Raw genomic sequence first — 115343 nt, 5'->3', positions numbered from 1 at the left:
GCTCGTCATGGATGCACAGCCGCAGGCCGCGGAACGCGTGCAGAAAGCTCTCGCTCAGTTTTCGGATATTCTTTTTCATGGCTCAGTCCCGCGTCAGGCCGAGGAACGCAAGGTTGTCCTCTTCCTTGCTGCGCATCAGGCGAGTGTCCTCGTCATTGCGCTCGTGGTCGTAGCCGAGCAGGTGCAGCACGGAATGCGTGGTCAGGTAGCCGCACTCTCTTGCAGGCGAGTGCCCGAACTGCTCCGCCTGCTCGCAGGCGCGCGTGTAGCACAGGATCATATCACCGAGCATGACACAGCCGGAGTCCGGTTCGGCCTCCAGCTCCTCCTGCGGCTCGCCGTTGAGGAACTCGTACATCGGGAACGAAAGAACGTCGGTCACGGCGTCCTTATTTCGGTATTCGGCGTTCATTTCGCGGATGGCGTCGGCATCGACAACGGTAACGTCGATTTCGGCGTCAAAGTCCACCTGCTCACTCGTCAGCACACGCTCGGCGCAGGTGCGGATCAGCTCACGTACGCTGTTTTCGTCTGCTACCTCGGTCTCAAAGCCGATATTGATCTGATGATTCATCATTTTCCCTCCTTGCGGCGGGTCGGAAGGCGCTTTCCTGCCGGTTTTGCGGCAGGCTTGCCCTTGCCCTTTTTGTTTTCATACTCTGCATACGCCTTGACGATGCGCTGCACCAGCTCATGGCGCACAACGTCCTTTTCGGTCAGGAAGCACTGGGCGATGCCCTCTACGCCGTCCAGCACGCGCAGCGCTTCGCGCAGACCGGACTGCTTGCCGTCCGGCAGGTCGATCTGGGTAATATCGCCCGTAATGACTGCCTTGGAGCCGAATCCCAGTCGGGTGAGGAACATTTTCATCTGCTCGGGCGTGGTATTCTGCGCCTCATCGAGAATGATGAAGCTGTCGTCAAGCGTACGTCCGCGCATATACGCGAGCGGGGCAACCTCGATGGAGCCGCGCTCCTGATACTTGGTGAAGTTTTCCGCGCCGAGCATGTCAAACAGACCGTCATACAGTGGGCGCAGATACGGGTCTACCTTGCTCTGCAGGTCGCCGGGCAGAAAGCCGAGCTTTTCGCCCGCCTCGACCGCCGGACGGGTCAGGATGATGCGGGAGACCTGCTTGTCCCGAAAGGCCGCAACAGCCGCCGCAACGGCGAGATAGGTCTTGCCGGTACCGGCAGGGCCAACGCCCATAACGATGGTGTTCTTGCGGATAGCCTCCATGTATTTTTTCTGGCCGAGCGTTTTCGCCTTGACCGGCTTGCCCTTGGCCGTGATGCACAGCACATCGCGGCTCATCGTGTGGACCTCGCTCTCGCGGCCGTCCTTCGCCAGCCCGATCACATACTGCACGGTCTGTGTGCCGATGGATTCTCCTCGCCCTGCCATGGCCAGCAGCGCCGTAATCGCGCGTGCAGCGATGGACACGCCTTCGTCCTCGCCGGTGATCTTCAGCTCGGTTCCGCGGCTGATGACCGAGACGTTCAGTTCCCGCTCGATCTGCTTGATGTTTTCGTCAAATGCACCGAATACTGCCATCAGCAGTTCGGTTTGTTCAATCTGCATTACCTGTTCTATGATTACACCCTCTTATGTTTAATTAGTAATTAGAGTTAGGAATTAAATGTTAGTTTTCATCCGTGCAAGGCAGGAGGCAGGCGTTTTTCCTGTCGTTACCTGCTCTCCTGCGGATAGTGTTTATCTATCAAATAAACTGTATGCAAGTGTATGTATCTGTTGCAATAACTCGTTCAACATACAGTTGCATACGGTTACATACAGTTAATTTTCATATATCTGCAGCAATACATGATGTTTTACCGTAGGGTGCGGCAAGGTGAATTGCGGCAACGCCGCAAGAGAAGGTGCCCTGGGGTACGACTCAGCGCACCGTTGTAATCGATCTGCACATTGCCTAACCGTAGGGGCGAACATTGTTCGCCCACACAACGTAAAATCATACGTTTTTCCAATTGTGAATCCAGTTTCCAACCGCGACAATCAGCCACACCACCGAAACCGCCGTCGGCAGAAACATTGCGGCAGCTGTGGACGTCATAAAATTCGTCACGCCGAAAAACGGCACGAGGAACACGGTAAACGGCAGCAGCACCGAATTTGCCGGAAGGATATCCACCGTCATAAGCAAACCGGATGCCGCTCCAATCGAAATCAGAGCCGATGCAATCGTCAGCAGACACATTGCGGTATTGCTTTTCCGCCATGCATACACCAGCAGCGATACCAGCACGATAAACACCGCGCTGACGCAGAATTTGCCTGCACTCGCGGAACCGCCGTGAAGCCAGTCCGAGCCGTTAGCAGCAAACGCCGCTGCGGTGCTCAGTCCTGCGAGAATCGTCGCGGGTTTACGGTTCATAGGCGTCTCCTTTTCTGTCTCTACGGCACTTGCTCCATCTCCGCATTTTCCTCCGGAACGGTACTGTCATCCACGGCCTCGGTGCCGATCTGCTCCTCGGCGTGGACGGTGAGGTACAGCACAGCCGCGCCGTTCTGCTCGGTGAGCGTTTCGCTGTGGCTCGTCACCATGCCGTCGATATCCGCGGCGGTCTCGCCCAGTGCGCGCGACAGCATAGCCACCCGCACGTCCTCGGCGGTGCGCGTCGTCGGCTCCCGCTCGTAGAATGTATACGTTTGTGTGACCAGCGCCACCGGCAGCACCACGCTGTCCGACAGCCAAAAATGTCTGGTCGTTATTATTTTATCACAAGTACCCCCTGCAATTCCACTGCCAATATAGAAATTTAACCGTTTATTTCCCATCACCAGTGCATATTGATGACGAATTTTACCCGTATACCGCTTTCTCTGCTCGGTGAGCGGCCGCGCTGCCCGAACCGTATGCGTGGTGTATGCCTGCACGGTGCCGTGCGCATGCGCTGTGCGGTACTTCCCGCCTTCGCGTGTCGGCTCCACCAGACCGCTGATGAGCGTATCACCGGTCTGCACGGCATCTCCTGCCTGCACCATTGGCTGTCCCTCGAGCGCACGCACCTGCGTTACCACGCCGTCCCGCGCGGCCACCACCTTGGTGACCGCGTGCTCGTCCAGTACCTCCGGCGGGTCGGTACTGCCGTAGGCGACCACGGTCAGGCTGTTGCCCCGCAGATTAAGCGAGAAAAACGTGATATTCGGCTGCAGCTGCATCATCTTCCACCGTATCTGACGGGTGTTCAGGTCCTTGATGGGCATGCCGATATGCACCCCCATTTCGCTCAGCTGCTGCATGACAGCCACCTCATCTATCGCCGGTGCGATCTCGGTCTGTATCGCCCATACATGCGTGCCGAGTAGCCAGCACAGCGCCGCTGCCGCTATAGCTCCGCCCCAGAGCGCCGTACGCGGACACAGACGCGCCGCAAGGAACGGCAGACCGCGTTTCCGGAGAATATGCACGCGGCAGCCGGTGCGGCCCATGTGCCGCCTGAGCGTCCGGAAATCCCGGATGGACAGGGTTGCGTGCAGCTCATTCCATGCCGTGCGGTCCATCTGCCGCAGCGTGATACCCTGCGCCGCGCACAGGTTGAGAAACCGCGTCAGGCTTGCGCCTGTCACGCGCACGCGCACCTGCCCGCAAGCCAGCAGCCACAGCCGCCCGATCATTCGCGCCCCTCCTTCCTCACTCGGTCGTGATGTATTCCACCGACGAAATCACGCCGATCACCGCCAGTTCGTCCATGGAAAGCGCCGTCAGCTCCAGGTCTGCACCCAGAATGCGTACCTCGCACCCGCGGCATCTGACGCGCAGGATGCTGTCGTCGTATTCCTGTATGCCGCAGTGGTTCTCCACGATCACCCGGCTGTCTCCGAGGATTTCCACGCGCGGGCGGTTTGGGTGGAGGTCCTCCATGAGTTCGGCGTATAAGTTATCTTTCAGCATATCGCGCCACCTTCATATCGCATTTTACCTTCTCCGTAGGGCAGGTATAACGGTATATGTTATGTATCAGCGTACTGAAACTTTCCTGCTTCTCATACACTGTTCCGAGGTGACGCTATGAAGCTGTTCTTATCGCTGGCTCTTTTTGCCGCGTTTTTGCTTTGCCCGACTGCCTGCGCGGATGGTGTCCGCGAGGGGCTTTCTTTAGCCTCAGTGCAGGCTTTACCGGCTTTATTTCCGTTTTTCGTTGTCAGCGGACTGCTTGTCCGCTGTGATACCGCGCGGCTGTCGCCGCTGCTGGCAAAGCCGCTTGCCCGCTTATACGGCCTGCCGCCCGAGGCTGCGCCTGCTCTGGTGCTCGGACTCATCGGCGGGTATCCGGTCGGCGCCGCGACCGCATGTGCGCTGCTCTCCGAGGGTGTGCTTTCCCGCGAAGCGGCAGAGCGCGTGAACCGGTTCTGCAACTGCGCCAGTCCGGGCTTCTGCATCGGACTGGTAGGGCTCGGCGTGTTCGGCTCCGCGCGGGCAGGCGCGATGCTGTACGGGATACATATCGTTTCGGCTTTGCTCGTCGGATTGTTTTTCGCGCGTACCCCGTTATCTGCCGTGTCGCAGCGTATCCATAACCGGAACCGCACCTCATTCCCCTCTATTTTCTGCGCGTCCGTGCAGCAGGCAGCGTCCACGGCGCTGACGGTAACGGCATTTCTGACCATGTTTTCCATCCTGCTGCGGCTGCTTTCGCCGGTTTTGGCACTTTTGCCGTACGGAAACGCACTGGACGGCATGATCGAGCTGACCAACGGCTTAGACGAGCTGGCGGTGCTGACGCTGCCGCGCAGGACGCGGCTGACGCTTGCGTCCTTCCTGCTGGGATTTGGCGGACTGGCTGTGCAGTTTCAGGTGCGCGCTCTCGCGGAAGCACACGATTTGCCGGTTCGCGGCCTGTTTGCCGCAAAGCTGCTGCACGGTACGCTCGCAGCTGTGCTGACAGCTTTCCTGTTTTCCCTCTCGCCTGCCGTGCTGACGGTTTCCTCACCGGAGCTGACACCGTTATCGGTACGGTTCCGGTATACGCTTGCTGTGCTGTTCGTTTCTGCTTTGTATCCAATTTGGGGGTGGAAAAAGCGCAGGAAATGATATATAATATTTTATATACGTCCTGTATTGACCGACACCACTCGACAGGACACTTTTACCACTGATTTTAACCGATTGGAGTGACCCTACGCATGAGGCTCAAAAAGCTGCTGCGAAAAAATATAGAACCGCGCTGCACCTACTGCGCGCACGGCTCTCCGCTGGCGGACGGCGAACGCATTGCCTGCCGCAAACGCGGTGTGGTAAACGGCACCGATCACTGCCGTTCCTTCCGCTACGATCCGCTGCGGCGCACCCCGCCCAAGCCGGCGGTTCTGCGCGGGCACTTCACCGATGTCGATTTTTCTTTAGGAGATACCGATGAAGAGCAATAATTTCAAAAACCGTCTTACCGCACTGGCGCTGTGCTTTACGCTGCTGCTCGGTGCGGCGCCGATCACCCACGCCTATGCCGTGAATGACGAGAGCGATACCTCATCGAGCCAGTCGGATTCCGACAGCACGGACACCTCGTCCACCGATTCGGGCAGCAAGGATTCCAAGGACACCAAGGACATGACCGCCGACAATGACAAGGATGTTATCGCAGCGGCAAGCGAAGCGCCGGCCGTAACGGCTACCGCCGCCCTGCTCATCAGCCCGGATTCCGACATGGTGCTGTATGAGAAAAATGCGGACAAGAAGCGTTATCCGGCGTCCACGACCAAAATTATGACCGCGCTGCTGACGCTTGAGAATGTCAAGGATCTGAACGAGACCGTCACGGCCGAACAGGGCGACTTCACCAAGGTTACAGCAGACAGTTCGAACGCAGACATCAAGGTCGGTGAGACCGTGCGCGTCATCGACCTGCTGTATGCGCTCATGCTGCCCTCCGCAAACGAGGCAGCGTACATGCTCGCGCGCCATGTCGGCGGCACGAGCGAGCACTTTGTGGACATGATGAACACCCGCGCCGAGGAGCTCGGCTGCACCGGAACGCATTTCAGCAACCCGTGCGGCCTGCACGAGGAAGATCACTACACCACCGCCCGTGATCTGTACCTCATTGCCCGCGAGACCATGAAGAACGACACATTCACCAACATTATCGACACCGTGCAGTACCGTATGCCCAAGACCAATATGCACGAGGAGCGCATCATCTTCACCACCAACCAGCTGATCTTCAGCTCGTTCAACCCGTGGTCATACCCGTACAACAAGGGCATCAAAACCGGACACACCTCGCAGGCGGGCAACTGCTTTGTCGGCTACGCGGAGTACGGCGATGCCAAGCTGTATTCGGTCGTGCTCGGCAGTGCCACCTCGTCCAAGGAGTACCCGACGGTAGCGGCCAGCTTCACGGATACCAAATCGCTGTATAAGTGGGGCTTCACCCACTTTAAAACCAAGACCGTTGCGAAAAAGGGCGACACGCTCGCCCATGTAAAGGTGGACCTGTCCACGCAGACCGATCAGCTGGTGCTGACCGCGAAAACCGATCTGGTGGCGCTGCTCCCTGCCGATGTAGAGACCGATTCGCTGGAAGCGACACCCAATCTGCCGGAAGCCGTTGACGCGCCCATCAAGGCCGGCGATGTGATCGGCAGCATGACATACAGCTGCAACGGCACGTCCTACGGCACGGTCGAGCTGGTCGCGCTCAGCGATGTGGAAATGAGCCGCGTGCTCTATTACTCGGACAAGCTGAGCCATTTCTTTCAGAGCACCGTATTCAAGATCGTGCTGATCGCAGCCGCAATCTTCATCGTGCTGTACATTCTGTTCAACATCACATTCGGCGGAATCCGGCGCCGCCGTCGCCGCAAGGCGATGCGCAAGCGCTACGATAACGATGATTATCCTCGCAGACACCGCCGATAAACAATCGCATACCGGCGGTTCAGCGAACTGCAAATACAGAGGCGGACCCATGTGTCCGCCTTTCATCTTCCCCCCAAAAAATCATACGTCAAAAGGAGCCTTTTCCCATGCAAATCATCGCAGACCTACATACCCACACCAATGTAACCGACCACGCGTTCAGCACGCTCACCGAAATGGTGCAGGCGGCCGAGGACCGCTGTCTTGCGGCTATCGCCATCACCAACCACGGCCCCACCAATCCGGACGGCCCGCACGAGTGGCATTTCTCCAACCTTGACCTCATTCCGCGCAAGATCGGCAAGGTAACGGTCATTCGCGGCATCGAATTCGACATCACCGCTCCGGCAGGCGGCATCAACGTCATTTCCAACAAGAGTCTCAAGCCCATTGAGTTTGCGCTTGCCTCCTTCCACGAGTGCATGTTCCCGCCGGTGGACAGCAGTGTGCACACGGCGGCGCTCGAGGCTATCCTGTACAACCCGTATGTCAACGCGTTCGGCCACCTCGGCAACTCCAACTTCCCGTTCGACCACGAGTACATCATCAGCCGCTGCAACGACCACGGCAAGATTGTCGAGATCAACAACGCATCTCTGTCCATCCGTAAGGGCAGCCATGACAACTGCATGGACATCGCCCGCCTGTGCATGAAGTATGAGGTGCCTATCTCGGTGGACAGCGACAGCCATATCTGCTACCGCGTCGGTCATGTGGAGGGCGCACTGGAAATGCTCGAGGAAATTGGTTTCCCGGAGGAGCTGATCATCAACAGCAGTGTGGAGCGGCTGAACAACTATTTCAAGGGCCGCGGCCTGCATCTGTTCGACGAGGAGGATTTGCTGTGAGAATCGGTATTGATCTGGGCGGCACGACCGTCAAGGCGGCGCTCTGCACCGAGGACGGCACGCTGCTGTGCAAAGACAGCCTTCCGACCCGGACCGGCAACGCAGCCGGCCTGAAAGCAGATATGAAAACGCTGGCGCTCTCGCTGTGCAGGGCGCACAGCTGTGCGGTAGAGGACGTAACGGCAATCGGCATTGGCGTGCCCGGCTCGTTTGACAAAAAAACCTGCACCCTGCGGTTCGGTACCAATCTGGGTCTGAATAACGTCAGCTTTGCGGATGCGTTTTTGCCTGAGTTCGGCTGTCCGGTGCATCTGGATAACGACGCAAACTGCGCCGCGCTCGGCGAAGCGACTGCCGGTGCGGCCAAGGGCACGCGCAACATGCTGATGGTAACGCTCGGCACCGGCGTTGGCGGCGGCATTATCATTAACGGCCAGCTGTACACCGGCTGCAACGGCATTGCCGGTGAGATCGGGCACATGGTTATCCGAAAGGACGGCGAGCCGTGCAACTGCGGACGGCGCGGCTGTCTGGAGGCGTACTGCTCGGCGGCTTCGCTCGTGCGGTTTGCCGAGCGTGCGCTCGAGGACGGACGAAAGAGCGTGCTTGCCGTACACAAGGGTCAGCTGAACGCCAAGCAGATCTGCGATGCAGTAGACGCAGGTGACACGCTCGCGCAGGAGCTGTTCGACGAATACTGCGACAATCTGGCGAACGGTCTGGCAAGTTTTGTGAATCTGTTCCAGCCGGAGAGCATCGTGCTCGGCGGCGGACTGGCGGGCTACGGCGAAAAGCTGCTCGAGCCGCTGCGGCGGCTCACCTTCCCGCAGACCTTCCGCGGTGAGAACCGAAATACCGAGATCGTCTGTGCGTCGCTCGGCAATGACGCAGGTCTGGTGGGCGCAGCGATGCTTGTAGAGTAATCGCTTGCGAAGCGAACGAATCTTGCCTGCCCGGCAGGGGCACAAGAGGGTAGACACCAAGGTTTCCACCCTCTGATTTTCACCCCTTTCCTAAGATAGTCTGGCGCAGACCAGAGACCGGCGACCGCTTCGAAAAAGAGAACGGCAGTCGGGTTACTCTTGCGTGTCTTTCTCCACCTTTTCGCAGTTCTCGCCTACCGTACTGCTACACAGACGGTTTGCTCTCCGTAGGCGCGGCATGACTGTGCCGCGCAACTCGTTTTCCAGTACGGCGCGTCATTCCCTCCCACTGCGCCAATTCCTAATTCCTAACTACTAATTATTCCCAAAATGCACCAACATAAAGGGCTGACCCACAGGTCAGCCCTTTGTTCATCTTATTGCTCTATCTGCCTTTTATTTTTTGATGATATTTTCGCACCAGCGCTGCATGATCGCTGCGATCTCGGCACGGGTGGCGGTGCCGGTCGGTGCCAGACGGCCGCCATTCTTACCGTTCAGCACACCTGCGCCGACTGCCCACTGCAGAGCCGGAATCGCGTACTCACTGGCCTGCTGAACATCCACATAGCTGAGAATATTGGTATTCTCACCCACGCTTACGTCGATACCCTTGCTTTGGGCGTAGCGATACAGGATCGCTGCCGCCTGCTCACGGGTGACGGCGGCATTCGGTCGGAAGGTACCGTCTGCATAGCCGGTTACGACCTTATTGGACGCTGCCCAGCCGACTGCTTCGGCATACCATGCGTCAGCCTGCACATCCGAGAAGTTCGCCGCTGTGCCCTTCGGCTTGCCTTCCAGGTTATACAGGATCTGCACGAGCATACCGCGCGTCAGGTTGGCGTTCGGTGCAAATGCACGGCTCGATACGCCGTTCATCATTTTGTGCGTGAGCACATAATCAACGGACAGATGATACCACTTTGCAGTATCTACATCCGTAAACGGTGCGGACGGACAATCCTTGCCGCCGTCGCACGGCTGATCTGCGGTGGTCTTGAAGCCCACGCTGACCTTAGCCGACGGCATCTTAAAGGTGTATTTGCCGCTGCCGAGGTCGGTCAGGGCAACCGTCTTGCCGTTTGCGTCCGTGACAGTCAGCGTACCTTCTCCGGCAGCAGTCAGCGTTACGGTGTCGCCTGCGGCCGCCTTGGTCTTATCCGCCTTGACGATATTCGCCAGTGCGGACGGGATCACAACATCGTAGGTGGTCGGGACAACGGCTCCGCCGCCGCCACCGGACGGTGCGGTGCTCTTGTACCAGCCGATGGCAAACGGAGACAGGCTGGAAACATGGAACGTAATTCCATCGTCGAGCTTGGTCGGCGTGAGCGTTTCCGTATCGCCGACCGTCTTGCCGCTCATATCAGTCGTAAACATATGAACGACCGAGAAGTTATAGCTGCTGTTCGGCGCATTGGTTGCCGAAAGCGTGCTGTACAGCACCTTGACGTCAATGCCGCCCTCCGGGAAGTCGGCAGGATTCGTAACCGTTACCCAATCCGTACCGCTCTTGTACTGCAGCACGATATCCAGATATGCGATGTTGGAAGCCGTTACCGCGCTGTTTACTTTTGCTCTAAGTGCGTTTTTCAGCTCGTTGATCGTGCTGAATTTGCTGCTCAGAGCCGATGGAACGGTATCCAGCGTATTGGCTGCGATCTGATACTCAACCGCTTCCGCGTCAACCTTAATGTTGTTCGCGCTCGTCACATCCTTGACGGTGATGGTGTACGCCGCGCCGTTCTTGACAGCGGTGACATTGCCGTCGATCGGCAGCTTCATGCAGTCCACGCCGCCTACTGTCAGCTTGCGGAACAGACGCTCGCCGTCCGGCGTTGCCGTAAAAGCAACCGTGCCGTTCTTACGGATTTCGCTCGTCGGCTGCGTATCATTCGGTACGCGCTTCACATCGGAGACCTTCCAGCCGGTGCCGCCGGTCGGAATAGTGAAGCCTTCGTAGGGAACGAACTTGACAGCCACATCGGTCTTGCCGGTCAGACCCGGGATAACCAGCTCGTTAGAGATGTTATTCTGATCTACACCGTTTACCGTCCACTGTGCGACCATCTGCTTGTTTTGACCGTTTTTTACGGCAGGCGTTGCCGTGAATACGACCTTGCTGCCGCGGGTAACACTTGCCGGACTGTTCTTCTGCGGCGTAATGGCCTTGCCGTTTGCCGCTGCAGCAACCGTTGTGCCGGTATCTGCACTCTGAACATCCAGGGTTACATCGTAGTTGATCGCGCCGTCAAATACGGCCTTGACTGTGGTATTTCTGCGAATTTCCGTCAGTGCCAGCGTATTGCCGGAGGCAGCCTGTGCAGCACCGCCGTTAACCGACCATTCCTTGAGATAGTAGCTATTGCTGCTCGGCACTGCCGTAATAGTCGTGCTGCCGCCGCGCTTGACGCTTGCCGGTTCTGCCGACGCCGTACCGCTGCCCTCACTTGTTACCGTAATGGTGTATGTCGGGCGCTCAATCAGCGTTGCGGAAACCCTGGTATCTGCGGTTACATTCTGCACGGTGTAACTGAGCGGTGCATCCGCCGTATCGGTCATCTCAGCGACTGTCGAGCCGTTTACCGTCCACTGCTGCACCATATCGTCCTTGTTCTCGGGCGTTACGGTGAAGGTCACGTCCGCGCCGGAGGATACCCAGCCGTCCGAAACCGTCTTGCCGTTTGCGGTGATGGCGATATTGCCGTTTCTGCCGTTCCGCACGGCGCTGACCGGAACCATTGCCTTGAAGGTGACTGCAACCGTGCTGTTTTCGGTTACGTTCAGGGTGTAGGTGCTGCCGCTGTTGGCAACCGAATGACCGTTTACCGTCCACTCGTCAATCTCGTAACCCTCATCGGGTTCTGCAGTGAAGGCAACCTTAGTGCCGCCGTTGACCTGTGTGTCGCTCTCAACGGAAGCCGTCAGTTTGCCGTTTGCCGGCTGGCTGTACGTTACTTCGTACTCGCCTGCGCTGAGCTGTGCTTCAACATGATATGCCGTTACGTTCGGCTTCGTGAGACAGCCGTTCTCAACCGTCCACGTCAGCGTATTGCCGTTACCGGCAACTGCCTTGCCGTTTACCGTCCAGCCGGTCACATTCTGACCTGCCGGCGGTACTGCCGTAAAGGTGAGCGACTCGCCGCCGCGTGCGGTTGTGCGGTTCTGTCCGTTTACGGTGACGTTATCACCTGTGGTGATGTCATACTCGACCTGCTGGAACTTCGGCGCAATGTAAATCGAGCTTGCACTGGTCGTATTCGGATAGGTGTAGGTTTCGCCTGTGCCTGCGCTGTCGTCACGCACATTATTGATATACCAGCCTTCGATTTCGTAACCAGGCTTTACCTCTGCCATGAACTTGATTGACAGACCTTCCGGAATATTGGCACCGGTATCTGCGCTCTCAAGAATCGACTCATTATTGTTTACCAGATTTGCCGCGCTGATATAGCCGCCTTCGCTTGTTTCGTTCGTCGGACCGAAGGTGATGCCGGTCACCAGCTTGACAAAGCGGACCTGAACCGTCGTTTCATCCTGCAGATTGTACAGCGTCTTGCTCACTGCGGTATCCGCCGTGGTCTGGCCGTTGATGGTCCAGTCCTGTACGCGGTAGCCTGCGCTCGGCACCGCCGTGATCGTGATATTCGAGTCGCGGTAGAAGCTGTGCGTGCCTGCTTCGAGGTTCTCCTGTTCGTATGCGCTCATGCCCTTGCGGGTGTTTTTTGCGGAAACTGTACCGCCGTCACCCTCGTCACCGAGCGAATCAACGGACAGGGTGAAGTTGTACTGTGGAATTTCGGTTGCGGTTACAACGATGGTCTGATCTGCAGTAATCGGACCGTTCAGCTTGTAAAGCTGCTTCTCCTCCGGCTTCTGCTCAATCCCGCTTGCGATTGCATTGCCGTTCACCGTCCATGCGGTCAGCTCGTAGCCGAAATGCGGCGCCGCGAGGAATTCCAGCATTGGCGTGTGCATGAATACAAAGCTGCCGCTGTTCAGCGAACCGTTCTGCGCGGTAATATCCGCATATGTGCCGGAGAACACGATAATCGGTTCCTTGCCGAACACAGCCGTCACCGCGGTATCCGCCGTGATATTCGTTACGGTCTCCGTGCGAGTACCCGACTGATAGGTATTCTGAGAATCATAATCAAACTTCTGACCGCTAACCGTAATGCTCTTGACGTAGTAGCCGTCTGCCGGCTCTGCCTTGACCGTGATCGCGCTGTCATGGTCAACGTGCTTATCCGCGCTGTCCTTGTCAAGCGTTACTTCGTTCAGGCGCGTGCCCTTAACGGTAATTGTGCCGTTTTCTGCCGCATTTACAGTGACAGTCGGCTTCTCCAACACCGTTACTTCAACTGCCGTATCGGTGTTCCAGCCGGTCAGAACCGCCTTGTTGGCGTCCTGTGCGTCCTGCGCTGCGTTCTTCCAGCCGGAAACGTAGTAGTCCTCACCTACCGCAGCTGTGAAGGTCACTTCGGTGTATGCCGGAATCGTATCGCCGCTGTGGATTTCCGTGCTGCCGATTTTCGCGGTGACAGACGCGATATTCGTGTCCGTGATTTCCTTTCCGTCTGCGTCCACTGCCTTGAAGGTGATCTTTGCCGCCTGTGCTGCACTGATCACGATCTTGACCGTGTGATCCTGCGTGATATTGCGCAGCGTAAAGCTGGTTTTTGCACCCGAACCGACTGCCGCCTTGCCGTCTACCTGCCACTCCTTGACCGTGTAGTTATCGTTCAGATTTTCCAGCGCAAAGGTCACTGCCGCGCCGTCCGGAATGGCATTAAGGTCTGCCTCCGTTCCGTCCGCCAGCTTTGCAGAGGTCTGCTGCTCACCGATCGCCGTACCGGATTCGTTCACGTAGGTGAAGGTCACCTTATGGGTCTTGGCGTTGCTGAACGATACGCTGACCGTGTGATCCTTTTCGATGTTCTCCAGCGTCAGCGTTTTCTCACGGTACAGATCGGTCGTACCCGGCCAGTAATACGGCTTGTCGTCCACCACCCAGCGTGCTACCGACATACCGGTGATCGGCGCAGCCGTGAACGTCACATTTGCGCCTTCCGCAATCTTCTGTCCGGTCGTGACTGCACCGCCGTCCTTTAGTGCTGCGGTCAGCTCACCGCCTTCGCCGCTGCTGAAGATAATCGTGTGCGAATCACTGCTGAAGGCTACTTCTACGTCCAGCTTTTTCGTCAGCGCCGCTACCGTCAGTCGTTCGCCGACCTTTTTGCCGTTCGACAGAATCTCCGTCACCTTGTACTCTGTATTACCGGTAATAGACTTAATGGACTGACCGTTGACCTTCCATTCCTTTACAAGGAAACCGTCGTTGCTCTTGGCATCAAACATCAGCTTGGTGTTCTTAGCGATGTTCTTACCGCTTTCAAACTTCTGGTCGAGGTCGCCGCTTTTGTAGCTTGCACTGAGTGAGCCGCCTTCACCGGCGCGATAGGTTACGCTCAGGGTGTCCTGCTTGACAACCAGCATGCGCTTGGTCAGATTCAGCTCGTACTTCTCGAGCAGTGACTTCACAGCCTTGTCCTCACCGTTGACGGCAATCGTTACCTCAAAGCGGCCGCTGACGTTCTTTCGGTTGCCCTTGTCATCATACAGCGCACATACGGCTGTAATTGCCGACGGCAGGGTGTCGTCCGACTCCAGAGCATCCGACCAAACCTCAAATGTGCTGTTGTCCGGTGCCTCGGTCGAATTATGATCTTTATTATCTCCCGGCCAGGTAACATACAGCTCCAGCGGCTTGCGCTTTACTGTAATGGTCGTGGACGCCAGCTTGGTGCGCTTGGAAGTATCGCTATCATCCTGATATGCCGTAATGATATAGGTTCCCGCCTTCTCCGGTCGGAAAATGCTGTCAGTGATAGCCGTTTCCTTACTCTCGCTCTGACCGGACTGACGCCAGGTGTAGGCGATATCTCCCGTAACCTCTGTTTTGCTGCCTGCGGTAACATCGTTTCCGTTTTTCGTTACAGTCTGCTGCTGCACGGTCAGATCAATCGGCGTACCGTATACGCTCGTAATCTTGTTTTCGTTGCCAACAGTGCTTTTAAGCGTGTAAACGGTCTCCGTTGTGCTGGTATCGCCGTCCTTTACGCTCTGCACGCCTGCCAGATAATATACCGTCTCACTTGTCAAGCCGCCGGTCGCGGTGGTTGTGATGGCATACAGACCGGCTGTCGGTGCGGTCCACGTTTTGCTGTCCGTGCCGCTGCTGTTTGTTCTGCCGACAATCGTGCTGACCGTGCCGTCCGACGTGTTCGTAATCGTCAGCGTGTACTCCACATTACCGAGTGCAGAGCCGTTCTTTTCCGCCGTTTTCGTTGTCAGGGTCAGTGCCGTACCGGAACCCGGCGTAGAGGTTGTAACGTCATTGTTAACCGTAGTTTCCTTTGTTACCAGTGTGAACGAAGGATCCGTATAAGCGCCCAGCTTCGTCTGCTGTGTGCAGGTCAGCTCGGTCAGTTCATAGCTGTTCTCTGCCTTCTTCAGCAGCTGATAATACTTGACGGTATAGGTGTCCTCTGCGGTACTGTCTGCACCACTGGTCGACTTATCCATCTTGCTGAGGATATAGCTCTCCGTCACGGTATCCATACCGTGAATCAGGTACTGCTCGCCGTTCCGGTACTTGCTTTCGTCGTATTCCGCGGCTGTCGGTGCCTTCGTTGTATTGTCCAGCGTAAACGCTTTTGCTTTTTTTGCGTCTTGGTCTATCACCACGGTTTCCGGCGTAATTGTGCTCGGCACCGTTACTGCCGTCTCACCGTTCTTCCACTGATAGGTGGTATTCATGGTGAGTTCCGCACCTGCGGTATACGTCTCGCCATTCTTTGTTACGGCGTAGTATACGGTCGATATCGAACCGTCTTCCTTCTTTTCACCGATGCCGACATATCCCTGCACCGTACCCGCTTGATCTTTTACCTCGTAAACATTCAGCGTCATGCCATCGGCTTCTACGGTGCACGGAACGGTTGTCTGTACGGATTCTGTCGTGGTTTTAACCGTGTTGAAATTGCTCTGACCGATATACGGGGTATCCTGAGTGCCCTTGCCCTCCGAAGTACCGGATACCGTCAAACCGGCGGTTGCCTGCGGTGTACCAACCGTCAGCGTTGCCGCATCGCTGTAGAACGAAATCGGCGTTCTTGCACCGTCATAACATGTTACCACGCAGCGGTACATCGCACCGTTCAGGTCACTCGATACCGACTTTACAGTATAGCTGTCCCTAGTTGCCCCTGCAATATTGCCCCACTTTTTGCCCGGCAGACGCTGCTGCCACTGGTATCTCGTGCTGCTGTACTCATCAGGTACAGAAGCCAGTACCTCGAAGGTTGCCGAGCCGTTCATCTGAACGGTTGCGTTATGCGGTCCGTTGATGTCCGGACGGCTCTTATCATTTGCCAGAGTTGTACCGGCAATAATCTCGCTTTCAACCGATTCTTCCTGACTGGTGTAATATCCCGAGGTAATCGCATACTGATACTTCGTATTAGGTGCAAGATCCTTCAGCGTGTACTCATACTGACCACTCGAAGATTCAGCCGCATCCACAGTATCAATCAATACGAACGGTTCTTCCTTATTATCTTCAAGATAGCGGTAAATCTTGTAATACTCTGCCGGACGGTCGCCGGATTCCCACGACAGCACCATGCTGTTGGTAGTCTGCTCGCTCAGCGACAGATCCTGCGCCGGAGACGGCGGTGCCGTCACATTGCTGACAACATAGCCCAATACCGGTACTTCATCGCCGTTGAACGGTACCGTCCATGTGCCGAAGCTCCAGTCAAAGTTATAGCGCGAATCGCCGCCGCCGGTAACAGCGCCCAGTTTGGTAATCGTATTGGTGTTTACCCTTTCGGTTCCGGCGCTTGCTCCCCAGTGATAGCCGCCGCCAGCCTTGAAGCCGCCAACTACACCATACATCTGCACCGAACCCTCATAGGAGTACTCAAAGTTTACGCCGCTGCTGGTTGCAGTCGTAAAACTCTGCAGCTGTGTACCCGAATCTTTGTAATGACCAACTTTACCGGACTGCTCCGAATGTGAACCGCTCGGCAGACTGGAACGATACGTATTCGGCTGACCGGACGTGCCCAGATGCAGGTTGCTGCCAATCTGCTGCATACCCTCGTACGCCGAAGCAGCCTTATTATAAGTATCTACCGAAACCATGTTCATCGAAGGATTACCCGGAACCGCCAGCGTCATAGAACTGGTCAGCTTCGGCGAATTGCCCTTCATTGTGTCATCCGGATACTTCACCTGATACTCGTAATATGTCATCGGTGTTGCATACATGAGCACCATATTGTCGTTCGTATCATTAGAATACTCGACCGTTATTTCCTTGCTTGTAGATTTTGTTGCACCAACAGTAAAGGTATGACTGGTATTAAATTCAACACCGCCGCCGGTCTCAATCAGCGGTGCAACATATTCAAAGCCCGCCATGATATCAAAACCAAACGAACCGGATGCCGTTACTGCTACAGTATTATCCTTACTGTATCCGATTCCGGTCTGCGAGTTTCCGATATCGCCGTCATTCACCTCCGCAAAATGCGGCGACGCCTCCAGAATCGCCATTACCTTCGGATCGGTGTAGCCGGTGCTGACACTTTGGATCTTCGCAAGCATGGCATCGTTGTTCACATCTGCCGTTGTAAGCGCCAGATTGCAGTTGCTCTTGTCATAGTATGTCCAATCATCCTCCCAGCGGCTGAACGTGCTGCCAGTCGAGTCTTTGTACAGCTGATCAATCTTCAAAAACTGCTTGTCGAAGGTCTCCTGCTTGCGGTACTCAACGTAGTATACCTGTTCCCTGCCCTGCTTGTTGCCGTCAAAATTGCCGACGGCATAGTCCAGAATACCGCTGTTGTTAATGAGTCGGCCGCCCAGCCAGCGGTCATGGCCCTTATTCGAGCCTTCCAGGATAGACAGCTGACTGCCGTTCACCGTGCCGACTTTATACATACTGCCGGAAATGAACAGATATTCCTGGGTGTTCACGCCGTCCGCCGCAACAGCCGCTACCGCGATCGGATTCTGCACATCGTCACCCTTGGTGCCGGTATTGGTAAAGCCGTTGGTGACAACTTCGGTCGCCTTGCATTTCGCTGTCCACGAATTATCATTCGTGCTGTACTGATAGCTGTATGCCAGCAGCTTGCTCTTGTCAAAGTCGCAGTCCTGATAATTACCATTCTTATCGTAGTAGCCTACCGCAACAACTTCCGGCGGCATACTGCCGCTCGGCGCATCGCTGACATAACCGATGGTTACGCCTGCAAAACGGGCACGGCCTTTTGCATCGCCATTGCTGTTCAGCAGTGTTTGCTTCGTCATCTGCGACCATTTATTGCTGTTGTTATAGTCGTAGACCGTCAGATAAGACTTTTCAAAGTTGGTATATGTTGTACCATCCAGCTTGTATTCGCTTTCCTTCAGGTCGTTGACATTGACCGTCATTGCCAGCTCGTCGATACCGTCCATATCCACGTCGCCGACTTCCATATCAACGCTCAGATGCGCGCGCAGCTCGTTATCGCCGTTGCCGTCGTGGTACAGCATTGCTTTCAGCGCGTCTCGGCCGCCGTCAATGACGTCACCGAGGTTGATTACTCGACCCTTGTCAGTCAGTGTGTCGCCGCTGAACGTATACTCCTTAATGCTGTCTACCGTATCCGTACTCTTGTTGTTGCCCGGCGTGTAGACCATCAGGGTGTCCTTGCCGTCGCCGTCAAAATCGCCTGCGGTCAGACTCAGCATAGCGCGGGTCTGGTAGAATTTCAGTTTCTTGATGTACTCACTGTCGCCACCGCAAACATCCATAACATCAGACACCTTGCGGTCCTTGTTGGTGACATACAGCTTGAGCCGCTTTGCGTTCTTATCGAACACCAGATTAGCGATGTACTCATCCTTGCCGGTGCCGTTCGGATCAAACGCCACAGTCGCAATGCGCTCGGCATTGCCGACATCGGTCGAGTTGCTCCACCGAAACGTAGACATCTGCTTGCCCTTTCCTTTGACTGCGCCCTCGTATGTCGTCTGGAACTCATCCGAGTCCACGCCGGCTACAACCAACTCGTGGTTCTGGAACAGCGGAACCCATCCCAGCGTGCCGTACGGGTTATTACGAAGTGTGGCTGTGTCTTTTATGCCCGTTTTTTCTTCCGTGGGCAGACCAAAGCCGTCTTTTGCTGCTGCAGTATCCGCTGCCGCCGCCTGCGGCAGCACGATCTGCGGCAGCAGACCTGCCAGCATACTGCATATCAGCAGCAAACTACAAATTCGTTTTTTCATTTTTCTTCCTCCTTGCCTTATGAAATAAACGGTTTCCACGGCTTTCCCCTTGCTTTACTGCGGAGCACCGTCCGAGGATACAGGTATTTCACCGTACTTTCAGTATAAGGGCAAAAAGGCGGCGGACGGCGAAGGTACCAAATTTGTTACCTTCGCCGTCCGCTGTAAATATTCAATTATTGCTCCTCGAGCCGATATCCGCTGCTGCGGTACGAATTGACCGTGACCCTCGCATTCTCGCCGCCGAGCTTCTGCTTAAGCCGTGAGATCGTCATGCGCACGGCATGCGGGTCGGCTCCCATCGGCTGCTGCCAGACCGCCTCATACAGCTCCTGCGCGCTGACGCTGCGGTTCGGGTGCCGCGCCAGATACAGCAGCGCCGCAAACTCCTTCTGTGTCAGGTTCAGGTCGGTCTCTCCGATGTACGCGCGTCCGCTCAGCAGATTCATCTGCAGCGGGCCAAGCCGTACTGCGCGTTCCTTCGGGTGCGCCGCACGCAGACGCGCTTCCACGCGGGCCATGAACACCTCCAAATCATACGGCTTTGTCAGATAATCGTCTCCGCCTGCGGTCAGACCCTTGACGATATCCTCGTTTTCGCCCATAGCGGTCAGGAACAGGATCGGCACATCGTATTCCTGCTTGATCTCGCGGCACAGCGCCACGCCGTCGCCGTCCGGCAGAAGAATATCCAGCACGATCAAGTCCACCGCGTGAAAGCACAGCAGCTCCCGGCACTTGTGTGCGGTTTCTGCCTGCAGGGTGCGGTAACCGCGCATGTGCAATGCCGCGTCGTTGATCGCCATGATGTGCGGATTGTCCTCCACCAGCAAAATCAGTTTATCTTCCACAATCGTTCTCTCCTTGTGTTTTGAGCGGCTTTTTCGGCAGTTCGAGCCGGAACACCGTGCCGTCTGCATCGGTATGCTCCACCTCGAGCGAGCCGTGGTGAATCTTCATCGCGTCCGCGCAGATCGTCAGGCCGATACCGCTGCCGCCGCCGCCGCTGCAGCCCTTCTCAAAGATATGCGGCAGCAGGTCGGGCGCAATGCCGCTGCCGGTGTCGCTCACGCGCAGGCACACCCGCTCGCCCTCGTCCGTAATGCGGTAGGCAATCACGCCGTTCTCCGTGTGGCGATTGGCATTGACCGTCAGGTTGATGAGCACCTGCAGCAGCATTTCCGGATTGCCCCAGAGCGCAATACCGTCTCCGCTGTCGCTTTCCAGCCGGTTGTGCTTTTTTTCCAGCATGGGACGGCATACATCCGCCGCACCGGACAGCAGCTGCGCCGCGTCAATGACGCCCATCTCAATATCGGGTGAACCGCCGTTGGCGAGGTCGATCAGCCGCGATACGAGCGCAGAAAGCCGCTGCGCTTCGGACGAAATGGTCTGCATGTGTTCATGCGCGCTCGCACCGACCGCTCCGGTGCCAAGCTGCCAGTCGGTCAGCTGCGCGTAGCCGCTCATGACCGTGAGCGGTGTTTTCAGTTCATGCGCCATCTGGTGCAGAAATTCGCTTTTCAGCCGGTTGAGCTGGGTCAGCACCTCGCGCTGACGGCGGCTCTCGGACAGCTCCTGTTCCCGGCGGTTGATCTTCAGGCTGATGGCTCCCGCAATCAGGAACACGAACACCAGCAGATACGGCGGCGCTGCTCCGTGGCGCGTGATGGTCGTCACGATGCGGCCAAATACCGCCTCGTACACGTTCGAGCCGAACAACAGCAGATAGCCGAGCAGAACAAGCACATCGTCCCGTTCAAACCGCCGGATACGCCAGAACCGCCGAATCAGCTGCACAACCAGATACAGGAAAAACGGCGTCGAGAGATAGTACCCGATTTTACTCAGCGGTGCGATATCCTGCGTCGGCAGGATAAAATGCGCCGCCGCCAGCACGGCATACAGCGCCGCATAGCACCGCACAACGATTGGCTTCGCCAGTTTTTCGTACAGACTTTGCAGCAAAAGCAGCAGAAAACACGGCTGCAGCGTAATCATCAGCACCAGAAACCGATATGCGACTGCCCAGTTGTAGTTTGCAGGCAGCAGATGCAGCACATAGAAATTCTGGTCGCGCAGACCGAGCAGCACACAGATGACCGCGAGGAAAACATACTTGATCTCGCCCTGAAATACCACAAACAGCAGAAAATACATGCCGAACAGGCACAGCGAACCGCCAAGCACCAGTGAATACAGATTCCGGCTTCGACGCATGCGGTCGATGTTCTCCGCGGTGGACAGGTGCATCTGCGTCAGACCGCCGCCTTCGCGGTGCACGAAATTCGCGTACTGGCAGACCACCTCGACCGTGCCATCCTCGCCGGTGTAAATCGGTATGAGCATATAGTCGATGCGCGGCTCAGACTCCGCCGCAGACGCCCCCACCTTGCCGATTTCGAGCACTTCACTGCCGTTTACCAGCACACGCGTGCTGTAATCGAATGAGTAGCCGCCGAGTGTCAGGTATTGTTTCGGCTGCGCGTGTATTTTCAGCCGATATGAGCCGTATGGAATGGATTCATTGCGTTCTCCCGGTTGGGCAGCGTCCAGCTCTGCGCCGCTGCCGAGTACCTCAGGATAGAACATCCATTCACCGTCTATCTCATATACCGCCGACGAAAAATCCGCTGATGTTGCATCCAGTACGCCGTCCTGCGCTTCCATTGCGCTGAAATCTCCCGATCGGTTAGAAAACAGCAGCATCAGCAGCACAAAAACCAGCAGGATAGCCGCCGTTATCGAGATATAGCGCATTCGTTCGTTCTTCATGGGCAGCTCCCCCTTCAAATCTCATTATAGGAGAAATCTTCAGTTTCTGCAAGATAGGAGTGAGAATGAAACCGCCTGTGCAGCAGCAAAGTATCCGGCACTGCGTAGAGGTAAAGAAATGGGAGCACACTGTGCTCCCCTACGATAGAAAAAATCCTCTGCCGTTCCCCTTTTTCACAGCGGTCGCCGCTCTCTGATTTTCGCCATGCCCTCTAAGGGAAAGGGGTGAAAATCAGAGGGTGGAAACCGCAGGTGTCTACCCTCTTGTGCCCCTGCCGGGTAGGCAAGTTTCGTTCGCTTCGCAAGCGTCAAACACCCATTCCTAACCGGTTAAGCAAAGAAAAACCGGCCGCTCACGCAGCCGGTTTCAATTTCACAAAATACAGGGAATGTTATTCCTTGTTCAGCGCCTCCAGACGAGCCTTATTCGCTGCGATAACCTTTTCCTGTACCGGAACCGGTGCCTCATCGTAGCGCTCGAACTGGGAAACAAACGAGCCTCTGCCCTGCGTCATGGAGCGCAGCTTGATCGCGTAATCGCCAAGCTCTGCCATCGGGCACTCGGCTACAATCTCCTGCTTGCCGCCGTCGAGCGGATTCATGCCCATGATGCGGCCGCGGCGCTTGTTCAGATCGCCGATAACATCGCCCATGTAGGAATCCGGGATAACAACCTTGAGCGAGCAGACAGGCTCGAGCAGAACCGGATTTGCCTGCGGGATACCAGCCTTGTAGGCCAGACGGGCCGCCATCTTGAAGGACAGCTCGTTGGAGTCTACATCGTGGTAGGAGCCGTCGAGCAGGGTTGCACGCAGGCCAACCATCGGATAGCCGGCCAGAACGCCGTGCTCCATCGCCTCGCGGATGCCCTTATCAACTGCCGGATGGAAGTTCTTCGGTACGGAACCGCCGAAAATCTTCTCCTGGAACAGGTAATCGCCCTCGGCATACGGTGCAAATTCCATCTTAACGTGGCCGTACTGACCATGGCCGCCGGACTGCTTCTTATGCTTGCCTTCTACCGTAACAGCCTTGCGGATCTTCTCGCGGTACGGAACGATCGGATCGGTCAGCGTAACCTCTACGCCAAACTTATCCTTCAGCTTGGAGCACAGAACGTCCAGATGAATATCGCCGGCACCGGAGATCAGGTGCTGCTTGGTTTCCGGGTTAAACTCTGTATCGAAGGACGGATCCTCGTCACGCAGACGAGCAAGACCGGTGGAGATCTTCTCCTCAACGCCCTTTACCTTAGGCGCGATTGCCTGCGTGTAGCACGGCGGCGCAATCTCGATCGACTCAAGCTCAACCTTGCGAACGCTCATCGAAAGCGTATCGCCGGTCTTGGTGGTAACCAGCTTGGAAACGGCGCCGATGTCGCCGCAGCCGATCACCGGAACCTCGGTCGTCTTTTTGCCGCATACGGTGAAGATGTGACCCATCTTCTCGTTTGCATCGGCACGCTTGTTGACCAGCGTCATATCCTGCTTGACCTCGCCGGACATAACCTTAAAGTAGGAGAAACGGCCATACTGGTCAGCGACCGTCTTAAATACAAATGCACAGGCAGAGCCGTTCGGGGTGCAGTTGATCTCAATCAGCTCGCCCTTTTCGTCCTCGCAGATCTCAACCGGCTTTTCATCGGGAGACGGCATGTAGTCCGCAATGCCCTTGAGCAGTGCGTAGGAGCCGATACCGGTTGCAGCAGTGCCGCAGAATACCGGCGCGAGAACCAGATCCTTCACACCCTGACGGATACCGGCGATCAGCTCTTCATCCGAGAACTCCTCGCCTGCGAAGTAACGCTCCATCAGGTCCTCAGACAGCTCGGCGATGTTCTCGCACAGTGCTGCACGGTGCTGGTCGATACGGTCCTTCATGTTGTCCGGGATCGGGATCTCGACACGCTTGTTGCCTTCCATGCGGTACGCCTTGCGGATAACGCAGTCCACAATGCCGACGGTATCGCGGTTGCCCTCAAAGATCGGGACAACGATCGGCGCTACCGATACGCCGAACTGCTTCTGCAGCTTGTGCAGAGAGTTATAGTAATCCGAGTTTTCCTCGTCGATCTTGGAGATGTAGAACATACGCGGCATTGCGTGCTCCTCACAGTGAGCCCATGCCTTTTCGGTGCCGACGCCCGGGCCGGACTTGCCGGTTGCGACGATGAGTGCGGACTCCGCAACGCGCAGTGCGCACTGCACTTCACTTTCAAAATCAAAGAAACCCGGGGTATCGAGCAGATTGATCTTGCAGCCGTTCCACTCTACCGGCGCTACAGCCGTGGAAATGGAAAACTTGCGCTTGATCTCTTCGGGATCAAAGTCACAAACCGTGTTGCCGTCCGCGATCTTGCCAACGCGGTCGGTTACACCGGCGATATTGAGCAGGCTCTCGACCAGCGAGGTCTTGCCGTCGCCGCCGTGACCCATCAGACATACATTACGGATCTTGTTAACCGGATAATTCGCCATAGTTTATATTACACTCCCCTGCCCTAACCTGTTATCGTGCCCTGCCGGCACGTTATACTCCTGGGCGCTTTGTTTCGTGGGAGCGATCCTCTCTTTGCGGGATCGTTTCCCTTCTTCGTTATTATACACCATATAAGTCAGGTATGCAAGCTGTTTTTTGTGCAATTTTCATGTAGCATTTTTCACAACGCCGTCGAATAACAGCGGCGGCCACTTAGTGCACGTTTCGCACACATTCTGATAAAAAATCCGAATTTTCCTTTGTTTTTTGCATTTCCGGAAGATTTTCAGCAAAATCGCTCGTTTTTGTTTACTTCTTACAAATAAAATGATATAATTTTAGTGCTACTTCACAAAGGAAGAAAAAAACGCCCTTCGTATAATCTGACAAAGGGAAGCCTGTGACGGCATTTTGCACAGCTGTCCGTTCTGCCGATCTCAGGCAAATTCTGCCGCAGTTTTACAACACGATAGAAACCTTTGCCGCCGGTCAAGCATTTTATGCGGTATCTCGAATACCGCAGTAATTGAGAATGGAGAATTAACGCAACGGTTTCATTCTCCATCCTCAATTCTCCGTTTCCATAAAAAAGCCGCTTACCTGTCGGTAAGCGGCTTTGGGCTTCTTTAGTTCAGGAAATCCTTCAGCTTCTTGGAGCGCGACGGATGACGCAGCTTACGCAGCGCCTTTGCCTCAATCTGGCGGATACGCTCGCGAGTTACGTTGAATTCCTTGCCAACCTCCTCGAGGGTGCGGGTATGGCCGTCCTCGATGCCGAAGCGCAGGCGCAGAACCTTTTCCTCACGCGGCGTCAGAGTTTTGAGCACCTCGACGAGCTGCTCCTTGAGCAGCATGAAGGAGGCCGCCTCTGCCGGTTCCGGCGCGTCGTCGTCCGGGATAAAGTCGCCGAGGTGAGAATCCTCCTCCTCGCCGATCGGCGTCTCGAGCGATACCGGCTCCTGCGCGATCTTCAGAATGTCGCGCACACGGTCAACCGGCATGTTCATCTCCTTGGCGATCTCCTCCGGGCTGGGATCGTGGCCCAGCTCCTGCAGCAGCTGGCGGGAAACGCGGATAACCTTGTTGATGGTCTCAACCATGTGTACCGGAATACGGATCGTACGCGCCTGATCCGCAATCGCACGGGTGATTGCCTGACGGATCCACCACGTTGCGTAGGTAGAGAACTTAAAGCCCTTGGTGCTGTCGAACTTCTCAACTGCCTTGATCAGACCGAGGTTGCCCTCCTGGATCAGATCGAGGAACAGCATGCCGCGGCCGACATAGCGCTTTGCAATGGAGACAACCAGTCGCAGGTTCGCCTCAGCCAGACGCTTCTTGGCACGGTCGCCGAGCTTGATATCCTTCTCAAGCTGTGCGCGCTCCTCCGCCGGAATGGCATCGCCTTCGTTTGCGATACGCTCTGCGGCCTCGTTGCCCTTCTGCATGCGCTCTGCGAGCGTTACCTCCTCCTCAGGAGACAGCAGATCGACCTTGCCGATCTCCTTCAGATACATGCGGACCGGATCGTCAATGGCGAACGTCTCAGCCATGGCAGAGGTATCGACCAGTTCTTCCTCCGGAACCTCTTCCACTTCCTCCGGCTCAAAGGAGTCGTCATCGTCACCGATGACCTTCTCCAGCACACCGTTCGTCTCAACCTCGATGCCCATGGTCTCGAGCGTCTCGTACACCTTGTCGATGTCCTCACTCGACAGCTCCAGATGGCTCAGTGCATCCGAAATCTCCTTGAGCGTCAGGCGGCCGTTCTTCTTGCCAAGCGCGAGCAGGTCGCGCAGGATCTGCTGCTGTGCTGCCTGCTGCTCCTGTGCGTTTGCGGCTGCATTTGCGTTTGCTTTCGTCATATCGTTTGTCCTCCCGCGTTTTGTTTTTTGATGCGTCCGAATGTAAGCAGCGGGTCCTCTCCCGCCTGCGTAATGGTTCCATCCTTGACGCGCTGCATTCGTATGGTGTTTATGTATTCCTGCAGTTCCCCTCGATGCTCTCCGGCCGGAATGCCGGGCTCGAGTATCGCGGACAGCAGGCTCATTTCGTTAGGCTCCAGCCATCCCTCAAAGGACAGCACATCGACCATCTGGTCGTTTTGGTTCAACTCGAGCACGCGCTCGTATATCTTACGCAGCACCGGTGCGGAAAACCACGCCGGCTGCAAGTCCTTTTCGGCAACGGCAATCAATTTCTGGTCCGAGAACAGAAGTCTAAGCACGTTCTCCTCAGCCTTTGCGGATTTCATATCGGTATACGCCAGCGACCTGTCTTTCGGCTGCGCCAGTCCGACCGGAGAGCGTATCTCACGCCGTTCGGCGGCCTTTCGCCGCTTGCGCTGGATGCCGAGTTCACGCCGAACCTCAACGTTCATGGCTTCGGCGGTCACGCCTGCCATCTTGGCGGCACGTCCGGCGTAGACCTCACGTTCGATGGTGCTCTCGATGCCGGCGAGCATCCGTGCTGCATCTCTGAGGAACAGTACGCGTGCTTCATCGTCCTCAAGGTCGTACTTTGCGGCAATCTGCTCAATGCGGAACGCGTTGTGATCCTCGCTTCGCTCGATCAGGCTACGGAACGCATCCGCGCCGCGTGCCTTGATGAATTCATCCGGATCCTTGGCCCCCGGAATACGCAGCACCTTGACCTGCAGATCACATTTTTTCAGGATGTCGATCGCGCGCTGTGCCGCCGCCTGACCGGCTCCGTCCGCGTCATACGAGATGACAATGCGGTCGGTGTGCCGCGCGATAATGCGCGCCTGCTCCTCGGTCAGCGAGGTGCCAAGCGATGCAACCGCAGAATCAAATCCCGCCTGATGCAGCGCGATGACATCCATATAGCCCTCGGCTAAGATAAAATAATCGTTCTTCGTGCTTTTTGACAGGTTGAGCGCAAACAGATTGCGGCTCTTGTGGAAGATCGGCGTTTCCGGCGAGTTCAGGTACTTCGGCTTGGAATCATCCAGCACACGGCCGCCGAATGCGATCACATGACCGCGCACGTCGATGATCGGGAACATGACACGGTTGCGGAACCGGTCGTAAATATGTCCCTTTTCGCTGCGGCTGACCAGACCGGCATCCATGAGTTCCTCGCGCGTGTAGCCTTTGGCCGTCATCGCGTCAATGAGCGCGTGGAAGGAATCCGGTGCATAGCCGAGTCCGAAGCGGTTCATCGTCCTTCGGGACAGACCTCGGTTGATAAAATACTGCTGTGCGGTTCGGTTTTCCGGCCGCCAGAGTGTGTCATAATAATAGCGTCCGGCATCCCTGCAGAGCGCGTACAGACGCTCTCTGTGGCGCGCCGCTTTGCGCTCGGCTTCGCCCTGTTCGGGTATCTGCATGCCCGCCCGCTCGGCGAGATAGCGTACCGCATCCGGGAAGGTCAGACCTTCCGCCTTCATAATAAAGGTGATGACACCGCCGCCTGCGCCGCAGCCGAAGCAGTGAAAAATCTGCTTGTCCGGCGAGACCGAAAACGAACCGGTTTTCTCGTTGTGGAAGGGGCACAGACCGAAATAGTTCGCGCCGCTCTTTTTCAGCTGCACATATTGCGAAACGATCTCTACAATGTCGTTCCGCGCGGACAGCTCGTCCAGAAATATACGGTCAAACGGCATTTCGTGTCCCTCCTTCCCTATTTATCGAACGAAAACGAATATATGATACCCATTTTCGTTAATCCTCAATCTTATTCCAGCTTTTCGGAATAAACAAATTCTTATAGACCGCTATCGAGTAGCGGTCGGTCATGCCTGCAACATAGTCGCACGCAATCCGCTCGAGCGCCTCCCCCCGGGCCTGCAGCACGAAGTAATCGTCCGGCAGCTCGTCAGGATGCTCGATAAAATATTCGTACAAACTGCGCAGCATGGATTTTGCGCGTTTTTCCTCACGCTGTGCGGCCGTGCCGTGGTACACATGATCGAACATGAACTGCCGCAGCTCCATCATGTCCTCGTGCATCTGCTCGTCCATGCCGATCTCCAGATACCGCTGACCGTACTCGATCATCGCCGTCACCAGCGTATCAATGCGCTTGCCGTGCGTCCCACCCAGGCGTTTTCTCAAATGCTGCGGAATATCGCTCTCGCGGATAATGCCCGCGCGTACCGCGTCGTCAATATCGTGGTTGATATAGGCAATGCGGTCGGCAAAGTGGATAATGCGGCCTTCCGGCGTACTCGCCTTGCGCCTGCCGGTATGGCAGACAATGCCGTTGCGCACCTCGCGCGTAAGGTTCAAATCCTCGAGCACATCCACCACGCGCAGACTCTGCTCGTTGTGCCGAAACCCGAACGGACAAACCTCATCGAGTGCCGCCTCTCCGGCGTGACCGAACGGCGTGTGCCCGAGATCATGTCCGAGCGCGATCGCTTCGGTCAAATCCTCGTTGAGTCCGAGCGCCCGCGCGATTGTCCGCGCAATCTGCGCGACCTCAAGCGTGTGCGTCAGCCGAGCACGGTAGTGGTCGCCCTCCGGCGAGATAAATACCTGCGTCTTGTTGCCCAGCCGCCGGAACGCCTTCGAGTGGATAATGCGGTCCCGGTCGCGCTGAAAGCAGGTGCGGTACGGACACGGTTCCATCGGGCGCAGCCTGCCTGCGGAGCTGTCCGCAAAGGTCGCCCACGGCTCAAGCACCGCGTGCTCGCGCTGTTCGTTCTGCTCTCGAATGGTCATATGTACCGCCTCCTCAGCCTCGGAGAATCCGTCACATAATAGTTATACGAAACGAAATCTGAAAATCCTCTTTTTTTCACAAAAATTTTTTCAGAATTTTGTGAGCCTTGCAAGCCGGTATTTACTTGACACGCCGACCCATGAATCGGGTCTCCATGACCTCGGCGTAGACCTGCCCTGCCGTGGCTTCGGCGAGCGCTTGATTGAGCTTGTCCTCCCGACCGGCGGGCAGCGTCACGGTCAGCGTTACATCCGCGCCGTAGTCGGTCTCCTCGACCGCGCAGTCGTGGTCCGGCAGCAGGTGCAGAATAATCTCGTACAGATTGTACGGGCACGCGATGAGCGCCACCGTGTACAGGCTCATTCTCTGCACACCGGCCGCCGCGACAGCCACCTGCGCGCCCTGCGTGTACGCGCGGACCAATCCGCCCGTACCGAGCAGAATGCCGCCGAAATAGCGCGTAACAACGCAAACGCAGTCGGTCAGGTTCTCGTGACGCAGAACCTCGAGGATCGGCATGCCTGCCGTGCCCTGCGGTTCTCCGTCATCCGAGTAGCGCATCACATTGCCTTCACGGAGAATGTAGGCGTAGCAGTTGTGTGTCGCGTCCCAGTAGGTCTCGCGCATCTCCTTTATCTTCGCTACCGCCTCCTCGGCGGTTTCGACGTGCCACAGCCGTCCGGTGAACTTGGAGCGTTTTTCTTCAAATTTGTCCTCGCCGTAATCGGCAAAAGGCACAAAGTAGTCTTTTTCCATCAGCAAATCCTTAAATAATCAGGAATTAGTAGTTAGTAATTGCGGTATCGCGCCATGCGCGATGATTCAAAATGCGCTTCGCGCACCTTAATTTCTAATTCCTCATTACTAATTACTCATTATCCATAATGTATGTCGAAACTCTGCCGTAGGTCTTATCATCCACGACCGCCTCGACAATCGTGCCTTCCGCGGCATAGTCGGTCGAGTCGATCTGTGCTTCGCGGTGCAGCATATCGAGCACGGCGCCGTCGCTGTACGGAATGCACAGCTTCACCTTATGCTTGCCCTTGCCGAGCGCCTTTTCGATGGCAGTCAGCAGGTCGTCAACGCCCTCGCCGCTCTTTGCGGAAATCTTCACACCCTCATCCGGCCGAATGAACGGAATGACGTCCGGGTCGCACTTATCCGCCTTGTTGTACACCATCACACGCGGAATATCCTGTGCGCCGAGCTGTGCCACAACCTTATCCACAGTCTGTGCATGAATCTGCCAGTTTTCGTCCGAAACATCCACAACGTGCAGCAGCAGATCGGCATACGCCAGCTCCTCGAGCGTGGCCTTGAACGCCGATACGAGATGATGCGGCAGCTTGCGAATAAAGCCTACGGTATCGGACAGGAGAATTTCCTGCGTGTCCGAAATGCGCTTTTTGCGCGTAGTCGGGTCGAGTGTATCGAACAGACGGTCGTTCGCCTCGATGCCCGCACCGGTCAGGGTGTTCAGCAGTGTGGACTTGCCCGCGTTCGTATAGCCGACAATGGCAACCAGCGGCAGCTCGGCCTTTTTGCGCTGACGGCGCTGCACAGAGCGCACCTGCCGCACCTGCTCCAAATCACGGCGCAGCTTGTCGATGCGGCTGCGGATGTGACGGCGGTCGCTCTCCAGCTTGCTCTCACCGGGTCCGCGCGTGCCGATGCCGCCGCCGAGACGGCTCATCGCCTTGCCCATACCCGCCAGACGCGGCAGAATGTACTGGTACTGCGCCAGTTCGACCTGCAGCTTGCCTTCGCCGGTGCGCGCACGCTGCGCGAAAATATCGAGGATGAGCGCCGAGCGGTCGAGTACCGTGCGGCCGGTCAGCTCCTCCAGATTGCTCATCTGCGACGGCGACAGCTCGTTGTCGAACAGGATCAGACTTGCGTCGTTCATCTCGGCAAGCTGCTTGACCTCTTCCGCCTTGCCCTCACCGATAAACGTGCGGGCATCCGGCGCCGGACGGCGCTGCAGCGTCATCGCAACAGCCTCTGCACCGGCAGTCTCCGCCAGCGCGCGCAGCTCGTCCATCGTGCGCTCGTCCGCATCCTGATCGGCGTTGAAGCTCGGACACGACAGACCAACCAGAACCGCCCGTTCGATCTGCTTTTCTTCTGTTTGATTGGTAAACGGCATGGAAAATTCCTCCTTGCTGTTAAATTATCCTCTGTATTTATTACACCCAAACGCAAAACCGTACAAGACTTGATTTTCCGTCTGTTTTGTGGTAATATAAGGGTAGAAAAAGTGAATCTTTTTTCCGTCACGACCAGTCGTGGCGGATTTTTGTTATATAGAAAATGCCCTATCGTTGTAAGTCGACGCACCCTGCGGTAACATTCGTTATCAAATTAAACTCGTAGTTGCCGTCCATAGCCACCAGACCAACGAGTTGCGCGGCACAGATATGCCGCGCCTGCGCAGACTAAACCTTCTGTGTAGCAGTACGGTATCCTAGAACTGCGAATCGGTCGAGTAATGGACGCGCAATGCGCGCCCCTACAGACGGGTAACCCGACTGCCGTTCCCCTATTTCGGAGCGGTCGCCGGTCTCTGGTCTGCGCCAAGCTAAGAAACAAAGGGAAACGGGAGTTAAGAGGGTAGAAACCGCAGGTGTCTACCCTCTTGCCCACCGCCGTGGGTACGGCGAATCTCCTGCCGTCCGCAGACGGCAACTCTCCGCTGAGGTTCAGCGAAAAACTTTCCGCCCGGACAGGATGAACCGCCTGCGCGGTTCAAGCGCACCAGACCGCCTGTACCGCAAACACCCTTCCGCAATCTGAAAACAGATAACGAAAAAGCCACCGAAAACACGTTTCGATGGCTTTTCACATTACTTGTCCAGATTGAAACGCTTCTTGAAGCGATCAACACGTCCGCCGGTGTCTACCAGCTTCTGCTTACCCGTGAAGAAGGGGTGGCACTTGGAGCAAACGTCAACGACGATGTTCTCCTTGGTGGAGCCGGTCTCAATGACATTGCCGCAGGCACAGCGGATCGTGGTCTGCTTGTAGTCGGGATGGATGCCCTGTTTCATGTTGTTTCACCTCTTTCCACGGATATGTTTACATATCTCCAACAGTCGTAAAATTATCTTACCACATGTTTTCCGAAAATGCAAGCATTATTTTTCATAAATCAGATTTTCTTCTTTCCAGCCCTCGAGCACGGGAATCATGGAAGCGGCAAGCTGCTTTGCGCCTGCCAGATCGTGCAGTAGATAATTACCGCACTCAATGCGGCTCGCACCCGGAATCTCGCCCTCGTAAGCGGCGATAAACGCCATGCTCTCCTGCACGAGCGCAATCGCGTCCGACGGCTTCATATCGCGCACAAGGAAGTAGAAGCCGGTCTGACAGCCCATCGGACCGCAGTAGATGATCCGATCGGCAAACTTCGAGTTGCGCGCATACGTTGCAAACAGGTGTTCAAACGTGTGACCCGCCGCAGGCTGGATGTAAGTACCCGCATTCGGGTACACCATTCTGATATCATAGGTGGTGATGTCGCCGTCGATACGCGAGGTATACATACCCGGCTTCAGTTTATCATGGTTTACTTCAAAGCTGGCAATTCGTTTCATGCCTTTGCCTCCTTCTCTACATCAAGGAACCGCAGTTCCGAGCGGTATTCGCGCCAGAGCAGAATATACGAGATAAAGAATGCTGCGATTTCTGCAATCGGGAATGCATACCATACCGCATTCAGGCCAAACTGCTGACCCAGAATCCACGCCGCCGGAAGGATAACGACCAGCTGACGGCAGACAGACACGATCAGGCTGTTCATGCCGCGTGCGGTGGCCTGAAACAGCGTGGAGTTGATGATGCCGAACGCCGCGCCGAGGAACGACAGGCTGATGGTCTTGAGCGCCGGAACGCCGACCTCAATCATCTCCTGTGCTGCCGCTGCATCGGACTTGTCCACAAACAGCATAAGCATCTGCTCGGGCAGCAGCTGGAACAGCACCAGACCAAGCGCCATAATGACGACAGCCGCCGTCAGCGTGATCTTGTATGCCCCCATCAGACGCTTGCGGTTGCGTGCACCGTAGTTGTAGCCCATAACCGGCAGCGCACCCTGATTGAGTCCGAATACCGGCATAAAGACGAAGGTCTGCAGCTTGAAATACACACCGAGTACGTTGACCGCCGTCTGCGAGAAGGCGATCAAAATGCCGTTCATGCCCGCTGTCATAACAGAAACGACGCTCTGCATGACAATACCCGGCAGACCAACGCGGTAAATATCCTTGATCGTCTGTCCGCGCCACTTGAACTCGCGCATGTTGACATTCAGCACCTTCTGTTGACGGAACACGCCCCACAGACCAAGCGCCATGCCGAAGATCTGGCCGATAACGGTCGCGAGCGCCGCACCGCGAATACCCATCTCCGGGAACGGACCGATACCGAAGATCATCAGCGGGTCAAGGATGATGTTGATGATCGCACCGGTCAGGCCCTGACACATCGGGATGATCATGTTGCCGCCGGACTGCTGGATCTTCTCGCACATCATCGAGATCATAACAAAAATACTCATGCCGACCGCAAGGTGCGAATACTGGATAGCGTAAGCCGAAACCGCCTCGCTCGCACCGAATGCGCCGACGAATACACCCGAAAATCCCCAGCCGAGGATGAAGAATGCGATGCCGCCAACAACCGCCAGCGCAACGCCGTGCTCTGCCGCCGAGTCCGCGTGCTTCTGGCGCTTTTCGCCCAGACGGCGTGCGATCAGCGAGTTTACGCCGACACCAGTGCCGACACCGATCGCCACGACCAGCATCTGCAGCGGATATACGAGCGAAACCGCCGCCAACGCATCCTGCGAATACTTGGCCACGAAGATACTGTCTACGATGTTGTACAGCGCGTTGATGATCATGGAGATCATCGCCGGCAGTGCCATCGAAAAGATCAGCGGACCCATTTTCGCGGTGCCCATTTTATTCTGTTGTTCCAAAAATTCCAGCCTCCCAACGTAAAAGGAAGCCGCGTTAGGATTCCTAACGCAGCTCCATACTCTCTTTCCTATATATAATAGGATATGATGCGTTATATTGCAAGTGTTTTTTACAGTTTTCCGGCAAGTTCGGCAAAGGAATGCTCGACGAACACATCGCTGACCTGCCGGAGCGTGTCTTCGCCCTCCGCGTAGGCGGGTTCGGCCATGCCGCAGAGCGCAAAACCGGCTTTTTTCGCCGTTACGCCCGCATACGGCGCGTCCTCAAACACCATGCACTCGCCTGCTGTCAGACCGAGGCGCTTTGCTGCTTCGAGATAAATGTCCGGCTCGTACTTGGGCACGCCCACATCCTCGATGGTGAGCATGAACTCGAAATATTTCATCATGTCGCGGTCGATGAGCGCCTTCTCCGCGTGGCGGCGTGCCGTCAGCGTAGCGATGGCCATTTTGACGCCGCGTGCGCGCAGACCTTCGAGAAAGTCGATTACACCGTCCTTGGGCTTTGCAATCGTCTCGTAGCGGGAGGTAATCAACTCGTCCATGCCGTCGAGCATCTGCTGACGGGTCAGCGGCAGATTCGGATAGCGTTTCAGAAAATACTCCGCAACCTGCGGCTGAGAAAAACCCTCGCATACCGCGTAGTCCGCGTCTGTGATGTGAACGTCGAACTGCGCAAGGTAGCGCTGTGTCAGTCGTTTCCAGACCGGCATGGAGTCCAAAAGCGTGCCGTCCATGTCGAAAATTGCACCTTTGAAATTCTGCATTGGTTTTGTTCCTTTCGAGAACGTATATCGTAGGGCGTGACGACCTCGGCACGCCGCCTTTTCAGCAACTGCACATGATTTACACGGCGCGCCGAGTCGTCGCGCCCTACGGATGGTTGGTTATTTGGTTTTTCGGTCGATATATCTCGGCTGGAGCTTGGAATAGATGATCTTCTGCTCACTGTACAGGCCGTAGTACCCGGAGAGCATGTACGCGATGGCGATGACCAGCGCAAACAGCGCAAGGCTCTGACCTCCGAACAGCTCATACGCCAGCAGGATAGATGTAAGCGGCGAATTTGTCACGCCGCAGAACACGGCCGTCATACCGAGACCGGCCGCAAAGGACGGCGCCAGACCGAAAAATCCGCCGTAGGCGGCGCCAAAGGTTGCGCCGATGAACAGCACGGGCACGATCTCACCGCCCTTATAGCCGACGCCGATGGTAATCGCCGTCAGCACCAGCTTGAGGAAAAACGTCTCGTATGCCGCGTGACCGGCAATCGCGCGTTCAATGACCTGCATGCCTGCACCGTTGTAGTCGCGCGTGCCGAGCAGCAGGCTGATGAGCACCACGACCGCGCCGCCAACCGCAATGCAGGCGTACTGGTTCGGCAGAAAATGCTTGAACAGATGACCGATTTTATGGAAGATGATGCACACGAGCGCACTCAGTCCGGCGCAGACCACGCCGAACGCCACCAGCTTTACAATGAGCAGCACATCCGTATTTTCCGGCACACCGGAGAGCGTAAACGCGGTCGTGCCGCCGCCAAGCTGCAGCGCTACCTGATGCGCGATCACGCTCGCAAGGATGGACGGAAACAGCGCCGCGTAGTACATCACGCCCACGCTGATAACCTCCATTGCGAACACGCTCGCCGCAAGCGGTGTGCCGAACAGCGCCGAAAAGCACGCTGCCATGCCGCACATGGTGATCGTGCGGGAATCCTTGTCGTCCAGGTGCATCAGATGTCCGATATTGCCCGAAATCGCACCGCCGAGCTGCAGCGCCGCACCTTCTCGTCCGGCAGAGCCGCCGCACAGGTGGGTCAGCACCGAGGTGATAAAGATGCTCGGAGCAAGCCGCAGCCGCACCGGATGATCCTGCCGCACCGAGGTCAGGATGAAGTTGGTGCCGCGTTCAAGCGGCATATCCATTTTACTGTACCAGAACGCGATAAACAGACCGACCAGCGGCAGAAAATACAACGTCCAGCTCTGCTCCTGCCGGGTTTCGGTCGCCCATTCGAGTGCGTGCTCAAACGCCGCACCGACTGCGCCCACCACCACGCCGATAATGACTGCAAACAGGCACCACCGCGCAAACGCGCTGATATTGCGCCGCACGCGGTACCACGAACCGTACAGCCGCCGCAGCAGACGGCGTCCCGGCTTATTATTCTGAGGCATAGCGCCCCTCCCCTTCATGCGATCTCATTTCCGATAAGAATTGCCCCGCAGAGATAACCTGTGGGGCAATTTGTGAGTAAACTATGCTTATTTGCTCGTAGATGCGGTTTCCTTGAGCACAACATCGTGTGCGCCGCCCTCGACGATCGAGGTTGCGGATACCAGCGTGATCTTTGCCTTCTTCTGGAACTCCGGAATGGACAGAGAGCCGCAGTTGCACATGGTGGAACGGACCTTGCTCAGGGTCAGACCGAGGTTGTCCTTCAGCGAGCCTGCGTACGGAACGTAGGAGTCAACGCCTTCCTCGAAGGACAGCTTCTTGTCGCCGCCCATGTCGTAGCGCTGCCAGTTGCGGGCACGGGCAGAACCCTCGCCCCAGTACTCCTTCATGTAGCTGCCGTTGATGTTGACCTTGTTCGTCGGGGACTCGTCAAAACGAGAGAAGTAACGGCCGAGCATGAGGAAGTCGGCGCCCATAGCCAGCGCCAGCGTGCAGTGATAATCGTGAACGATACCGCCGTCCGAGCAAATCGGAATGTAGATGCCGGTCTCCTCGAAATACTCGTCACGAGCGGCTGCAACCTCGATCAGAGCGGTAGCCTGACCGCGGCCGATGCCCTTCTGCTCACGAGTGATGCAGATGGAGCCGCCGCCGATGCCGACCTTGATGAAGTCCGCGCCGGCCTCAGCAAGAAAACGGAAACCCTCGCGGTCAACAACGTTGCCCGCGCCGACCTTTACACTGTCGCCGTACTTTGCGCGTACCCAGGACAGAGTGCGGCTCTGCCACTCGGAGAAACCCTCGGAGGAGTCGATGCAGAGAACATCTGCGCCGGCCTCAACCAGTGCCGGAACACGCTCTGCGTAGTCGCGGGTGTTGATGCCTGCGCCGACTACATAACGCTTGTGCTCATCGAGCAGCTCAAGAGAGTTTGCCTTGTGGCTGTCGTAGTCCTTGCGGAATACCATATAAACCAGATGCTGCTTGTCGTCTACCAGCGGCAGAGAGTTCAGCTTGTTGTCCCAGATGATGTCGTTTGCGATCTTGAGGCTGGTATCTGCCGGAGCGGTGATCAGCTTGTCAAACGGCGTCATGAACTCCTCAACCTTAACGCTGCGCTCCATACGGGAAACACGGTAGTCGCGGCTGGTGACAATGCCGAGCAGCTTGCCGTTCGCGGTGCCGTCATCGGTAACAGCCATGGTGGAGTGACCGGTGCGCTCCTTCAGCTTGAGGACTTCCTCAAGGGTGGTGTCCGGCTTTACGTTGGAGTCGGATACGATGAAGCCTGCCTTGTAGCTCTTTACGCGGGAAACCATGGCAGCCTCACTCTCGATCGACTGCGAACCGAAGATAAAGGAGATGCCGCCCTCCTGCGCCAGTGCGATCGCCATACGATCATCCGATACCGCCTGCATGATTGCGGAAACCATCGGAATGTTGGCATACAGCGCGGATTCCTCGCCCTTTTTGTACTTAACGATTGGTGTGCGCAGGCTTACGTTCGCCGGCATGCACTCCGCAGAGGAATACCCCGGTACCAGCAGATATTCGTTAAAGGTATGCGAAGGTTCACTGAAATAATACGCCATTTCGTCGTTCTCCTTTTCTCCAGATAGGTCGTTTTTGATAGTTAAGTTTATTATATCCTTTTTGCCCTGTAAAGTAAAGCGGGCATATGACGGTTTTTCACGATTTTTGCCGCATGCGTGTTATGCAATCCGTGCAATAAACTGTCGCGAAACTACAGTTTCGCTGACAAGCAGGAACGGACCGTGGGCCGTTCCAAAGTCATCCGAAAGTTCCCATACGGAAACTTTCTCCCTCTCAGGGTGTAAAACCTGCGCTATCCTTGCGCGGATTCTTGGACGCGCTGCGCCGATACATGCTCCCGGTTTGCTCTCATTAAACATTTTTAAGGATAGAGGCCTACGGGCTACGAATTTGCACAGTAAATTCTATTTTATGCGCGCTATCGCGCTTAATTGATATAGCCTGTTCCTTTTCGATAGATTAGAGATAGAAAAATCCGCAGACGTTCCCGTCTGCGGATTTTTCATTTGGAAATGAGGAATGAATGATGGTGGCATATTGAAGTCCTGCGGAGCCGTCCGGTATTTTTCCGGTGCCCCTTCGCTTTTGCTGTACTCAATTTACCATCGTGCGGACGCAATGTCAATGCATGCAAATGAATCTTAACACGCTCTTAACTGCCGGGCGGTCAAATGCTGTCAGTCCTCGTCAAGCGACACCCATTCGGTATCGCCGGTGTGGAAAAAGTACAGCACGCAGGCGCGGACCGGTCTGCCGTAAATCTCATGCACGGCACGCGCGTAGGCGGCCAGCTGCGGACGGTACTGCTCGGCTCTCTCGACCGCACCGCCCTTCTTGATGCGATCGGTCTTGAAGTCAAGGATAACAAAGCCGTCCCTGGTTTCAATCAGGCAGTCGATAACGCCCTGCAGGAGCACATTTTCCTCGGGTGCGTCCGCCGCAACTGGAAAATACGTTTGCGCCGGAACAAGCACGGAGAACTTGAACTCACGCCGCACCTTATTTTCCGCCATAAAGGTTTTGTACAGGTCGGAGGCGAAAAACCGTTCGATCTTGCGTTTATCCACAGCATGCGCCTGTTCTGTGGACAAAATCTTCTTTTCCGCCAGACGGTTCAGCTCGTTTTCCACGCCGTTCGGCGCACAGGCGGCGTCAAAGTCGCAGAACTGCATGAACAGGTGGTGCGCTGTACCGATCTCGGCAGGCGTCAGCTTCTTTTCTCCCTGCTCGAACAGTGGTGCGCGCAGCTGCACTTCTTTCCGCGGCGGCGTTGTCTGCTCGGCGGCCTCGTCTGCACGGTAGCCGCGGCCGACACCGGTGGCGGTCAGCTTGCTCGGCAGCTCCGCAAGGTAAGCATGCGGGTAGTCGAAGTGCGGCTGCACGGTGCAGTCGCCGGTCACCATGTCCTCGAAACGCAGGATTTCAGTTTCCTGCGGCTGCAGGTCGCTCGGATAATACACCTTGAGCACAAACGCATCATTGTCCGTGCCGTGCCCGGGCACCTCCGGCGCATACTCCTCGCGGAAGGCACGCGCGCATGGATGCCGCAGCAGCGGTGTCAGAATCCACGCAAGCGGCGTGCGTGCCGCACCCATGGCGTACTGCGGCAGCTCGTCGAGCGACGCCAGCAGCGACCACTTTTTCAGCGAATTCCGCAGGCTGCCGGTGGCTGCCGTCAGAATCAGTTTTTCCTTGGCGCGCGTCATCGCTACATATAATACGCGCAGCTCTTCGGATATCATTTCGCGGCGCATCTGCACCGAGACTGCAATGCGCTCGGCTGTGTCGTACTGCACACCGCGGTCACGGTCGCGGCACTTACTGCCGAAGCCGAGGTTCTGGTGCACGAGCACTGGCTCCTTGAGGTCGCTGTCGTTGAACTGCTTGGCGCAGTCCGCCACGATAACGACCGGAAATTCCAGTCCTTTAGACTTGTGGATGGACAGAATGCGGACCGCACCGCCGGTGGCCTCGGCACCGACCGTCTGGAAATCCTCACCCTGCTCGAGCATGCCGCGCAGCAGGCGCACAAAGTCAAACAGGCCGCGGAAGCCCTGTCCCTCAAACGAGCGCGCCCGCTCGAAGAATGTCAGCAGGTTGCTCTGGCGCTGTGCGCCGTTCGGCAGCGCACCGTACAGGCCGAGTGCGCCGGTCTGATCGTAAATCTCCCACAGCAGGCGGTACACCGGCTGATCGCACGCAAAAGTGCGCAGAAAGTCCAGCCGCTGCAGAAAGGTTTCCACCTTCGGGAAATCCGTTCTCGACTGCAGAAGCGCGTCATAATAGCTGATCTTGCGATCCACAAGGCGAATATCTGCCAGTTCCTGCTCGGTGAATCCGAACAGCGGCGAACGCATCACACCGATAAGGTCAACGTCCTGCCGCGGGTTGTCAATGACGCTGAGCAGCGACACCATCGTGCCGACCTCGGCAGTCTCGAGCAGGCCGCCGCGCTGTTCGGCGCTGGCTGTTACGCCGATGCGCTCCAGCTCCGCAATGTAGGTCGGCGCCTTGCTTCTGGGCGAGCGCAGCAGGATTACGATATCGCCCGGCGTGACCGGACGCAGCTTTCCGGTCTGCTTATCCGTCACCGGAAAGCCTTCGTCGAGCAGCGCACGAATCCGCTTCGCGGCAAGCCGTGCTTCGAGTTCGGTCTTATCCGGCGCATCATCGTCCTCGCCGAGTCCGTCCGCGTCCACGAGCAGGACTTCGGTCTTGTACCGCTCGTTTCCGGCCTCCGGATAGTAGTCCGCACCGAGGTGCAGCGCCTCCTTGTCCGTGTACGCGAGGTCGCCCACGGTCTCGCCCATGACGGCGGCAAACAGGTAGTTGCACGCGTCCAGCACAGCCGCCCGCGAGCGGAAATTCTGCCCGAGCACGACGCGGCGCGGCTGCCCGTCGGCGGCATCCGCCGCCTCACCGAAGCTGCGGTATTTCTCAAGGAAAATGGACGGGTCAGCCAGTCGAAAGCCGTAAATGCTCTGCTTGACGTCACCGACCATGAACAGGTTGGTCTCGTCTCTGGAGAGTGCACGGAAGATGGCATCCTGCACGGCGTTGGTGTCCTGATACTCGTCCACCGCAATTTCGGTGAACTGCTCAGACATGGTTTTCGCCAGTGCGGACGGCTTGCCGTCTGTATACAGCAGACGCACGGCAAAGTGCTCCAAATCGTTGAAATCCGCAGCATTTCTCGCACGTTTCGCTGCCGTAAAGGCATCGTCAAAGGCGTTTACCATGTCAATGAGTGCGAACAGCGCGGGGGCTGTCAGGCCGCGGTCGTACTCCGCTTCTTCTGCGGTGACGGTCAGCCATTTCTCCCGAATGTTATTGGCAACGCCCTTCCACTCCTCGCGCATGGCCTTGATCTGCTCGAGGAACGCCTTGTCCTCAAATTTTCTCGCGGCCTTCAGTCGGTCAAACGAAATCGACCGGGCAGCCTTCACGCAGTCATCCCAGCTGCCGCCAAACAGTGCGTCCAGCAGATGCTCGGCCTGATTTAAGTCGCTCGTCAGCGCGGGCAGATAGTTGTCCGCCAGCTCATCAATGCCGGTCAATTCATCCACAGCCATGTGCAGAAATGCCGCACCGTGCTGTGCTGCCGACCTTGCCTGCTCGCGCAGAACACAGCCGTGCGGCGTGTCCATGCCGCGCGTGTACAACCCCGCACGCACGTCCTCAAGGAACGCCCGCGGATCGGGATGCGCCTGAATCTTCTCGTAGGTGCCGAGAATGACCTCGCCCAGCTTTTTATCGTCGCGCCCCGCCGTCAGCAGGTCACAGAGCGCGAAAAACTTCTCGTCCGCCTGCTCGTAGGCCGTGTCGAGCACTTCTTCGAGCACCTCGGCGCGCAGCAGCCTGCCCTCGTTTTCGTCCATCAGGCGGAAGTCGGGCGCGATGCCGAGCACCGCCGCCTGCTCGCGCGCGAGCGACAGGCACAGCGCATGCACAGTCGTGATTTTCGCGCGGTGCACGAGGAACAGCTGCCGCCGCAGACGGGTATCCCGCGGGTTTGCGGCTACAGCCGCACCGAGGGCCGCACCGATTCGCTCGCGCATTTCGGCTGCCGCTGCGTTGGTAAAGGTAACCAGCAGCAGGCGGTCGATATCGACCGGATCCTTCTCGTCCGTCAGCCGACGGAGTACGCGCTCGGTCAGTACGGCGGTCTTGCCCGAGCCGGCTGCCGCCGAAACCAGCAATGCGCCGCCGCGGTCGTCGATCGCAGTCTGCTGATCAGGTGTCCACTTCGGCATTGTCGTTCCCTCCTAACTGCTCCCAGAATTCCTTGTCCTTGATGTTTTTCAGCCAGCGTACCTTATCTCCGGCGGTCTCGTCGAACCGGCAGGCTGCCCGGAAATCGCACCATTCGCAATAGCTGCGGTCGGTCTTGCGCGGATCAGCTTCAATGCTGCCGTTTCGCAGAGCCTGTCCCATTTCGAGCAGCTTTTTCTGCGTATAGCGTGCCAGTCTGCCGAATTTCGCCAGATCAGCTACCGCAGACTTGGCGGCAAGCGTCGGCTCGTCCTCGCCCTTCCTGGTCTTGATAGAGACCGGAATAAACCGTCCGTCACCTTCCAGACCGTGCTCCATCGCCTCGAGCAGCGACATATCGTCGCTCAGCAGACCCGAACGCCGCAGCGCCTTGTCGCGCAGGATGCGCAGCCCGTCCTCGTCCGTGTCGCGCGCCGCATCCGGCAGCTCATCGCGTACCGGAACATACAGCACGCCTGCCGGTACGATTTCGTTCAGCTCGGCGGTCAGGCGGGCACGATAGCGGTCCAGACCCTCCTGCTGCAGCGCGTACAGATAGATGATAAGCTGCATGTTGAGTCCGTACCAGATGTCGGACAGCGAAAATGACTTTTTGCCGCTTTTGTAGTCCATAACGCGCAGATAGAGACGACCGTTTTTGATGTAGCCGTCCACGCGGTCCACCTTGCCGGAGAGCGAAACCGACACATCGCCGTCCTCACACTGCACGGGCGGCAGGTCTCCGCTGCGCGAGAAGTCCAGCTCATAGTCGATCGGCGCAAAGTCGGATACGCGCAGTTCTTCGATCACGTTGTCGAGGATCTGCTCCACGGCGCGCACCAGTCGGCGGAACAGGTACTGGAAACGCGCGGTTTTGTTCTCCAGGCCGCCCAGTTCCTCCGCGACATACTGCCGTACCGCTTCACGGCAGGCTTTGCGCACGGTCGGCTGATCGGCATGGGCAGCGCCGCCCTCGCACTTTCCCAGAGCATCCAGCGCATGCTCGAGCACATAGTGGATGAACGTGCCGGTCGAGAGCGCATCAAACTTCGCCACGCGGCGCGGCTTGGCCTTGAGACCGTACTGCATAAAGAACGCAAACCGGCAGGAATAGAACGTATCCACACGCGAAGCGGTCAGATTGAGGCTTTTTCCGTACAATCCGTCAATCGTGTGCGGACTGCTCAGCGGTCCTCTGCCGTGCCGCTGCGCCTGCGCGTTTTTGACGCGCTCATCATCCTTATAGTAGTCATAGGCAGCCCGCACGGCGGCTGTCCGGTCGCCCGAAAGATACGCGCACGCGAGTTCGACCGCCGGTCGTTCTGCCTGCAGGCGGTCACGCACGGTCTCCGTCCGGTGGGTGGAAAACGGCACATCCGGCAGCAATTCGCGCACTGTGTTTACGAAGTAGGACGGCCGCGTTTCACCGCCGCCTGCGTCGATGGTGTGATACGTCAGCAGCAGCTCGTCCGTCGGGCACGCGAGTGCTCGATAGAGCGTTTCCTGCTCCATCAGCAGGCGTTCTTCGCCGTAGGCTTTGAGTTCCACGCCGAGCGCATCCATTTTGTCGCGGTCCATGTCACTCAACAGCGAGGTCGAGGACGGGGTTTTCGGTATCAGGCCGTCGTTGACGCCCAGCAGGATGACATATTTCGCATTTTCCGTACACGCACGCTCGATGTTGCCGCAGGTCACGCGGTCGAGCGAAACCGGAATCGTACCCACATCATACTCGCCGAGCACCAGCCGGAACAGCTGCGCGAAACGGTCGAGCGTCAGCGGCATATCACCGCACACCCATGCAAACTGCTCCATCGCAGAAACCAGGATTTCCCACAGCTGGCGGTACTCGTCGGCCAGCTGCAGACGGCCCGCCTGCTCGTGTCCGGCGGCGCGGTCGGTCATGCGCTGCGGCGCATCCACCGCGAGAAGGAATGCATAGAGCGCACGCACGCAGTCACCTGCAGGCTGCTCACCTGCAAGTGCCTCGCGCAGTGCGGAGAACGGCGCGATTGCCCGTTTGCGGAGTGTGTTCAGTTCGGCAAGCTGCGCCTTCGCATTCTCGTCGATGGACAGACCATAGCCGTCCGGATGCTCGGTCCACTCGCGTTCCCATGCTCCGCCGCGGATGTTCCAGGTGAGCACATAGTTCTCTAATTTATCAATTTCGTCCCAATCCAAGCCCGCAAGTCCGGTCTTGAGACAGGAGAACAGATCTTCATATCGGAAGTGATTTCGTACCGCCTCGAGTGCATTCGTGACCAGCGCCATCGGCGGACGAGACAGCAGATCCGGCTTTTCCGCGAGGAACACCGGAATGTCGTACCGCGCCATCGCCATTGCAAGGAACGCACTGTACGGCTCGATATCGCGTGCCGCAACCACAAAATCGCGGCAGCGCGCGCCTTCGTCCCGCACCTTGCGCCGAATGTAAGCTGCCGCGTGCTCGCACTCGTCAAACGGCGAAGCCGCCTCGTACAGCCGAACGCCATCCGCACTCTCCTGCGGGGTGCGCACCGGCAACAGGCTTTCGCGTTCGAGCGCAGCCAGTCCCGCCGGTCGGGCCACCTTGCTTTCGCCCAGTTCGATGCGCTCGACCGTCTGGTTATGATGTTTTGCCATCCGGGTTAATTTCTGCACTGTTTTACAGCCGGTAAGGAAAATCTCCGGGTAATCCGTATCACAGGTTACCGCCGCAGAGAGCGGCACACCCGCTGCCAGCATGGCATCAACCACTGCACTTTCCTGCACAGTAAAGCCGAGAAAACCATCCAGATAGACCGCTGCGCCGTCCAGTGTGTGGCTTTCTGCCAGACGGTCGCGCAGGTGTGTCAGACGGTCTCTCGGGTCAGGCAAAGACTCCTCGCACAGGCGCTCATATGCCGTCAAAATCTGTGCAAGATCGGACAATTTTTCTGCAAGTACCGCGTCCTCACTCTCCTCGGCAGCCGCAAACAGCGTCTCCGGTGCGACTGCACAGGTTTTGCACTCGTCGATCAGCCGCAGCGCCTCCTGCAGCAGCTCCGGCTTGTCTGCCAGACCCTTCCACGCACTCAGCCCGCCCTGCACACGGCGTGCCGCCTCCTGCAAGGTCAAAAGCTGACCTGCCGGTGTCAGCATCTGCTGTGCCAGTCCGCCGACCTCAGAGAACACACGGTCAGCCAATCGTGAAAACGTCAGCACCTCGGCCGTGCGTGCGCCGTGGTTGTGCGTGGCTGCGGCAAGCCGCCGCTCCATCAGGTGCGAGTTCAGCTCGGGCACGAGCAGAATCTGCCGTCCCTCTCCCTTTTCACTCAGCGCCGCGATCTCCCGCAGGATGGCCGTTGTCTTGCCGCTCCCCGCTCGTCCGGTCCAGATCCGCATGGCACACTCTCCTTTCATTTCATAGCTATTTGATTATAGCACAACCGGAGCAAATTGAAAATTGGTAATGGAAAACAGGAAAATATCAATAAAGACCGTGTAGTCGTTTTATGCTTTTCGTGCGTTATCCGCTTATTTCCCAGTCTTTTTTGAACTTTTCCGGCGTTTCGTTTGCATTCACATATTCTGTAAAATTATTTTTTCAAAAAACTCTTGCATTTTTCTCCGCTTGGGACTATACTTTCCTCAGGCGGAACAATAAAGGCTCTGCCCCGCAAAACCAAATATTTGATTCTTCAGGGCAGGGTGCAATTCCCTACCGGCGGTACAGCCCGCGAGCGGATGCCATTCGGCGGAAGCATGATTCGGTGAAATTCCGATGCCGACAGTATAGTCTGGATAAAAGAAGAATGCGCGGAAAGATTTTCCGTTTGTTTGCTGTTCTGAAATGCCGATTCGGTGTTTCAGACTTTTTATTTTCACAATGCTTTTTTCAGCGTCCCGAAGATTCTGTCTTTGGGACGTTTTTTTTGGCTGTCGCCAAACTATCGTGAAATTTTCTACAGAATTATTATATCAGGTGATTCTATGCAGGAGCAAAAACAGGAATATATGCGTCAGGCGTTGGCGCTGGCCCAGCGCGGAGCCGGTCACGTCAATCCGAATCCGATGGTCGGCTGCGTCATCGTCAAGGACGGAAAAATCATCGGTGAAGGCTGGCACGAGCACATCGGCGGCCTGCATGCCGAGCGCAACGCGTTCGCGCACTGCACCGAGGACTGCACGGGCGCAGACCTTTACGTCACGCTCGAGCCGTGCTGCCACTGGGGACGCACGCCGCCGTGCACAGACGCAGTCATCGAGCACAAGATCGGCCGCGTGTTCGTCGGCTGCCTCGACCCGAACCCGCTGGTAGCCGGCAAAGGCGCACAGATCCTGCGCGACGCAGGCATTGAAGTCGAGACCGGCGTGTGCGAGGACGAATGCCGCCGCGTGAATGAAGTTTTCTTTCACTACATCACGCACAAGACGCCGTTTGTGACGCTCAAGTACGCGATGACGCTGGACGGCAAAATCGCCGCACACACCGGCGACAGCCGCTGGGTTACCGGCGAGACCGCCCGCCGTCATGTACACGAAACGCGCAACCGGCTGCCCGCCATCATGGTCGGCATCGGCACCGTGCTTGAGGACGATCCGCTGCTCACCTGCCGCATTGACGGCGGGCGCGATCCGATCCGCGTAATCTGCGACAGCCGCGCAAGAACGCCGATCGACAGCAGAATCGTACAGACGGCGAACAAAATCCCGACCTATATCGCGGTCGTCGGTCGAAATGAGCGCACCGCTGAACTGGAACAGCACGGTGTACACATTCTCGAATGCAAAACGAAAGACGAGCGCGTAGACCTTGCCGACCTGATGCGCCAGCTCGGCGCACTCAGCATCGACGGCATATTGCTTGAAGGCGGCTCGGCACTTGCGTTCTCCGCGCTGCAGGCCGGTGTGGTGCACCGCGTGCAGGCGTACATCGCCCCGAAAATCATCGGCGGTGCAGGCGCAAAAAGTCCGGTCGGAGGTCTGGGATTTGACAAGATGGTGCAGGCGCTTCCGCTGAAGGACGTGACCTGCACGCCGATGGGCGAAGATTTCCTGCTTGAAGGGAGATTGTAATGTTTACTGGACTTATCGAAGAAATCGGTACGGTGCGGCGCATCGAGCGCGGCGCAAAGGGCGCTCGGCTGACGATTGCGGCAGATACCGTGCTCGAAAATACAAAAATCGGCGACAGCATTGCCACGAACGGCGTGTGTCTGACCGTGGTTGCGCTGACGGACGACAGCTTCAGCGCCGACGTGATGGCGGAAAGCCTGCGGCGTTCCGCGCTCGGCAGTCTGCAGAGCGGCTCGCCGGTCAATCTGGAGCGCGCGATGCCTGCCGACGGACGGTTCGGCGGTCATATCGTATCCGGCCATATCGACGGCACCGGCTCGGTTCTCTCGCAGCGGCGCGAGGACAACGCCGTGTGGGTGACGATCAAAACACCGGCTCCCCTGCTCCGGTACATCGTCGAAAAAGGCTCGATCGCCATTGATGGCGTCAGCCTTACCGTCGCGGCTGTGACGGACACCGACTTTTCGGTCTCCATCATTCCGCACACCGGCGCGCAGACCATCCTGCTCGGCAAAAAGCCGGGCGAGCCGGTCAACCTCGAATGTGATGTGATCGGCAAATACGTTGAAAAAATGCTCACGCCGCACAAATCCAGCGGTATTACGATGGATTTTCTTGCACAACACGGATTTTAACGGAGGTTTTCTTTTATGGAATATCAGTTCAATACAGTTGAAGAAGCGCTCGAAGAGCTTCGCGCCGGACACCTCATCCTCACCATCGACGACCCGGACCGTGAGAACGAGGGCGACCTCATCTGCGCCGCACAGTTCGCCACGACCGAGAACGTCAACTTCATGGCGACCCATGCCAAGGGCCTGATCTGCACACCGATGAGTGAGCAGGTTGCACTCCGTCTCGGTCTGGAGCAGATGGTAAAGGTCAACACCGACAACCACCACACCGCGTTCACGGTCTCCATCGACCATGTGGACACCACGACCGGCATTTCCGCCGAGGAACGCGGCTTTACCTGCCGCAAATGTGCGGATATCCACACCAAGCCGGAGGAGCTCCGCCGTCCGGGACACGTTTTCCCGCTTGTTGCACGCCGCGGCGGTGTGCTGACCCGCAACGGCCACACCGAGGCGACTGTCGATCTGTGCCGTCTGGCCGGACTCGAGCAGTGCGGTCTGTGCTGTGAGATCATGCGCGATGACGGCACGATGATGCGCACGCCCGAGCTGATGGAGAAGGCCAAGGAATGGGGTCTCAAGATCATCACCATCAAGGACCTGCAGGACTACTGCCGCCGTCATGATAAGCACGTTGTCCGCGAAGCCTGTGCGAAAATGCCCACCCGTTTCGGTGAGTTCCGCATCTACGGCTACGTCAACGACCTGACCGGCGAGCACCACGTTGCGCTCGTCAAGGGAGAGATCGGCGATGGCAAGAACCTGCTCTGCCGCGTACACTCCGAGTGCCTGACCGGCGACGTGTTCGGTTCCCGCCGGTGCGACTGCGGTCAGCAGCTGGCGGCAGCCATGCAGCAGATCGACAAGGAAGGCCGCGGCGTGCTGCTCTATATGCGCCAGGAAGGCCGCGGAATCGGTCTGATCAACAAGCTGAAGGCGTATGAACTGCAGGAAAAGGGCTTCGATACAGTCGAGGCAAACGTAAAGCTCGGCTTTGCGCCCGACCTGCGTGAATACTGGATCGGCGCTCAGATTCTGCAGGACCTCGGCGCAAAGGAGCTGCGCCTGCTGACCAATAATCCGGAGAAGATTTACGGTCTGGACGGCTTCGGCGTAGAGATCACCGAGCGCGTACCGATCGAGATCGCACCGCAGAAGGACGACGCGTTCTATCTCAGAACCAAGAAAATTAAGATGGGTCACCTCTTTAGTGAAACATTGTAATCAATCTATCCCGCAGGGCGGGATGACCTCACCTCGCCCTGCAATATATCTGTTCACCATATTGAAAGGAAGATTTTAAGATGAAGGTACTCGAAGGCAAGTTAGTAGCAACCAAGGGCAAGTTTGCGATCGTTGGTTCGCGTTTCAACGAATTTATCGTTTCCAAGCTGATCTCCGGCGCGGAGGACACGCTGGTGCGCCACGGTGTAGACACCGACGACATCACGCTCGTATGGGTTCCCGGCGCGTTTGAGATCCCGCTGGCGGCGCAGAAGCTGGCGCAGAGCGGCAAGTATGATGCAGTTATCTGCCTCGGCGCGGTTATCCGCGGCTCGACCAGCCACTACGACCTCGTGTGCAACGAGGCTGCCAAGGGCATTGCACAGGTCAACCTGCAGACCGGTGTGCCGGTGACCTTCGGTGTGGTTACCACCGAGAACATCGAGCAGGCCATCGAGCGCGCAGGCACCAAGGCCGGCAACAAGGGCGCCGATGCAGCGATTGCCGCTCTCGAACTGGCAAACCTGCTGCCGCAGCTCTAAAATTGTGCAAAAAAAATGCTCTCTGATGATTCAGAGAGCATTTTTATTTACCATCCTCAATTCTATTTTCCTCCTGCAGACGAAAAACCACCCGAGAAAATCCCGGGTGGTTTTCTTTATTCTACCGAGCCTTCTCCGCCCATGAGCGCGGTCAGCTCCTCAATCCGCTCCAGCGGGAACGGTGGGAACGCCACCGGCTTCATGGCGATGGACATCAGCTTCATCGGGTTATCGTCCGCCGCTGCGCGGTTAGAGTGCAGTACACCGCACCTGCGGGTACGACCGGACGGCCGCACACCCTACAGGTGAAGCTGTCGTCGCAGGCATGCGTTTTGTAATAACCCTTTTGATATTGCTTGCGTTTATTCTCCCGATTCATGGGAATTCCTCCTAAAAAGTCGATATTTTCGTCCTTTGGGGAGGTGGTTTACGGATTCCTGCACAGCCGACCTCCCGGTCAGCGCACAAGCTCCAGTTTACCGAATTCGTTCAAAAAGCAATGCTCCTTTAATTATTTATCCTTGAGTGCGTCCTTTACCTTATCCCAGAAGCTCTTGCGCTTTACCTGATTCTCGTCCGTGGACGTTTCCTCGAACTCACGCAGCAGCTTTTTCTGCTTTTCGGACAGGTTCTTCGGCACCTCGATGTTTACGCGGACATACTGGTCGCCGCGACCACGGCCGTTGACATTCTGAATGCCCTTGCCGCGCATGCGGAACGTCGTGCCGGTCTGCGTGCCTTCCGGAATCTTGTACTCGATGCGGCCGTCGATGGTCGGCACCTGCAGCGTATCGCCGAGTGCGGCCTGTGCGAACGAAATCGGAATATCGACATGTACATCCGAGCCGTTGCGGGTAAAGATCGGATGCGGACGGATGGCAACCGTTACGAACAGATCGCCTGCGGGACCGCCGTTCACGCCTGCATTGCCCTGACCGCGCTGCTGGATGGACTGACCATCGTCGATACCTGCCGGAATGTTGACCTTGAACTTGCGGGTCTTGCGAACACGGCCCTGACCGCCGCACTTCGGACACGGCTTCTTGATGATCTTGCCGGTGCCGCGGCAGTTCGGGCAGGCGCCCTGCGTCTGGAACATGCCGAGCGGCGTGCGCTGGGTCTGCGTAACAACGCCGGTGCCACGGCAGTTCGGACAGGTCTCCGCCGTGGTGCCCTTTGCGGCACCTGTGCCGCCGCAGTCGTCACAGGATTCAATGCGCTCGACCGTGATCTCCTTTTCACAGCCGAATGCGGCTTCCTCGAAGGACAGGATCACCGTCTGACGGATGGATTCGCCGCGCTGCGGTGCATTACGGCGGGACGACCGTCCGCCGCCAAAGCCGCCGCCGAAGAACGAACCGAACAGGTCGCCCAGATCGCCCATATCAAAGCCGCCGCCGAAGCCGCCGGCACCGGCACCGCCGCCGTAGCTCGGGTCAACGCCGGCAAAGCCGAACTGATCGTACTTGGCGCGCTTCTCCTTGTCGGACAGCACTTCGTACGCTTCGTTTGCTTCCTTGAACTTATCCGCAGCCTCCGGATTATCCTTGTTGAGGTCCGGGTGGTACTTGCGCGCCAGCTTGCGGTATGCCTTTTTCAGCTCATCATCACTTGCGCCCTTCTGTACGCCGAGCACTTCATAATAATCTCTTTTATCAGCCATAAAAAATCATCCTATACACAGGGATAGGCGCACCGAAGCGCGCCTTCTCTTAGTGAGGAGATAGGAGTGAGGAGACAGGAGTTTTGATACCGTGCAATCTCGCTGCACTCTGCCGAAAACCGGCAGCCATAACTCCTAACTCCTACTTCCTAACTCCTATCTGTTATTACTTGTTGTCGTCGTCCTTAACCTCGGTGAAGTCAGCGTCTACAAAGTCGCCCTGCTGGCCGCCCTGAGCGCCTGCACCCTGAGCGCCGCCCATGTTCGGGTCGCCCTGCGGTGCCTGCTGCTGATAGATCTTGCCGGCCAGATCGGAGAACTTCTTAGACAGGCCCTCGGTTGCAGCCTTGATCATATCGGTATCGGTGCCCTTGAGCGCTTCCTTAACCTTTTCGATCTCAGCCTGAACGCCTGCCTTCTCATCTGCGGACAGCTTGTCGCCCAGATCGGTCAGTGCCTTCTCAGACTGGAATACCAGCTGCTCAGCGTTGTTGCGAACCTCAACTGCTTCCTTGTTCTTCTTATCCTGCTCAGCGTACTGCTCAGCCTCGTGCATTGCCTTGTCGATCTCATCCTGAGACAGATTGGTGGATGCAGTGATGGTGATCTTCTGCTCCTTGCCGGTGCCGAGGTCCTTAGCAGATACGTTTACGATGCCGTTTGCGTCGATATCGAAGGTAACTTCGATCTGAGGAATACCGCGCGGTGCCGGAGCGATGCCGTCGAGGGTGAAGCGGCCGAGGGTCTTGTTGCCTGCAGCCATCTCGCGCTCGCCCTGCAGAACGTGAATCTCAACGGACGGCTGGTTGTCAGCTGCGGTGGAGAAGATCTGGCTCTTCTTGGTCGGGATGGTGGTGTTGCGGTCGATCAGCTTGGTGCATACGCCGCCGAGGGTCTCAATACCGAGGGACAGCGGAGTTACGTCGAGCAGCAGCACGTCCTTGACCTCGCCGCCAAGTACGCCGCCCTGGATGGATGCGCCGATTGCTACGCACTCGTCCGGATTGATGCCCTTGAAGCCTTCCTTGCCGGTGATGCCCTTAACAGCCTCCTGTACAGCCGGGATACGGGTGGAACCGCCAACCAGCAGGACCTTGGACAGATCAGAAGCGGACAGACCAGCGTCGCTCATAGCCTGACGAACCGGACCCATGGTGCGCTCAACGAGGTCTGCGGTCAGCTCGTTGAACTTTGCACGGGTCAGGGTCAGCTCGAGGTGCTTCGGGCCGGTAGCATCAGCGGTGATATACGGCTGGTTGATGGAGGTCTGGCTCATGCCGGACAGTTCAATCTTTGCCTTCTCAGCAGCTTCCTTCAGGCGCTGCATAGCCATACGGTCGTTCGACAGGTCAATGCCGTTGGACTTCTTGAACTCGTCAACCATCCAGTCGATGATGCGCTGGTCGAAGTCATCGCCGCCGAGGTGGGTATCACCTGCGGTGGACAGAACCTCCAGAACGCCCTCGCCGATATCCAGGATGGATACATCGAACGTACCGCCGCCGAGGTCGTATACCATGATCTTCTGCTCGGATTCCTTATCTACGCCGTAAGCCAGTGCAGCAGCGGTCGGCTCGTTGATGATACGCAGAACTTCCAGACCTGCGATCTTGCCAGCATCCTTGGTAGCCTGACGCTGCGAGTCGGAGAAGTAAGCCGGAACGGTGATGACCGCCTGATTTACCGGCTGGCCGAGGTATGCTTCTGCGTCAGCCTTCAGCTTCTGCAGGATCATAGCGGAAATCTCCTGCGGGGAGTACGGCTTGCCGTCGATGTTTACGCGGTAGTCGGTGCCCATGTGGCGCTTGATGGAAATAATGGTGCGGTCTGCGTTGGTTACAGCCTGGCGCTTAGCGACCTGACCGATCATACGCTCGCCGTCCTTAGAAAATGCAACAACAGACGGAGTGGTGCGCGCACCCTCAGCGTTAGGGATGACTACGGCTTCGCCGCCCTCCATAACAGATACACAAGAGTTCGTCGTACCAAGGTCAATACCAATGATCTTACCCATAATAAATACACTCCTTAAATGATAGGATTTTGTTTACTTTAATTAGCAGTTAGTAATCAGTTTGCAACCTTCACCATCGCATGGCGAATAACCTTATCGCCAATCTGGAAGCCCTGCTGGAAGGTTTCCGCGATGACATTCTCACCGAGGTTTTCATCCTCAACGTGCATAACCGCGTTGTGGAAGTTCGGATCGAATGCGGTGCCTGCGGCAGCGTCGATGACGGTGACGTTAATGCCCTTGAGGCTTTCGGTCAGCTGCGTCATGGTCAGCTCGACACCCTTTTTATATTCGGTGTCGGCGGTCTCTGCCTTGAGCGCCCGCTCGAGGTTATCGTAGGTCGGCAGCAGTGCGGTTACGGCGCGGCTGACTGCATCGGTGTACGCCTGCTCGCGCTCGCGCTGGCTGCGCTTGCGGAAGTTGTCGTACTCCGCCGCCATGCGGAGATAACGATCGTTCAGGTCGTTATACTTGGCTTCCCAGTCCGTCGCGGGCTTTGCTTCAGCCTTGGCGGTCTCCTCTGCGGGAGCCTCGGTCTTTACCTGCTCCTGCTCTTCCGCCTCCGGCTTTGTCTTTTTGCTCATGTCGTTTTGTGCCTCCGTTTACAGGAAATCAGTGATTTCCGTCTTTTTCATCTAAAAATGTCTCGGCGATCAGTTTGTTCAGCCCTTTTGCGAAGCGGCTGAGCTGTGCAGACAGCTTGGCGTAATCCATGCGGGTCGGACCCACGATGCCGATCGCGCCCTGACCGATCTTACCGATATCGTATTTTGCGTAGATCGCCGAGGTTTCACTCAGCGGGTTTTCGCCGTTTTCCGGTCCGATGAAGAACTGGATGCCGTCGATCTTGCGGGTGGCCGGCAGCAGGTGCTTGCGGTCGTCCTCCATGTAATCGAGCAGCGTCTGCGCCTTTTTCGTATCGCGGTACTCCGGAAAACGAAGCAGCTTGCTGGCACCGTCGAGGTAAACCTTCTGGTCGCTCAGCTCGGTGATCAGCTCTGCGATGTACTCGGCTACCGGAGCGAGCAGCGCGGTCAATCCCGCGGCGCGGCGCACAATGTCGAATCGCTCTGCGGTGATGCTCGAGAGCGGCAGTCCGGTCAGCGTCTGGTTGAGCACATAGGTGAGCAGCTCGGCCTCATCCTTGGAGACCTCAGCCACCGTGCGGACCATTTTATTCTTGACCGTGCCCGAATCCGTAACTACTACGATTACGAAATTCATCTTATCGACTGCGATGATCTCAAACTGCCGGATGGCGATCTGTGTCATGGCCGGTGTGATAGCAACCGACGCGTAATTCGTCAGACTGGTGAGCAGCTTGCCGGCCTCCTGAATGAGGTGGTCAAGCTCGCGTACCTTGGTAAGCACGCTGTTCTGCAGTGCGTTTCCGTCCTCCGCATTGTCGGCCGGACGCTCCATCAGTTCATCCACATACAGTCGATAACCCTGCGGTGAGGGGATTCGTCCCGCAGAGGTGTGCGGCTTTTCGAGGTAGCCCATGTCCTCCAGTTCACTCATCTCATTGCGGATGGTGGCGGACGAGAACGGCAGCTCGTGTCCCTCGGTCAATGCCTTGGAGCCGACCGGCTCAGCCGTGCGGATGTAATCGCCGATAATGGCTTTGAGTATTTGCTTTTTACGTTCCGAAAGCTCCACCGAAGCAGACTCCTTTCTTTCGGTTGTTAGCACTCCATCTCCCCGAGTGCTAAACTTAATTTACCACCACATACGGACAAAGTCAAGTGCTGTTTGTGAACAATTTATGAAATGATGGTCGGAATTTTATCACACTCGTCTGCCGAGTGCTGAAATGTCAATTTTCACCGTATGAAAAATGCTCTGATTTGGTCGTTTTTCCTTGCGTTCGCGTCCACGCAGTGATAGAATTACTATGAGAGAGACAGGCAATCGTTCGATTGCCGTAGAGAGAAAATCCGCTCTATAAAAAGGAGAACAAACATGAAGGAAATCAAAGTTGGCATCGTTGGTTTGGGCCGTCTCGGTTCGGTACACGCGCAGAATCTCGCGTTCAAGATTCCCGGCTGCAAGCTGGTCGCTGCCTGCTCGCTCGTGCAGAAGGAGCTGGACTGGGCAAAGGACTACCTCAAGGTAGAGTACACCACCACGGACTACAAGAAAATGGTTGACGAGGCAGACATTGAAGCTGTCGTTATCGTCTCCTCCTCTCCGGAGCACTGCTGGATGATCGAGTACGCGCTCGATGCAGGCAAGCACGTCTTCACCGACAAGCCGCTCGGCTGCTCGCTTGAGGAGTGCAAGCGCGCTGAGGCTGCCGTTGAACGTCACCCGGACAAGATCTTCTTCCTTGGCTTTATGCGCCGCTACGATCCGTCCTACGCGGATGCAAAGGCACAGATCGACGCAGGCCGCATCGGCAAGCCGTATCTGGTAAAGGCTACCGGTCTGGACCCGGAAGCACTGGTCGAGAGCTGCATCAAGTTCTCCAAGACCTCGGGCGGCATCTTCATCGACGCCGCTTCCCACGATATCGACCTGATGCGCTGGTTCCTCGGCGGTGAGGTTACCGAGGTTTACGCCGCAGGCACCAACTTCAAGCACCCCGAGTTTGCCGAGAACGGTGACACCGAAACCGGCATGGCAATGCTCAAGTTTGATAATGGCACGGTCGCTTTCCTGCACGTTGGCCGCACTGCACCGCACGGCTACCACACCGAGACCGAAATCGTCGGCACCGAGGCGCATATCCGCGTTGCCGGTGTACCGTGGAAAGACCGCGTTATGGTATACGACCAGTACGGCGCCCGTCAGGAGATCATCGAGAACTTCCCGCAGCGTTTCGCAGAAGCATACCTGTTGGAAATGGTCGACTTCATCGACTGCATCCAGAAGGACCGCAAGCCCGAACTGACCGTTTACGACGGCACCAAGGCTACCCTCGTTACCTACGCGATTACGGATTCGTTCCACTCCGGCAAGCCGGTTCAGGTACAGTATTAATATATTGTAAAATCGCACAAAAGCAGAGCCGAAAGGCTCTGCTTTTTCTTGCACATTTCCATCTTCTCTGCTATGATAATGGAAAGGAGGTAGAGTCTATGACGAATGCTAACCCTAATGCTCCCGCGTACCGCTGGCTGCTGCTGTTCTGGCTGTTCAATGCTCTGAATGTGCTGTTCAGCGTGATCGACCTGCCGGTCGTATTGTTCAGCGGTGAAGCCGGTCAAATCACGTTATCTAATATTCTCGCACTCGCTGCCGCAGTCGCACAGTTTTATCCGTTCTATCAGCTCGGCAAGCTGTCCGACCGTCTGCACCGCGCCTTCACTGTCAACATTATCAGCGTCTGCGCAGCCGTTGTCGGACTGATCTCGCTTCTGATAGCGCTGACCGACCGACCGCCCTATAACTCTGCCGCGGTCATCACGGTGATGAGTCTGGTAGTCATGGCGGGCGTGATTTGCCTGTACGTTTCCCAGTTCTTTCTGTATACCGGATTGGAGGCGCTTCGCGCGGAACGCGGCTATGATTATCCGTCCCGCCTGATCCGACTGTGCTTTTTCGTGCCGCTGATCTGCGATATTGCCGCCGTCCTGCTGGACAGCGCGCTCAAAACCTCGATTTCGCTCTTTTCTAAGTGTTTCTGCCTGATCGTGCTCGGACTGTTCGTCCGCGCCGCTCGCAAGAGCGAGATTGCATAACTGCGGCACGAGATTATGTCGCCCATAAGATATCAAATACTTCTGCAAACGCGAAAAAAGACCGCTTAAGCGGTCCTTTTTCTTTTATATGAGAGATTATTTGTAGAGAGCAGGTTTATCCATCATCTCGATCGGCAGGAACTGATTCGTGCCGCGGGAACGGTTGAGCGTGTCTGCTGCAACGCAGGCAGCGTAGCCGTCCCATGCGGACGGACCATCCGGCTCACCCTTCTCCTCGAGGGTCTTGACCCAATGGGTCAGCTCAATGTCATAGGCTTCAATAAAACGGTCCTTCCAGTCGGTCAGGATCGGGAACGAACGGGTTGCGTTCGAGCGCTTGACAACCGCATACGGATCAGGCAGGTTGACTGTGCCCTTCTCGCAGACGACCTGACACTGGATGTCGTAACCGTAAGCGTCCGCAACCTGAACCTCTACGTCAATACGCGCACCGGACTGGGTTTCCAGCAGCACGATCTGCGGGTTGTCATAACCCTTGGTAGAGCACGCGGACTGGCGCACCTTGAGCACCTGACCGTTCTTATACTCGTCACCGAGCAGCCAACGACAGATATCCAGCTCATGGATTGCAACGTTGGAAACGCCCATCTCGGTCTGGAAGCCGTCCGGCTGAGACACGTTGCGGTGACACGCGTGAATCATCAGCGGTGCACCCAGCTCGCCGGAGTCGATGATGCGCTTCATCTCGGCATAGCCGCGGTCATAGTGGCGCATAAAGCCGACCTGTACCAGACGCTTGCCGTGTGCAGTCTCGGCCGCGATGATTTTCTCGCAGTCGGCGGCACTCTGTGCCAGCGGCTTCTCGCAGAACACCTGCTTGCCCGCTTTGAGAGCCTCGAGCACATAGCCTGCGTGGCTCGGGTCGGACGAGGTGATAACGACCGCCTGCACCTCCGGTGCTGCGATCAGCTCCTCGCCGGTCTTGTATGCCTTCATGCCTTCATACTGCGCCGCAACCTTAATCGCAGCTTCTTCAAAATAGTCTGCACAGGCAACAACCTGACAGCCCGGAACAAGGTCCGTCAAGCGTCGAATGTGATCGCGGCCGATTGCGCCGCAGCCGATAACACCAATATTCAGCATGCTGATCCTCTCCTTTTAACAGCAAGAATAATCACTTAAAATCTCGTTAATATTCGCGGATTCCCACGTTTTTTCACACTTTTTTCTTCATTGCATACATTGTACCGCAATCCCGCCGTCACGGTCAACCGTCCCACCAAAACATTGGTAGCCTGCCTAAAAAAGCACCGCAAATTTATGGCAAAATGAAGTCTCAAAAGCAGATGACAGTGCATTTTTGATTGTGCACTGTGCGTAGTTATACTTGACGTCAGCGCTGCTCTCCCCTATACTTTGAAGTAGAAAAGGAGAATGTGTCAATGGCAGTTACCATACAAAAAATCGCAGAGCTGTCCGGTGTGTCGCGCGGCACGGTGGACCGTGTGCTGCACGGACGCCCCAACGTCAATCCGATGATACGCGAAAAAGTTGTCCGTGCCGCAGAAAAACTCGGCTATCAGCCTCCAGTGCCGCCGAAATCGGCAGATTGCAGGCAAGCGGCTATTCTCATTCCGCAATGGACGGACGGCCACTTCAATCGACAGATCGTCAGCGGCATTCGCAAGGCGCTGCGCTATATCGCCGATCCGGCGTTTATACTGACCGAGCAGCCGCTGCGCACCATGACCATGCAGGAGCTGCTCCGCGCGATGGACGAACAAATTCGTTCCGGCGTGGACGGACTCATCATCCGTGCCGAAAATACGCCGGAGGTCCGCGCCGCCATCGAGCAGGCAGTGCAGCAAGGCGTGACAGTCATCACCTATGATGCCGATGTGCCGCACAGCGGCCGTCTGTGCCACGCCGGACAGGATCTTGTCCGCGCAGGCGCTATCGCCGCCGGTGTCATGGCGCGGCTCATCCGCCCGCCCGAGCACGTTCTCATTGTCACCGGAAATCTGCGTATGGAGGCCCACAAAGGCCGCGTGGACGGCTTTTGCCGCCGTCTGCTCGAGCTGGGCTTCTCCGAAGATGCCTACCGCGTGATCGAAACCAACGAAATGCCTGAACTCACCGGTGAACTCGTCGCGCAGGCGCTTCAGGCCGACAGTCGCCTGCACGCCGTCTATATGGCCTGCCAGCCGCTCTCCAGCTGCATCGCGGGCATCCGAAAAGCGCGGCGCACCACCCGTCCGCATATCGTCTGCAACGACCTCACGCCAACCGCGAAGCGGTATCTGCGCGAGGGAACGGTGGATTTCGTGATCGGTCAGTCATTCTCGCAGGAATCGTTCCACGCCGTGTTGGCGATGTATCAAATGCTGCTGCGCGGCGTGCAGCCCAAACGGGAGCTGTATTATACCGATCTGCGGTTGATCACGCAGGAAATGCTGTAAACTGCGTTCAGAGTGGGGAGTTGAGAGCGGAGAATTTGTAACGATTTTCGTCCATTTGCATCTATTGATAGAAAATCCTACCATCTGACCGAACAAATTGTGCGGCGCTGACACGCCGCACTTTCACCCGATAGACCTCCAGGCCGCCGAGCCTGCCGCGCGTGCGGCACGTTCCCGCCGTCCGCAGACGGCAACTCCGCCGTTCCGCAAATCGAAAAAGGGTTTTCCACAACAAAAAAGAGCCGCTTTACAGCGACTCTTTTTTTGTTTGATATGCGTGGACTGATTACTTAGCAGCCAGACGGCGAGCCTTAGCAGCCATGCGCTCACGGGTAACGTCGAGCAGTACGGCGCCGATGATAACCAGGCCGAGTACGAGGTTCTGTACTGCCGAAGAAACGGACAGCAGGGAGAAGCCGTTACGCAGAACAGCAATGATCAGCGCGCCGAGCATGGTACCAACCATGGTGCCCTTGCCGCCCATGAAGGATGCGCCGCCGATGATGCAGGCTGCGATTGCGTCAGTATCGTACGGCTGGATTGCGTTAACGCCGTTGCAGATACCGGAACGACCGATGGAAACGATACCAGCCAGAGCTGCCATGAAACCGGACAGGGTGTAGCAGAAGGTCAGCACGTTAGCGGAGTTGATACCGGACAGACGAGCTGCTTCCGGGTTGCCGCCTACACAGTAGATGGAACGGCCCAGAGCGGTCTTGGTGAGCAGGATGTGCATGATGATGTAGATAACGATTACTACGATGAAGGATACCGGGAAGCCGCCAAAGGTCTTGGAGCCCAGCCACATAACTGCATCGTTACCGGAGAAGGATACCATCTGAGAGTTGGTGATGATCAGCGCACCGCCCCACAGTACGTTCTTCATACCGAGGGTAGATACGAACGGATGCGGCAGGTGCAGACGGGTAAGAAGCATACCGTTGATCCAGCCGATCAGGGTGCCGCCAACGATGGCAACAACCAGCAGCAGAACCGGGTTGTTCATGCCCTTGTTAACCAGCATACCGGCAAGGCAGGCAGCGAACGTTGCGTTCGCACCTACGGACAGGTCGATGCCGGCGGTGATCAGGCAGAGCAGCATACCGGTGGATACCAGTGCATTGAACGAGGTCTGCTTAAGAACAGACATCATGTTGGAATACTTAAAGAAGTTCGGCGAAGCGATCGCCAGAACTACACAAAGGATTACCAGTGCGCCAAAAGTACCAGCATAAGACATCAAACTGCTGGATTTCTTCGATTTAGTCATCTAATTTACCTCCCCAAGCTGCCTTCATAAGGTCTTCCTGATTGAAATGTTCGCTGTCACGGTCTACTTCGGCCATTACTTCGCCGCCGCGCATTACGATTACGCGGTCGGACATGCCGAGGATCTCAGGCATTTCCGAAGATACCATGATAACGCACTTGCCCTGCTTGACAAGGCTGTTCATTACATTGTACACCTCGACCTTTGCGCCGACGTCGATACCACGGGTCGGTTCGTCAAAGATAAAGATCTCTGCATCCGTGTTGACCCACTTGCCGATTACGACCTTCTGCTGGTTACCACCGGACAGCTGGCCTACGATCTCGTCGATCGACGGGGTCTTGATGCGCAGCGACGCAATGTTCTGCTCGCCTGCCTCGAGAATCTTCTTTTCGTTCAGGAACAAGCCCGAAGAGAAGCCCTTCATGTTAGCAAGAATCAGGTTGGTGCGAATGGTCTGAGCCAGTACCAGACCCTGTCCCTTACGGTCCTCGGTGAGGAACGCGATGCCATGCTTGATAGCCTGACGCGGAGACTTAATCGATACTTCCTTGCCCTTGATCTTGATCTTGCCGCTGTCGATCGGATCTGCGCCGAAAATCGCGCGCATAATCTCGGTACGGCCGGCGCCGACCAGACCTGCAAAGCCCAGAATCTGTCCGCCGTATGCCTTGAAGGATACATTGTTCAGGACGCCTGCCTCAACAACGCTGTCAACCTCAAGCATCGGCTCCTTGGACTTGGTGCCGAATTCCTTCGGGAACTGGTTGTCCAGTGAACGACCTACCATTGCGGTGATCAGGGAGTCATTATCCCACTGATCGATCGGCTTGGTTGCGATGAACTCACCGTCACGGATAACCTCAACGCGGTCGCACAGCTCGAACAGCTCCTCCAGCTTATGGGATACAAAGACGATGCCGATGCCGCGTGCCTTCAGTTCACGGCACGTCTTCATCAGCTGCTCAACCTCTTTCTCGCCCAGAGAGGAGGTCGGCTCGTCCATAATAATCATTTTTGCGTTGATCAGAACCGCCTTTGCGATCTCGATCATCTGCTGTACGCCCATACCAAAGTTACCTGCCGGCTTGGTCGGATCTACGTCCTGACCGAGCGAAGCCATAACTTCCTTTGCCTTTTTGTGCATGGTCGGGTAATCCAGCAGAGTACCCTTTTTAATCCACTTGTTGATGAAAATGTTGTCAGTAATGCTCAGCAGCTTCTCAATGTTAAGCTCCTGATATACGCACGCGATGCCAGCCGCTGCCGAATCGTTCGGGTCCTTAAAATGCTGCTCAACGCCGTCTACGAAAATCTGACCCTCGTCTGCCTGATGTACACCAGTCAGCACCTTGATCAGCGTAGATTTGCCTGCGCCGTTCTCACCGATCAGGCCGAGGATCTCGCCCGGCTTGACGGAAAGCTGCATGTTTTTCAGAGCCACTACGCCCGGAAAACGCTTGGTCGCGTTTTTCAGTTCTACTACGTATTCACTCATTTGCATATCACCTTTTCTTCTCCGAGATGAAGTGCGGGACAAAGTAAACTGTTCTCGGTTCAGTTCCCTAAGGAAAAGCCTGCCTAGTGCAAGCTCTTTACCATTTCTTGTCCGCGGGAGCATGTTTGAAAAGAGAACCCCTGCAGAGATTAAAATCGAGCAGGGGTTTCTTCTCGTTCACTTAAATGCTGGAACTAATGGAAAACCACAAGCGTGTGGGATGGGATTGCTTAGCCGATGTAGCCCTTCAGGGTATCCAGACGCTCCTGAGCGTTATCCTTGTTGACAACGGAGCAACCGGAGTCGATGAACTTCTCCAGCTTCTCACCGTTAACAGCCTTTACAGCAGCCTCAACTGCCTTGTAGCCCATGTCGTATGCTTCCTGAGCAACGGACATGGTCTCCTCGCCAGACAGGATAGCGTTGCAAGCGGACTGGATGCCGTCGAAACCAACGAAGATGGTCTTCTCATAAGCAGCGTTGCCCTTTGCAGCACGAGCAGCAGCCATAGCCATATCGTCGTTGTTGCAGACGATGATAGCGACGCCTTTCGGATGGTTCTGCATGATTGCTTCCATCGAGGTAGCAGCCTTATCAGCAACAGCGTCAGCGTACTGGATCTCGTCCTTCAGGAACTCGCCGCCAGCCTCGGTAACGCCCTTCTCATAACCGGTCAGACGTGCGGTAGCAGTGCCGTCGCCCTGTACGCCGGAAATTGCGATTGCCTGAACCTTATCCCAGCCAGCAGCCTTAGCAGCCTCAACAGCAGCCTTGCCGCCCATTGCAGCAGCATCCTCGTTGCCGGTGCCTACGAAGGACAGAACCTCAGGTGCGTCGATGTTGGTATCAACAGCAACGATCGGTGCGGTCTGGCCAGCGATCAGGGTCTTAACGAGGTCAGCCTGCAGCGGAGCGATAACGAATGCATCGTATGCGCCGGAGTTCAGGTCGGTCTCGATCATATTCTGCTGCTCGTCGTAAGCGGTCTCGGAGGTAGCGCCCTTAACCTCAACCTTTACGTCCGGGTTGTCCTTGGAGTAAGCCTCAGCGCCAGCCTTAACGTAGCTCCAGTACTCGGAAGCAGTCGTCTTCAGGATAACGTCAACAGAGCAGCCGGAAGTGGTGCCAGCCTTATCGCCGCCGGTCTTGTCGTCCGTAGACGGGGTGGAAGAACCGCCGCCGCAAGCTGCAAGGCTTGCAACCATAGCACCGGTCATCAGCATAGCAAGTAATCTCTTCTTCATGATAAAACCTCTCTCCTTTTTCGTGCGGAGCGGGCGGGTTTCTCTGCCCTGCCGTTCCGCCTGTCGGTCCCCGCCTTGTGCGGGACTTAGGAACGCTCCAACGTTCTGGTAATATTTTAATGCAATCTTACTGGTTTGACAAGCCTTTCTTGTCATTTTTGTTGGAAGTGGTTAGTTCGACACTATCTTCCTTGTGCAGATTGACAGCTTTCCGCTTTGCCGTTCGAAAAACCCGTTATGTGCATTGTGCATTTTTGCAGTTTTTACGGCAATTTTCCCATAAATTCACGGTAAAACGCAGGCGGATTTGGGCATATTTTGGATAGATGTCTTGCACGAAAAGGTTACAATGTGGTAAAATTACAGTACACCGAATAAAAAGTCACCGCACCATACAAGAGAGAAGGAATGTGAAAATGAAGCTTGCTATCAAAACCTGCACGCTGGATATGCCCTATGAGCAGATGCTCGATTTCTGCGTAGAGCAGAAAATCGCAGCCATCGAGATCGGCACAGGCAACTGGTCAGGCGCGCCGCACTGTGACCTCGACCTTCTGGTAAGCGACAAGACCGCCCGTGAAAAATGGTATGACGCCATGCGTAAAAAGGGGCTGGAGCTGTGCGCGCTCAACTGCTCGGGCAACCCGCTCGCGTATGAAAAGGACATGGATGTAACCAAGAAAACCTTCGAGCTGGCGCATCAGCTCGGAGTAAAGAAGATCGTTATGATGAGCGGTCTGCCGGTCGGCTGCGAGGGTGATAAAACGCCGGTGTGGATCACGACCTCGTGGCCGCCCGAGACGCAGGACATTCTGGATTACCAGTGGAATCAGGTTGCGATTCCCGCATGGAAAAACCTTGTTAAGCTGGCGGAGGATTGCGGAATCGAGCGAATTGCACTCGAAAACCACGGTATGCAGCTGGTTTACAACCCGGAAACGCTGCTCCGTCTGCGTGAGGCTGTCGGTCCGATGATCGGCATGAACCTCGATCCGTCCCACCTGTTCTGGATGGGCGGCGATCCGATCGAAGCGGCCCGCGTGCTCGGTGAGCACGGCGCGATTTACCATATTCACGGCAAGGATTCGCGGCCGGAGCGCCGCTACTGGCAGCCGAACGGCATGCTGGATACCAAGCCGATCGACGCATTTGCCCGCCGCTCGTGGAACTATGTTGCCGTCGGCGCGGGACACGATGCCAAGTGGTGGAAGGAGTTTTTCTCGGTTGTCCGCATGTCGGGCTACGACGAGGAGATTTCCCTTGAAATGGAAGATTTGACACTCTCCATGCTCGACGGCCATCTCGCCAGTCTGCAGGTGCTGCACGAAGCACTCAATATTAATTAAATCTTATATCTATAATAACAGGTGCTGTAATTTACGCTTACAGCACCTGCTTTCTTTATTATATTAAGTCTTAGCGTTCCTTCAGAGCAATGTAAGGCTCCGCAGGCTGCACGCAGCGGTACGCCGGACGGATGATCTTATCCGTGTTGATCAGCTCCTCCAGGCGATGCGCGCTCCATCCGACGATACGCGCCATCGCGAACACCGGCGTGTACAATTCCGGCGGCAAACCCAGCATGGAATACACAAAACCTGAGTAAAAATCAACATTTGCGGACACACCCTTATAGATGTGGCGTTCCTGCGCGATAACCCGAGGCGTCACCTCCTCGACCATGGTGTACAGCGCGAAATCCGCGTCTCTGCCCTTCTCGTGCGCCAGCTGACCGACGAAGGATTTAAATACCTGCGCACGCGGATCCGAGATCGAGTACACGGCGTGGCCCATGCCGTAAATGAGTCCCTTCTGATCAAATGCCTCACGACGCAGCAGCTTGACAAGGTAATCCGCAACCGCCTGCTCATCCGTGGTATCCGACACGTTTTTCTTCATATCCTCGAACATCTGCACGACCTTGTAGTTCGCTCCGCCGTGCTTCGGGCCTTTCAGTGAACCGAGCGCCGCCGAAATAGCCGAATAGGTATCCGTGCCGGAGGACGTGACAACGTGTGTTGTGAACGACGAGTTGTTGCCGCCGCCGTGCTCCATGTGCAGCACGAGCGCCAGATCGAGCACGCTGGCCTCGAGCGGCGTGTACTGCATATCCGGGCGCAGCATGCGCAGGAAGTTGGACGCAGTAGACAGACTGTCCGACGGGTAGTGAATGTACATGCTGCCGCCGCACTCATAGTGATTGTATGCGTGATAGGAATACACAGCCAGCATCGGAAAGACCGAAATCAGCATCAGGCACTGCCGCAGCACGTTCGGCAGGCTGATATCATCCGCGTTGCTGTCGTAGGATGCCAGCGTGAGCACACTGCGCGACAGGCTGTTCATCATGTCATGCGTCGGCGCTTTCATAATGACATCGCGCGTGAAATTGGTCGGCAGCGTGCGTCCCTGTGCCAGCAGAGCCTTGAAATCGCCCAGACTCTTGGCATCCGGCAGCTCACCGAACAGCAGCAGATAGGCAACCTCCTCATACCCCTTGCGGCCGTCGCGGATAAAGCCCTGCACCAGATCCTGAATGCGAATGCCGCGGTAGTACAGCTCACCCTCACAGGGCACGATTTCACCGCCTGTCTCCTTGCGGGAGATAATGTCCGAAATGTTGGTCAGACCGGCCAGTACGCCCTGTCCATTGATGTCGCGCAGACCGCGCTTGACATCGTACTTGAGGTACAGTGCCGGATCAATGCGGCTGTTCGAGCGGCAGAGCGCCGCCAGCGCTTCCACGCGCGGCGTGACCTGTAAAATATCGTGTTCCGGTGTCATGATGATTCCTCCCTTTTACTATATTGTGTGATATATTTATTGTATCAGAATCCACTCGCGTTTACATGACATTTTTTGCACAGTTCCGTTAATAATTCGTAAATTTTTTCGCATATCTCAGCAGTTACACCGGATATGCCCACAAATTTGATAAATTTATGCATAAAAAGGCACAATGAGTTTCTCATTGTGCCTTTTCGGACTCTGCATTTTTTGTTTAGCGGATAACCATACGGATCAGCGGATAAAGTTCATCATCGTGCGCGGACGGCTTTCCGGCGGCTCGATTCCGGCCTTGTCGATCACCTTGAGCATCCATGCGATATTGCGGCCCAGCTTTTCGATAACTTCAACGCCCTCGATATCCTGCACAGCCTCGCCCTTGTCTGCGCCGTGTACGGCGTTCCAGTAGTCCGAGGTGACGAGAACCATTTCCATGGTGTTGATCGTACCGAGCAGCTGCTGGTAGGTCTCCATGCCGCCCGAACGGCGCAGCGTACACAGCGCCGCACCGACCTTGTGCTTCAGCTGATTATCGCCGCAGCCGGCCGCCAGAATCAGACGGTCGAGCACACACTTCATGCCGCCCGCAATGCCGCCGTGGTACACCGGGGACGCGAGCACGATGCCGTCCGCCGCAATGCACTTGGCGATGATTTCATTTACACCGTCGTCGTCCTGCACGCAGCGCAGCGTGCCGTTGTCCAGGCAGTGATAGCACGCCATGCACGGATGCACCTTCGCCCCCGGCTGACATACCTCAAACTCGATGCCCTCCTGCTCGAGCACCTTGCCGAGCACCTCGAGCATCTGCGTACAGTTGCCGCCCTTGCGCGGCGAGCCGTTGATTGCTACAACTTTCATATCCTTTTCCTCCGTGTTTTCTCTATTTTCAGTGCGCGTCCGCACCGTTTTTGACTCACAAATGCTTCTGATTTTCCAATCGATACAGGCGCATGACCACCAGCGTATGATTCAGCTGCGGACCCATCAGCAGGATCATGCTGACGATATACAGCCACAGCATCAGTACGATAATCGCCGCCAGAGAGCCGTACAGCACGGAATACCGCGCCATATTGTCCACATAGAACGAAAATCCAAGCGAGACCAGAATCCACGCTACCAGCGAGAACAGCGCCCCCGGCCACACCTCGCGGAACCTAAGGTGCAGATTGGGCACGACTTTGTTGAACAGCATGAGGAACACGAAAATAAACGCGATCATCACCCAGAAGCTGGCATCGTGCAGTCCGTCCATCACAGCCGGCGGCACCGACAGATATTTCGGTACAACGCGGATGATGGTTCGTCCGGCGACGACAAGCACAAAGCTGCACACAACCGAAACAAGAAAGCCCGCCGTAATGCCGAACGAAATGAGCACGTCCTTGACCATGCCGCGCGAGATTTCAACGTGGTAAATATCGTTGACCGTGCGCATCATTGAGCGCACCGCACGGGACAGGAAATACAGCGTCAGACCCAGACCGACGATCATCGGACTGAACGACGGCGTGCTGGTCAGCTGCTGAATATAGCCGCCTATGAGCTGCTGCAGACTTTTCGGCAGCATTTCCAACACCGGCTGCATCCCCTCAATTGACAGGTCAAGCTGTGCGAGCATGGAGTTGACGAACATCAGCAGCGGGAACATGGAAAACAGCAGAAAATACGAAAGCTCTGCCGCAGACTGCGGAATGCCGTCATCAAAAAAGCGGTAAACCATGCGCTTGATCAGATATAGCCATCGGTTTTGACCGTTCATTGCGTCCCTCCCCTGTGTCGGTAGATTTTGCTGTACTTATCATATCAGCTTTTTATCAAATTTACAACTTGCGTTTTGGCTTCATCTATTGTATACTGATAAAAATAGAACATTTGTTCTGATTGGAGGATGTGTCATGGCGGATCTGCGTCCGGTGACCTGCTGTTTTTCCGGCTACCGAATTGAAAAAATGCCGTTTCGGAACGAGGACTGTCCCGCTGCGCTCGAGTTGTTTACCTCACTCGATGCTGCGGTCGCGGAGGCCGCCGCTGACGGCTGTACACGTTTTCTCTCCGGCATGTCCACCGGCTTTGACCTGTGGGCCGCTGAGGCCGTCCTGCGCGCGCGTGCGGCGCTCCCGGTGCAGCTGCTGTGCGCCGTACCGTTCGACGGACAGGCCGATCGGTTTCCGCTCGAGTGGAAACGCCGGTTCAACCTCTGTCTGCTCGCCGCAGATAAGGTGTACGCGCTCTCGCGGAGCTATCACGCCGGATGCTTTGCCGCGCGCAACCGTTTTATGGTGGATGCATCGTCAAGGCTCATCTGTTACTATGATGGACGGTCGGGCGGTACGGCACAGACCGTGCATATGGCTGAGCAGAGCGGGCTGAAAATTGTAAATCTCGCGGATGGACAGATGTCGCTGCTGTGAAAAGGACTGACCGGTGGGTCAGTCCTTTTTGTTTTCTGTCAGCGATTACATAATTAAAAATAGCGAATCGAGGACGGAAAATAGGCGTGACGGTATGCCGTAATGCCATGCACGTTAAACCATTTGCAGACATGCAAAACGTTATACCGTTACGTTAATTCTCAATTCTCAATTATTGCAGATTTCATCCAGCTGAGTGAGAATCTCACTGCCGTTTTTCAAATCATGCACCCAGCCGTTGCCGTTGTACACAAAATTAAGTTCACCGATATTAAGGAAGGTCGGCGTGTCATTATACACCGCGATGATTTCGTAGCTGACCTTATCCATCGAAAAGCTGCTCTGCGAACGCGGCACACGTTTGGCCTGCACCTGTGTCAGCGCTTCGCGCAGAGCCGTTTGATCGACCTGCTCGGTCAGTTCGGTCATATCCGCGCCATTGACGCGCCAGATACGCACGTTCCAGAAGCCGTTCATGTCCGGCATAGGTGCATACGGAATAAGCCAAATCACCGCTCCGACGCAAATCAGCACGCCTACCAATACAAATGCGATTCGTTTTTTCATGCCGACCCCTCCCTTTTATTGTTCATCAAGCAGCGCGAGGAGTTTCTCGCCGCCGGACAGCTTATGTACCCACGGTGACATACTTTCTGTGACCTCATACGCATAGCTCGGTTCACCGAGGCTAAAACATACTGTTTTACCGCCGTATACCACCTGAATCTGATAACAGTCTGCGCTGATGGCGCGATGATAACTCGGCAGGCGGCGTGCTCTGATTTGCGGCAACAGTTCGCGTATTGCGTCCGTATCAGCCTGTTCTGTGATGTCCTCAGACGTATCTCCCGCATGAACACGGAGTACCAGCACGTCTGCAATTCCTGCTGTATCCGTCACCGGCACATATGATGTAAAGCACATGGCCGCTCCAACGCAAACCACAACGGCTATCAGAACAAACAGGATTCGTCGTTTCACTCGTTTTCCCTCCCCACCGAAAAAACAAAACCCGCCGACGCGATTCACTTTTCACGTCGGCGGATTCCTTACTTATGCAATTATGTGTGTGCTGAAATTACTTCAGGCCAGCGGTGATGATCGCCATCTGGTAAACCTCGTCAGCGTTGCAGCCGCGGGACAGATCGTTGATCGGCGCATTCAGACCCTGCAGGATCGGGCCGTAAGCAGCGTAGCCGCCCAGACGCTGAGCGATCTTGTAGCCGATGTTGCCGGCCTCGATGGACGGGAAGATAAAGGTGTTGGCCTGACCAGCAACCGGAGAGCCCTTGCACTTGGTAGCAGCAACGACCGGAGATACAGCAGCATCAAACTGCAGCTCGCCGTCGATCGCCAGCTCCGGGTTCATCTCCTTAGCGTACTCGGTAGCCTCGCGGGACAGCGCAACCGTACCGCCCTTGCCGGAGCCCTTGGTGGAGAAGGACAGAACAGCAACCTTCGGGTCGATGCCGAAAGCCTTTGCGGTGTTTGCGGTTTCGATAGCAACCTCAGCCAGCTTCTGACTGCCCTTCAGGGTTACGTTGCCTTCCTTATCAACAGAATCCGGATAGTCGATGTTGATCGCGCAGTCGCCCATAGCCAGCTTCTCTTCTACGCCGTCCTTCTCACGGACCAGAATAAAGCAGGAGCTTACGAGGTGTGCGCCCGGCTTGGTCTTGATCAGCTGCAGAGCCGGACGAACGGTGTCAGCGGTGGAGTAGGTAGCGCCGCCGAGCAGAGCGTCAGCCTTGCCCATCTTAACGAGCATGGTGCCGAAGTAGTTGCCCTTGGACAGTGCAGCGCGGCAGTCTTCCTCGCTCATCTTGCCCTTGCGGAGCTCTACCATCTTAGCTACCATAGCGTCCATCTCCGGGTAGGTAGCCGGGTCGATGATCTCCATGCCCTCGATATCGAAGCCGCCCTTTGCAGCAGCAGCCTTTACCTCGTCAACATTGCCGACCAGGATGGAATCCATCAGGCCGTCCTTCTTCAGGCGTGCAGCCGCTTCGAGGATACGAGCATCCGGGCCTTCGGTGAATACGATCTTGCGCTTGTCAGCCTTGAGTGCTGCAATCAGATTTTCAAACATATTGCATTCTCCTTCGTTTTCAATCGTCTGTGTGCAGTGTGACGCTGCAAACAGGCATTCTCTTGAATTTATTATACACCCTTTCCCCCTATTCCCACAAGAGGGAATTTCTGATGGACGCAAAACGCTTTCTCGGTTCCATATCACAAGGCGAACGTGAAATTTGTCGAATCTCCGGCCCATGCAAAATATTTCGTCGGTATATTTGAACGGGACCGCGGGGAAAATCCAGATAGTATCCTCATAGTGACGACCAACAGGAGGGAATTTTATGCAGACAAAAGTTGAGATCTGCGGTGTGAATACATCGGGACTGCCGGTGCTCTCCGCAAAAAAGACGGACGAGCTTTTGAAAAAATCCGCTGCCGGAGACAAGCAGGCACGCGATGAGCTGATCCGCGGCAATCTGCGGCTGGTGCTCAGCGTTGTTCAGCGGTTTCAGGGGCGCGGCGAATCGCCGGACGACCTGTTTCAGGTCGGGTGCATCGGCCTGATGAAAGCCATCGACAATTTTAATACCGAACTCGGCGTGCGCTTCTCCACCTACGCCGTACCGATGATCATCGGCGAAATCCGCCGCTACCTGCGCGACAACAGTGCCATGCGAGTCTCGCGCAGCCTGCGCGACACGGCGTACCGCGCTCTGCAGGCCAAGGAGGCATTCATCCGCGAGCACCAGCGTGAGCCGGACATCGTGGAACTGGCCAAGCTGATGGACGTGCCGAAAGAGGAGGTCGTGTTCGCGCTCGACGCGATACTCGACCCGGTGTCGCTGTTCGAGCCGGTGTTCCACGACGGCACGGACACGGTCTGCGTGATGGATCAGGTCGGTGACACCAAAAACACGGACGACAACTGGCTGGCCGGTATTGCTCTGCGGGACGCTATGCGCAGCCTGAATGACCGCGAGCGCCGTATCATCCGGCTGCGGTTCTTCGAGGGACGCACCCAGATGGAGGTGGCACGCGAAATACACCTTACGCCAAACAAAAGGAAGGAAGATTCCGGTCCTTTTCTTACTATATAATAGGAGTGGCAGAAAACATGAGGATCGCATATCAAAATGGCATGAGGATTTCCCTTTTACCTATACTGCATACGCTGAATGCACTCAATCGATTGTGCCAGCTGACGGAATCGCTCTGAGAAGAATTTTTTGTATGCCGTACAGTAAATATTCTGCCCGATTACGCCGCTCGGCAGGATATCTCGGTCACGGCGGCAGCCGTTGCGGCACAAACCGAACCACTGACAGGTCTTGCACTCCTCCGGTACGGCAAGCGACTGCCGAACGAATCTTTTTGCAGTCTCGCTGTTCTGCATATCAGCCAGACCAGTTTCTCCGATGTTTCCCAGCCGCCATTCATCCAACACATAAAAATCACAAGGATACACACCGCCGTCGCCCTCCACAACGAACTGCACCGAGCAGCAGCCTGCCATATTACAGGCTTCCGGCCGCTCCCCCAGAAGGATGGACAGCCAGTTGTCCAGATGGCGGATGCTGATATACTCGCCGTGCCGAAGATCGTCGAACCACAGGTCGAACAGCCGTACAAGGAAATCACCGTAACCGTCTGCGGTCAGCGTATAGCATGGCTCACCATCTGCCCGGTCAAACGGATCGATGCACGGAATAAACTGCAGCCATCTGAAATTCTGTTTACGATAAAACCGGTACAACTTTTCGACCGAACGTGCATTCTGTCCGGTTACGACACACAGAATATTAAACGCAACATTGTGTTTTTTCAGCAGCCGCACGGATTTCATAACTCGATTGAACGTATCCTTTCCCTGCACATCTGTGCGATTGCGGTTATGCAGCTCTGGCGGTCCGTCCAGCGACAATCCCACCAGAAAATGGTTTTCCGCAAAAAACGCGGCCCATTCCTCATCAATCGTGTATCCGTTGGTCTGTATGGCATTACGAATTTCCACACCCGGTTTGGCATACTGCTTTTGCAGTACCACCACCTGACGGTAAAAGTCCAGGCCTGCAAGCGTTGGCTCACCGCCTTGGAATGCAAAGGAGCAGATATGCTCGGCATATTCCATGCCCGCCTGTATCACCTTTTCGATTGATTCGATTGAAAGCATTCCCTCGAACTCCTGCTCCCGGTGTGCCGCAACATCCTTGTAAAAGCAATACTGGCATGCCATGTTACATGCAGACGATGCAGGCTTGATCAGAATATTGATCGGCGGCATAATCACCCCTCCTCAGCTTTTATTTTAACAGAAAACGATAAATATTGCACGCGCTGAGCACCATCACCAGCAGCATGGAGCCTTCAAACAGCAGGGTTGCCTGCCGGTCGCTCAGACGTTTGTTGATGCGTCCTCCGGCTTCACTGCCCAGTACGCCGCACAGCACCATACCGCACAGCAGAATAATAGATAATGTCGGTATACTGCCTGTCACCGCCGTGGTAATGATGCCAACGCTCTGGCTGATCAGAATGATGTACAGGCTGTTCTGTGCCGCCACCTTGGTCGGCATAGAGAAAAAGAAGAACAACACCGCCATATTAAACGGTCCGCCGCCAATACCGAGAAAGGTGCCCAGCATGCCCAATCCCAGTCCAATCAACACGCAGACCGCCGGATTACGCACTTGAAGCATGGTTAATCGGTCCTTGCGGATGGTATAGAGCAGCGTGGCAAACGTCGCGGTACACAGCAGCGCCGCCTGTATACCGCCTGCGGTATCCGCATTTGCAAACAGACCGGCCACAGCAGAAAACAGCTGTTTCCCTGCCATACCGCCAACAGCCGCACCGATTGCCAACGGTGTTGAAATCGACAGATCAATCTGCGACTCGTGCTGCACCATCGATTTACCAACCGACCAGCACGTCATGCCAAGAACCGTACACCCAGACAGAAAATTGATTTCTGTCACCTGCATAATACCGAGCGCATCCAGTGCAGGCTTGATGATCACGCCTCCGCCCATACCGCATATTTTACCGATGATACAAGCGCCGAACGCTACCAGAAAACAAATACTCTGCACCTGATCACACCCTTAGTACTTCGCGGTCTGACGATTTGCCGCACAGGCAGTTGTCCACGTTTTCTGCGCCGGCGGATAATGATCCACCATGTACGACAGCCTACGGCGCGCCTGTTCGATCTGCTCTCGATAAGTTTCATCTGCAATGCGGTTTTCACGCTCCTGCGGATCGCGTTTCAGGTCGTAGAATTCCTCGTACGGCATCTCATCCAGCTTATAGCCGAGATATTTGATGTACTTGCTGTTCTCGGTGATGATGGTCTGCCACGCATTGCTTCGACAGCCGTCTGCACCGCGCCAATATGGTGTTGAAGTGATGGAAACGCCGTCGATACGCTCCTCGGTAAAGTCGCTTTCGCTAAAGCAAAAATCACGGACGCGCTCTTGTTCCCCACGCAGCACCGGCAGCAGTGAACGGCTCGGAATAATATCGTTATACGCCGGCCAGCTTCTGCTGAGCACCCGCTGTGTATCCAATCCTGCATAATCGAGTGCAGTTGCTGCAATGTCGGAAATTTCAACCGGTGCGGTGTTTTCACCAACAGGCGCTGCACCCGGCAGACGCACCGCCAGCGGAATACCAACCGACTGCTTCCACGGCACACCTTTCTGAATCATGAAGTGATCGCCCAGCATATCACCATGATCCGAGGTAAATACGATCAGCGTATCGTCCAGCATGCCTCGCTCTCGCAGCACATCCAGTGTTTCACCTATCTGATCGTCGATCAACCGAATCATCGCCTTTGCAGAACGGCGCTGACGATACAGACTCTCCTTGTCCTCATCCGAAATAATCTGTCCTTCCGGCAGGATAAAATCGTCCTCCCGCTCAAGCGGAAACATATCCAGATACCGCTGCGGTGCGTCATACGGCTTGTGCGGTCCGCAGAAGGACACCATCATGTAGAACGGCAGCTCCGCTGGATGCGCGCGAAGCTGCTCGCGTGCCACACGGCCGGTAACCACGTCAATATAATCCTCCTCATCGAACGGCCACGGCAGCGCCTTATCATAGTTGTGGTTCGCTACATCGCCGTTTTTGCCGCCGCTCTGCGAGAAAAAGTCTCGTACCTGCTCGAGCATGCCCTTCTTCGCCAGATAATCACCGTAGAAGCAGTAGTTGGAAACCACCTGCTGCTTGCCTGCGGTCTCCCAGATGAAATCATAACCGTAAGACTTCTCGTCCGGTTCTCCTGCCACCGGATCCATGCCGCAGCCTCTCGGCGTAGACCACGGATAGGTCTGATTATAATGGAACTTGCCGATGCCGTAGGTCTTGTAGCCTGCATACTGCAGGGCCTGCATAAATGTCGGTATCTGCGGGAACAGATCACCTGCCATGGTCAGCGTGCCAATCTGGCGCGGATATCGTCCCGTGATAAGCGAGGTACGCGCCGGAGAACAGATAGGATTGGTTGTATTGCAGCAAGTAAAATGGGCATGCTGTGCAATCCAGTCGATATTCGGCGTGGAAACGCAGCTGTCCGCGGCATAGCCCACATAATCTGTGCGCTGCTGATCAGTCATAAACAACAGAATATTACGCGGCATATTTTACACTCCTTTTCAGAAATATCCCCTCATACTGTTTTCCCCTTGATACCAAAACGATATCAAGGGGAAAGAAGAGAGATTGAGTGAATCGGTTTTTATTATGACATTACCACCATTTGATCAAGTCGGTGACCTTGTTGCGAAGCTCGACAAATTCCGGAGAAACGACGTCACGCGGAAGCGGCAGCGGATTGTCCAGCACGGTTTTCACCGAGGTTGGCTTGTTGGTCAGCACCATAATCTTCTGGCTGAGGTATACGGCTTCCTCAATGTTGTGAGTGATAAACAGTACGGTCGTACCCGTCTTTTTCCACAGCTTGATTAGCTCGTCCTCCAGCTTGAAGCGCAGGTCTATATCCAACTGACCATACGGCTCATCCATCAGAAGCAGCTCCGGTTTGGTTGCAAATGCACGCGCGATAGCAACGCGCTGCAGCATACTGATGGAAAGCTGACTGGGATAGTAATTTCGGAATTTGGTCAAACCGACAATATCCAGCATTTCCTCTACATTGGCATCCGCCTCCGCCTTGGGCGTTTTCTTGATTTCCAGACCGAAGCGGATATTCTGCTCCACAGTCAGCCACGGGAAGGAGGAATACTCCTGAAAAATATAGGATATATTCTGCTTTTTCGGATTGACCGGAATGCCGTTTACCAGAATGTCGCCTGCCGTCGGCTCATACAGGCGGGTCAGACTATTCAGAAAAGTAGTTTTGCCGCAGCCGGTCGGACCAACGATGCACAGGAACTCGCCTTCCTCTACTTCAAAGTTCAAATTATCCAGCACCAGAAGGTCACCGAACCTTTTGGTCAGGTTCTGCACTTTTACCTTAGGCTCTTTGTTTGCCATTGTCCGGCACCTCCTTTACAGCGTATGATCTACTACCGAATCGATCTCGCGGCGCAGCCGCAGAAATTCCGGATCGGTGTAATTACGGGGACGCGGCAGGTTGATCTCATACTCTGCCTTAACACCGGTTGGGCAGTTGCGCAGCACCAGAATGCGGTCTGCGAGGTACACTGCCTCCTCGATGTTGTTGGTTACAAAAATAACGGTGCGCTTTTCCGCCTGCCAGATGCGGGTCAGCTCATCCTGCATCAGATAACGTGTCTGTGCATCCAGATGTCCGAACGGCTCATCGAGCAGCATCACGAGCGGCTCATTGCAGTACGCACGGGCAATGCCGACACGCTGCTGCATGCCGCCTGACAGCTTGACCGGGAACGAATTTTCAAATCCCTGCAGACCGACCAGATCAATGTAATGCTGTGCCCTCTGGCGGCGTTCTTCCTTCTTGATACCGCGTACCTTAGGACCGTATTCCACGTTTCCCATAACGGTGAGCCACGGAAACAATGCCGTATTCTGAAAGACCATGCCGCGATCCGGACCGGGCCCGGTGATATCCTTGCCCATGCAGAGAACGTGCCCCGACGAGGGCATCTCAAAGCCTGCAATCAAGTTCAGGATGGTACTCTTACCGCACTGTCCGGGGCCGAACAGCACAAGGAACTCATTTTCGCGCACCTTAATATTCAAATCTCCAACGACCTGATAGCGGCCTTCCTCCGGTTTGTCGAAAAACTTATCCACACCACGGAACTCGATCAACGGCTCGCCAGCAGCCGTTACTTTCCTCTCACTGTCCATGCGCATAGCTTGGATTCAACTCCTCTCATGATGGTAGTGATGAGCAGACCGGTCAGGGCAATCGCCAGAATGCCTACCATGATCTGCGTCATATTGCCTACGTCCTGACCGCTTACGATCAGCCAGCCGACGCCTTCGGACGAGCGAATCATCTCTGCCGCTACAATGGTGGCCCATGCAGAGCCGAGTGCTACCTGCAGACCGGAGAAAATGTACGGAACCGTCGTTGGCAGTACAATGGAAGTGAACAGCTGGTTATCTTTCGCACCCAGCATACGCGCCGCACGAACCAGTGTTTCATCGACCGAGTGCACGCCGTTGTAGGTAGTCAGTGCAATGGTAAAGAAGCATGCCAGAAAAATCAAGAAATACTTGGAACCTTCACCGAAGCCGAACCATACGATAGAAAGCGGAATCCATGCAATCGGCGGAATCGGGCGGAACATCTGAATGTACGGCATCAGAATAGAATCAGCAATCTTGTACCAACCCATCACGACACCGACCAGCACACCGAGCACGCCGCCGAACGCATACGGAATCAGCATGCGGCGCAGACTAATGAGGATGTGCATAATCATAGAATGCGTACCGATCGGTACAACAAATGCCTTGCAAAAGCCTGCAATAACCGTCACCGGATCGGGCATAACCTTGCCGAGTGAGGTAAACTTAGTCGCTGCGTACCAGATACACAGAAAAATGAAAATACCGAGCACGCCATAGGCGATACGCTTGTTGCGTTCTTTCATCCACGTCTACCTCCCTTGATAAGTTTTCTGCCGATAAACTGAATAATCGAGGACAGCACCGCACCGGTAATCGCAATGACGATCATACCGACGATGATGATATCCAGGCGAAAAATACCGCGTGCCTGCTGAATCATAAAGCCGAGACCCTTAGTGGAAGCCAGCAGCTCTGCTGCAACCAGTGTGGTCCATGCGGAGCCGAGAGCAACGTCCAGACCGGTGAAGATCATCGGCAGTGCAGACGGAATCGCTACTTTGGTCAGCAGCTCCCAGTTGCTTGCACCGAAGGTCTGACCGACCCACAGGTGCACGGTTTTTGTCTGCTTAATACCGGAATAACTGTTGATAACCATAGCGACCATCGCGGAAATAAAGATAACCAGCGCTTTGGACAGAAAACCGATGCCGACCAGCGTTACCATAACCGAAGTCCATGCAATGCCGGGAATGGTACGAACCAGATCGAATACCGGACGAACCAGCATATCCACCTTGTCGTTCCACGCCATGAAGATACCGAGCGGGATACCGATGATCGCACCAATTAAATAGCCGCCGAGTGCAACCTGAAGGCTGGCACCAAGATGCTGCAGCAGCGTTGCGCCGTCCGGCTTGGTCTCAAACCATTTTTTCACAAACGTAGAGGCAACCTTTACCGGAGAAGGCAGTGCATTCGATCGGAAAATACCCAGTCCGTCCGTTACCAGCCACCATACAAAAATGCCTGCGCAGATCGACGCAATACTGATGAACAGGTACTTATTGATCTGCAGTTTTTTCTTTTCTTGCATATGCTCCTCTCCTTTGACCGCCTTATTCTTACCTTATTCTGTAATTTTCGCCCATTTCAGGGTGCAGAAAAGGAAGCCCATGGAGCATGGGCTCCCCTTTGCTGACAGTATGTTATTTCAGGGTTGCTGCCTTTACAGTAATGCCGAGCGCATCCTGCAGCGGATTGACATTGATTGCTTCCTCAATATTGGCAACCTGATCCTCTTCAATCGTGCCGATGGAGGCGAAGAAATTGCCTACCTGCAGCAGACCGGAACCAAGATAATAATTCGAAGCCTCATAATCGGACGGAACAACGAACGGACGAATTTCGGTCTCGGTCTTAACGTCGTTTTCGTCAGCCGGCTTGCCGTTCTCCGAATAGAACTTGAGTGCAAACTCGTTGCGCAGATCCGGATCAGCCTGCAGTTCTTCAGCTGCCTTGCACATGCCCTGCAGGAACAGCACCACATCATCGTAACGGTCTGCCAGAATGTCCTTGCGGGCCAGGAAACCGTTCTTGAACTCGGTGTCCGTTGCTTCCATGCAGTCTGCAACCTCCACCATGTTGTTCGATTCCATCATGTTGCAGTAGTCAACATCGGTGGCAACAAATACGTCGCCTTCACCGGTCAGAATCGCCTGTGCGGCTGCTGCGCGATCCATGTTCAGATATTCGTAATCCGAACCTGCAGTCAGGCCAAACTGTGCAAAGTACGAGTTTGCAATCCACTGCTCCATCGTGGAGGTAGGACCGAGAACGGTCAGACCCTTCAGGGTATCTGCGCTGCCGTACATATCCGGCTTGCCGGAAATCTCGCCCTTGTGATCGAGCACCGGACTGCCCTTGCGGACATAAACCTTTGCGGTGATCGAGCCGCTGTCCGACTCTGCGATCCAGTCGCACAGGCCGGAAGCCGTCGAGTAAACCGATGCCAGACCATTGGAAGCTACATCAAGCTGTTCTGCTGCCAGGCCCTCATTCTCCGGAGAGCCGTTCGGGAACATAATCAGGTTAACATCCAAACCCAGATCATCGAAATAACCCTTCTCCTCTGCATAAACTGTGGGAATAGAAATGATGTTGGACTGAACACCAACATTCAGGGTTTTGCCGGAAGCGGTAAACGTGCCGTCACCCGAGCCGCCGGGAGCGGAACCCGAGCCGCCGCCGGAGGAGGAACCGCCGCCGCACGCGGTCAGACCGGTCATTACAGTTGCTGCCAGAAGCATTGCGATCGCTCTTTTGTATCCGTGTTTCATTTTTTCAACCTCCCTTGATTTGAGTATAGTTTACCGTAAACCCTGCACAAAGTCTTTTTAATATTTGACTCGGTTTTTCACATTTATGACATTATCCGCTCTGCTTGTTCTTGCGCACATCATTCGGCTTGCAGCCGAACACCTTGTGGAAAACCGTCGAGAAGTAGCTCATGTTCGTGATACCGACACGAAGATCCACCTCTGAAATGCGCAGACTGCTGTTTTCCAGCAAGCAGCGCGCCTGCTTCATGCGCACGCTCATCAAATACTCCGAAAAGTTAACGCCGACCTCCTTCTTGAACTGCCGAGACAGGTAATCGCGGTTGAGAAATACCACATCCGCAACCGTATTAAGTGAAAGATCCTCCGCATAATGCACATTGATGTGATCGAGTGCTTTTCGTATTGCAGCAGAATATCCTACGCCGTGCTTGCGCTGCAGTACGGCAATGCCTTCGCGAACTGCTTCACACAACGCCGCAAATGTGCAGAAGGAGGCAACTGCATCCGCTGTATGCTGCAGCTCCGGCTCTAGCTTGACAGCCAGACCGGAAAACAGCTGCTGCACGGTTTCGCGTAAAAAGCTGCTGCGTACTTTATATTTCTCTGCGCACTGCAGCAGACGCTCCAAATCGGCACAGCCGCCCTGAATATCTCCATCGGTCAGCTTAATCGTTGCACGCATGATACAGGTTTCCACTTCACTGACATGAATCTCATGCGGCAATTTCTGTGCTGACACCTGATAAAACCGTGAATCAAAGTCCCGCACGGCCTCTGCAAATGACTTTGGCAGATTAGTAAAATGATGATGTACGCCGCTGCATCCGATTCCGCCGTTCAGCCTCTCTGCACATTGATAGAAATATGCCGCCGCATCCTGCTCCTCCGCAAAGGCATTCCGCCTAATGTTGACAAGCAGGTACACCTCCTGCTCACTGTACGCATAAAACAGCGGATTTTCAAAATGCTCCTGCATGTTTTTCTGCATAATCTCCGCATTTTGACCTTGATTGAGAAAAAACACCGTCAGAAATGCGCGCTCGTTCAAATAAATGCTGTTTTCCTGCAGATCAACGGCACTGACCGGCGTCATGTCCTCGCTCTGCTCCACCATACTGCGCAGAAAGCGGCTGCGCCCGATCTGCTGTACCGCACTCTCAGAGATATGCTGCTGCCGGCTGCTCTGCAGCTTATCCAGAACCGCACGAATCTTATCCGCACTGACCTCGGTTTTTAGAATATAATCCTTAGCACCGTTCTGCATGGCCGCACGAGCATATTCAAAATCATCGTGGCAGGTCAGCATGACGACCGCCGTGCCCGGATACTGCCGCCGAAGCTCCTGCAGCAGTTCAATACCATCCATTTTGGGCATGGTGATATCTGCAAATACCACATCGGCAGGGTTTGCCTTCATCTCCTGCAGCACCTTTGCACCTGAAGTCACCGCTGCGGTGATTTCATTTTCGCCGCCTGCATCGCGCACACACTGCACGATATACTGCTTGACCAGCGGTTCGTCGTCAACTACTATGATCTTCATTTACCTCGCCTCCCTGTTCCCGCTTCGGGATAGAACGGTAGTGATCCATCGTAATCGTTACTGTGGTGTATTTGCCGAACTCACTACGAACCGTCACATCCGACCGACCGCCGTAGATAATCTGCAGACGCTTGCGCACATTGCGCAGACCGATGCCATGATGTAACCGCCCAGAGCGGTAATTTCCTGACTGTACCTGTTCTAACCGCTTCGGAGCAATACCTTCACCGTTGTCCGTTACCTCAATATACAGTGCATTACCGCGCAGACCTGCCCTCAAGCGAATTTCACAACCTTCCTCCATCTCAGCAAAGCCGTGAAAAAAGGCATTACCGATGATCGGCTGCACGATCATGCGCGGCACATAAATGCCGTACATCTTCTCCGGCACCTCGCAGATGAGAACCGTGTCCTTTTCCGTGCGGCAGTTCATGATGGACATATAATTGCGCATCAAATGCAGCTCCTCCTCCAGCGGCACGAACTGTATCTCCGGCGTTGCCGGAATATGCAGCAGCTCGACCAGTTCATTCATCATTCGGTAGGCGCGTTCCGGCTGGTGCATGGCGATCAGGCTCTTGACCGACAGCAGCGTGTTGTTAAGGAAATGCGGATTGATCTGCGCCTGTAGAAAATCGTACTCCGTGCGCTGTTTTTCCTGCTCTCGGATACGGATATCATCAATCAATTCTTCAATTCGATGTATCATGCCGTTGAAGGTGGTACTGAGCACATAGGTTTCTTCGTATTCGTCCTTGACCGGCAGTTCACTCAGCTTTTCAACCGACATATCTCCGATCTCATCCGTAAAGTCGGACAGCACCTGCGTAATGCGTCTGCCGCGCCAGTACGCAATGCTTGCTGCAACAATACAGCCGAGCAATACAATCGTCAGACAATTTCGCACGGTTTTCAGTCCGTCCCTCAGCAGCTCGTCCATATTCTGTTCTTCGACAAACGTCCAACCGCTGGACGCATCATGGTAATTGGCAATCAGTATCTTCTGTTTGGAGCGCTGGATAATCTTATAGGTATTTCTGCCGTATTCCTCCTGAAATGTCTTCATATCGAATGCCCAGTTGCCAACACGGTTGGGATTGGTGTGTGAAATGATGATGCCGTTCCGGTCGAGAATGTACACCTTCACACCGTCGCTGACTAGCTTTTGAAATGTGCGGAACAGTGCTTCATACCGCGAGGTAAGTACAATCATTCCGACAACCTTACCATCCTGAGCATATACGGTCTTGCCGTACGCCAGACCATAAGTAGAAATATCATCCACATCCCAGAAGCGCAGATTCCAGCTGGTATCGGTCTCACCGCTGTAATGCTTGATGTACCAGTAGGTGTTTTTCAAACTTTTCAGATTGTTTTCATCCGGGTCAGTCGAAAACATACGGCGGTCGTTCATCAGAATATCGATTGTCATATCCATGCCGATCCGTTTGAACTGACGGTCGGTCTGCTCCAGCAGCATTTGGATGGCACTGCTGCTCTTTTCACTTTTCGGTGCCGTCAGATCATTGTAAAAATCCTCATACAGTGCATCCATCGCCTTCACCATGTTGGTGCGGTTGACCGAGTTGCTGTCGCTGATCTGCTGCAGTACATCTACGCGGGCCTTGCCTTTTTCGCCTACTACAAGCTGAAAGGTAAAATATCCAATCGCGCAGACCGCAATCGCTACCGAAATCAGCACGCACAGCAGACTGGTCGCTATCATGCTCTGCGACATTTTGCGGCGTTTGCTTCCGCAAAGCAGCATACGCCATACCCCATTTCTCTTTTCTCTCTGCAATGTGCTCGCTCCTCTGCCATATTCCTGCGCTGTCGAATTCTGTCGATTACACCGCTTCTTTTATGATACAGGAAATATGGCAAAAATGCACACCCTTATCCTTCCAGCAAGAATGTGCATTTCGACCAGTTTTATCAGATACCCAAACGTTCGTACTGCTCCGGCAGTGCGTCGTGTGCCGCCATGCAGCGTTTCATCTGCTCGATGCAGTGCCGCTCCAGTGCTTCATCGTGCAGCGGATGCTCCTGTGCATAATCCGATTCGATATCGAACAGCAGTGTTTCCTCGTTATACGGCGAACGACCGACAAACTGCTGCGAATCATTGCCCCAGTGAATAATATCCGCCGGGAAACGGTATACCGGATAGTCCGTCCAAGGCAGGAAGCGACCCATCTCAATCCGCTTGTAATCCTCGGTGTTTACAGCGTCGTTGCCGCCGTAGAACTGACGCAGAACGGTCGGCATAGCTGTGTAAACGTACAGCGGCTGGTTTTTCTCGTCCTTTGCGGCACGGAAATAGGTGTATTTGCCGTCCGTCCACGCCATCTGCTTGCCGAAATAGCCGAAGATCGCACCGTCACGAACCTTGTCGATCTCACCGCGCAGCAGCGGCAACAGGCTCTTGCCGTGGATTGGATACTGCAGCACCTCCTGCGAAATCTCGTAATACTCCATCACGGTCGGCAGAACATCAATGTTCTGCGTTACTGCACTGCATCGTCCCGGCTGTACACCGGGTGCCGAAATCATCAGCGGGATGTGGAAAACCTCGTTGTACGGCGCCATATAGTTTTTCGCCATGTAGCCGTGCTCGCCGAGATGATAGCCGTGGTCCGTGGTAAACACCAGCATAGTGTCCTCCCACATATTGTACTTATCCATCACATCGAGAATTTCACCGAGGTGACGGTCAGTCATGGTCATCACAGCCTTGCAGCGCCTACGCAGATGCTCAGTCTCCGCCTCATTAAACTCGTTTGGCGCATAGGACGGATGCGTGAAGTCCGGTCCGTCATAGTCGCCTTCCTTCTCGTACAAATCGAGATAATACTTCGGGCAGTCATACGGCTCATGCGGGTCAAACGCCTCTACCCACAGAAAATAGTTATCCGCGTCATGATTGTCCTCCAGCCATTCCGCTGCATGCCACATGGTCTTTACGCTCGGATAATCATACTCTGTGTGAAAGTGCGAACGGTTTTCATGTTCAGCTTCGGTCCACGAGCCTTTAAACCACTTCGGCGGCGTATCCGGACGAATACCGTCCTTACACGGACGCGTCCACACCGGATCACATTCCTGACCTCGGTTGACCTCCCATGCGGTAAACCCCTTGACATAATTTTCACCGCCGCAGATGATATAGTGCGCATGATCGGCAAACATCTGCGTATGCACATTCTTTTCATCAGAAAGAATGCTCTGCAGGCTCTGATCAAACGGCTCCATTGCTCCCCACGGTTTTTCAAGAAAGTTCAGCCGTCCGGTCATGATGTCGCGGCGTGCGGGCATGCACGGCGCAGAGCCGCACCAGTGGCTGTCAAACACGACAGATCGCCGCGCCAGCCGGTCAATATTCGGTGTGATGGCCGCGTCCTTGCCCGCCCCATACGCGGACAGCATGCGTCGATTGAGTGTATCGCACAGAATGAAGATGGTTTTCATGTTGTTCCTCCCTGTTATTCTTACGGCTGTTGCAAGCCGATTCTCGCATATTGCTCTGCCGGTGCATCGTTTTCCTGCATCAAACGACGCATTAAATCGATCATGTGCTGCTCCTGTATCAGATCCTTTATCGGGTGTTCTTGCTTAGGATCGGTCTGCAGATCGAACAGTGCATCTCGGTTTTCCTCCGGCGCAGTGGACATGCATGGATAAAAATCCTTTGGCATAGCAATTTTCAGCGTTCTGCACCCTTTGGTAAAGGAAAACGGCTCGTGCAGCGTTAGTTTCTGCAGTTCTTCCGGTGCATACATAGCTCGCTGATGCAGCGGCAGCAGCGTATAATCATAGAGCGCTGTGCCTGGTCGATCGGCCCGCATATATACCCATCGACCATCTGTCACGCAGACATGCGCGCCGAACATGCCAAACAGCGCAGCATCACGAACTGATATATCCTGCTGCAGAACGGTTTGCAGGTCGTGACCCTGCATATCCGGTGGAATAGGTACGCCAAAGTACGACAGCAGCGTTGGCGCAAGGTCGATAGTCTGCACCAGAGCTTTCCGGCGTTCTCCTGCTGCTCCGGTTCGCGGATCCCAAATGAACAGCGGTGTGTGCGACAGCTCCTCGTAAAACAACGGACGATTTTTCGCCCACCATCCATGCTCTCCCAGCAAAAAGCCGTGGTCGGTCGCTACGATGAGCATGGTGTCCTGCCACATCTGATGTACATCCATGTAATCGAGCAGTTTGCCCAAATATGCATCACACATCGTCAGCAGTGCACCGTACTGACTGCGGCAGTGCACCTGTGCAGCCAGAGGTTCCGTCATATGGTCATAAGGCGGCCAATCAAACCGCGTCCCATTATAGTCATCCGAATAGCGATTCTGATACTCTTCCGGCACAAAAAACGGCTCATGCGGGTCAAAGGGTTCGATATGCAGCAGCCAGTTATCCGCATCACGGTTTTCATTCAGGAATTCATGCGCCAGACCGAACACCTTTTCCAGCGGCTGCTTTCCCAGTCCGCGGATATAGGCACGATTGACTTCATCCTGTTTATTTGCCTGCCCCAAATGCGGCGGCAGTTCCACTGCACCGACATGAGCCTTCCACGGATCACCTTCCTGTCCTCGCACGCACTCCCATGAGTTGTAGCGCGTGTGATAGGTAGCACCGCCATCCTCCCAGTAGTGCTGATGATCCGAGATCAGATGCGTGTATACGCCGCTTTTCTTGAGCAGCTCCGGCATTGAGTCATCAAACGGCTCGATTGGTCCCCAGCTTCGGTGCAGAAAATTATACCGTCCGGTGTGCAGTTCCCGCCGAGCAGGCATGCACGGCAGTGAGCCGGCATAACAGCGGTCAAACATGACCGAATGCTTTGCCAGACGGCTGAAATTCGGCGTTTGCGTCCAGCCGCAGCCATACGGCTCCAGACAGTGCCGGTTCAGTGAATCAAAAAGCAGTAAAATTGCTCTCACCGATGCACTCTCCTTTCGTCCGAATACGATTTTCCCAGTGTATTGTTCTGTACGACTTGATTATAGCGTCTGGAGACAAAATCCGTCTTTTGATTATTTGAGGGATTTTTTCACTTTTTTGTGTTTCGATGAGTAAACAGATAAACGACTCTGTAAACACAAAAAGACAGCTTTCGCTGTCTTTTTGTGCAGTCTGTCGATAAAGTCAATCTATCGTTTTTACTTTTCGTGCGGCAGCACGCATAAAATAGAATTTGCACAGCAAATTCATAATTCCCGGGGGCGTGTACCTCGGGAATTATACAAGGGACGAAAAATTGTGCCCATAGGGCGCGGCTTTTCATCAAGATTCGATTGAAAGCGTGGTTTCAATCGAGAGGCTGCTCGAAAAACGGAGTTTTTCGAGCAGCCTCAACAAAAAGACAGCTTTCGCTGTCTTTTTGTTATTTCAGCATATCCCGCTTGATTTTCCCAATCCGCATATAATACCATACCAGATTGAGCGCCGCCGCGCACACCCATGCTGCGCCTTCCGCAAAAAATACGCCGCTCTGCCCGATGAAGGTCGGCAGCACGAGCGCCGCCCCCATGCGCATGAGCATTTCCGCAAAGCCGGAGAGTGTCGGCACAGTCATCTCGCCCAACCCCTGCAGTGAGGAGCGGTATGCCTGCAGCACGAACAGTGCAAACAAAAATGCCATCAGTGCCATGAGATACTGATAGGCCACCGCCAGCGCATCTGCCGCGCCCGCCTCCTCGGTCGAAAGGAACAGTCCCAGCAGCGGTTTGCCCGCAAGAAGCATAGCCGTCACGATGGCGGCTGTAAATCCGGCGGATAGGGCCAGCACCGCCCGAATGCCTGCATCAATGCGTGCCGCGTTTCGTGCACCGCGGTTCTGCCCCATGTAGGCTGTCATGGCATAGCCAAACGCCACCGATGCACTTTCGAGTATGCCGTACAGCTTGTTTGCCGCCGTGTAGCCCGCCACAAACACCACGCCGAAGCCGTTCAGCACGGACTGCAGCACCATGCCGCCCAGTGTGATCATGCTCATCTGCAGGCCGGTCGGAATGCCAAGGCGGCACAGGTGCAGCAGAATGGCAGGGTCGGTTTTCCAGTCAGCCTTTGTCAGCTGCACGAACGGCAGCCGCCGCAATGACCGCAGACACAGCAGAAACGCAATCAGCTGTGCCAGTACGGTTGCGAACGAAGCTCCGAAAATGCCCCAGCCAAAGCCCATCACGAACAGCAGGTCGAGCGCAATATTAGCAAAGCTCGCCGCGAGAATCGCGAGCAGCGGCGTTTTACTGTCACCCAGACAGCGCAGCACGGCCGCCGCCATATTGTACGCAATGATGATGAGCGAGCCGCCGAACTGCACATATAAGTACGTCTGCGCTCCACCGAACACCGCAGGATCGGTGTGCAGCAACGTAAGCAGCGGCCTTACCAGCAACAGGCTGATGATCGTCACCGCAATGCCGAACCAGCACGACAGCTTAACGATCATAGCCAGTACACGACGCAGCCGGTCGTATGCGCCCGCACCGAACTCCTGTGCCGCGAGAATCGCAAAGCCCTGCGTAAAGCCCTGCAGTCCCCATAAAACCAGCCAGTTGATCCAATCCGCCGCACCGATGGACGCCAGCGCCTGCATGCCGACACCGCGTCCGATGATGATCGTATCCACGATGGTATACAGCTGCTGAAACACGCTGCCCAGCATCAGCGGCAGCGAAAACAGCAGAATCAGCCGTATCGGACGGCCGTGTGTCATATCGGTAACGCGCACCATATCACACCTCCCTTGCGAAAAAATCATAAAACCCAAAGCGCAGAAGGAGACAGAACTGCACTTTGGGTTTCAAAACGACGGTACCGCAGAATGCTGTTGATTTACCGCACGGTGAGATAAAACGCAGTACCGCCGCTGCTATGGTCATCAATCAGAGGAAATCGCCGCACAGGCTGAGGGCCGCCTCATCCGCGATAACGATCGCGTCGTTGTGCAGCTGCAGAATCGATCCGGGCACTTTGGGCGTCACCGGACCGAAACAGGATTCACGGATAGCCCACGCCTTGTCCTCGCCGCTGGCAACGACCAGCACCTTTTTTGCGGTCATGATGGTGTGAATGCCCATCGAGTAGGCACGGCGCGGCACCTCGTCCTCGCTGGCGAAAAAGCGCTTGTTTGCCTCGATGGTGGACTCGGTCAGCTCCACGCAGTGTGTGCCCTTGGCAAAGCAGTCGTCCGGCTCGTTGAATCCGATATGGCCATTGCGGCCGATGCCGAGCAGCTGGATATCCACATCGCCCACACTGCGGAGCACCGCGTCATAGCGGGCGCACTCCTTTTTCTCGTCCGGCTCCATGCCGTTCGGCAGATTGATACGCGATGGGTCGATGTTCACATGGTCAAAAAAGTGGTCGTGCATGAAATAATGATAGCTCTGGTCGTTTTCCGGCTTCATGCCGTAGTATTCATCCAGATTGACCGTAGTCACATCCGCAAAATCCAGATCGCCCTTTTCGTACCACTTGACCAGCTGCTCATATGTGCCGATCGGCGACGAGCCGGTGGCAAGGCCGAGCACGGAATCCGGCTTGAGGATGACCTGCGCAGAAATGATATTTGCCGCCTTGCGGCTCATATCCTTGTAATCCTTTGCACGAATGATTCTCATAACAAAAAGCCTCCAAACGCTTATAAATCCTTATACTTTTCACGCAGCGCGAGCAGCTCGCTCTCCTGCACATACTCGGTCAGGCAGCCTACGCCGGTAACACTCTTGCCGCCTGTGATGTTGCCGAACCGCACACAATCCGCAAACGGATAGCCGTGGTACAGACCGTACATCAGTCCCGCAAGGAACGCATCGCCTGCACCGGTGGAATCCTTACAGGTGAATTCCGGAATATTGCGCAGCAGACGCGGCCTGCCGTCCTTGAGAATGAGACAGCCGTCCTTATCCAGCTTGACCAGCGGGTGCTCAAAATACTCAGCCAGTACGCGGAGCGCCTCCTCCGGCGTGTCCCTGCCGGTGATCTTGAGTGCTTCCTTGGTATTCGGCGTGTAGTAATCCGCCAGACGCAGATAATCACCGTACTTCTCAAAGCTCAGCTCATCATCCCAGCCCATGTCGAAAATCAGAATGGCTCCTTCCTCATGCAGCTTGCGATATACCGGCAAAAAGCCCTCCTGCATCTGCACCAGCTTAGCACCCTTAGACATGGTATATACCCGCTCGAGCAGCTCGTCCGTGATGGCGGTCGGCTTGCAGTAGGTCGCAAACGTACGGTCGCCGGGCGTGAGCATGGCACTGGTGACATTCACCGGAATACCGGTCTCGCCCTCCGCCGCCAGATTGTACGGAGAAACGCCGTTCTGCTCAAACTGCGCGCGGGCAAAGCCGGAAAACAGATCGCTGCCGAGATAGGTCGCCAGACGGGTCGGAATGCCCAGCCGGGCGGCGTTTACTGCCGTACCCGGTGCACCGCCGCCGAGCAGCACGCGGAAATCCTGCGAAAAGATCTCCTCGCCCTCCTGCGGCACGCGCGGCATGCCGACATACATCAAATCCACATTGGTCACACCGACCGAAGCGAGAAACGACATGCGTCAGTCCCTCCAGTCCCCGATATACGGCGCGTTGAGCTTGATATACTCGTCGGTCAGCTTGCTTGCCAGCGAGTACGAGCCGACCAGCGGGTGCATGGTCAGACACTCGGTGATATCCTTCCTGGAGCGGTTGACGATACCGCGTGCCGCCAGACGCTCGTAATATTTTACGCGGCGGATCATTTCCAGATTGCTCTCCGGAATATTGGTGATATGGTGCGGCTTGCAGCCCTCACGGGAGATATCGCAGGTGACCTCAATAATATCGGTCGGCTCGAGGCCCTCGATGGCATTGCCGTTCGGCGCGCACAGGATCATCGTGCCCATGCCGCCGGAGGCTGCAATCTCGATGAACTTGAGCGCAACGCCTGCGTAGCCGCCCGCGTCCTTGGAATACACATCAAACGTCCACGGCTTGTCGCGGTGAACACCGGTCTCATTTGCCATATAGTTGTTCTCTCGGATGCCGTACCACTTTTCAAAGCACTTGAGACCTGCCTCAAAGTCGTTCTCGATGTCGATCTTGGACAGCTCCTCGGTCATGTGGCGGTTGATGTCGCAGATCATCTCGCCGCGCGTCTGCTTGGCGTTCAGAATGTTGGCAACCGCCTTTTCACGGTAGTAGAAGTAGTACAGATATTCATTCAGCACACAGCCGCGGTCCTCGAGCAAACGCTTCTCGAAAAAGCGCATATCGGTCTTGGCGTAAGCCTCGTCATTGGCGATCAGCTCGGGCATAATCTCCTTTCCGTCCACCTTGATGCTCTGGAAGTAGGACAGATGATTCAAACCGTAGCACTCGCCGTAAATGCGGGACGCATCCACGCCGTACAGGTCGGCAAACTGGTGCAGCATGCCGCTCGGTGCGTCGCAGATACCGTAGGTGAAGTCGTAGCCCATATCGCGCAGCGCCTGTGAAACCACGCCCGCCGGATTGGTAAAGTTGAACACCTTGACGCCCGGCTTTGCCAGCTTTTTGATCAGCTCGCAGTACTCAGCCAGCGCCGGAATCGAGCGCATGGCGAACGAAACGCCGGCCGCACCTGTGGTCTCCTGACCGAGAATACCCAGATCAAGCGCCAGCCGTTCATCGCGCACGCGGGTCGCGTCGCCGCCGACACGGATGGTCGTGATGACGTAATCCGCATCGGTTACCGCCTCCTCCGCACTGGAGGTCAGTGTGAACTTCATGGTCGGGCACAGCATGCGCGCAACATGCGCCGCCAGACCGCCGTAAATGCGCAGCTTTTCCGAGTCGTTATCCATAAATACAAGTTCGTCGATGTGCAGCTCCTCCGCACGCTGTGCAATGCTCTTTGCGAGGAACATGGAGCGTACACCACCGCCGCCGATTACCGTTAATTTCATAAAAAGATACCTCCTGTTATCGAATCAGATACCGTTTGCAGCTGGACCAGCCGATCATGCCCGAGGCAAATCCGGACAGACCGCACGGGAACAGCAGCACATACGGCAGAGAAAGCGGGAAAAACAGCACTGCAGGAATCAGCAGCAGCGCATTTACGCCCAGCCCCAGCACGGTCATGCCGGGACGGAGCAGACACAGCAGCCACGCATTTTTTGCCGCTGCCGCAAACGGGATGTCCACCGCCGCCTGTACTGCCCAGAAATTCTGAAAAAACGCAGCTGTGACGCAGAGCAGCAGCATACCCAGCAAGGCCGGGAAAAATCCGTCCGCCGTTACCAGCATCACGCCCATCCACAGCAGCGCAAGCTCGGCCAGTCCGCACAGAAGATTACGCACCGTATCCTGCCGCAGTGCCGCAAGAAAGTCGGTCCACACATCATTTGGCACATCACGCGCCATATTGACCGTGCAGCGCGCCATAGCAGCTCGAGCCGCGCCAAAGGTCACAACCGGCAGACAGCACAGCAGAAACAGCACGTTCAGCTTGACGAGCTGCCAGAACTCCCGTACAAAGGTCTCCCCGACCCATGCGGCGCCGGTCTTTTCCGGTGCATCCTTGGCAATGCCCGGACCTTCTTTCAAATAGGATGGACGAAACACAGATTTTCCTCCTGTCAGAACGCGATCGCGCGTTCGGTCTGCTTATCGAACAAATGGATGCGGCTCATATCCACAGCCGCGGTGATGGTGTCGCCCGCATGAATCGGCTCGCCGGACGGCGTACGCACGGTCACGGACGTACCATCACAGGTGCAGTGCGCGTAAATCTCCGCGCCCATCAGCTCAGCGATATCCACATGCATGGTGAGCGTATGCGCCGCATTCTGCGTAAACTTTTCACCCGAGGTGTGCAGATTCTCCGGACGGATGCCGAACACGACCGTCTTTCCGACGTACTCACTCAGCGCATCGCTGCCCGCAAAGTGCAGGCTCTGGTCCGCAAAGGCCAGCTTGTAGCCGTCCGCATCGCGTCCCAGTTCGGCGTCCATGAAATTCATCTGCGGCGAGCCGATAAAGCCCGCTACGAACAGATTGCACGGATGGTCATACAGCGTCTGCGGTGTGTCCGCCTGCTGAATCTCGCCGCCCTTCATAACAACAATACGGTCGCCCATGGTCATGGCCTCAGTCTGGTCATGCGTAACGTAAACAAAGGTCGTATCCAGCTTCTGATGCAGCTTGATGATCTCGGTGCGCATCTGGGTGCGCAGCTTGGCATCCAGATTGGACAGCGGCTCATCGAGCAGGAATACCGCCGGGTCGCGCACCATCGCACGTCCGAGCGCGACACGCTGCCGCTGACCGCCAGAAAGCTGCTTGGGCTTGCGGTTGAGCAGATGCTCGATATCCAGCACCTTAGCCGCCTCGTGCACCTTGCGGTCGATCTCGTCCTTAGGGGTTTTTCGCAGCTTGAGCGCGAATGCCATGTTCTTGTAAACCGTCATATGCGGATAGAGCGCGTAGTTCTGGAAAACCATCGCGATATCGCGGTCCTTCGGCGCTACATCGTTCACCTTGCGGTCGCCGATGTACATTTCGCCGTCCGAAATCTCCTCCAGACCCGCGATCATGCGCAGTGTGGTGGATTTGCCGCAGCCGGACGGTCCGACCAGTACGACGAACTCCTTATCCTTGATCTGCAGGTTCAGGTCGGAGATAACCTCGATATCACCGGGGTACACCTTCTTGATGTGATTCAAACTAATGCTTGCCATGTAATTTCACCTCGTTTATTCTTTGACCGAACCCGCGGTCAGGCTGGAAACGACCTGCTCCTGGAAGATCGCAAACACGATGATCGAAGGAATGACCGCAATGGTAACTGCGGCAAACAGCGCCGTGTAGTTAAAGCTGAACTGGCTGGTAAAATAGCTGAGCGACAGCGGCAGCGTGCGGGCACTCTCGCTGCTGGTCAAGATCAGGGAGAACGTAAATTCGTTCCATGTATTGAGGAAGCACAGCACAGCTGCGCTCGTAAGACCGCCCTTGGCGCACGGCATCATGATCTGGAAGAACGTGCGCAGGAAGCCCGCACCGTCGATGTAGGCGGCCTCTTCGATCGCCTTGGGAATGGACTGGAATGCGCCGCGCAGGATGAGCAGGCTCATCGGCATATTCAGTGCGGTGTTGACCAGAATCAGACCCGCCTTGGTATCGTACAGACCCAGATTGTTGACCACGCTGTACACCGGCTGCAGCAGTGCCGTCATCGGAATGACGAGCGACAGGCTGAGCAGCATGTACAGCAGCTTATCGCACGGAAAGCGGAACCGCGCAAACGCGTAGCCTGCCATAGCGAAGACGAGCACATTGAGTACAGTCGCACAGCAGGTGACGATCACGCTGTTGCCGAAGAACTTGAAGATCGGCGCCATATCCAGTGCGGACTGATAGCCGTCAAACCCGAAGTGCGTCGGCAGCGAAATGCCGTTCGACAGGATCTCCGCATTCGTCTTGAACGAGGACAGGATGACCCAGATGATCGGGAACAGCGCAACAACCACACACAGCGCCATAAACAGATATTTGAGCACAAAGCACAGGCGTTCTCTGCCGGTCATTGCACCGAAGCTGGTTTTCATTTGTCGAACGCCTCCTTAGTAGTCTTCTTCGTTGACGCGCATCGCTTTGTTGATGAGCGTCATGCAAACGACACCCGCGATGACGATGCAAACGCCGATTGCATTCGAGTAGCCGTAGTTGTTTTCGTTCTTGTACACGCTGTACAGCATGAGCGGCAGGTTCATGGTAGCCGAGCCGGGGCCGCCCTTGGTGGTGATGTAGATCAGGTCGAACATCTGCAGCATATAGGTTGCCGCCATGACCATGGTCGTGCCGATGATCTTGCGCAGCAGCGGCAGCACAACAAACATATCGGTCTGGAACGAGGTCGCACCGTCCACACGGGCCGCTTCGAGCACCGAATCGTCAATGGTCAGCGCCTCAGCGAGCACGAGCGTCGTGGTGTAGCCCGCAAACAGCAGCCACGTCATGGTGACGGACGGGAACGCCGTTGTGGTATTCATCAGCCAGTTATTCGTCAGGTTTTCCAGACCAACAGCCTTGAGGATGGAATTGACCACGCCGTACTGCGGGTTGAAAATATTGAGAAAGATCATGCCCATTGCGGCGTTGGAGATGATATTCGGGATCATATATGCCGTACGGACAAATTTCCAGCCGCGCGGCTTTTTGTACAGCACGAGCGCCAGGATAACGCCGATGGAGACATGAATAATACAGTGGATCAGAATCCAGACGACCGTGTGTCCGCACGCCTGCCGGAAGGTCGCATCGCTGAACAGCTGTGTATAGTTCTGCAGACCGATGAATGTCATCGAGTCGCCCGTCAGCCGGTAATCAAACAGCGAGGAAACAAACACGATCACCAACGGAACAGCATAGATCAGCAGGAACAATGCGACAGCCGGGAGCAGGAACACCGGCAGCCAGCCCTTTTTACGTTTCATAAAGCGGTTTCCTTTCTTGTTGAGGAGAAAAACAGGGACCCGTTTTTGACGGGTCCCTGCGGTAAACAGTTTACTGGTTCTTCGCTGCAGCATCCGTCAGCGTCTGGCAGAAGCCCTTTGCGTCCAGCTCACCCGAAGCGAGCAGCGGGAGCTGCTGGCTCATAACGTCGAGCAGGTTGGCGTACATCGTAGCCTGCAGAGTATCCGAGCGCTTTTCACCCTCAGTGGTTGCAAGGTCAAGGAACTCAGCAAGCAGCGGGTACTTGTCCTTTGCGGTGTCGGTCAGCTCTACCGTGTTGGAGGCCGGAACCATGCCCTGCATCTCCATTGCGGTCTGCTGTGCCTCAGCCGAGGTAAAGAACTTGACCATCTCAATGGCAGCCTCTTCTACCTTCGGGTCGTCCTGCTTGGTAACGATGTAGCCCTGAATCGGTGCATCGTATACGAAGTTGCCCGGGAACAGCGCTACGCCGACCTTATCAGCGAAGCCTTCCTCTGTCATGGAGGTATCGGAGAAATCACCGATCATCCACGGGCCGTTCGCCAGCATTGCGGTCTGACCGGACAGGAAGTTGTTTGCAGCATTCTCATACTTGCCGCCGATTGCATCCTGCGTGGTGTAGTTCTGGTACATCTTCTGAATCTTCTCGGCTGCTGCGATCATTTCCGGCGTGTTGTAGTCGGTCGGGTTCATGGTATTCATGAACTCCAGGCCTGCGTCGGACTCGGTGCCTACCATAGCGCCCATCCACAGCTGGGTTACCCACGCAGAATCTGCGGTATCCATGGACAGCGGGGTGATGCCTGCTGCCTTCAGCTTGTCGCACTGCTGGAAGAACTCGTCCCAGGTCTTAGCCGGCTCGGTGATGCCTGCCTGCTTGAACAGCTCCTTGTTGTAGAAGTAACCGATAACCTGACCTTCCATCGAGGAAGCGTAGATCTTGCCGTCGCGGCTGTTGGTAGCCAGTGCGGTATCGGAATACAGTGCCTTCCAGTCTGCATCGGAATTTACCGCATCGGTCAGATCAACTGCCAGATCCTTGGCAACGACCATATCAAGCAGATTGTAGCCGCCGCCGTAAATAACCGGCGGGAGATCGCCCGTGCCAAGCTGTACCTTGATCTTGTCGATGTAGTTCTGATCGCCCGGAACGTCTTCCTTCTTGATCTCGTACTTGCCTGCGTACTTCTCATTGAATTCCTTAATCAGTTCATCGCATACCGGAGCGGACGTATTCGTGCCGCACTGGAACGTCGGATAGTTGATGGTGATCACACCGGAGCTGTCACCGCTCTGTGCAGAATCATCCTTCTTGCCGCCGCAGCCGGTCAGTGCGCCGGTCAGCAGCGCGCCTGCCATCAGCAGGGAGAGGATACGCTTTGTTTTCATGTGGGGTTCCTCCTCTTTCTCTCCTTACGGCATTTGTCTCATTCAAATACCGCTCTGTGTTTTGTTGTATTTATTATACCCGAGGAACAGTCTGCCCTCAATGCAGTAAACCGTTCAAAACATATGACGATTTTGCTTTTCGTTCACACGCTCTGCACTCCTCTTTGAAAACATAGGATTATTTTGCGCCAAAACAGGATATTTTTTTCTAATGTCGCTTCTCCCCCTCCGGATGGTACACAAAGCGGTCGAATTGTGGTATATTTAGGGTAACTCCGCAGCTCCATTGTATGGTGCTGCCCTTGTATGGTTCGCAGAATCTCCCGTGAGGTGTATTGTATGGCAAAACGCAAGATCTCTCTTATCGGGCTGGTCGTTGTGATGATATGTGTTCTGGTATTCGCACCTGTTGTCACCGCCGGCATCTATTTTATCCATACCGTATCCGGTCAGCTGCAGCATACCGCCAGTGAGACGGTTTCCATGTATCTGAACGAATTCACCGACCGCACCGACCGCATGATGGAGACCCTGCGGGATGGTGTGTACTACCTGACCTCGGACATCGCCGCCCAGCAGATGATGAGCAGCAGCGAGCCGCTCACCCAGATCCAGATTCTCCGGCTGGAGCAGAATTTCAGCCGCGCATTCTCGCTCGGCGATTCGCTCAACCCCGATGTGGTCAGCGCCATCTACCTGATCAAAAACGACCAATATGTACCGGTCTACGGCGGCAACTACTATTTGAATACCTCGTGGCGCGTCCGGCAGATGTACCAGACGCACGAGGACTGCAACTCCGCACGCACGCTGTACACGCACTACACCATTGTTGGATACGCATATATGATCGTCGATTTTGTTGACCTCAACACCATGCAGCCGCTTGGCAAAATCATCGTCGAACTGAACATCAACAAGCTGCTCTCCACTCTGTCGCTGAACCAGCTTTACCCTTCCACTGTCGTCATTTTCAGCGGTGATCAGGGCAAACGCATCGGCTCTCTGCAGACCGACCTGTTCCGCGAGAACGAGGATATGAATAAGTGGTATCATGCGTCCAGCTCACTCCGCAAAAGCCGCGAGCGCGTGGATATCTATATTCCAAACGCCGAAATCCTCGCCGGTGTGCGACAGAGTACGCGTGTGTATTTTCTCGTCTGTGCTGCCATCCTGATCCTGGCTCTGCTGCTGGCTGCCACCTGTCTCATCCTGCTGCTGCGTCCTCTGCGGCAGATGCTGCACACCATCGGCAGTATCGGCAGCGGTGATTTTTCCGTGCGCATGGATGAAACGCCATACACCGAAACGACCGCTATCTCGCATGCCTTCAACGATATGGCCGACCGGCTGGACACCCTGTTTCAGGAGGTCTATCAGCGCGGTCTGCTGCTGCGTGACGCAGAGATTCATCAGCTGGAGAGCCAGATTCAGCCGCACTTCATCTTTAATATTCTTGAACTGATCAATGTCCGCTGCATGGTAGCCGGTCAGCCAGCCATCTGCACCACGGTGCAGAATCTGGCACAGCTGCTGCGGGCAAGCGTTGTTAACCACGGCAAGCAGATTATCACCCTACAGGAGGAACTGGATTCTGTAAAATACTATCTCGCCCTGCAAAAGGAACGCTTTGAGGAAAAGCTGCAGTACACCGTCGATGTGGAGGACGACAAGCTGCTCGGCTGCTACCTGCCTAAGCTGACCATTCAGCCGCTGGTAGAAAACAGTATCGTACACGGACTCGAACCTAAGCGTCACGGCGGCTGGGTGCGCGTCAGCATCTGGGAGGAGGAGGACGCCGTGTACATCCGCGTGCACGATGACGGCGTAGGCTTTGACCCGTCCGCCATCCCCCAGCCCGGCAGCGATGACAAGCACCACACACATGTTGCACTGCACAACATCGAGCGCCGTTTTCAGCTGCTGTACGGCGAGCCCTACGGCATGTCGATCAAATCCGAACCCGGACACGGCACGAGCATCGTGCTGACGCTCCCCATCATCACTGCACCGCCCGAAAAGGAGAAAGACCTATGCTGAAAGTTATGATCGTTGACAATGAATCCGCCATCCGCAAGGGTCTGGTACACTGCATCCACTGGGGCGACCTCGGCTGTGAGATTGCCGCACAGGCAGACGACGGCATGATGGCGCTCGAGCAGATTCCGGTCATTCAGCCGAATATCGTTATCAGCGATATCCGTATGCCCGGTATGGACGGTCTTGAGCTTGCCGAGATCATCGCCCGCGACCATCCCGGCATCAAAGTCATCATTTTGACCGGCTATCCGGATTTTGCCTACGCGCAGCGTGCCATCCAGTATCATGTGGTTGATTTTGTACTCAAGCCGATGACGGTAGAAAACCTGACCAATGCCATCGAAAAGGCCAAGGCCGCCATAGCGGAAGACCGCAGCAGTCAGGACCTGCAGGAGAAGCTCTCCACGACCTCGGCGCGCAACATGGAGCTGCAGCAGAGCATGCTGCTGCATGACCTCATCCACCGTGTTGCATGCTCGCAGCTGTATGTGCTCAACCGCCTGGCTCAGCTGAAAATGGACCTGCACAGCTATTTTGTACTCAAGCTGCATATTACCTCGCTGTCCGAGGAAGCGCTGACCGAGGAAGAATACAACGAGTATCTCAATCAGTCGCAGGAGATTCTGTCCGACTGTCTATCCTCCTACCAGCATTACTACATTGCCCGCGGCACGCAGGACTGCTTTGTGGTCATCTGTGCCGCCGGTGAAGCACCCATCACCGCACTGTGCAAGGAAGCAGTCAATATTGTCGGAAGTCTGGCTCATTTTCTGCTGTTCATTGGCATTTCCAACTGCAATGACAATCCCATCAATCTTGCCGATGCCGCCGATGAAGCCGCGCAGGCGGTGCGCTTCACCGTCTTCACGCCCGACCATCCGGTGACGCACTTCGCTGAGCTCAGCTCGTTCCCGCAGCAGCTGACTGACGAAATCTTTGAAATGCTCTCTGCCCTTAAATCTGCGATGGAGCTGCGTAATCCCGCCGACACAGAGCAGCTGCTCGACTGCATTTTCGCCTATGCGGACAGCAGCAAGCTGCCGCCGGATACCGTGCGCAATATCTGCGTATATATTCACCAGTTCGGCATGGAGCTGCAGTTTCCCGGAATGGCCGGACATTCGCTCGAGGGCGGCAGCATTTCCTCGCTCAAGCGCATTATGGAGACCAACTCCATCGCTGAGATGGAATCCTGCACCCGCGCACTCGTGCAGCAAACGCAGGACATGGCGCAGAGCAGCGCCGCCAGCGCAGATCATATCGTTTCCTCGGTACAGACCTACATCAGCGCACACTATGGCGAGCAGCTTTCGCTCGACCAGCTCGCCCAGCAGTTCTATCTCAGCTCAAGCTATCTCTCGCGCCTGTTTAAGCGCGAGACCGGCACAACGCTGACAACTTATCTGCAGAACGTGCGCATCGAAGCTGCCAAAAATCTGCTGCGCACTACGGCGCTCAAAAGCTATGAAGTTGCCGAGCGGGTCGGCATTAACGATCCTGTGTATTTCTCACGCATATTTAAAAAGATCACCGGTCTCAAGCCGAAGGATTACCGTCACAGCGTGCAGAACGAATCATCTGTATAAACGAAAAGAAGCGAAAAACGCTCCGGCACGCATCCCATCGGAACCTTTCCGCAATTCTCAAAATTGTCTGCGCAAGCAACTCGGTTGCATTTTCCGCACCTTTACTATATAATATAGTTAAATATTTTTAATTATCAGCAAAATTCATGGCAATACCGCATAATCGAACAAGAGCGGTCTGCGAGCAAATTCTGCATCCGTATCCGTCGCGGTACTGCCCTATATAAAGGTAATCCGGAAAATGAATACAATCTGGGAAACACACAAATTTGAGCACTACATATTCAGCCTTTTGCTGGCGGTGGAAGTCATTATGTCCTTTACATTTTTAGGATATATGCACATTCCGCCGATTTCTATTACCACAGCGTATATCCCTATCGTCATTACCGCCTGCCTGTTTGGCCCGGCCGAGTCTTCCCTCGCGGGACTGCTGTTCGGTCTTGGCAGTCTGTATAAGGCTTCCGCGACCTATGTCATGCCTGCAGATGCAGTCTTTTCTCCATTCCGGAGTGATTTTCCCATTGGAAGCATACTGCTGAGTGTCGGCACGCGTGTGCTGTTCGGTTTTCTGCTCGGCTGTCTGTTTCAGCTGGCACGCAAAAGCAAACGAAAGAATCTGTGCAAGTTGCTCATCACGATCGCGGCACCTAAGCTGCACGCGCTTCTGGTCTATACTGCGATGGGGTTGCTCTTTCCCTCTCTCGGTTTTAATATTTTATCAACATTTATACTTGAAAAAAGCGACCTCATCATCCTGCCGCTCTGTGCTGCGGTCGTTCTGGCGATTGACAAGCTGTATCACAGTTCCTTTATCCAGACCTATAAAAACGCGGTCAATGAATACGAAAACACCCCATACTGGTCTCCGAAGATTGGTTTCGTGCTGGGGGCCGTAAGTACGTTTATCTTCTGTATGGCGGTCCTCTCGACCGTCTACTTCTCCAGCCGTATGTACTACATGCTCGGGCAGCACGGCATAGATGTCACACAGGACATCCATCGGGATATTCTCCACCTGCAGGTGCAGTTTTTGACTGCCATGCTGGCGCTCAACTTCATTCTGCTCATCCTCATCCTGATGGTCTACCGCTACATGAAATTTCGTGAGTACACCGGCGAGCTGGACTGTCTGACCGGCATTATGGGCCGCAAGCTGTTCCTGCACACCTGTCTCCGCAGCCAGAAGTCCCACGCTGGAGCAGCCGGCTGGTTTCTGGTCTGTGATCTGGATTATTTCAAGCACATCAACGACAAATACGGCCATTCTGTCGGTGATGAGGTCCTCAAGCAGTTTGCCGAGCATTTACAGCACACCTTTCGTTTCTGCGGCTCTGTCGGCCGTATCGGCGGTGACGAGTTTGCCGTAATGCTCGATATAGATCTGTCGCAGGACCAACTGGAGCATCTGCTGACGCAGTTCCTGCGCGATATTTCCGGTATTCTCGAGCAGGTCACGGTCAGCTGCAGCATCGGCGCGTACCGCTTTGTTTTCCCGCAGGAGATCAAGCACCTGCTCACCGAAACCGACCGCGTGCTCTATCAGGCCAAGGAGAACGGCCGAGCGTGCTTCGTGATAGAGGATTCGACTGAAAAGTAAATTGCAAAAGCCCGCACAGCGTAGAGCATCTGTTCGGGCTTTTGTGTCTATCGAAACACTAACGTTTTCCGAGCAGCCTTTCGATCGAATTTCGAAGAAAAGCCGCGCCTTGCAGGCACATTTTTCTTCCCTTGTGTATCTCGGAATTTATGAATTTGCTCCGCAAATTCTATTTTATGCGTGCTGCCGCACGAAGTACAAGAGTCAAAATGCTGCTTTTTGACAGACTAAAACGGAGTGCAAACGCACTCCGTTTTACTTTCGATTTTAGAAAGGCTGTGTATAACTCCAGGTACCGATGCCGAGCGGAGAGAACGCAAGGTAAACCGCTGCAACACAAATGAGAATCAGTGCGGTAGCGACCCATCGATATTTCCACGGAGTAAGATCGACAGCGCCGATGTCCTTCTGTACCCATGCCTCCGGATGCTTTGTCTTGTTTCGCTGATTGAAAATGAACATAATCAGCAGCTCAACCGGCAGCAGAACGAATACAGCATACAGATAATGGAACTTGCTGTTGAGGAACAGCAGGAACGAGCCGTAGCAGACCACATGCAGCACCAGAATGACCTTTGCGCTGTATTTCGGCAGGTGCTTGAAGAAGAAGCCGCCGAATACGGCCGTCAGAACCGGCAGTGCAATCAGCATTACGAGGGAATCCAGGAAGGTCTTGAGGCCTGCCGGGAAGAAGTAGATCAGCGGACCGACGATGGTGGTCAGTACCGCGAAGATAATGCCGACATTCTTGCCGACCTTGACGAGTTTTTCCTCGGAAGCGTCCTTGTCGATGAATTCCTTGTAAATGTCCATGGTAAACATGGTATCTACCGAGTTCAGCACCGAGTTGAACGAGGACAGGATCGCACCGAGCATTACGGCTGCGAAGAAGCCCATCAGCGGAGCCGGAACAACCTGCGAAACCAGCTGCGGGTACGCTTCGTCCATCATGGATACCTGATCGCCCTGCAGCTCAAACAGCGCATACGCGATAACGCCCGGCAGCGCAAGGTACATAAAACCAATAATTTTCAGAAACGCGCAGTAGAGTGCTCCCTTCTGTGCTTCCTTGAGGTTCTTTGCAGCAAGTACACGCTGAATAAACGACTGGTGCGTACACCAGGACTGCAGACCGAGGAAGAACAGACCGGTAAATACGGTCGGCCACGGAACCGCAGGCGGCAGAGAATCCGCCGGAGCGATGGAGTTGAGCATGTCCGAATGGTTTTCGATCAGGAAACGCATACCGTCGATAACCGACAGACCGTCACCGCCCGCCGTTTTGCCGAGCACGCTCAGCGCGAAGAACGGGATCATGAAGCCGCCAATCAGCAGGCCGATGCCGTTTACCGTATCCGATACGGCAACAGCTTTCAGTCCGCCGAAGATGGCGTAAATCGAGCCGATGACACTGATGATGATACACAGAATGATAACAGCCTGGAACTTGGTTACACCCAGAATACCGGATACGTTGAAGATATTTTCAAATACCAGCGAACCGGAGTACAGGATAACCGGAATCTGTACGACAATGTACAGCAGGATATACGCGATGGAGAACCACAGCTTTGTGCTGCGGTCATAGCGCAGACCGATCAGCTCCGGAATGGTGGTAATGCCGCTTTTCAGATAACGCGGCGCCGCAAACAGCGCCAGCACGATACAGCACGGAGCCGCTACGATCTCGAACGCCATCGGGCTCATGCCCACGCTCCAAGTCTGGCCGTTTGTGCCGACCAGCTGCTCTGCCGACAGGTTGGTCAGCAGCAGCGAACCTGCGATAACAAAGCCCGGCAGTCCGCGTCCGGCCAGAAAATAGCCGTCTGCGGTGCTCTGGTCATCGCCCTTTGTTTTTACATACGAAATAACTGCAACAAGTATCGTGAAACCGATAAACGTCGCCATAGTCCAAACCATTGGAATCCCCTCTTTCACGCGGTCCCTCAACCGCTTCAATTTCCCATATTTGTAATTTAATTCTCAAGGCAACACCGCACAATTAAGACTGCGGTGCTTTGCGGAAATTTTGTGTCCTGACTTTGTTGCAGTTTCACGGTAATACATCAAGTATTACCGCAAAACTGTGCCTCGTCAGTACGCAAAATTTACTCGCAAATCACTCTTGTTCAATTATGCGGTATTGCCTCAAAAATGCGCATAGTTAGGGCGGACGCATGTGTCGAACTCTGCGTCCGCCCTGTCTATAAACTGTTTATGCTGTCAAATGTGTGTTTGAATTACTCCCACAGGCCCTTGGACTTCATGTCGGAGACGTACTCGTCGATATTGGAGGAGTCGATAACCTTGGAGCCGGAATCGATGAAGGATTCAACCGAGCCGCCCTCAAGTACGGTAACTGCTGCTTCAACCGCCTTGTAGCCCATGTCGTAGCCCATCTGAGCGATGTCGATGGTCAGAGAGCCGTCCATGACAGCCTCGATGGCAGACTGGTTGCCGTCAAAACCGCACAGAACGGTATCTGCGTAATTGGTGTTGCCGGAATCCTTGATAACCTTTGCAGCTGCAAGCGCCATGTCATCCGCGATGGACAGAACTGCGTCTACGCCATTCGGGTACTTCTGGATAACCGCCTCCATAGCGGCTGCTGCCTTGTCCGGCATGGTATCGGTGTACTGCACTTCGAGCACCTGACCGCCTGCGGCTTCGATCGCATCGCGGTAGCCGCGCAGACGTGCTTCGTGCGTCTCGTCGCCCTGTACACCTGCAATGATAACCGCCGTCGGCTTGTCCTTGCCCAGTGCCTTGCAGGCCTCAGCAACCGCCTTGCCGCCGTTCAGCGCTGCGTCCTCGTTGCCGGTGCCAACGAAGCAAGCCTTCTTGTCCGAGGTGAAGTCGGTATCGAGTGCTACGACCGGCTTGGTCGCGGTATCTACCAGCGTTGCGGTAGAGGTGGACTGCTGCGGAGCGATAATAACGGCATCGATGCCCGGGTTGCCGAGTGCGGTCTCGATCATGTTGACCTGCTCATCATACGAGGTAGCCGAGGTCGGAGACTGGATTTCGACGTTTACATTGTCGTGCTCGCTGCCGTAAGCGCGCGCACCGGCAATAACCTTGTTGAAGTGACCGTCCGTATGCTTTACGATAACGGTTACGTTGTAGGCATCACCGGAAGCGGTGGAGCCGCTGTCGCCCGTACTGCCAGTCGATGCGGACGAACCGCCGCCGCATCCTGCCAGCATGCCGGCACACAGAGCACTCACTAACGTCATTGCTAAAAGCCTCTTTTTCATGGTTCAAACACTGCCCTTTCTCTTCTTCTCATATTGATTTTCTTTCTTCTCTATGGGGGTGGTGCTGGAATTGCGAAAATGCTGTGGACTTAATGAAAAATCTTTTTCTTTTACGGTATCACCGGACAATTCGACAAGAGCAATTGTTCGGTGATGCCGCACCAATTACTGGCTGATGGTCTGGCGCAGTGCGTCAATCGAGGTATGAACACCTGCGTCAACCGTCATGGTGAGGTCCTCCATCTCGAGGGAAACGTCTCCGTCGTAGCCCATCATGTGGCAAACGGAGAAGAATTCCTTCCACCACTGGAGGTCCTTGCCGCAGCCGACTGCAACGTAGTTCCATACACGGTCAGCGGACTCGGTAACTGGGCGAGGCTCGAGCAGACCGTCGGTGTCTGCCAGACCGCGCTCGATGCGGGCATCCTTGCCGTGAACGTGGAAAATGCAGCCCTTGAGAGCACGAGCAGCCGCAATCGGATCAGCGCCGAGAACCATCATGTGGGACGGATCGAGGTTGATGCCGAGCATCGGGTCGGTAGCCTCACGCAGCTTGAGCAGAGTCGAAGCAGACCAAACCATGGTGCCCGGGAATTCCTCGATAGCGATGTGCTCAATGCCGCACTTCTTGCAGTGTGCGATGAATTCGTTCCAGAACTCGATCGTTACCTTCCACTGGTACTCATACGCCGGAGCCATGAAATCCGGCCACGAAACGGTAGAGGTGATCCAGTTCGGGGTGGTGTCGGTTTCGCTGCCTGCCGGCAGGCCAGCCATCGCAACGATCTTCTTAACGCCCAGCAGACCTGCCAGAGTAGCGCAGTCGTACATGGACTTCTTGTATTCCTCGCCGGTCTTGCTCGGCCAAAGCGGGTTGCAGGACGTGTTCAAAGCGGAGATGCGCATGCCGCGCTTCTCAAGTTCGCCCATGAATTCCTTGCGCTTGCCTTCGTCCGCGAGCAGCTCCGCGGTGTTGCAGTGCTTGCGGGCACCCCAGCCGCCTGCGGTCATCTCGACCGCGTCGATACCGAGGGACTTTACCTTGTCAAGCATGTCCGTGTAGGACAGATCAGCGAATACGTCAGTGCAAATTGCGAGTTTCATATAAAAAACCTCACTTTTCTTCTTTTTTGTTGTAGTAGAAATCGTTGGAGCGATTTTTAGAGAGAGAATTTCAAGAGTATGTTATATAGGAGGGAATTTTTAAGCACCTTAAAAGGTTGCCGCTGCCCGCCTTACGGAAGGCAGCGGTACAGAGAAAAGAAATGAGAGAGTGTCTTAGTTTAGATGGAAATCGGGAGAATTACTTGAAATCTACCCATACGCCGCCCTTGTCAGCGGACTCTACGCACTTGGTTACCCAGCGGATGCCGTCGATGCCGTGCTCCAGATCCGGGTAAACCAGATTCTTGAGGGTCTCCTCGTCGCCGCGGTTCTTTGCATCCATTGCGATAGCGAAACGGGTATACAGGTTGCTCCAGGACTCGATCAGGCCGGTGTAGTGCAGAGCACCCAGGCGCTCGTACTCGAGAGCTTCCGGATTCAGGTAATCCATTGCACGAACCAGAGTCTGACGCGGCTGACCCTGTACTTCGTAGTACAGCTCATCCGGATGCATATCGTTCCACTCGAGGGAAGCCTTGGTGCCGACAATGCGGATGTGCTGGCTGCTCATGTCACCTGCGTTAACTGCAGATGCCCACATACGGCCAACTGCGCCGTTCTCGTAACGCATCAGGACGTAAGCATTGTCCTCCAGCGGTGCGCGGGACTTGATGAAGCTCTGGCGGTCGCACAGCAGCTGCTTCAGCTTCAGCTGCGGGCAGATCAGCTCGGACATGTAGAAGGTGTGGGTGGACAGGTCGCCAAGTACGAAAGACGGGCCGGACTTTGCCGGATCAACACGCCACTTCTGACCCTCAGCCTGCTTATCGCCGGTCGGGTCGCAAGCGAAGCCGTGTGCGTAGCGGAGATCTACCATAGTAACCTCACCGATGTCACCGTTCAGGACCATGGAGCGCATCTGGCTCAGCAGGTCGAAACCGGAGAAGCCGTAGGTTACGCAAACGATCTTGCCCTTTTCCTCAGCCAGCTTCTTGATCTCCTCGCCTTCCTCAACCTTGAAGAACAGCGGCTTCTCACAGATTACATGCAGGCCGGCTTCCAGAGCTGCCTTGCAGACCTCAAAGTGCTGGAAGTTCGGGGTTGCGATGTCAACAGCCTCGATGCCGTCCTCGCGCTTTGCTTCCTCAGCGAACATGGTCTTGTAATCCGGATAGAGGCGTTCCTCATCCATGTTCAGGTTCTTGCCGAAGTCTACGCAGCGGGCGAAGTCCAGGTCGAACGCTGCAGCCTTGAGTACGAACGAGGTGTTGTCTCGCATAGCACCCAGACGATGCTTGTAGCCAACGCCGGAAGTGCGGCCGCCGCCTACGATACCCCAACGGAACGGACGAGCAATTTTCTTTTCACCGATAAACATAATGTTTTCCTTCTTTCTTTGATTTGCAAAAAAGTGTTTGATTCTGTTTTTGTACTGCTAATTTTGATGTTTTGTGAAATACATACAACAAATTCAATTTATCTTTGTTTATTGTATCCATTCCCTAACTTCTGGCCTAAGTATAAAATATTTTATGGATATATTCAATAAGCGTTTCTGCTGCAAAGTTCATCAATCCTGCTTTCTGTGAAAAAACACAGAAAACCAGTTCATCAATCCTGCTATTTCGTTCATGGATTCTATGAATGCAAAATAAGGAAGGAGAAGAGTCTATGCAAAGTGTTGATCCCGGCATCCGAAGTGAGTCGGTTTGTTTTCCGTTTACGCCGTCGCAGACCGCGAGAGAGCTGCTGTTTTACCCGACATGGTGCGGTCACTACTACTGCACCGCCAACTATTTTATGAAGCGCGACAGTTATCCGCCGCTGCTCATCGCCTACATCCGCAAGGGACGCTTCCGCGTGGAGTACCGCAGTGAATTCCATGTCGCCGAAGCCGGTGACGTGCTGCTGCTCGACTGCATCGAGCCGCACTACTACCACGCCGAGGACGGACTGGAGTTCGTGTACATGCACTTTGAAGGCTCGAACGCGCGTGAGCTGTGCCGCCGCATCACCGACCGGCACGGCTGGCTCATCCGCCGCGATAACAACACGCTGATCGGCAATCTGCTGTACGACATGGTGCGCTTTTACGATGAGAACGGTGTAGAGACCGACATGCAGCGCTCGGCACGCATCTACCGCATGTTTGACCTGCTGCTCTCACCGAGTGCCGCCGAGCAGTCAGCGGATACGCCGGTCGAGCAGGCCATCCAGTACATCCGCTCGCATATCGGTCAGCCGATTTCCGTGGAGGATCTGGCGTCCACCGTGTGCCTGAGTGCGTCCTATTTCGCGCATATGTTCAAGCGCCGCACCGGCTTCTCCCCTGCCGATTATGTCATCAACTCGCGCATTGAGCGGGCGAAGGTTCTGCTCGTGCGCACGCAGAAGCCGATTGCGGAAATCGCCGAGGAGGTCGGCTACTCGACCAGCGGCAGTCTGATCAACCTGTTCGTTAAGAAGGTCGGTACGTCACCGCGGCAGTACCGTATCCAGCATATGTCCAAAGCGATTGATGCGGTATGCAAAACCGATGTGCCGTTCATAGATACAGATGTGCCGGAGCTGTAACCGTGCAAACACGCAAAAAGACGCACATCGCAAGATGTGCGTCTCAGTCTGTCAAAATGTCATATTCCTGCAATTTATACAATTCGCGCGCCAGTGCGCGTTAAAAGGTTTACGGTCTGTTAAGACAACACCGCATAATGAGAACCACAGCTTCTTGCGCAGACTCCGGTCGCGCTGCTGCGACGCTTTGCTGAAATTCTGCACCCTGACTTTGCTGCGCTTTCATGGTAATACCTCAAGTATTACCACAGAACCAAGCCTCGTCAGCACGCAAAACCTGCTCGCAAGTCGCCTTTTGTCTCATTATGCGGTGTTGCCTGAAAGGATGAAATGCAATAGATTTGTTCTGTTTTACAGTTCCTCGACCGACACGATGCCTTTACGCTCGCCGACCAGTGTCATCAGACGGTTTACCGTGCAGCTGCGCGGCAGGCGCAGCGTGAAGATGGCACAGGCATTGTGCTCACCGTTTTCCGCCGCACGGGTGATCTGGATATTCAGCACCTTGACATCACATCTGCGGTACAGCTGCAGCACATCGTCCAGACACGTTTTATCCTCGTATTCCATATACACATTGATCTCGGGAACGTGCTCCAGCACACGGTACTCCAGCCGCGAGAACACCTGCTCTGCCAGCATGATAAAGCCGGTGGCCAGAATGCCGCCCTCATAAAAGCCGCCGCCGAACGCCAGACCGATGATGGCCGAGGTCCACAGTCCGGCCGCCGTTGTCAATCCCTTCACATTCTGCCGCTTGGTGACGATGATCGTACCGGCACCGATGAAGCCGATTCCGGCAACAACCTGCGCGCCCAGACGCGCCATATCAGTGAAATAATGCATATTCAGATACAGATACTGACTGGTCAGCGTGGTGATCGCTGCACCGATGCAGATGAGGATATGGGTGCGGAAGCCTGCCGGACGACGCTTGTACGAGCGCTCGATGCCGATGATGCCGCCGCAGATAAATGCACAGGCGAGACGCACAAATACGGAGAGCGTGGTAACGCTGCGCAGACCGTCAAAAACAGATAACATATTGCTTCCCTCCTGTTACAGTTCTTCGATCACACACAGACAATCCAGACCGGCCAGTTCGGACAGCAGCTGCGTATGCGGTATTTTTTCATTCAGACGAATCGAAAAGATCGAGCTTGGATGCAGCTGCTCACCGCTCCGGTTGCGCTCGATGTCAATGTCGTAGATCTGCACATTCTGTGCCTTCAGCTGATTGATGATCGTGCTGACATCGTCCATTGAGTTAAACTCCAGATACAGATTGATATCGCGTGCGTTTTCCTGAATGTATGCATCCACGATCGGGAACAGGCGGATGCTCAGAAAGATCATAGCAAACGCGATCAGTACGCATTCGTAAAATCCCGCGCCGACCGCAAGGCCGGTACACGCCGAAGCCCACAAGCCGGCGGCGGTAGTCAGTCCCTTGACCTGCTGACGGCCGGTGACCAGAATCGTGCCTGCGCCGAGAAAGCCGATGCCGTTGATGACCTGTGCGCCGAAACGGGAAACGTCGGTTTTTATGCCGATCTCTGCGCAAATATCCGACCACGGCCCTGTCACCATGGTAAATTCGTACAGGCTGAGCAGCACGGTCAGCGTTGCACCCAGACACACCAGCATATATGTACGGAAGCCCGCCGGACGGCGTTTTCGTTCCCGCTCCAGACCGATGCAGCCGCCGAGCAGCATAGCCAGAGCGAGCCGCAGCACGACCGATGCAAAGTGAAATTCGCGAAGATATGCAATCGTTTCTGTCATGTTCTGCTCCTCCTCATTTCCTGCGGAAACCGTTTACGCACACGTTTGCGCTGATGGTCGTTTTACACCCTGCGCTCCTTGGTATATATACAGTATAACACTGAATCAGGCAAAGTTTCATCCCTCACATTGTAAGAAGTATTTTGTTTATTTTTGTGTAATTTGTACATTCGCAAACGTTTGTGTATTTAATTATCACAATATTATTATATATTAAGTTCTAAATATCCGCATTTGTGAAAATTTTTATTTCGATGCACCCTCTCCGAACTGTTTTTTCCCTTCCGCAGAGCGTAAATACCCCCATTCTGCACAGATTGTGCAGAACGGGGGTATTCGTTCCGTATCGCACGAACTGCGCCTGCACGCAGCACAAGGCACTTCCGCCTTACATGGTCCCTTCCTCCTCCATTGCACTGAGCAGCGGCGTTACCATCTGCTTTTTGCGGCTGACTACACCCGGCAGCACGACCGAATGCTCCCCACATTCCTTGCGGAACGCGGCATGCACCAGATTCTTTGCACCCCGGCCGACATAAAGCAGTTCGGTCTTTTCCTCGATGATATTGGTCAGCATGACAAACTGCATGGACAGTCCGCTCGTCTTGAGATAGTCCTCCATATAGCCCAGCATTTTATCCCGGATGCCGTTCAGCTCATTCTCGCTGACACTCGTGATCTGCGAAATGGCGATTTTTTTATTCTGTACCTGAAAGTACTTGAAATCCATGTGGAACAGTTCATCCATTGAACGGTCGCGCAGGCGCGAGCTGGAGCGAAACATCTCCGTTGCGTACTCTTTGATGTCCAGACCTGCGATCTGCGCCAGCTCCTCTGCAGCGGCGCGGTCGAGCGGTGTACAGGTCGGAGAACGGAACATCAGTGTATCCGACAGAATCGCAGAGCACAGCAGACCCGCGATTTTCGGCTCGATCGGCACATTATGCTCATGATACATTCCTGTGATAATGGTCGCGGTACAACCAAGCGGCTGATTGCGGAAATAGATCGGCCCGCTCGTTTCAACCGAATCAATGCGGTGATGATCGATGATCTCAATGATATTGGTCGAACGAATACCATCTGCCGCCTGATCCCGCTCGTTGTGATCGACCAAAATGACCGACGGACGCTCCAGATCCAGCAGATTGCGCTGAGAAAACATTCCGATATACCGTCCCTGCTCATCCAGCAGCGGATAGTAGCGCATACGCTTTTTGGATACTGCGCGCTTTACATCCTCTACCACGTCATCGGGTTCAAAGGTGATCAGTCCCCTGCGGCGCATGACATGGCGCACCGGCACAGCCTGGCTGACCACCTTGGCGCAGCTGTATGTCGTCAGCGGCGTTGCGATGATGGATACCTGATTTTCACTTGCCAGCTTGCGGATGGTACGCGAGACTTTCGCGCCGAGCCCAATAATAATGCAGCCCGCATTCATCTCAATGGCGCAGAGCTGACTCTCATAGCGATTGCCGAGAATGACCATGTCACGCGGCCCGATATAATCCTCCAGAACATCCGGATTGGCTGCCGCAACCACCACGCTGCCCTGCTCGAACCGCTTTTCGCTATCACCGACAATCAGCGTACCATCCAGTACATCCACCAGATTGCGATAGCTTGTGCCGGCCTCCGCCAGTGCGTTCGCGTCCTTATCCTCCATATAGAAGCGCGCGATATCACTCAGCGTCAGCAGTCCTTTAAGATGACGATCCTCATCGACAACGGCCAGCGTCTGAATATCATTTTCGTTCATGTAATTCCATGCGCGGTGCAGCGACATCTCCTCATCAATACCGGGAATCCTGCGATACTGCACATCGCTCAGACACGGCTCAAACGACTTGATATAACGCGGCGCTTTTACGCCGAAGCGCTCAAGGACAAATTTGGTCTCTGTATTGACATGGCCTGCCCGGCAGGGGATATATGATTCTCCGGTCAGCCTGTGCTTAAGCTCTGCATAACAGATCGCAGAGCAGATCGAATCTGTATCCGGATTACGATGTCCGATAACAAAAACCGGGTTCATACTGTACCGACTCCTTTGTCTGAGAAATGACCGCGGGAACTGCTGTGGTTTTCCCAACGGTGTATGATTGCGGGTAAAAGGAAACAGCAGCACCGACCATGCCACTGATTCGGGTGCTGCTGTTCCCCTCGGGAAGAAATAGGACAATACCGCATAATACTGCAAGCAAATTTTTCTGCACGGACGAGGCGTGATCTTACAACAATACCTGATGTATTAACATAAAAGCACAGCAAGGTCAGGGCATAAAATTTCCGCCAAGCGCCGCGGCAGCGCGACCGGAGCCTGCGCAAGAAACCGCGGCAGCGCGACCGGAGCCTGCGCAAGAAGCCGCGGCAGCGCGACCGGAGCCTGCACAAGAAGCCGCTGCTTTAATTATGCGGTGTTGCCTTAGATATGGTCATTATGATTTTCCATGCGGATCATGCCGGAAACACCTGCCAGCTCCTGACGGAATGCATTCTGCGCGGACTCATATCCGTTCGGTGGAAAGCTTGCACGGAAGCTGATGATATAGGTGTTATGCGGAGTTCTGCTGAAGGACAGATCAAGCAGCTTCGCGAAATGCCGTTCTGCCAGATGCGACAGTTCCACCATGATGTCGCCCATATGGTCACATTCGATCTGCAGATCCAGTTCCGAGCGGCTTCTGGCGCGGATTTTTTCCTGAATCCCGTCAAACGCCACCAGTGTTACAAAGGCAATCACCGTACCGACCGCCGTGAGTACATAGTATCCCATGCCGACCGATAGACCGAGACAGGCAACGACCCAGACACTGGCCGCCGTTGTCAGTCCGCGAACGGTAAATCCCTCACGCAGGATCGCACCAGCACCCAGAAAACCGATGCCGTTGATGACCTGTGCACCCAGTCGCGCCGGGTCAGAGGGCGTTGTCCCAAATACTGCGATCGTCTGCTCATACAGGATGCAGCTTGTCACCATGACCACACACGAGCCGAGTGCTACCAGAATATGTGTACGGATTCCCGCCGGATGCGAGGTCCGTGCGCGCTGCGCGCCGACGGCAAACCCGACGATCACTGCACCCAGCAGACGCAGCACGATATCCACCACTGTAATTTTCCCCATTTTCGTTTCCCTCCTGTCTAAAATATTTGACCGCACCCTGCAATGGCAGGGTACGGTCAGAAAAAGAGAGAGAGATTGTTACGGTTACGTTCTTTTTCTTATTGCATCGTCAAGCGCTCTGCTCGATTTCGCTCCTCCAGATAATCCACCAGCTCCGGCAATTCCCGAATGATATGATCCGGCTGGTAAGCAGCATCTACACCGGCATCCTTCTGCGCCGACAGGAACGACTGGATCTGGATCGCGGCACCAAAATGCATTCGCTTTGCACCGATGATATCACGCGAGATCGTATCGCCCACATAGGCACATTCCTCCGGCTTCGCCTGCATCTGGCGCAGCGAGATCTGGAAAATAGACGGATGCGGTTTCCGGTATCCGGTCACGCTGGACAGGGTAACATCTTCAAAATAATCGCGGATTCCGTACTGCTCCAGCACATCGAACACCGAATAAAGCGATGCCGTGTTGGAGATGACGCCCAGATGATACCCGCGTTTTTTCAGTTCCTCCAGAGTCTCCTTGACCTTCGGACGAAGCTCGCGGTGATAATAGGTCACTTCCCACATGCCGGCCAGCCGTTCCGCTACCTCCTGCAGTTTTTCACGGTCCAGATTGAAGTCCGCCATATAATACTCCGGCCAGATTTCCTCCGGTTTTTTCTCCAGTTCGTTGGATTCGCTCCATTGTTTGTAGGTACGGATACCGCTGTTCAACTTGTTCCAGAAGGTAATGTCATTGCAGCCTGTACCCAGATCATGTTCATTGAGGAACGTCCGCAACTCTCCGGTAACCGAGTGAATCGTCTGATCATTATACCAGATATCCTCGAGCGTTCCTCCCATATCAAATAATATAGTGTTAATCACGTTTACTCCTCCTTCTGCGGCAGTGCAAGGGAGGCACGAACCACATTGTGATCGCTCAGCTCCGGCTGTGCATACCGGGCCAGCGCACTGTCCGGCGCAGCAAAGCCGCAGTCTGCCGTCAGTGTAGAAATCACACTGCTGCATTGCACGGTAAAGCCGCGCGGCAGCAGCCAATCCAGCTTCATATGCAGGCAGCCGCCTTCCGGCAGCGGTTTGCGCCGTGTGCAGTCCGCACCGCCCGAAGCCTCCCGCCATGCATAGCCTGCTGCAGTGCAGTCCTGCAGAAGCGGTTCATACAGGTCGATCATTTCGATCGCCGCAGCCAGCTCCTCCGGCTCGTCACACAGATGACGAATCACCGCCTTGTCGCGTCCGTCAAAGGTATTAGTGTTGAGATCGCCGCCCAGCACAACGGGAATCCCCGGAAATACACGCTCGGCCTCCTGCAGCACAGCCTTCATCTGCTGCAGGCGTCCCGCGCCGCTCGTCCGGTTTTCCAGATGGATGGATACCGCGCCGACCTCCTGCCCCTGCACATCCAGCTTTGCAAAAACCGCATTGCGGCCGCCGATGCGCTTCTGTCGGTCATGATACCAGTTATACTGCTCCGGCAGACGGAGCACCTCTGCCCACAGGATCGGCCAGCGCGAAAAGATTGCATTGCCGTGAAACCCGTGTGCAGCGTCCTTCAGCTCGACAAACTCCAGCCCGAACACATACTGCATTCCCAGCGCACGGGCGATCTCTGCGGCAGTATCCCGCTCGCCCGACCGGGCACAGCCGCTATCCAACTCATTGGCCAGGATCAGGTCATACGGCCGCAGCGCCGGGCATTCCCGGAGAAAATCTACTGTTTCGGCAAGACATATGCCCCGCTCCATGTTGAACACCAGCGGATTCAGTTCTTTCTTCTGCGGCACCGCACCCGCAAACCGGGTCACGATCTCTGCCTCAAAAAACTGCGGAATATCCCGCATCACCGCATCCTGCGATTCCTGCTCCAACCGTGCCGCAGATTGCAGCACGCACTCTTTTGTCAGTTTTTCCATACTGCTCCCCTTTACAGGCGGCGCGGCATCGGTTTTTTGTACAGCTTGAAATATAGCGTCCACGATACCGCGTTGCCGACAAGGATCGGCATCAAGGTATACAGGAAGGTCACATACAGCATCATATTCCGGGCAGCAGGCTCCAGCTGGAACGCTGCGACCACGCACATGATCGTGATAACCGGCAGGCTCGCAAAGCTGTACGGCACGATTCGCTTATCCGGCAGCAGAAACAGGATGCAGCAGACCGCAGTACCCACCACAGAGATCAGACCGCAGTGGATCCAGTTCTCTGCCATGCCTCCGCCGAGAGGCAGATTGTCATGCAGTACGCCGGTCAGCAGTGCATACATACCGCCGAATACCAGGCAGAACAGCAGATCCACGAAAAAGCAGGTAACTGCCATCGGACTCTTGCGCTTGCCTTCCTTGGTTACGAATAAAGCCATTCTGTATGCTCCTTCCGCTTTTACTATCCGCGGCAGGCTTT

General features: G+C 55.4%; 89 protein-coding genes and 1 riboswitch (1 of these 90 running past the window's edge). Of the genes, 19 read left to right on the top strand and 70 right to left on the bottom strand.

Annotation, left to right across the window (positions count from 1 at the left end; translation table 11 throughout):
- The 6 genes from DWZ82_RS04795 to DWZ82_RS04770 form a co-directional block, all read right to left on the bottom strand.
- Positions 1 to 79, bottom strand: the 5' portion of a protein-coding gene (locus DWZ82_RS04795) for a diacylglycerol kinase family protein (RefSeq protein WP_118285623.1). The gene continues 389 nt to the left of window position 1, outside the view; 79 of the gene's 468 nt are visible here — the first part of the coding sequence; it begins with the start codon at positions 77 to 79; its stop codon lies beyond the left edge, outside the window.
- Between the two features lie 3 nt (positions 80 to 82).
- Entirely contained in the window at positions 83 to 574 is a 492-nt protein-coding gene (ybeY, locus tag DWZ82_RS04790; protein WP_116705409.1) for an rRNA maturation RNase YbeY, read from the bottom strand.
- Positions 574 to 1581 (bottom strand): PhoH family protein, encoded by a 1008-nt coding sequence (locus DWZ82_RS04785; protein ID WP_110436320.1) that lies wholly within the window; start codon positions 1579 to 1581, stop codon positions 574 to 576. Before DWZ82_RS04785 ends, ybeY begins: the two co-directional genes overlap by 1 nt.
- Before the next feature lie 391 nt (positions 1582 to 1972).
- Positions 1973 to 2395 (bottom strand): hypothetical protein, encoded by a 423-nt coding sequence (locus DWZ82_RS04780; RefSeq protein ID WP_118479162.1) that lies wholly within the window; start codon positions 2393 to 2395, stop codon positions 1973 to 1975.
- A 20-nt stretch (positions 2396 to 2415) separates the two neighbouring features.
- Positions 2416 to 3639, bottom strand: coding sequence for a sporulation protein YqfD (locus DWZ82_RS04775; protein ID WP_118479160.1), 1224 nt, complete (start codon positions 3637 to 3639; stop codon positions 2416 to 2418).
- Between the two features lie 16 nt (positions 3640 to 3655).
- The gene (locus tag DWZ82_RS04770) at positions 3656 to 3916 is read right to left on the bottom strand and encodes a YabP/YqfC family sporulation protein (protein ID WP_116705406.1); all 261 of its coding nucleotides are present in this window, start codon (positions 3914 to 3916) and stop codon (positions 3656 to 3658) included.
- Positions 3917 to 4033: 117 nt separating this feature from the next.
- Here DWZ82_RS04770 and DWZ82_RS04765 point away from each other — a divergent pair, with 117 nt between their 5' ends.
- The 5 genes from DWZ82_RS04765 to DWZ82_RS04750 all read left to right on the top strand — a co-directional run bounded on the left by DWZ82_RS04765 (position 4034) and on the right by DWZ82_RS04750 (position 8654).
- The gene (locus tag DWZ82_RS04765) at positions 4034 to 5056 is read left to right on the top strand and encodes a sporulation protein (RefSeq protein ID WP_118479158.1); all 1023 of its coding nucleotides are present in this window, start codon (positions 4034 to 4036) and stop codon (positions 5054 to 5056) included.
- Between the two features lie 92 nt (positions 5057 to 5148).
- On the top strand, positions 5149 to 5391 hold the full coding sequence (locus DWZ82_RS04760) for a hypothetical protein (protein WP_118479156.1): 243 nt from the start codon (positions 5149 to 5151) through the stop codon (positions 5389 to 5391).
- Complete coding sequence (locus DWZ82_RS04755; protein ID WP_118479154.1) at positions 5378 to 6883, top strand: D-alanyl-D-alanine carboxypeptidase family protein; 1506 nt, start codon at positions 5378 to 5380, stop codon at positions 6881 to 6883. Before DWZ82_RS04760 ends, DWZ82_RS04755 begins: the two co-directional genes overlap by 14 nt.
- Positions 6884 to 6990: 107 nt before the next feature.
- A complete protein-coding gene (locus DWZ82_RS15095) occupies positions 6991 to 7731 on the top strand; it encodes a phosphatase (RefSeq protein ID WP_158575089.1) in 741 nt (246 codons plus the stop codon).
- A complete protein-coding gene (locus DWZ82_RS04750) occupies positions 7728 to 8654 on the top strand; it encodes an ROK family protein (RefSeq protein WP_158575088.1) in 927 nt (308 codons plus the stop codon). The genes DWZ82_RS15095 and DWZ82_RS04750 overlap by 4 nt, the downstream gene beginning before the upstream one ends.
- Positions 8655 to 9050: 396 nt before the next feature.
- Here the strand turns inward: DWZ82_RS04750 and DWZ82_RS04745 are convergent, their stop codons facing one another.
- From DWZ82_RS04745 to DWZ82_RS04665, 17 genes are all read right to left on the bottom strand, one after another.
- A complete protein-coding gene (locus DWZ82_RS04745; protein WP_118479150.1) occupies positions 9051 to 19001 on the bottom strand; it encodes an InlB B-repeat-containing protein in 9951 nt (3316 codons plus the stop codon).
- Between the two features lie 176 nt (positions 19002 to 19177).
- Positions 19178 to 19852 (bottom strand): response regulator transcription factor, encoded by a 675-nt coding sequence (locus tag DWZ82_RS04740; RefSeq protein ID WP_158575087.1) that lies wholly within the window; start codon positions 19850 to 19852, stop codon positions 19178 to 19180.
- Positions 19842 to 21776 carry a sensor histidine kinase gene (locus DWZ82_RS04735; protein ID WP_118479146.1) on the bottom strand — a complete coding sequence of 645 codons (1935 nt, stop codon included), beginning with the start codon at positions 21774 to 21776 and terminating at the stop codon, positions 19842 to 19844. The genes DWZ82_RS04740 and DWZ82_RS04735 overlap by 11 nt, the downstream gene beginning before the upstream one ends.
- A gap of 392 nt (positions 21777 to 22168) precedes the next feature.
- Positions 22169 to 24253: an elongation factor G gene (locus tag DWZ82_RS04730; RefSeq protein ID WP_118479144.1), complete on the bottom strand. Its 2085-nt coding sequence runs from the start codon at positions 24251 to 24253 to the stop codon at positions 22169 to 22171.
- Between the two features lie 627 nt (positions 24254 to 24880).
- Positions 24881 to 26119: an RNA polymerase sigma factor RpoD gene (gene rpoD / locus DWZ82_RS04725; RefSeq protein ID WP_110436306.1), complete on the bottom strand. Its 1239-nt coding sequence runs from the start codon at positions 26117 to 26119 to the stop codon at positions 24881 to 24883.
- Positions 26116 to 27882, bottom strand: a complete 1767-nt coding sequence (gene dnaG / locus DWZ82_RS04720; protein ID WP_118479142.1) for a DNA primase — start codon at positions 27880 to 27882, stop codon at positions 26116 to 26118. Before dnaG ends, rpoD begins: the two co-directional genes overlap by 4 nt.
- A 58-nt stretch (positions 27883 to 27940) precedes the next feature.
- The gene (locus DWZ82_RS04715) at positions 27941 to 28942 is read right to left on the bottom strand and encodes a deoxyguanosinetriphosphate triphosphohydrolase (protein WP_118285636.1); all 1002 of its coding nucleotides are present in this window, start codon (positions 28940 to 28942) and stop codon (positions 27941 to 27943) included.
- A 121-nt stretch (positions 28943 to 29063) separates the two neighbouring features.
- Positions 29064 to 29699 (bottom strand): YigZ family protein, encoded by a 636-nt coding sequence (locus DWZ82_RS04710; RefSeq protein ID WP_118479140.1) that lies wholly within the window; start codon positions 29697 to 29699, stop codon positions 29064 to 29066.
- 112 nt (positions 29700 to 29811) lie between these two features.
- A complete protein-coding gene (hflX, locus tag DWZ82_RS04705) occupies positions 29812 to 31092 on the bottom strand; it encodes a GTPase HflX (protein WP_118479138.1) in 1281 nt (426 codons plus the stop codon).
- 697 nt (positions 31093 to 31789) lie between these two features.
- Positions 31790 to 31993 (bottom strand): 50S ribosomal protein L31, encoded by a 204-nt coding sequence (gene rpmE, locus DWZ82_RS04700; protein WP_016147979.1) that lies wholly within the window; start codon positions 31991 to 31993, stop codon positions 31790 to 31792.
- A gap of 87 nt (positions 31994 to 32080) precedes the next feature.
- A complete protein-coding gene (locus DWZ82_RS04695) occupies positions 32081 to 32539 on the bottom strand; it encodes an S-ribosylhomocysteine lyase (RefSeq protein ID WP_118479136.1) in 459 nt (152 codons plus the stop codon).
- Complete coding sequence (locus tag DWZ82_RS04690) at positions 32536 to 33924, bottom strand: MATE family efflux transporter (RefSeq protein ID WP_118479134.1); 1389 nt, start codon at positions 33922 to 33924, stop codon at positions 32536 to 32538. The genes DWZ82_RS04695 and DWZ82_RS04690 overlap by 4 nt, the downstream gene beginning before the upstream one ends.
- A 110-nt stretch (positions 33925 to 34034) precedes the next feature.
- Positions 34035 to 34691, bottom strand: coding sequence for an HAD family hydrolase (locus DWZ82_RS04685; protein ID WP_118479132.1), 657 nt, complete (start codon positions 34689 to 34691; stop codon positions 34035 to 34037).
- A gap of 120 nt (positions 34692 to 34811) precedes the next feature.
- On the bottom strand, positions 34812 to 36104 hold the full coding sequence (locus DWZ82_RS04680; protein ID WP_118479130.1) for a chloride channel protein: 1293 nt from the start codon (positions 36102 to 36104) through the stop codon (positions 34812 to 34814).
- A gap of 87 nt (positions 36105 to 36191) precedes the next feature.
- Positions 36192 to 37697 (bottom strand): IMP dehydrogenase, encoded by a 1506-nt coding sequence (locus DWZ82_RS04675; protein ID WP_117491317.1) that lies wholly within the window; start codon positions 37695 to 37697, stop codon positions 36192 to 36194.
- 639 nt (positions 37698 to 38336) lie between these two features.
- A complete protein-coding gene (gene addA, locus DWZ82_RS04670; protein WP_118479128.1) occupies positions 38337 to 41912 on the bottom strand; it encodes a helicase-exonuclease AddAB subunit AddA in 3576 nt (1191 codons plus the stop codon).
- The gene (locus DWZ82_RS04665; RefSeq protein ID WP_158575086.1) at positions 41893 to 45273 is read right to left on the bottom strand and encodes a PD-(D/E)XK nuclease family protein; all 3381 of its coding nucleotides are present in this window, start codon (positions 45271 to 45273) and stop codon (positions 41893 to 41895) included. The genes addA and DWZ82_RS04665 overlap by 20 nt, the downstream gene beginning before the upstream one ends.
- 288 nt (positions 45274 to 45561) lie before the next feature.
- Positions 45562 to 45688: riboswitch (FMN riboswitch) on the top strand.
- A 173-nt stretch (positions 45689 to 45861) separates the two neighbouring features.
- On the opposite strand from DWZ82_RS04665, the gene ribD reads away from it, so the two are divergent.
- The 4 genes from ribD to ribH all read left to right on the top strand — a co-directional run bounded on the left by ribD (position 45862) and on the right by ribH (position 49348).
- Positions 45862 to 46947, top strand: coding sequence for a bifunctional diaminohydroxyphosphoribosylaminopyrimidine deaminase/5-amino-6-(5-phosphoribosylamino)uracil reductase RibD (ribD, locus tag DWZ82_RS04660; RefSeq protein ID WP_118479124.1), 1086 nt, complete (start codon positions 45862 to 45864; stop codon positions 46945 to 46947).
- Positions 46947 to 47582, top strand: coding sequence for a riboflavin synthase (locus DWZ82_RS04655; protein ID WP_117491329.1), 636 nt, complete (start codon positions 46947 to 46949; stop codon positions 47580 to 47582). The genes ribD and DWZ82_RS04655 overlap by 1 nt, the downstream gene beginning before the upstream one ends.
- A gap of 15 nt (positions 47583 to 47597) precedes the next feature.
- Positions 47598 to 48806: a bifunctional 3,4-dihydroxy-2-butanone-4-phosphate synthase/GTP cyclohydrolase II gene (locus tag DWZ82_RS04650; RefSeq protein WP_117491331.1), complete on the top strand. Its 1209-nt coding sequence runs from the start codon at positions 47598 to 47600 to the stop codon at positions 48804 to 48806.
- Between the two features lie 80 nt (positions 48807 to 48886).
- Entirely contained in the window at positions 48887 to 49348 is a 462-nt protein-coding gene (gene ribH / locus DWZ82_RS04645; RefSeq protein ID WP_118479122.1) for a 6,7-dimethyl-8-ribityllumazine synthase, read from the top strand.
- Between the two features lie 220 nt (positions 49349 to 49568).
- Here ribH and DWZ82_RS15975 read toward each other — a convergent pair whose 3' ends face one another.
- The 5 genes from DWZ82_RS15975 to hrcA all read right to left on the bottom strand — a co-directional run bounded on the left by DWZ82_RS15975 (position 49569) and on the right by hrcA (position 54684).
- Positions 49569 to 49727 (bottom strand): hypothetical protein, encoded by a 159-nt coding sequence (locus DWZ82_RS15975; RefSeq protein WP_442861216.1) that lies wholly within the window; start codon positions 49725 to 49727, stop codon positions 49569 to 49571.
- Between the two features lie 132 nt (positions 49728 to 49859).
- Positions 49860 to 51011 (bottom strand): molecular chaperone DnaJ, encoded by a 1152-nt coding sequence (dnaJ, locus tag DWZ82_RS04635; protein WP_118360297.1) that lies wholly within the window; start codon positions 51009 to 51011, stop codon positions 49860 to 49862.
- Between the two features lie 166 nt (positions 51012 to 51177).
- Positions 51178 to 53025 carry a molecular chaperone DnaK gene (gene dnaK, locus DWZ82_RS04630; protein ID WP_118479120.1) on the bottom strand — a complete coding sequence of 616 codons (1848 nt, stop codon included), beginning with the start codon at positions 53023 to 53025 and terminating at the stop codon, positions 51178 to 51180.
- Between the two features lie 56 nt (positions 53026 to 53081).
- Positions 53082 to 53609 carry a nucleotide exchange factor GrpE gene (grpE, locus tag DWZ82_RS04625; RefSeq protein WP_116705396.1) on the bottom strand — a complete coding sequence of 176 codons (528 nt, stop codon included), beginning with the start codon at positions 53607 to 53609 and terminating at the stop codon, positions 53082 to 53084.
- Positions 53610 to 53637: 28 nt separating this feature from the next.
- Complete coding sequence (gene hrcA, locus DWZ82_RS04620) at positions 53638 to 54684, bottom strand: heat-inducible transcriptional repressor HrcA (RefSeq protein WP_158557228.1); 1047 nt, start codon at positions 54682 to 54684, stop codon at positions 53638 to 53640.
- Positions 54685 to 54987: 303 nt separating this feature from the next.
- Between hrcA and DWZ82_RS04615 the strand changes: the two genes are divergently transcribed.
- Together DWZ82_RS04615 and DWZ82_RS04610 are read left to right on the top strand one after the other, a co-directional pair.
- Positions 54988 to 56007, top strand: a complete 1020-nt coding sequence (locus tag DWZ82_RS04615; RefSeq protein ID WP_117750902.1) for a Gfo/Idh/MocA family protein — start codon at positions 54988 to 54990, stop codon at positions 56005 to 56007.
- 98 nt (positions 56008 to 56105) lie between these two features.
- Positions 56106 to 56708, top strand: coding sequence for a hypothetical protein (locus DWZ82_RS04610; RefSeq protein WP_117750901.1), 603 nt, complete (start codon positions 56106 to 56108; stop codon positions 56706 to 56708).
- Between the two features lie 96 nt (positions 56709 to 56804).
- On the opposite strand, the gene DWZ82_RS04605 is transcribed toward DWZ82_RS04610, so the two are convergent.
- Entirely contained in the window at positions 56805 to 57812 is a 1008-nt protein-coding gene (locus tag DWZ82_RS04605; RefSeq protein ID WP_118479118.1) for a Gfo/Idh/MocA family protein, read from the bottom strand.
- A gap of 299 nt (positions 57813 to 58111) precedes the next feature.
- Between DWZ82_RS04605 and DWZ82_RS04600 the strand changes: the two genes are divergently transcribed.
- A complete protein-coding gene (locus DWZ82_RS04600) occupies positions 58112 to 59128 on the top strand; it encodes a LacI family DNA-binding transcriptional regulator (protein WP_118479116.1) in 1017 nt (338 codons plus the stop codon).
- Between the two features lie 286 nt (positions 59129 to 59414).
- Here DWZ82_RS04600 and DWZ82_RS04595 read toward each other — a convergent pair whose 3' ends face one another.
- From DWZ82_RS04595 to DWZ82_RS04585, 3 genes are all read right to left on the bottom strand, one after another.
- A complete protein-coding gene (locus DWZ82_RS04595) occupies positions 59415 to 60398 on the bottom strand; it encodes an ABC transporter permease (RefSeq protein ID WP_118479114.1) in 984 nt (327 codons plus the stop codon).
- Positions 60391 to 61896 carry a sugar ABC transporter ATP-binding protein gene (locus DWZ82_RS04590; RefSeq protein WP_118360288.1) on the bottom strand — a complete coding sequence of 502 codons (1506 nt, stop codon included), beginning with the start codon at positions 61894 to 61896 and terminating at the stop codon, positions 60391 to 60393. The genes DWZ82_RS04595 and DWZ82_RS04590 overlap by 8 nt, the downstream gene beginning before the upstream one ends.
- Positions 61897 to 62126: 230 nt before the next feature.
- Entirely contained in the window at positions 62127 to 63140 is a 1014-nt protein-coding gene (locus tag DWZ82_RS04585; protein ID WP_118479112.1) for a sugar ABC transporter substrate-binding protein, read from the bottom strand.
- A gap of 416 nt (positions 63141 to 63556) precedes the next feature.
- On the opposite strand from DWZ82_RS04585, the gene DWZ82_RS04580 reads away from it, so the two are divergent.
- Positions 63557 to 64486 carry a sugar phosphate isomerase/epimerase family protein gene (locus tag DWZ82_RS04580; RefSeq protein ID WP_118479110.1) on the top strand — a complete coding sequence of 310 codons (930 nt, stop codon included), beginning with the start codon at positions 63557 to 63559 and terminating at the stop codon, positions 64484 to 64486.
- Positions 64487 to 64556: 70 nt separating this feature from the next.
- Here DWZ82_RS04580 and DWZ82_RS04575 read toward each other — a convergent pair whose 3' ends face one another.
- The 3 genes from DWZ82_RS04575 to DWZ82_RS04565 form a co-directional block, all read right to left on the bottom strand.
- Positions 64557 to 65924 carry a citrate/2-methylcitrate synthase gene (locus DWZ82_RS04575; protein WP_118479108.1) on the bottom strand — a complete coding sequence of 456 codons (1368 nt, stop codon included), beginning with the start codon at positions 65922 to 65924 and terminating at the stop codon, positions 64557 to 64559.
- 237 nt (positions 65925 to 66161) lie between these two features.
- The gene (locus tag DWZ82_RS04570) at positions 66162 to 66788 is read right to left on the bottom strand and encodes a flavodoxin family protein (RefSeq protein ID WP_118479106.1); all 627 of its coding nucleotides are present in this window, start codon (positions 66786 to 66788) and stop codon (positions 66162 to 66164) included.
- A gap of 55 nt (positions 66789 to 66843) precedes the next feature.
- Entirely contained in the window at positions 66844 to 67692 is an 849-nt protein-coding gene (locus tag DWZ82_RS04565; protein ID WP_117489614.1) for a YihY/virulence factor BrkB family protein, read from the bottom strand.
- Positions 67693 to 67828: 136 nt separating this feature from the next.
- On the opposite strand from DWZ82_RS04565, the gene DWZ82_RS04560 reads away from it, so the two are divergent.
- Complete coding sequence (locus tag DWZ82_RS04560) at positions 67829 to 68344, top strand: SLOG family protein (protein WP_118479104.1); 516 nt, start codon at positions 67829 to 67831, stop codon at positions 68342 to 68344.
- Positions 68345 to 68512: 168 nt separating this feature from the next.
- On the opposite strand, the gene DWZ82_RS04555 is transcribed toward DWZ82_RS04560, so the two are convergent.
- The 3 genes from DWZ82_RS04555 to pta all read right to left on the bottom strand — a co-directional run bounded on the left by DWZ82_RS04555 (position 68513) and on the right by pta (position 70433).
- The gene (locus DWZ82_RS04555; RefSeq protein ID WP_118479102.1) at positions 68513 to 68911 is read right to left on the bottom strand and encodes a hypothetical protein; all 399 of its coding nucleotides are present in this window, start codon (positions 68909 to 68911) and stop codon (positions 68513 to 68515) included.
- A gap of 15 nt (positions 68912 to 68926) precedes the next feature.
- Complete coding sequence (locus DWZ82_RS04550) at positions 68927 to 69325, bottom strand: hypothetical protein (protein WP_118753407.1); 399 nt, start codon at positions 69323 to 69325, stop codon at positions 68927 to 68929.
- A gap of 97 nt (positions 69326 to 69422) precedes the next feature.
- Positions 69423 to 70433, bottom strand: coding sequence for a phosphate acetyltransferase (gene pta, locus DWZ82_RS04545; RefSeq protein WP_110436271.1), 1011 nt, complete (start codon positions 70431 to 70433; stop codon positions 69423 to 69425).
- Between the two features lie 271 nt (positions 70434 to 70704).
- Between pta and sigG the strand changes: the two genes are divergently transcribed.
- On the top strand, positions 70705 to 71460 hold the full coding sequence (gene sigG, locus DWZ82_RS04540) for an RNA polymerase sporulation sigma factor SigG (protein WP_117489602.1): 756 nt from the start codon (positions 70705 to 70707) through the stop codon (positions 71458 to 71460).
- Positions 71461 to 71516: 56 nt separating this feature from the next.
- On the opposite strand, the gene DWZ82_RS04535 is transcribed toward sigG, so the two are convergent.
- The 21 genes from DWZ82_RS04535 to DWZ82_RS04435 all read right to left on the bottom strand — a co-directional run bounded on the left by DWZ82_RS04535 (position 71517) and on the right by DWZ82_RS04435 (position 95859).
- Entirely contained in the window at positions 71517 to 72644 is a 1128-nt protein-coding gene (locus DWZ82_RS04535) for an anaerobic sulfatase maturase (protein ID WP_118479098.1), read from the bottom strand.
- Positions 72645 to 72663: 19 nt separating this feature from the next.
- Positions 72664 to 73452: a sulfite exporter TauE/SafE family protein gene (locus DWZ82_RS04530; RefSeq protein ID WP_118479096.1), complete on the bottom strand. Its 789-nt coding sequence runs from the start codon at positions 73450 to 73452 to the stop codon at positions 72664 to 72666.
- Between the two features lie 12 nt (positions 73453 to 73464).
- Positions 73465 to 75006 (bottom strand): sulfatase family protein, encoded by a 1542-nt coding sequence (locus DWZ82_RS04525; RefSeq protein ID WP_118479094.1) that lies wholly within the window; start codon positions 75004 to 75006, stop codon positions 73465 to 73467.
- Positions 75007 to 75115: 109 nt separating this feature from the next.
- Positions 75116 to 75862, bottom strand: coding sequence for an ABC transporter ATP-binding protein (locus DWZ82_RS04520; RefSeq protein ID WP_118479092.1), 747 nt, complete (start codon positions 75860 to 75862; stop codon positions 75116 to 75118).
- A gap of 15 nt (positions 75863 to 75877) precedes the next feature.
- Positions 75878 to 76669 carry an ABC transporter ATP-binding protein gene (locus tag DWZ82_RS04515; RefSeq protein ID WP_382728777.1) on the bottom strand — a complete coding sequence of 264 codons (792 nt, stop codon included), beginning with the start codon at positions 76667 to 76669 and terminating at the stop codon, positions 75878 to 75880.
- Positions 76642 to 77415: an ABC transporter permease gene (locus tag DWZ82_RS04510; protein WP_117489592.1), complete on the bottom strand. Its 774-nt coding sequence runs from the start codon at positions 77413 to 77415 to the stop codon at positions 76642 to 76644. The genes DWZ82_RS04515 and DWZ82_RS04510 overlap by 28 nt, the downstream gene beginning before the upstream one ends.
- Positions 77412 to 78206: an ABC transporter permease gene (locus DWZ82_RS04505; RefSeq protein WP_117489590.1), complete on the bottom strand. Its 795-nt coding sequence runs from the start codon at positions 78204 to 78206 to the stop codon at positions 77412 to 77414. The genes DWZ82_RS04510 and DWZ82_RS04505 overlap by 4 nt, the downstream gene beginning before the upstream one ends.
- A 112-nt stretch (positions 78207 to 78318) precedes the next feature.
- Positions 78319 to 79449 (bottom strand): ABC transporter substrate-binding protein, encoded by a 1131-nt coding sequence (locus tag DWZ82_RS04500; RefSeq protein WP_118479090.1) that lies wholly within the window; start codon positions 79447 to 79449, stop codon positions 78319 to 78321.
- A 91-nt stretch (positions 79450 to 79540) separates the two neighbouring features.
- The gene (locus DWZ82_RS04495) at positions 79541 to 80995 is read right to left on the bottom strand and encodes a response regulator transcription factor (RefSeq protein WP_118479088.1); all 1455 of its coding nucleotides are present in this window, start codon (positions 80993 to 80995) and stop codon (positions 79541 to 79543) included.
- Complete coding sequence (locus DWZ82_RS04490) at positions 80976 to 82763, bottom strand: sensor histidine kinase (protein WP_118479086.1); 1788 nt, start codon at positions 82761 to 82763, stop codon at positions 80976 to 80978. Before DWZ82_RS04490 ends, DWZ82_RS04495 begins: the two co-directional genes overlap by 20 nt.
- Positions 82764 to 82930: 167 nt before the next feature.
- Positions 82931 to 84463 (bottom strand): sulfatase, encoded by a 1533-nt coding sequence (locus tag DWZ82_RS04485; protein WP_118479084.1) that lies wholly within the window; start codon positions 84461 to 84463, stop codon positions 82931 to 82933.
- Between the two features lie 20 nt (positions 84464 to 84483).
- Complete coding sequence (locus DWZ82_RS04480) at positions 84484 to 85950, bottom strand: sulfatase (protein WP_118479082.1); 1467 nt, start codon at positions 85948 to 85950, stop codon at positions 84484 to 84486.
- A gap of 443 nt (positions 85951 to 86393) precedes the next feature.
- Positions 86394 to 87746: an MATE family efflux transporter gene (locus DWZ82_RS04475; protein ID WP_158575084.1), complete on the bottom strand. Its 1353-nt coding sequence runs from the start codon at positions 87744 to 87746 to the stop codon at positions 86394 to 86396.
- A gap of 151 nt (positions 87747 to 87897) precedes the next feature.
- Positions 87898 to 88635, bottom strand: a complete 738-nt coding sequence (nagB, locus tag DWZ82_RS04470) for a glucosamine-6-phosphate deaminase (RefSeq protein ID WP_118284876.1) — start codon at positions 88633 to 88635, stop codon at positions 87898 to 87900.
- 20 nt (positions 88636 to 88655) lie between these two features.
- Positions 88656 to 89567 carry a carbohydrate kinase family protein gene (locus DWZ82_RS04465; RefSeq protein WP_118479078.1) on the bottom strand — a complete coding sequence of 304 codons (912 nt, stop codon included), beginning with the start codon at positions 89565 to 89567 and terminating at the stop codon, positions 88656 to 88658.
- Between the two features lie 3 nt (positions 89568 to 89570).
- A complete protein-coding gene (locus DWZ82_RS04460; protein WP_118479076.1) occupies positions 89571 to 90938 on the bottom strand; it encodes a family 4 glycosyl hydrolase in 1368 nt (455 codons plus the stop codon).
- 16 nt (positions 90939 to 90954) lie between these two features.
- Entirely contained in the window at positions 90955 to 91599 is a 645-nt protein-coding gene (locus DWZ82_RS04455) for a DUF624 domain-containing protein (protein ID WP_158575083.1), read from the bottom strand.
- A 14-nt stretch (positions 91600 to 91613) separates the two neighbouring features.
- The gene (locus DWZ82_RS04450) at positions 91614 to 92714 is read right to left on the bottom strand and encodes an ABC transporter ATP-binding protein (RefSeq protein ID WP_118479072.1); all 1101 of its coding nucleotides are present in this window, start codon (positions 92712 to 92714) and stop codon (positions 91614 to 91616) included.
- Positions 92715 to 92729: 15 nt separating this feature from the next.
- Entirely contained in the window at positions 92730 to 93581 is an 852-nt protein-coding gene (locus DWZ82_RS04445) for a carbohydrate ABC transporter permease (RefSeq protein WP_117751200.1), read from the bottom strand.
- Between the two features lie 15 nt (positions 93582 to 93596).
- Positions 93597 to 94469 (bottom strand): carbohydrate ABC transporter permease, encoded by an 873-nt coding sequence (locus DWZ82_RS04440; RefSeq protein WP_118479070.1) that lies wholly within the window; start codon positions 94467 to 94469, stop codon positions 93597 to 93599.
- A gap of 70 nt (positions 94470 to 94539) precedes the next feature.
- Complete coding sequence (locus DWZ82_RS04435; protein ID WP_118479068.1) at positions 94540 to 95859, bottom strand: ABC transporter substrate-binding protein; 1320 nt, start codon at positions 95857 to 95859, stop codon at positions 94540 to 94542.
- A gap of 339 nt (positions 95860 to 96198) precedes the next feature.
- Between DWZ82_RS04435 and DWZ82_RS04430 the strand changes: the two genes are divergently transcribed.
- The 3 genes from DWZ82_RS04430 (at position 96199) to DWZ82_RS04420 (ending at position 101085) form a co-directional block, all read left to right on the top strand.
- Positions 96199 to 97899, top strand: coding sequence for a sensor histidine kinase (locus DWZ82_RS04430; protein WP_158575082.1), 1701 nt, complete (start codon positions 96199 to 96201; stop codon positions 97897 to 97899).
- Positions 97893 to 99485, top strand: a complete 1593-nt coding sequence (locus DWZ82_RS04425) for a response regulator (protein WP_118479064.1) — start codon at positions 97893 to 97895, stop codon at positions 99483 to 99485. The genes DWZ82_RS04430 and DWZ82_RS04425 overlap by 7 nt, the downstream gene beginning before the upstream one ends.
- A gap of 241 nt (positions 99486 to 99726) precedes the next feature.
- On the top strand, positions 99727 to 101085 hold the full coding sequence (locus DWZ82_RS04420) for a diguanylate cyclase domain-containing protein (protein ID WP_118479062.1): 1359 nt from the start codon (positions 99727 to 99729) through the stop codon (positions 101083 to 101085).
- A 267-nt stretch (positions 101086 to 101352) separates the two neighbouring features.
- Here DWZ82_RS04420 and DWZ82_RS04415 read toward each other — a convergent pair whose 3' ends face one another.
- From DWZ82_RS04415 to DWZ82_RS04400, 4 genes are all read right to left on the bottom strand, one after another.
- Positions 101353 to 103005: a solute:sodium symporter family transporter gene (locus DWZ82_RS04415; protein WP_118479060.1), complete on the bottom strand. Its 1653-nt coding sequence runs from the start codon at positions 103003 to 103005 to the stop codon at positions 101353 to 101355.
- A gap of 320 nt (positions 103006 to 103325) precedes the next feature.
- On the bottom strand, positions 103326 to 104321 hold the full coding sequence (locus tag DWZ82_RS04410) for a sugar ABC transporter substrate-binding protein (RefSeq protein ID WP_158575081.1): 996 nt from the start codon (positions 104319 to 104321) through the stop codon (positions 103326 to 103328).
- Between the two features lie 186 nt (positions 104322 to 104507).
- Entirely contained in the window at positions 104508 to 105446 is a 939-nt protein-coding gene (locus DWZ82_RS04405; protein WP_118479056.1) for a sugar phosphate isomerase/epimerase family protein, read from the bottom strand.
- Positions 105447 to 105645: 199 nt separating this feature from the next.
- The gene (locus tag DWZ82_RS04400; protein ID WP_117751205.1) at positions 105646 to 106824 is read right to left on the bottom strand and encodes a Gfo/Idh/MocA family protein; all 1179 of its coding nucleotides are present in this window, start codon (positions 106822 to 106824) and stop codon (positions 105646 to 105648) included.
- A gap of 293 nt (positions 106825 to 107117) precedes the next feature.
- Between DWZ82_RS04400 and DWZ82_RS04395 the strand changes: the two genes are divergently transcribed.
- Positions 107118 to 108020, top strand: a complete 903-nt coding sequence (locus tag DWZ82_RS04395; RefSeq protein WP_158575080.1) for an AraC family transcriptional regulator — start codon at positions 107118 to 107120, stop codon at positions 108018 to 108020.
- A 351-nt stretch (positions 108021 to 108371) separates the two neighbouring features.
- Here the strand turns inward: DWZ82_RS04395 and DWZ82_RS04390 are convergent, their stop codons facing one another.
- The 7 genes from DWZ82_RS04390 to DWZ82_RS04365 all read right to left on the bottom strand — a co-directional run bounded on the left by DWZ82_RS04390 (position 108372) and on the right by DWZ82_RS04365 (position 115302).
- The gene (locus DWZ82_RS04390; protein ID WP_117489569.1) at positions 108372 to 109064 is read right to left on the bottom strand and encodes an MgtC/SapB family protein; all 693 of its coding nucleotides are present in this window, start codon (positions 109062 to 109064) and stop codon (positions 108372 to 108374) included.
- 15 nt (positions 109065 to 109079) lie between these two features.
- On the bottom strand, positions 109080 to 109805 hold the full coding sequence (locus DWZ82_RS04385; protein WP_117554962.1) for an MgtC/SapB family protein: 726 nt from the start codon (positions 109803 to 109805) through the stop codon (positions 109080 to 109082).
- Positions 109806 to 110193: 388 nt separating this feature from the next.
- Complete coding sequence (locus DWZ82_RS04380; RefSeq protein ID WP_118479052.1) at positions 110194 to 111843, bottom strand: putative manganese-dependent inorganic diphosphatase; 1650 nt, start codon at positions 111841 to 111843, stop codon at positions 110194 to 110196.
- A gap of 390 nt (positions 111844 to 112233) precedes the next feature.
- On the bottom strand, positions 112234 to 112935 hold the full coding sequence (locus DWZ82_RS04375) for an MgtC/SapB family protein (protein ID WP_118479050.1): 702 nt from the start codon (positions 112933 to 112935) through the stop codon (positions 112234 to 112236).
- A gap of 98 nt (positions 112936 to 113033) precedes the next feature.
- A complete protein-coding gene (locus tag DWZ82_RS04370) occupies positions 113034 to 113804 on the bottom strand; it encodes an HAD family hydrolase (protein ID WP_158557264.1) in 771 nt (256 codons plus the stop codon).
- A 2-nt stretch (positions 113805 to 113806) separates the two neighbouring features.
- Positions 113807 to 114853 carry an endonuclease/exonuclease/phosphatase family protein gene (locus DWZ82_RS15090; protein WP_158575079.1) on the bottom strand — a complete coding sequence of 349 codons (1047 nt, stop codon included), beginning with the start codon at positions 114851 to 114853 and terminating at the stop codon, positions 113807 to 113809.
- An 11-nt stretch (positions 114854 to 114864) separates the two neighbouring features.
- On the bottom strand, positions 114865 to 115302 hold the full coding sequence (locus tag DWZ82_RS04365) for a hypothetical protein (RefSeq protein WP_118360253.1): 438 nt from the start codon (positions 115300 to 115302) through the stop codon (positions 114865 to 114867).
- Positions 115303 to 115343: the final 41 nt, after the last annotated feature.

This window comes from Butyricicoccus sp. AF35-5AC, assembly GCF_003477715.1.
Taxonomy (GTDB): Bacteria; Bacillota; Clostridia; order Oscillospirales; family Butyricicoccaceae; genus Agathobaculum; species Agathobaculum butyriciproducens.
Note: the sequence above shows the minus strand (reverse complement) of the source record. Positions and strands in the feature narration are given on the sequence as shown.

Coding starts and splice junctions, on each gene's coding strand:
- ybeY (WP_116705409.1), bottom strand. CDS start 574: ATGAATCATCAGATCAATATCGGCTTTGAGACCGAGGTAGCAGACGAA.
- DWZ82_RS04785 (WP_110436320.1), bottom strand. CDS start 1,581: ATGCAGATTGAACAAACCGAACTGCTGATGGCAGTATTCGGTGCATTT.
- DWZ82_RS04780 (WP_118479162.1), bottom strand. CDS start 2,395: ATGAACCGTAAACCCGCGACGATTCTCGCAGGACTGAGCACCGCAGCG.
- DWZ82_RS04775 (WP_118479160.1), bottom strand. CDS start 3,639: ATGATCGGGCGGCTGTGGCTGCTGGCTTGCGGGCAGGTGCGCGTGCGC.
- DWZ82_RS04770 (WP_116705406.1), bottom strand. CDS start 3,916: ATGCTGAAAGATAACTTATACGCCGAACTCATGGAGGACCTCCACCCA.
- DWZ82_RS04765 (WP_118479158.1), top strand. CDS start 4,034: ATGAAGCTGTTCTTATCGCTGGCTCTTTTTGCCGCGTTTTTGCTTTGC.
- DWZ82_RS04760 (WP_118479156.1), top strand. CDS start 5,149: ATGAGGCTCAAAAAGCTGCTGCGAAAAAATATAGAACCGCGCTGCACC.
- DWZ82_RS04755 (WP_118479154.1), top strand. CDS start 5,378: ATGAAGAGCAATAATTTCAAAAACCGTCTTACCGCACTGGCGCTGTGC.
- DWZ82_RS15095 (WP_158575089.1), top strand. CDS start 6,991: ATGCAAATCATCGCAGACCTACATACCCACACCAATGTAACCGACCAC.
- DWZ82_RS04745 (WP_118479150.1), bottom strand. CDS start 19,001: ATGAAAAAACGAATTTGTAGTTTGCTGCTGATATGCAGTATGCTGGCA.
- DWZ82_RS04735 (WP_118479146.1), bottom strand. CDS start 21,776: ATGAAGAACGAACGAATGCGCTATATCTCGATAACGGCGGCTATCCTG.
- DWZ82_RS04730 (WP_118479144.1), bottom strand. CDS start 24,253: ATGGCGAATTATCCGGTTAACAAGATCCGTAATGTATGTCTGATGGGT.
- rpoD (WP_110436306.1), bottom strand. CDS start 26,119: ATGACGAAAGCAAACGCAAATGCAGCCGCAAACGCACAGGAGCAGCAG.
- dnaG (WP_118479142.1), bottom strand. CDS start 27,882: ATGCCGTTTGACCGTATATTTCTGGACGAGCTGTCCGCGCGGAACGAC.
- DWZ82_RS04715 (WP_118285636.1), bottom strand. CDS start 28,942: ATGACCATTCGAGAGCAGAACGAACAGCGCGAGCACGCGGTGCTTGAG.
- DWZ82_RS04710 (WP_118479140.1), bottom strand. CDS start 29,699: ATGGAAAAAGACTACTTTGTGCCTTTTGCCGATTACGGCGAGGACAAA.
- hflX (WP_118479138.1), bottom strand. CDS start 31,092: ATGCCGTTTACCAATCAAACAGAAGAAAAGCAGATCGAACGGGCGGTT.
- rpmE (WP_016147979.1), bottom strand. CDS start 31,993: ATGAAACAGGGCATCCATCCCGACTACAAGCAGACCACGATCCGCTGT.
- DWZ82_RS04695 (WP_118479136.1), bottom strand. CDS start 32,539: ATGAAACGAATTGCCAGCTTTGAAGTAAACCATGATAAACTGAAGCCG.
- DWZ82_RS04685 (WP_118479132.1), bottom strand. CDS start 34,691: ATGCAGAATTTCAAAGGTGCAATTTTCGACATGGACGGCACGCTTTTG.
- DWZ82_RS04680 (WP_118479130.1), bottom strand. CDS start 36,104: ATGCCTCAGAATAATAAGCCGGGACGCCGTCTGCTGCGGCGGCTGTAC.
- DWZ82_RS04675 (WP_117491317.1), bottom strand. CDS start 37,697: ATGGCGTATTATTTCAGTGAACCTTCGCATACCTTTAACGAATATCTG.
- addA (WP_118479128.1), bottom strand. CDS start 41,912: ATGCCGAAGTGGACACCTGATCAGCAGACTGCGATCGACGACCGCGGC.
- DWZ82_RS04665 (WP_158575086.1), bottom strand. CDS start 45,273: ATGCGGATCTGGACCGGACGAGCGGGGAGCGGCAAGACAACGGCCATC.
- ribD (WP_118479124.1), top strand. CDS start 45,862: ATGCAGGAGCAAAAACAGGAATATATGCGTCAGGCGTTGGCGCTGGCC.
- DWZ82_RS04655 (WP_117491329.1), top strand. CDS start 46,947: ATGTTTACTGGACTTATCGAAGAAATCGGTACGGTGCGGCGCATCGAG.
- DWZ82_RS04650 (WP_117491331.1), top strand. CDS start 47,598: ATGGAATATCAGTTCAATACAGTTGAAGAAGCGCTCGAAGAGCTTCGC.
- ribH (WP_118479122.1), top strand. CDS start 48,887: ATGAAGGTACTCGAAGGCAAGTTAGTAGCAACCAAGGGCAAGTTTGCG.
- DWZ82_RS15975 (WP_442861216.1), bottom strand. CDS start 49,727: ATGAATCGGGAGAATAAACGCAAGCAATATCAAAAGGGTTATTACAAA.
- dnaJ (WP_118360297.1), bottom strand. CDS start 51,011: ATGGCTGATAAAAGAGATTATTATGAAGTGCTCGGCGTACAGAAGGGC.
- dnaK (WP_118479120.1), bottom strand. CDS start 53,025: ATGGGTAAGATCATTGGTATTGACCTTGGTACGACGAACTCTTGTGTA.
- grpE (WP_116705396.1), bottom strand. CDS start 53,609: ATGAGCAAAAAGACAAAGCCGGAGGCGGAAGAGCAGGAGCAGGTAAAG.
- DWZ82_RS04615 (WP_117750902.1), top strand. CDS start 54,988: ATGAAGGAAATCAAAGTTGGCATCGTTGGTTTGGGCCGTCTCGGTTCG.
- DWZ82_RS04610 (WP_117750901.1), top strand. CDS start 56,106: ATGACGAATGCTAACCCTAATGCTCCCGCGTACCGCTGGCTGCTGCTG.
- DWZ82_RS04605 (WP_118479118.1), bottom strand. CDS start 57,812: ATGCTGAATATTGGTGTTATCGGCTGCGGCGCAATCGGCCGCGATCAC.
- DWZ82_RS04600 (WP_118479116.1), top strand. CDS start 58,112: ATGGCAGTTACCATACAAAAAATCGCAGAGCTGTCCGGTGTGTCGCGC.
- DWZ82_RS04595 (WP_118479114.1), bottom strand. CDS start 60,398: ATGACTAAATCGAAGAAATCCAGCAGTTTGATGTCTTATGCTGGTACT.
- DWZ82_RS04590 (WP_118360288.1), bottom strand. CDS start 61,896: ATGAGTGAATACGTAGTAGAACTGAAAAACGCGACCAAGCGTTTTCCG.
- DWZ82_RS04585 (WP_118479112.1), bottom strand. CDS start 63,140: ATGAAGAAGAGATTACTTGCTATGCTGATGACCGGTGCTATGGTTGCA.
- DWZ82_RS04580 (WP_118479110.1), top strand. CDS start 63,557: ATGAAGCTTGCTATCAAAACCTGCACGCTGGATATGCCCTATGAGCAG.
- DWZ82_RS04575 (WP_118479108.1), bottom strand. CDS start 65,924: ATGACACCGGAACACGATATTTTACAGGTCACGCCGCGCGTGGAAGCG.
- DWZ82_RS04570 (WP_118479106.1), bottom strand. CDS start 66,788: ATGAAAGTTGTAGCAATCAACGGCTCGCCGCGCAAGGGCGGCAACTGT.
- DWZ82_RS04565 (WP_117489614.1), bottom strand. CDS start 67,692: ATGAACGGTCAAAACCGATGGCTATATCTGATCAAGCGCATGGTTTAC.
- DWZ82_RS04560 (WP_118479104.1), top strand. CDS start 67,829: ATGGCGGATCTGCGTCCGGTGACCTGCTGTTTTTCCGGCTACCGAATT.
- DWZ82_RS04555 (WP_118479102.1), bottom strand. CDS start 68,911: ATGAAAAAACGAATCGCATTTGTATTGGTAGGCGTGCTGATTTGCGTC.
- pta (WP_110436271.1), bottom strand. CDS start 70,433: ATGTTTGAAAATCTGATTGCAGCACTCAAGGCTGACAAGCGCAAGATC.
- sigG (WP_117489602.1), top strand. CDS start 70,705: ATGCAGACAAAAGTTGAGATCTGCGGTGTGAATACATCGGGACTGCCG.
- DWZ82_RS04535 (WP_118479098.1), bottom strand. CDS start 72,644: ATGCCGCCGATCAATATTCTGATCAAGCCTGCATCGTCTGCATGTAAC.
- DWZ82_RS04525 (WP_118479094.1), bottom strand. CDS start 75,006: ATGCCGCGTAATATTCTGTTGTTTATGACTGATCAGCAGCGCACAGAT.
- DWZ82_RS04520 (WP_118479092.1), bottom strand. CDS start 75,862: ATGGCAAACAAAGAGCCTAAGGTAAAAGTGCAGAACCTGACCAAAAGG.
- DWZ82_RS04515 (WP_382728777.1), bottom strand. CDS start 76,669: ATGCGCATGGACAGTGAGAGGAAAGTAACGGCTGCTGGCGAGCCGTTG.
- DWZ82_RS04510 (WP_117489592.1), bottom strand. CDS start 77,415: ATGAAAGAACGCAACAAGCGTATCGCCTATGGCGTGCTCGGTATTTTC.
- DWZ82_RS04505 (WP_117489590.1), bottom strand. CDS start 78,206: ATGCAAGAAAAGAAAAAACTGCAGATCAATAAGTACCTGTTCATCAGT.
- DWZ82_RS04500 (WP_118479090.1), bottom strand. CDS start 79,449: ATGAAACACGGATACAAAAGAGCGATCGCAATGCTTCTGGCAGCAACT.
- DWZ82_RS04495 (WP_118479088.1), bottom strand. CDS start 80,995: ATGAAGATCATAGTAGTTGACGACGAACCGCTGGTCAAGCAGTATATC.
- DWZ82_RS04490 (WP_118479086.1), bottom strand. CDS start 82,763: ATGCTGCTTTGCGGAAGCAAACGCCGCAAAATGTCGCAGAGCATGATA.
- DWZ82_RS04485 (WP_118479084.1), bottom strand. CDS start 84,463: ATGAAAACCATCTTCATTCTGTGCGATACACTCAATCGACGCATGCTG.
- DWZ82_RS04475 (WP_158575084.1), bottom strand. CDS start 87,746: ATGGTGCGCGTTACCGATATGACACACGGCCGTCCGATACGGCTGATT.
- nagB (WP_118284876.1), bottom strand. CDS start 88,635: ATGAGAATCATTCGTGCAAAGGATTACAAGGATATGAGCCGCAAGGCG.
- DWZ82_RS04465 (WP_118479078.1), bottom strand. CDS start 89,567: ATGTCGTTTCTCGCTTCGGTCGGTGTGACCAATGTGGATTTGATGTAT.
- DWZ82_RS04460 (WP_118479076.1), bottom strand. CDS start 90,938: ATGAAATTAACGGTAATCGGCGGCGGTGGTGTACGCTCCATGTTCCTC.
- DWZ82_RS04450 (WP_118479072.1), bottom strand. CDS start 92,714: ATGGCAAGCATTAGTTTGAATCACATCAAGAAGGTGTACCCCGGTGAT.
- DWZ82_RS04445 (WP_117751200.1), bottom strand. CDS start 93,581: ATGAAAACCAGCTTCGGTGCAATGACCGGCAGAGAACGCCTGTGCTTT.
- DWZ82_RS04440 (WP_118479070.1), bottom strand. CDS start 94,469: ATGAAACGTAAAAAGGGCTGGCTGCCGGTGTTCCTGCTCCCGGCTGTC.
- DWZ82_RS04435 (WP_118479068.1), bottom strand. CDS start 95,859: ATGAAAACAAAGCGTATCCTCTCCCTGCTGATGGCAGGCGCGCTGCTG.
- DWZ82_RS04430 (WP_158575082.1), top strand. CDS start 96,199: ATGGCAAAACGCAAGATCTCTCTTATCGGGCTGGTCGTTGTGATGATA.
- DWZ82_RS04425 (WP_118479064.1), top strand. CDS start 97,893: ATGCTGAAAGTTATGATCGTTGACAATGAATCCGCCATCCGCAAGGGT.
- DWZ82_RS04420 (WP_118479062.1), top strand. CDS start 99,727: ATGAATACAATCTGGGAAACACACAAATTTGAGCACTACATATTCAGC.
- DWZ82_RS04415 (WP_118479060.1), bottom strand. CDS start 103,005: ATGGTTTGGACTATGGCGACGTTTATCGGTTTCACGATACTTGTTGCA.
- DWZ82_RS04410 (WP_158575081.1), bottom strand. CDS start 104,321: ATGACGTTAGTGAGTGCTCTGTGTGCCGGCATGCTGGCAGGATGCGGC.
- DWZ82_RS04405 (WP_118479056.1), bottom strand. CDS start 105,446: ATGAAACTCGCAATTTGCACTGACGTATTCGCTGATCTGTCCTACACG.
- DWZ82_RS04400 (WP_117751205.1), bottom strand. CDS start 106,824: ATGTTTATCGGTGAAAAGAAAATTGCTCGTCCGTTCCGTTGGGGTATC.
- DWZ82_RS04395 (WP_158575080.1), top strand. CDS start 107,118: ATGCAAAGTGTTGATCCCGGCATCCGAAGTGAGTCGGTTTGTTTTCCG.
- DWZ82_RS04390 (WP_117489569.1), bottom strand. CDS start 109,064: ATGTTATCTGTTTTTGACGGTCTGCGCAGCGTTACCACGCTCTCCGTA.
- DWZ82_RS04385 (WP_117554962.1), bottom strand. CDS start 109,805: ATGACAGAAACGATTGCATATCTTCGCGAATTTCACTTTGCATCGGTC.
- DWZ82_RS04380 (WP_118479052.1), bottom strand. CDS start 111,843: ATGAACCCGGTTTTTGTTATCGGACATCGTAATCCGGATACAGATTCG.
- DWZ82_RS04375 (WP_118479050.1), bottom strand. CDS start 112,935: ATGGGGAAAATTACAGTGGTGGATATCGTGCTGCGTCTGCTGGGTGCA.
- DWZ82_RS15090 (WP_158575079.1), bottom strand. CDS start 114,853: ATGGAAAAACTGACAAAAGAGTGCGTGCTGCAATCTGCGGCACGGTTG.
- DWZ82_RS04365 (WP_118360253.1), bottom strand. CDS start 115,302: ATGGCTTTATTCGTAACCAAGGAAGGCAAGCGCAAGAGTCCGATGGCA.